Annotated in this window: 110 protein-coding genes and 20 tRNA genes (2 of these 130 running past the window's edge); 48 read left to right on the top strand and 82 right to left on the bottom strand. The window is 44.2% G+C overall.

The window, feature by feature from the left end; genetic code table 11:
- From QUF19_RS03575 to QUF19_RS03600, 6 genes are all read right to left on the bottom strand, one after another.
- A protein-coding gene (locus QUF19_RS03575) for a hypothetical protein (protein ID WP_286296046.1) crosses the window boundary here: on the bottom strand, nucleotides 1-67 show its 5' end (the start). The gene continues 407 nt to the left of window position 1, outside the view; the window shows 67 of its 474 coding nt (coding positions 1-67); it begins with the start codon at nucleotides 65-67; the stop codon falls past the left edge of the window.
- Complete coding sequence (locus QUF19_RS03580) at nucleotides 64-774, bottom strand: winged helix-turn-helix domain-containing protein (protein WP_270000023.1); 711 nt, start codon at nucleotides 772-774, stop codon at nucleotides 64-66. Before QUF19_RS03580 ends, QUF19_RS03575 begins: the two co-directional genes overlap by 4 nt.
- Before the next feature lie 259 nt (nucleotides 775-1033).
- The gene (locus tag QUF19_RS03585; RefSeq protein WP_270000021.1) at nucleotides 1034-1474 is read right to left on the bottom strand and encodes a bactofilin family protein; all 441 of its coding nucleotides are present in this window, start codon (nucleotides 1472-1474) and stop codon (nucleotides 1034-1036) included.
- Between the two features lie 273 nt (nucleotides 1475-1747).
- The gene (locus QUF19_RS03590) at nucleotides 1748-2143 is read right to left on the bottom strand and encodes a M23 family metallopeptidase (RefSeq protein ID WP_286296051.1); all 396 of its coding nucleotides are present in this window, start codon (nucleotides 2141-2143) and stop codon (nucleotides 1748-1750) included.
- Between the two features lie 350 nt (nucleotides 2144-2493).
- Entirely contained in the window at nucleotides 2494-3525 is a 1032-nt protein-coding gene (locus tag QUF19_RS03595) for an IS630 family transposase (protein WP_270000015.1), read from the bottom strand.
- 319 nt (nucleotides 3526-3844) lie between these two features.
- On the bottom strand, nucleotides 3845-4015 hold the full coding sequence (locus tag QUF19_RS03600) for a hypothetical protein (RefSeq protein WP_286296052.1): 171 nt from the start codon (nucleotides 4013-4015) through the stop codon (nucleotides 3845-3847).
- Between the two features lie 315 nt (nucleotides 4016-4330).
- Here QUF19_RS03600 and dinB (QUF19_RS03605) point away from each other — a divergent pair, with 315 nt between their 5' ends.
- Both dinB (QUF19_RS03605) and dinB (QUF19_RS03610) read left to right on the top strand, forming a co-directional pair.
- Entirely contained in the window at nucleotides 4331-5380 is a 1050-nt protein-coding gene (dinB, locus tag QUF19_RS03605) for a DNA polymerase IV (protein ID WP_286296054.1), read from the top strand.
- Nucleotides 5381-5485: 105 nt separating this feature from the next.
- Nucleotides 5486-6562 (top strand): DNA polymerase IV, encoded by a 1077-nt coding sequence (gene dinB / locus QUF19_RS03610; protein ID WP_434784919.1) that lies wholly within the window; start codon nucleotides 5486-5488, stop codon nucleotides 6560-6562.
- Nucleotides 6563-6628: 66 nt separating this feature from the next.
- On the opposite strand, the gene QUF19_RS03615 is transcribed toward dinB (QUF19_RS03610), so the two are convergent.
- Nucleotides 6629-8563: a RecQ family ATP-dependent DNA helicase gene (locus tag QUF19_RS03615; RefSeq protein WP_286296058.1), complete on the bottom strand. Its 1935-nt coding sequence runs from the start codon at nucleotides 8561-8563 to the stop codon at nucleotides 6629-6631.
- Between the two features lie 145 nt (nucleotides 8564-8708).
- Between QUF19_RS03615 and QUF19_RS03620 the strand changes: the two genes are divergently transcribed.
- The 3 genes from QUF19_RS03620 to QUF19_RS03630 all read left to right on the top strand — a co-directional run bounded on the left by QUF19_RS03620 (nucleotide 8709) and on the right by QUF19_RS03630 (nucleotide 11663).
- A complete protein-coding gene (locus QUF19_RS03620; RefSeq protein WP_286296061.1) occupies nucleotides 8709-9182 on the top strand; it encodes a GreA/GreB family elongation factor in 474 nt (157 codons plus the stop codon).
- Nucleotides 9183-9269: 87 nt separating this feature from the next.
- On the top strand, nucleotides 9270-10028 hold the full coding sequence (locus tag QUF19_RS03625) for a YggN family protein (RefSeq protein WP_286296064.1): 759 nt from the start codon (nucleotides 9270-9272) through the stop codon (nucleotides 10026-10028).
- A 273-nt stretch (nucleotides 10029-10301) separates the two neighbouring features.
- On the top strand, nucleotides 10302-11663 hold the full coding sequence (locus QUF19_RS03630; RefSeq protein WP_286296066.1) for a sodium-dependent transporter: 1362 nt from the start codon (nucleotides 10302-10304) through the stop codon (nucleotides 11661-11663).
- Between the two features lie 185 nt (nucleotides 11664-11848).
- Here QUF19_RS03630 and lipA read toward each other — a convergent pair whose 3' ends face one another.
- From lipA to leuS, 12 genes are all read right to left on the bottom strand, one after another.
- Nucleotides 11849-12814: a lipoyl synthase gene (gene lipA / locus QUF19_RS03635; protein ID WP_017110197.1), complete on the bottom strand. Its 966-nt coding sequence runs from the start codon at nucleotides 12812-12814 to the stop codon at nucleotides 11849-11851.
- A gap of 4 nt (nucleotides 12815-12818) precedes the next feature.
- Nucleotides 12819-13478 carry a lipoyl(octanoyl) transferase LipB gene (lipB, locus tag QUF19_RS03640; RefSeq protein WP_076668146.1) on the bottom strand — a complete coding sequence of 220 codons (660 nt, stop codon included), beginning with the start codon at nucleotides 13476-13478 and terminating at the stop codon, nucleotides 12819-12821.
- A gap of 195 nt (nucleotides 13479-13673) precedes the next feature.
- Nucleotides 13674-13952: a DUF493 family protein YbeD gene (ybeD, locus tag QUF19_RS03645; RefSeq protein ID WP_029223455.1), complete on the bottom strand. Its 279-nt coding sequence runs from the start codon at nucleotides 13950-13952 to the stop codon at nucleotides 13674-13676.
- Nucleotides 13953-14184: 232 nt separating this feature from the next.
- The gene (locus QUF19_RS03650) at nucleotides 14185-15366 is read right to left on the bottom strand and encodes a serine hydrolase (protein ID WP_286296074.1); all 1182 of its coding nucleotides are present in this window, start codon (nucleotides 15364-15366) and stop codon (nucleotides 14185-14187) included.
- A gap of 93 nt (nucleotides 15367-15459) precedes the next feature.
- The gene (locus tag QUF19_RS03655; RefSeq protein WP_286296076.1) at nucleotides 15460-16299 is read right to left on the bottom strand and encodes a septal ring lytic transglycosylase RlpA family protein; all 840 of its coding nucleotides are present in this window, start codon (nucleotides 16297-16299) and stop codon (nucleotides 15460-15462) included.
- Nucleotides 16300-16302: 3 nt separating this feature from the next.
- Nucleotides 16303-17424, bottom strand: coding sequence for a rod shape-determining protein RodA (gene rodA, locus QUF19_RS03660; RefSeq protein WP_102437490.1), 1122 nt, complete (start codon nucleotides 17422-17424; stop codon nucleotides 16303-16305).
- The gene (mrdA, locus tag QUF19_RS03665) at nucleotides 17424-19316 is read right to left on the bottom strand and encodes a penicillin-binding protein 2 (RefSeq protein ID WP_286296082.1); all 1893 of its coding nucleotides are present in this window, start codon (nucleotides 19314-19316) and stop codon (nucleotides 17424-17426) included. The genes rodA and mrdA overlap by 1 nt, the downstream gene beginning before the upstream one ends.
- 6 nt (nucleotides 19317-19322) lie before the next feature.
- Nucleotides 19323-19793: a 23S rRNA (pseudouridine(1915)-N(3))-methyltransferase RlmH gene (rlmH, locus tag QUF19_RS03670; protein WP_065104956.1), complete on the bottom strand. Its 471-nt coding sequence runs from the start codon at nucleotides 19791-19793 to the stop codon at nucleotides 19323-19325.
- Nucleotides 19794-19796: 3 nt separating this feature from the next.
- Nucleotides 19797-20114 carry a ribosome silencing factor gene (gene rsfS / locus QUF19_RS03675; RefSeq protein ID WP_017104431.1) on the bottom strand — a complete coding sequence of 106 codons (318 nt, stop codon included), beginning with the start codon at nucleotides 20112-20114 and terminating at the stop codon, nucleotides 19797-19799.
- A 66-nt stretch (nucleotides 20115-20180) separates the two neighbouring features.
- A complete protein-coding gene (gene holA, locus QUF19_RS03680; RefSeq protein WP_286296086.1) occupies nucleotides 20181-21206 on the bottom strand; it encodes a DNA polymerase III subunit delta in 1026 nt (341 codons plus the stop codon).
- A 9-nt stretch (nucleotides 21207-21215) separates the two neighbouring features.
- On the bottom strand, nucleotides 21216-21872 hold the full coding sequence (locus QUF19_RS03685) for an LPS-assembly lipoprotein LptE (RefSeq protein ID WP_286296088.1): 657 nt from the start codon (nucleotides 21870-21872) through the stop codon (nucleotides 21216-21218).
- Nucleotides 21873-22094: 222 nt separating this feature from the next.
- Nucleotides 22095-24671 (bottom strand): leucine--tRNA ligase, encoded by a 2577-nt coding sequence (gene leuS / locus QUF19_RS03690; RefSeq protein ID WP_286296091.1) that lies wholly within the window; start codon nucleotides 24669-24671, stop codon nucleotides 22095-22097.
- A gap of 265 nt (nucleotides 24672-24936) precedes the next feature.
- Between leuS and QUF19_RS03695 the strand changes: the two genes are divergently transcribed.
- Entirely contained in the window at nucleotides 24937-25407 is a 471-nt protein-coding gene (locus tag QUF19_RS03695) for a zinc ribbon-containing protein (protein ID WP_099167163.1), read from the top strand.
- 98 nt (nucleotides 25408-25505) lie between these two features.
- On the opposite strand, the gene lnt is transcribed toward QUF19_RS03695, so the two are convergent.
- The 5 genes from lnt to miaB form a co-directional block, all read right to left on the bottom strand.
- Nucleotides 25506-27020, bottom strand: a complete 1515-nt coding sequence (lnt, locus tag QUF19_RS03700) for an apolipoprotein N-acyltransferase (RefSeq protein ID WP_286296095.1) — start codon at nucleotides 27018-27020, stop codon at nucleotides 25506-25508.
- A 32-nt stretch (nucleotides 27021-27052) separates the two neighbouring features.
- Nucleotides 27053-27943, bottom strand: coding sequence for a CNNM family magnesium/cobalt transport protein CorC (gene corC, locus QUF19_RS03705; RefSeq protein ID WP_017104425.1), 891 nt, complete (start codon nucleotides 27941-27943; stop codon nucleotides 27053-27055).
- A 120-nt stretch (nucleotides 27944-28063) separates the two neighbouring features.
- Entirely contained in the window at nucleotides 28064-28525 is a 462-nt protein-coding gene (gene ybeY, locus QUF19_RS03710; protein WP_065113503.1) for an rRNA maturation RNase YbeY, read from the bottom strand.
- Nucleotides 28526-29647: a PhoH family protein gene (locus QUF19_RS03715; protein WP_286296102.1), complete on the bottom strand. Its 1122-nt coding sequence runs from the start codon at nucleotides 29645-29647 to the stop codon at nucleotides 28526-28528.
- Nucleotides 29648-29807: 160 nt separating this feature from the next.
- Nucleotides 29808-31232 (bottom strand): tRNA (N6-isopentenyl adenosine(37)-C2)-methylthiotransferase MiaB, encoded by a 1425-nt coding sequence (miaB, locus tag QUF19_RS03720; protein WP_017104422.1) that lies wholly within the window; start codon nucleotides 31230-31232, stop codon nucleotides 29808-29810.
- Nucleotides 31233-31541: 309 nt separating this feature from the next.
- On the opposite strand from miaB, the gene QUF19_RS03725 reads away from it, so the two are divergent.
- Entirely contained in the window at nucleotides 31542-32717 is a 1176-nt protein-coding gene (locus QUF19_RS03725; protein WP_286296104.1) for a 2-octaprenyl-3-methyl-6-methoxy-1,4-benzoquinol hydroxylase, read from the top strand.
- A gap of 73 nt (nucleotides 32718-32790) precedes the next feature.
- On the opposite strand, the gene QUF19_RS03730 is transcribed toward QUF19_RS03725, so the two are convergent.
- The 25 genes from QUF19_RS03730 to lolB all read right to left on the bottom strand — a co-directional run bounded on the left by QUF19_RS03730 (nucleotide 32791) and on the right by lolB (nucleotide 41427).
- Nucleotides 32791-33837 (bottom strand): lactonase family protein, encoded by a 1047-nt coding sequence (locus QUF19_RS03730; protein WP_286296105.1) that lies wholly within the window; start codon nucleotides 33835-33837, stop codon nucleotides 32791-32793.
- 157 nt (nucleotides 33838-33994) lie between these two features.
- Nucleotides 33995-34079: transfer RNA gene (locus QUF19_RS03735), tRNA-Leu, on the bottom strand.
- A gap of 77 nt (nucleotides 34080-34156) precedes the next feature.
- A tRNA-Met gene (locus QUF19_RS03740) sits at nucleotides 34157-34233 on the bottom strand.
- A gap of 51 nt (nucleotides 34234-34284) precedes the next feature.
- A tRNA-Leu gene (locus QUF19_RS03745) sits at nucleotides 34285-34369 on the bottom strand.
- 109 nt (nucleotides 34370-34478) lie between these two features.
- Nucleotides 34479-34553 (bottom strand) — tRNA-Gln (locus QUF19_RS03750).
- A gap of 29 nt (nucleotides 34554-34582) precedes the next feature.
- Nucleotides 34583-34667, bottom strand: a tRNA-Leu gene (locus QUF19_RS03755).
- A 68-nt stretch (nucleotides 34668-34735) separates the two neighbouring features.
- Nucleotides 34736-34810, bottom strand: a tRNA-Gln gene (locus QUF19_RS03760).
- A 30-nt stretch (nucleotides 34811-34840) separates the two neighbouring features.
- Nucleotides 34841-34925, bottom strand: a tRNA-Leu gene (locus QUF19_RS03765).
- Nucleotides 34926-35002: 77 nt separating this feature from the next.
- Nucleotides 35003-35079, bottom strand: a tRNA-Met gene (locus tag QUF19_RS03770).
- 51 nt (nucleotides 35080-35130) lie between these two features.
- A tRNA-Leu gene (locus QUF19_RS03775) sits at nucleotides 35131-35215 on the bottom strand.
- 109 nt (nucleotides 35216-35324) lie between these two features.
- Nucleotides 35325-35399: transfer RNA gene (locus QUF19_RS03780), tRNA-Gln, on the bottom strand.
- Nucleotides 35400-35428: 29 nt separating this feature from the next.
- A tRNA-Leu gene (locus QUF19_RS03785) sits at nucleotides 35429-35513 on the bottom strand.
- Nucleotides 35514-35581: 68 nt separating this feature from the next.
- Nucleotides 35582-35656: transfer RNA gene (locus QUF19_RS03790), tRNA-Gln, on the bottom strand.
- A gap of 30 nt (nucleotides 35657-35686) precedes the next feature.
- Nucleotides 35687-35771, bottom strand: a tRNA-Leu gene (locus QUF19_RS03795).
- 68 nt (nucleotides 35772-35839) lie between these two features.
- Nucleotides 35840-35914 (bottom strand) — tRNA-Gln (locus QUF19_RS03800).
- A 29-nt stretch (nucleotides 35915-35943) separates the two neighbouring features.
- A tRNA-Leu gene (locus tag QUF19_RS03805) sits at nucleotides 35944-36028 on the bottom strand.
- A gap of 76 nt (nucleotides 36029-36104) precedes the next feature.
- Nucleotides 36105-36181, bottom strand: a tRNA-Met gene (locus QUF19_RS03810).
- 77 nt (nucleotides 36182-36258) lie between these two features.
- Nucleotides 36259-36333: transfer RNA gene (locus QUF19_RS03815), tRNA-Gln, on the bottom strand.
- A gap of 29 nt (nucleotides 36334-36362) precedes the next feature.
- Nucleotides 36363-36447 (bottom strand) — tRNA-Leu (locus QUF19_RS03820).
- A gap of 67 nt (nucleotides 36448-36514) precedes the next feature.
- Nucleotides 36515-36591 (bottom strand) — tRNA-Met (locus QUF19_RS03825).
- 280 nt (nucleotides 36592-36871) lie between these two features.
- Nucleotides 36872-37963, bottom strand: coding sequence for a redox-regulated ATPase YchF (gene ychF / locus QUF19_RS03830; protein ID WP_026012356.1), 1092 nt, complete (start codon nucleotides 37961-37963; stop codon nucleotides 36872-36874).
- Between the two features lie 10 nt (nucleotides 37964-37973).
- Nucleotides 37974-38564: an aminoacyl-tRNA hydrolase gene (gene pth, locus QUF19_RS03835; RefSeq protein WP_010439162.1), complete on the bottom strand. Its 591-nt coding sequence runs from the start codon at nucleotides 38562-38564 to the stop codon at nucleotides 37974-37976.
- A gap of 371 nt (nucleotides 38565-38935) precedes the next feature.
- Entirely contained in the window at nucleotides 38936-39880 is a 945-nt protein-coding gene (locus QUF19_RS03840; protein WP_012603389.1) for a ribose-phosphate pyrophosphokinase, read from the bottom strand.
- A 27-nt stretch (nucleotides 39881-39907) separates the two neighbouring features.
- Nucleotides 39908-40783 (bottom strand): 4-(cytidine 5'-diphospho)-2-C-methyl-D-erythritol kinase, encoded by an 876-nt coding sequence (gene ispE, locus QUF19_RS03845; RefSeq protein ID WP_286296134.1) that lies wholly within the window; start codon nucleotides 40781-40783, stop codon nucleotides 39908-39910.
- The gene (gene lolB / locus QUF19_RS03850; RefSeq protein WP_286296136.1) at nucleotides 40780-41427 is read right to left on the bottom strand and encodes a lipoprotein insertase outer membrane protein LolB; all 648 of its coding nucleotides are present in this window, start codon (nucleotides 41425-41427) and stop codon (nucleotides 40780-40782) included. The genes ispE and lolB overlap by 4 nt, the downstream gene beginning before the upstream one ends.
- A 160-nt stretch (nucleotides 41428-41587) precedes the next feature.
- Between lolB and hemA the strand changes: the two genes are divergently transcribed.
- The 8 genes from hemA (at nucleotide 41588) to ybaK (ending at nucleotide 49835) form a co-directional block, all read left to right on the top strand.
- Nucleotides 41588-42847, top strand: coding sequence for a glutamyl-tRNA reductase (gene hemA, locus QUF19_RS03855; RefSeq protein ID WP_286296138.1), 1260 nt, complete (start codon nucleotides 41588-41590; stop codon nucleotides 42845-42847).
- Nucleotides 42848-42875: 28 nt separating this feature from the next.
- Nucleotides 42876-43964, top strand: a complete 1089-nt coding sequence (gene prfA, locus QUF19_RS03860; RefSeq protein ID WP_009848728.1) for a peptide chain release factor 1 — start codon at nucleotides 42876-42878, stop codon at nucleotides 43962-43964.
- A gap of 5 nt (nucleotides 43965-43969) precedes the next feature.
- Nucleotides 43970-44842 (top strand): peptide chain release factor N(5)-glutamine methyltransferase, encoded by an 873-nt coding sequence (gene prmC, locus QUF19_RS03865; protein WP_286296140.1) that lies wholly within the window; start codon nucleotides 43970-43972, stop codon nucleotides 44840-44842.
- A 208-nt stretch (nucleotides 44843-45050) separates the two neighbouring features.
- The gene (locus QUF19_RS03870; RefSeq protein ID WP_009848726.1) at nucleotides 45051-45434 is read left to right on the top strand and encodes a SirB2 family protein; all 384 of its coding nucleotides are present in this window, start codon (nucleotides 45051-45053) and stop codon (nucleotides 45432-45434) included.
- 6 nt (nucleotides 45435-45440) lie between these two features.
- Nucleotides 45441-46250 (top strand): SirB1 family protein, encoded by an 810-nt coding sequence (locus tag QUF19_RS03875; RefSeq protein ID WP_016791949.1) that lies wholly within the window; start codon nucleotides 45441-45443, stop codon nucleotides 46248-46250.
- Nucleotides 46251-46272: 22 nt separating this feature from the next.
- The gene (gene kdsA, locus QUF19_RS03880) at nucleotides 46273-47127 is read left to right on the top strand and encodes a 3-deoxy-8-phosphooctulonate synthase (protein ID WP_171309284.1); all 855 of its coding nucleotides are present in this window, start codon (nucleotides 46273-46275) and stop codon (nucleotides 47125-47127) included.
- A gap of 454 nt (nucleotides 47128-47581) precedes the next feature.
- Entirely contained in the window at nucleotides 47582-49243 is a 1662-nt protein-coding gene (gene ushA, locus QUF19_RS03885; RefSeq protein ID WP_029225832.1) for a bifunctional UDP-sugar hydrolase/5'-nucleotidase UshA, read from the top strand.
- A gap of 118 nt (nucleotides 49244-49361) precedes the next feature.
- The gene (gene ybaK / locus QUF19_RS03890; protein ID WP_102361617.1) at nucleotides 49362-49835 is read left to right on the top strand and encodes a Cys-tRNA(Pro) deacylase; all 474 of its coding nucleotides are present in this window, start codon (nucleotides 49362-49364) and stop codon (nucleotides 49833-49835) included.
- Between the two features lie 106 nt (nucleotides 49836-49941).
- On the opposite strand, the gene rluF is transcribed toward ybaK, so the two are convergent.
- The 3 genes from rluF to QUF19_RS03905 all read right to left on the bottom strand — a co-directional run bounded on the left by rluF (nucleotide 49942) and on the right by QUF19_RS03905 (nucleotide 52189).
- Nucleotides 49942-51075: a 23S rRNA pseudouridine(2604) synthase RluF gene (gene rluF / locus QUF19_RS03895; RefSeq protein ID WP_065113422.1), complete on the bottom strand. Its 1134-nt coding sequence runs from the start codon at nucleotides 51073-51075 to the stop codon at nucleotides 49942-49944.
- Between the two features lie 220 nt (nucleotides 51076-51295).
- Nucleotides 51296-51877, bottom strand: coding sequence for a DNA endonuclease SmrA (smrA, locus tag QUF19_RS03900; protein WP_286296186.1), 582 nt, complete (start codon nucleotides 51875-51877; stop codon nucleotides 51296-51298).
- Nucleotides 51878-52048: 171 nt separating this feature from the next.
- Nucleotides 52049-52189 carry a DUF3149 domain-containing protein gene (locus tag QUF19_RS03905; RefSeq protein ID WP_004736246.1) on the bottom strand — a complete coding sequence of 47 codons (141 nt, stop codon included), beginning with the start codon at nucleotides 52187-52189 and terminating at the stop codon, nucleotides 52049-52051.
- Nucleotides 52190-52444: 255 nt separating this feature from the next.
- Here QUF19_RS03905 and QUF19_RS03910 point away from each other — a divergent pair.
- A tRNA-Pro gene (locus tag QUF19_RS03910) sits at nucleotides 52445-52521 on the top strand.
- A 505-nt stretch (nucleotides 52522-53026) separates the two neighbouring features.
- On the opposite strand, the gene QUF19_RS03915 is transcribed toward QUF19_RS03910, so the two are convergent.
- The 3 genes from QUF19_RS03915 to QUF19_RS03925 form a co-directional block, all read right to left on the bottom strand.
- Nucleotides 53027-53692 (bottom strand): LuxR C-terminal-related transcriptional regulator, encoded by a 666-nt coding sequence (locus QUF19_RS03915; RefSeq protein ID WP_017110176.1) that lies wholly within the window; start codon nucleotides 53690-53692, stop codon nucleotides 53027-53029.
- 494 nt (nucleotides 53693-54186) lie between these two features.
- On the bottom strand, nucleotides 54187-55038 hold the full coding sequence (locus QUF19_RS03920) for a hypothetical protein (protein ID WP_017110174.1): 852 nt from the start codon (nucleotides 55036-55038) through the stop codon (nucleotides 54187-54189).
- Nucleotides 55039-55120: 82 nt separating this feature from the next.
- A complete protein-coding gene (locus tag QUF19_RS03925; RefSeq protein ID WP_017110173.1) occupies nucleotides 55121-55732 on the bottom strand; it encodes a hypothetical protein in 612 nt (203 codons plus the stop codon).
- A gap of 313 nt (nucleotides 55733-56045) precedes the next feature.
- On the opposite strand from QUF19_RS03925, the gene QUF19_RS03930 reads away from it, so the two are divergent.
- Genes QUF19_RS03930 through QUF19_RS03940 form a run of 3 tightly spaced genes read left to right on the top strand, consistent with a single transcriptional unit; the run spans nucleotide 56046 to nucleotide 57796 of the window.
- Nucleotides 56046-56522 (top strand): curli production assembly/transport protein CsgE, encoded by a 477-nt coding sequence (locus tag QUF19_RS03930; protein ID WP_017064155.1) that lies wholly within the window; start codon nucleotides 56046-56048, stop codon nucleotides 56520-56522.
- A gap of 10 nt (nucleotides 56523-56532) precedes the next feature.
- A complete protein-coding gene (locus QUF19_RS03935; RefSeq protein ID WP_102308206.1) occupies nucleotides 56533-56943 on the top strand; it encodes a curli assembly protein CsgF in 411 nt (136 codons plus the stop codon).
- A 16-nt stretch (nucleotides 56944-56959) separates the two neighbouring features.
- Nucleotides 56960-57796 (top strand): CsgG/HfaB family protein, encoded by an 837-nt coding sequence (locus QUF19_RS03940; protein ID WP_065682160.1) that lies wholly within the window; start codon nucleotides 56960-56962, stop codon nucleotides 57794-57796.
- A gap of 82 nt (nucleotides 57797-57878) precedes the next feature.
- Here the strand turns inward: QUF19_RS03940 and QUF19_RS03945 are convergent, their stop codons facing one another.
- Both QUF19_RS03945 and QUF19_RS03950 read right to left on the bottom strand, forming a co-directional pair.
- The gene (locus QUF19_RS03945; RefSeq protein WP_286296216.1) at nucleotides 57879-58301 is read right to left on the bottom strand and encodes a hypothetical protein; all 423 of its coding nucleotides are present in this window, start codon (nucleotides 58299-58301) and stop codon (nucleotides 57879-57881) included.
- 121 nt (nucleotides 58302-58422) lie between these two features.
- Nucleotides 58423-59310 (bottom strand): TraB/GumN family protein, encoded by an 888-nt coding sequence (locus QUF19_RS03950; protein ID WP_286296218.1) that lies wholly within the window; start codon nucleotides 59308-59310, stop codon nucleotides 58423-58425.
- 405 nt (nucleotides 59311-59715) lie between these two features.
- Here QUF19_RS03950 and QUF19_RS03955 point away from each other — a divergent pair, with 405 nt between their 5' ends.
- The gene (locus QUF19_RS03955; RefSeq protein ID WP_286296220.1) at nucleotides 59716-62367 is read left to right on the top strand and encodes a beta-N-acetylhexosaminidase; all 2652 of its coding nucleotides are present in this window, start codon (nucleotides 59716-59718) and stop codon (nucleotides 62365-62367) included.
- Nucleotides 62368-62903: 536 nt separating this feature from the next.
- The gene (locus QUF19_RS03960; protein WP_010439198.1) at nucleotides 62904-63596 is read left to right on the top strand and encodes an oligogalacturonate-specific porin KdgM family protein; all 693 of its coding nucleotides are present in this window, start codon (nucleotides 62904-62906) and stop codon (nucleotides 63594-63596) included.
- Nucleotides 63597-63859: 263 nt separating this feature from the next.
- Here the strand turns inward: QUF19_RS03960 and QUF19_RS03965 are convergent, their stop codons facing one another.
- Nucleotides 63860-64300 (bottom strand): DUF411 domain-containing protein, encoded by a 441-nt coding sequence (locus QUF19_RS03965; protein ID WP_286296223.1) that lies wholly within the window; start codon nucleotides 64298-64300, stop codon nucleotides 63860-63862.
- Complete coding sequence (locus QUF19_RS03970) at nucleotides 64290-67073, bottom strand: heavy metal translocating P-type ATPase (protein ID WP_286296225.1); 2784 nt, start codon at nucleotides 67071-67073, stop codon at nucleotides 64290-64292. Before QUF19_RS03970 ends, QUF19_RS03965 begins: the two co-directional genes overlap by 11 nt.
- Before the next feature lie 331 nt (nucleotides 67074-67404).
- Here QUF19_RS03970 and gltX point away from each other — a divergent pair, with 331 nt between their 5' ends.
- Nucleotides 67405-68832 carry a glutamate--tRNA ligase gene (gene gltX, locus QUF19_RS03975; RefSeq protein ID WP_286296226.1) on the top strand — a complete coding sequence of 476 codons (1428 nt, stop codon included), beginning with the start codon at nucleotides 67405-67407 and terminating at the stop codon, nucleotides 68830-68832.
- An 89-nt stretch (nucleotides 68833-68921) separates the two neighbouring features.
- Here the strand turns inward: gltX and QUF19_RS03980 are convergent, their stop codons facing one another.
- The 18 genes from QUF19_RS03980 to QUF19_RS04065 all read right to left on the bottom strand — a co-directional run bounded on the left by QUF19_RS03980 (nucleotide 68922) and on the right by QUF19_RS04065 (nucleotide 85095).
- On the bottom strand, nucleotides 68922-69386 hold the full coding sequence (locus tag QUF19_RS03980) for an Sbal_3080 family lipoprotein (RefSeq protein WP_286296228.1): 465 nt from the start codon (nucleotides 69384-69386) through the stop codon (nucleotides 68922-68924).
- A gap of 8 nt (nucleotides 69387-69394) precedes the next feature.
- A complete protein-coding gene (locus QUF19_RS03985) occupies nucleotides 69395-70618 on the bottom strand; it encodes a beta-ketoacyl-ACP synthase (RefSeq protein WP_286296230.1) in 1224 nt (407 codons plus the stop codon).
- Nucleotides 70615-71340 (bottom strand): 3-ketoacyl-ACP reductase FabG2, encoded by a 726-nt coding sequence (locus tag QUF19_RS03990; protein ID WP_004736137.1) that lies wholly within the window; start codon nucleotides 71338-71340, stop codon nucleotides 70615-70617. The genes QUF19_RS03985 and QUF19_RS03990 overlap by 4 nt, the downstream gene beginning before the upstream one ends.
- Entirely contained in the window at nucleotides 71337-71801 is a 465-nt protein-coding gene (locus QUF19_RS03995) for a hotdog family protein (RefSeq protein WP_054548132.1), read from the bottom strand. Before QUF19_RS03995 ends, QUF19_RS03990 begins: the two co-directional genes overlap by 4 nt.
- Nucleotides 71794-72993 carry a beta-ketoacyl-[acyl-carrier-protein] synthase family protein gene (locus QUF19_RS04000; protein ID WP_286296238.1) on the bottom strand — a complete coding sequence of 400 codons (1200 nt, stop codon included), beginning with the start codon at nucleotides 72991-72993 and terminating at the stop codon, nucleotides 71794-71796. The genes QUF19_RS03995 and QUF19_RS04000 overlap by 8 nt, the downstream gene beginning before the upstream one ends.
- 5 nt (nucleotides 72994-72998) lie before the next feature.
- Nucleotides 72999-73622, bottom strand: coding sequence for a DUF3261 domain-containing protein (locus tag QUF19_RS04005; protein ID WP_286296241.1), 624 nt, complete (start codon nucleotides 73620-73622; stop codon nucleotides 72999-73001).
- On the bottom strand, nucleotides 73619-75991 hold the full coding sequence (locus tag QUF19_RS04010; protein ID WP_286296243.1) for an MMPL family transporter: 2373 nt from the start codon (nucleotides 75989-75991) through the stop codon (nucleotides 73619-73621). The genes QUF19_RS04005 and QUF19_RS04010 overlap by 4 nt, the downstream gene beginning before the upstream one ends.
- A complete protein-coding gene (locus tag QUF19_RS04015; protein WP_286296246.1) occupies nucleotides 75963-76661 on the bottom strand; it encodes a LolA family protein in 699 nt (232 codons plus the stop codon). The genes QUF19_RS04010 and QUF19_RS04015 overlap by 29 nt, the downstream gene beginning before the upstream one ends.
- Nucleotides 76648-77151 (bottom strand): acyl-CoA thioesterase, encoded by a 504-nt coding sequence (locus tag QUF19_RS04020; RefSeq protein WP_286296249.1) that lies wholly within the window; start codon nucleotides 77149-77151, stop codon nucleotides 76648-76650. Before QUF19_RS04020 ends, QUF19_RS04015 begins: the two co-directional genes overlap by 14 nt.
- 73 nt (nucleotides 77152-77224) lie before the next feature.
- On the bottom strand, nucleotides 77225-78772 hold the full coding sequence (locus QUF19_RS04025) for an HAL/PAL/TAL family ammonia-lyase (protein WP_286296250.1): 1548 nt from the start codon (nucleotides 78770-78772) through the stop codon (nucleotides 77225-77227).
- The gene (locus QUF19_RS04030) at nucleotides 78750-80549 is read right to left on the bottom strand and encodes a glycosyltransferase family 2 protein (RefSeq protein ID WP_286296252.1); all 1800 of its coding nucleotides are present in this window, start codon (nucleotides 80547-80549) and stop codon (nucleotides 78750-78752) included. The genes QUF19_RS04025 and QUF19_RS04030 overlap by 23 nt, the downstream gene beginning before the upstream one ends.
- Entirely contained in the window at nucleotides 80542-80904 is a 363-nt protein-coding gene (locus tag QUF19_RS04035) for an ApeI family dehydratase (protein ID WP_286296254.1), read from the bottom strand. The genes QUF19_RS04030 and QUF19_RS04035 overlap by 8 nt, the downstream gene beginning before the upstream one ends.
- Before the next feature lie 89 nt (nucleotides 80905-80993).
- On the bottom strand, nucleotides 80994-82382 hold the full coding sequence (locus QUF19_RS04040) for an AMP-binding protein (protein ID WP_286296256.1): 1389 nt from the start codon (nucleotides 82380-82382) through the stop codon (nucleotides 80994-80996).
- A gap of 6 nt (nucleotides 82383-82388) precedes the next feature.
- On the bottom strand, nucleotides 82389-82946 hold the full coding sequence (locus QUF19_RS04045) for a COG4648 family protein (RefSeq protein ID WP_286296259.1): 558 nt from the start codon (nucleotides 82944-82946) through the stop codon (nucleotides 82389-82391).
- Complete coding sequence (locus QUF19_RS04050; RefSeq protein WP_017040432.1) at nucleotides 82946-83203, bottom strand: acyl carrier protein; 258 nt, start codon at nucleotides 83201-83203, stop codon at nucleotides 82946-82948. The genes QUF19_RS04045 and QUF19_RS04050 overlap by 1 nt, the downstream gene beginning before the upstream one ends.
- 10 nt (nucleotides 83204-83213) lie before the next feature.
- Nucleotides 83214-83474, bottom strand: a complete 261-nt coding sequence (locus QUF19_RS04055; RefSeq protein WP_004736154.1) for a phosphopantetheine-binding protein — start codon at nucleotides 83472-83474, stop codon at nucleotides 83214-83216.
- A gap of 104 nt (nucleotides 83475-83578) precedes the next feature.
- Nucleotides 83579-84349 (bottom strand): lysophospholipid acyltransferase family protein, encoded by a 771-nt coding sequence (locus QUF19_RS04060; RefSeq protein ID WP_286296281.1) that lies wholly within the window; start codon nucleotides 84347-84349, stop codon nucleotides 83579-83581.
- Entirely contained in the window at nucleotides 84346-85095 is a 750-nt protein-coding gene (locus QUF19_RS04065; RefSeq protein WP_286296283.1) for a beta-ketoacyl synthase chain length factor, read from the bottom strand. The genes QUF19_RS04060 and QUF19_RS04065 overlap by 4 nt, the downstream gene beginning before the upstream one ends.
- Nucleotides 85096-85167: 72 nt before the next feature.
- Between QUF19_RS04065 and QUF19_RS04070 the strand changes: the two genes are divergently transcribed.
- From QUF19_RS04070 to QUF19_RS04080, 3 genes are read left to right on the top strand one after another with little or no spacing between them, the layout of a single operon-like run.
- Complete coding sequence (locus QUF19_RS04070; RefSeq protein ID WP_017106337.1) at nucleotides 85168-85557, top strand: hypothetical protein; 390 nt, start codon at nucleotides 85168-85170, stop codon at nucleotides 85555-85557.
- Between the two features lie 29 nt (nucleotides 85558-85586).
- Nucleotides 85587-86660 carry a methyltransferase gene (locus tag QUF19_RS04075; RefSeq protein WP_286296287.1) on the top strand — a complete coding sequence of 358 codons (1074 nt, stop codon included), beginning with the start codon at nucleotides 85587-85589 and terminating at the stop codon, nucleotides 86658-86660.
- A gap of 25 nt (nucleotides 86661-86685) precedes the next feature.
- The gene (locus QUF19_RS04080; RefSeq protein WP_286296289.1) at nucleotides 86686-87927 is read left to right on the top strand and encodes an NAD(P)/FAD-dependent oxidoreductase; all 1242 of its coding nucleotides are present in this window, start codon (nucleotides 86686-86688) and stop codon (nucleotides 87925-87927) included.
- 142 nt (nucleotides 87928-88069) lie between these two features.
- Here QUF19_RS04080 and QUF19_RS04085 read toward each other — a convergent pair whose 3' ends face one another.
- Both QUF19_RS04085 and QUF19_RS04090 read right to left on the bottom strand, forming a co-directional pair.
- Complete coding sequence (locus tag QUF19_RS04085) at nucleotides 88070-88576, bottom strand: Fe3+-citrate ABC transporter substrate-binding protein (RefSeq protein WP_286296291.1); 507 nt, start codon at nucleotides 88574-88576, stop codon at nucleotides 88070-88072.
- 139 nt (nucleotides 88577-88715) lie between these two features.
- Nucleotides 88716-89849, bottom strand: coding sequence for a flagellar assembly protein FlgT (locus tag QUF19_RS04090; protein ID WP_286296294.1), 1134 nt, complete (start codon nucleotides 89847-89849; stop codon nucleotides 88716-88718).
- 192 nt (nucleotides 89850-90041) lie between these two features.
- On the opposite strand from QUF19_RS04090, the gene QUF19_RS04095 reads away from it, so the two are divergent.
- Complete coding sequence (locus QUF19_RS04095; RefSeq protein ID WP_017106341.1) at nucleotides 90042-90677, top strand: FlgO family outer membrane protein; 636 nt, start codon at nucleotides 90042-90044, stop codon at nucleotides 90675-90677.
- A 9-nt stretch (nucleotides 90678-90686) separates the two neighbouring features.
- Nucleotides 90687-91118: a flagellar assembly lipoprotein FlgP gene (flgP, locus tag QUF19_RS04100; protein WP_102436433.1), complete on the top strand. Its 432-nt coding sequence runs from the start codon at nucleotides 90687-90689 to the stop codon at nucleotides 91116-91118.
- A 315-nt stretch (nucleotides 91119-91433) separates the two neighbouring features.
- On the opposite strand, the gene QUF19_RS04105 is transcribed toward flgP, so the two are convergent.
- The 3 genes from QUF19_RS04105 to flgA form a co-directional block, all read right to left on the bottom strand.
- Nucleotides 91434-91859: a flagella synthesis protein FlgN gene (locus tag QUF19_RS04105; protein ID WP_102436435.1), complete on the bottom strand. Its 426-nt coding sequence runs from the start codon at nucleotides 91857-91859 to the stop codon at nucleotides 91434-91436.
- A 65-nt stretch (nucleotides 91860-91924) separates the two neighbouring features.
- Nucleotides 91925-92242 carry a flagellar biosynthesis anti-sigma factor FlgM gene (gene flgM, locus QUF19_RS04110; RefSeq protein ID WP_029223448.1) on the bottom strand — a complete coding sequence of 106 codons (318 nt, stop codon included), beginning with the start codon at nucleotides 92240-92242 and terminating at the stop codon, nucleotides 91925-91927.
- Between the two features lie 179 nt (nucleotides 92243-92421).
- Nucleotides 92422-93168: a flagellar basal body P-ring formation chaperone FlgA gene (flgA, locus tag QUF19_RS04115; RefSeq protein ID WP_102436437.1), complete on the bottom strand. Its 747-nt coding sequence runs from the start codon at nucleotides 93166-93168 to the stop codon at nucleotides 92422-92424.
- 77 nt (nucleotides 93169-93245) lie between these two features.
- On the opposite strand from flgA, the gene QUF19_RS04120 reads away from it, so the two are divergent.
- The 21 genes from QUF19_RS04120 to QUF19_RS04220 all read left to right on the top strand — a co-directional run.
- Nucleotides 93246-94172: a chemotaxis protein CheV gene (locus QUF19_RS04120; protein WP_017106345.1), complete on the top strand. Its 927-nt coding sequence runs from the start codon at nucleotides 93246-93248 to the stop codon at nucleotides 94170-94172.
- 11 nt (nucleotides 94173-94183) lie between these two features.
- Entirely contained in the window at nucleotides 94184-95011 is an 828-nt protein-coding gene (locus tag QUF19_RS04125) for a protein-glutamate O-methyltransferase (RefSeq protein ID WP_102436439.1), read from the top strand.
- Nucleotides 95012-95265: 254 nt separating this feature from the next.
- The gene (gene flgB / locus QUF19_RS04130; protein ID WP_004736175.1) at nucleotides 95266-95661 is read left to right on the top strand and encodes a flagellar basal body rod protein FlgB; all 396 of its coding nucleotides are present in this window, start codon (nucleotides 95266-95268) and stop codon (nucleotides 95659-95661) included.
- Between the two features lie 4 nt (nucleotides 95662-95665).
- Complete coding sequence (gene flgC / locus QUF19_RS04135) at nucleotides 95666-96079, top strand: flagellar basal body rod protein FlgC (protein WP_004736176.1); 414 nt, start codon at nucleotides 95666-95668, stop codon at nucleotides 96077-96079.
- Between the two features lie 17 nt (nucleotides 96080-96096).
- The gene (flgD, locus tag QUF19_RS04140; protein ID WP_004736177.1) at nucleotides 96097-96810 is read left to right on the top strand and encodes a flagellar hook assembly protein FlgD; all 714 of its coding nucleotides are present in this window, start codon (nucleotides 96097-96099) and stop codon (nucleotides 96808-96810) included.
- A gap of 50 nt (nucleotides 96811-96860) precedes the next feature.
- Nucleotides 96861-98165 (top strand): flagellar hook protein FlgE, encoded by a 1305-nt coding sequence (flgE, locus tag QUF19_RS04145; protein WP_004736178.1) that lies wholly within the window; start codon nucleotides 96861-96863, stop codon nucleotides 98163-98165.
- A 269-nt stretch (nucleotides 98166-98434) separates the two neighbouring features.
- Nucleotides 98435-99184 (top strand): flagellar basal body rod protein FlgF, encoded by a 750-nt coding sequence (locus QUF19_RS04150; protein ID WP_286296323.1) that lies wholly within the window; start codon nucleotides 98435-98437, stop codon nucleotides 99182-99184.
- A gap of 21 nt (nucleotides 99185-99205) precedes the next feature.
- Nucleotides 99206-99994, top strand: coding sequence for a flagellar basal-body rod protein FlgG (flgG, locus tag QUF19_RS04155; RefSeq protein WP_004736180.1), 789 nt, complete (start codon nucleotides 99206-99208; stop codon nucleotides 99992-99994).
- 132 nt (nucleotides 99995-100126) lie between these two features.
- Nucleotides 100127-100903, top strand: coding sequence for a flagellar basal body L-ring protein FlgH (flgH, locus tag QUF19_RS04160; protein WP_102436441.1), 777 nt, complete (start codon nucleotides 100127-100129; stop codon nucleotides 100901-100903).
- 93 nt (nucleotides 100904-100996) lie between these two features.
- Nucleotides 100997-102088, top strand: coding sequence for a flagellar basal body P-ring protein FlgI (locus QUF19_RS04165; protein WP_017106350.1), 1092 nt, complete (start codon nucleotides 100997-100999; stop codon nucleotides 102086-102088).
- 10 nt (nucleotides 102089-102098) lie between these two features.
- Nucleotides 102099-103034, top strand: a complete 936-nt coding sequence (gene flgJ, locus QUF19_RS04170) for a flagellar assembly peptidoglycan hydrolase FlgJ (protein ID WP_286296334.1) — start codon at nucleotides 102099-102101, stop codon at nucleotides 103032-103034.
- A 222-nt stretch (nucleotides 103035-103256) separates the two neighbouring features.
- The gene (flgK, locus tag QUF19_RS04175) at nucleotides 103257-105137 is read left to right on the top strand and encodes a flagellar hook-associated protein FlgK (protein WP_286296335.1); all 1881 of its coding nucleotides are present in this window, start codon (nucleotides 103257-103259) and stop codon (nucleotides 105135-105137) included.
- 9 nt (nucleotides 105138-105146) lie between these two features.
- Complete coding sequence (gene flgL, locus QUF19_RS04180; protein WP_004736186.1) at nucleotides 105147-106337, top strand: flagellar hook-associated protein FlgL; 1191 nt, start codon at nucleotides 105147-105149, stop codon at nucleotides 106335-106337.
- Between the two features lie 422 nt (nucleotides 106338-106759).
- The gene (locus QUF19_RS04185; RefSeq protein WP_004736187.1) at nucleotides 106760-107896 is read left to right on the top strand and encodes a flagellin; all 1137 of its coding nucleotides are present in this window, start codon (nucleotides 106760-106762) and stop codon (nucleotides 107894-107896) included.
- Between the two features lie 702 nt (nucleotides 107897-108598).
- A complete protein-coding gene (locus QUF19_RS04190) occupies nucleotides 108599-109732 on the top strand; it encodes a flagellin (RefSeq protein WP_004736189.1) in 1134 nt (377 codons plus the stop codon).
- A 613-nt stretch (nucleotides 109733-110345) separates the two neighbouring features.
- On the top strand, nucleotides 110346-111476 hold the full coding sequence (locus QUF19_RS04195; RefSeq protein ID WP_017104817.1) for a flagellin: 1131 nt from the start codon (nucleotides 110346-110348) through the stop codon (nucleotides 111474-111476).
- An 81-nt stretch (nucleotides 111477-111557) separates the two neighbouring features.
- A complete protein-coding gene (gene flaG, locus QUF19_RS04200; protein WP_102436935.1) occupies nucleotides 111558-111983 on the top strand; it encodes a flagellar protein FlaG in 426 nt (141 codons plus the stop codon).
- 22 nt (nucleotides 111984-112005) lie between these two features.
- Complete coding sequence (fliD, locus tag QUF19_RS04205) at nucleotides 112006-114030, top strand: flagellar filament capping protein FliD (RefSeq protein ID WP_286296362.1); 2025 nt, start codon at nucleotides 112006-112008, stop codon at nucleotides 114028-114030.
- A 3-nt stretch (nucleotides 114031-114033) separates the two neighbouring features.
- A complete protein-coding gene (gene fliT / locus QUF19_RS04210; RefSeq protein WP_102436939.1) occupies nucleotides 114034-114339 on the top strand; it encodes a flagellar protein FliT in 306 nt (101 codons plus the stop codon).
- 12 nt (nucleotides 114340-114351) lie between these two features.
- A complete protein-coding gene (gene fliS / locus QUF19_RS04215; protein WP_017104821.1) occupies nucleotides 114352-114762 on the top strand; it encodes a flagellar export chaperone FliS in 411 nt (136 codons plus the stop codon).
- Between the two features lie 228 nt (nucleotides 114763-114990).
- Nucleotides 114991-115343, top strand: the start of a protein-coding gene (locus tag QUF19_RS04220; RefSeq protein ID WP_286296366.1) for a sigma-54 dependent transcriptional regulator. 1114 nt of this gene lie beyond the right edge of the window; the window shows 353 of its 1467 coding nt (coding positions 1-353); its start codon is at nucleotides 114991-114993; its stop codon lies beyond the right edge, outside the window.

The following is a 115343-nucleotide window of genomic DNA, read 5'->3' on the forward strand; positions in this document are numbered from 1 at the left end:
ACAACGAGCTACCATAACCCAACAATGAGGCAATAAAGATACTTATCCAACATTTGAGACTCTTCATTTCGCTAACTCCTTTGCTAACTGAGGAAACATTACTTCTTCAACGAAGTAATTGTCACTACGGTGAGTGGCGTTATCATGAACCGAAATGTTGTAGCGACCATTTTTAAGACCAAAAAAATATAAACAGTCGCACTGAGACGCTTTTATCATGTCTAACACTTGTGGTGGAATTTCAACATCATGCTTGCTAAGAACTTGCTTACCATCAACGTCAAGAAGCTCATAGTCAGGATTGAGATAGGATATTAGCTGCGTATTGGTCACTTTAGTAAACTCAAGAAACGATGCAATAAGCAAAACAACACTGGCGATACCAAGCGCGAATCTCGCCCATGTTCTCAGTGACATTGTTTTACGCCCACTGCTAGCAGGTAGAACACCTTCCACTTTATCTAGCTTACCAGCACATTCACATGACAGCATATACCCAACTCCAACCACAGTTTTTAACTCTACTGAATTGGAAATAGCAATCGCCAAGCGAATCTTCTGAATGGATTTTTGCAATGACGAATCTGTCACTATGGTATCAGGCCAACCTGCCGACTTAAGCGCCTCTTTTGCTAATACCTGATTGGCATTGTCTAATAATGTTTTCAGTAATAAACATTCATTATAGTTAAGAGAACGGCTATGATAGGTGGTACTTACCGTCATCTTCTCTACGTCAAATATCAAATCATCACATGTGTACTGGCTAGTCACGTCTATCCTTGTCCAAGTGTAAAAATGGTCTCAGTCAATCATTCAAAAGCACAAGTACTAAGCTAGGGTAGCTTAATACTTGGATTTGTGAGTTACCTGTCAAAAAGGAACAGGCGAGTAATCTGAACTAAAGGGCCTGTATATGACAATAAAATAACATTACTTAAAGCTTAGCGCAGGTTAATATAAATAAACTTATCAAAAAAACAAAAGCCGTGTGGGCAAAACACAGCTTTTTTCATTTCAAATTTAGTTCCCATCAGGCGTATTGCTGTGCGTCTTTTTTACTTTGCTGAGGTGGCGTTTTATCACGTTTTTTCACACTCTCTAAAGGGACTACTTCTTCTGCTTTGATATTCTTTGAGCTACCTAAAAACACGCCACCTTTTTCTATCGTAAATTCAGTTGCCGAGACTTCTCCTTCAAGATATCCGTGCTCAAGAATTTGTAAGGTTTTGGAATATACTTTGCCTAAAAAACGACCATTAACAATCAGGCACTCACAACGAATCGCACCTTCCACTGAACCTGTAGCACTGATGGTGACGCACCTGTCCGTTTCTATATTCCCCTTTACCTGACCATCTATCTGGATGTGGCAAGTAAGTTTGAACTGTCCTTCGATAAAGGTGCCTTCTGCGATGACAGTTTGAGCGCTGTGGCCATTTGGCTCTCTATTATGTTTACTAAATAATCCCATTGTACATCCTCGTTCGATTTAAAAATCGCATCAAAATTATTCATTTCCCACTTGGTAAAAGGCAAAGGATCGAGAGAGCGCCCAACCAAACGAATTTCATAGTGAAGGTGATAACCAGTCGATAGCCCCGAGTTGCCCGTTAGGCAGGGTAAACGCATGAACGTTTTTTGCTCAATTTGAGTTTAATCCTTAAGCGGAGGTCGCTTTATAATTAAACGATGTAACAATTATTATCTAGCCGCTGAAAAGCAAGTTAGTTCATCTGCTTAAATATCAAACACTCGTGCGGTCGCCCTGGCCCGTTAGGCCAATTAATTGACCCTTTTTTACATATTCACCACGCTTAGCTTTAAACGCACTGAGATGTGAATAAGATGAAGTAAAACCGTAAGAATGGGCCACTCGAAGAAAGTTGCCAGAGCCCTTATTACTTTTTCTGACAACTTCAATAATTCCCTCAGCAGGCGCAAATACTGGTGTCCCAACATTCACCGCATAATCAATGCCACGATGCATACTTTTTGCCTTGGTAACGGGATGAACACGATGTCCATAATATGACGAGAGGTAACCGCTCTTAACTGGTCGACCATTGGGTATCATCTGCATCATTTGATAGCGAACAGCGGTGGTCAAAGCGGCATTATCTACTCTTTCTCTTAGATTCAAAGACTCATCGGACAAAGCCAATATTTAGAAGAGATCCATAAACACTTTCAAAAAGAAGTCGCTCAACTCTTTATCAACTACATACATGCTGAATCCGTTTGTATGTCATCGGCCATTACTGGCCCTGCAAATTTTCCCGTCGAGCGCAACAGAAAGCGTCTTGCTTCCGCTATGAACAAATATGACGCCATCGCAGAGAGAGAAAAGCAGCTGTATAAACGAGGGGTAAAAGTATGGAAACTAAAAACGTTAATGGGTCACGTAAACGATTTGGAAAACTTAATTCAGTTTTCGTAGGTATGTTTGCAGCATTATTTTCAGGGATGTTTTTTCATCGCCTCTATACCGAATCAACTTGAAGATGCAGGCTTGAGAATCTGAAAATTATCATTAATTCGAGATGTCAAAGAGCCTGCGATCTCTGGAAGAGTCACTGCAAAAAATTGGTCTATTGCCTCCTTGAAGTCCCGTTTTCTTTTGAAGTAAACGTTGTTCCTCGACTTCTCATTCATTACTTTCCATAGCCGCTCTATTGGGTTGAGGTTTGGGCTGTAAGGTGGAAGATAATGCAGTTCAATATTCAGGACAAACGCCGCATCTTTGACTAAGTCACTGCGGTGATACCCCGCACCATCTAAGATGATATGAAGCTTATGGGTTAACGGATAACTCTCTCTTAACTTACAGAAAAAGCGAACAATCGTTTCACTGTTAATGTTCTCATAGTCGTGAACAATGGTTGCACCGATATCCGATAGGTTCAGTGCGCCAATAATGTTCAATCGGCTACGATTACCCGTTGTTTCAATCACTTTATCCTGACCAGTTCGTATCCAGCCACGAGATATTTTTGTTGATAGTGTTGGGTGAACTGCATCAATAAAGACTATCGATTCATCCTCGCCACAGCTTGCCTTTAGCGCTTCATAAGCCTCGATGAAAGCTTGTTGTTTTGCTTCATCAAATTTGTGTGGAACGCCTTTCGGCTGCTTGTAGCTAAAACCATTGTGGTGAAGCCATTTGTTCATACCAGAAACCGTGTAATCAAGTCCAAATGTCTCTTTAACGTAGGCGACAATTTGATGCGTGTGAGAATAGGTTTTCTCAGTCAAATGCTCGATTAGGTGCATGGTTTGAGTTGCAGAAAGCTTGCTTTGGCTTCCGCCATTTTCAGGCTTAAGTTTTTCAGAGAAAACATAATCACTGAGATGACGAGCAACAGTCGATTCGTGAATACGAAGAGCTTGTGAAATCATAGTCTGACTCCAGCCTTCAGAAGCCAGCAAAACAGCCTTAATACGGTCGCAGACCCGACTATCACGTTCAATGTCGTGCATTTGTTCGAGTTGTAGTTTCTGCTGAGGAGTCAGTGTAATTTTCATGGTTCGTAGCATGATCCTGATTTTAAAGAAAATCAAGCACCTTCAATGATCACGGGTATATATTAATTTACAATCCCTTGGCGTTTATGGACAACAAAACTAGACTAAGTATTACTTAGTATACAGAGACTAATAAAGCTAAGAAAATCTTAGCTACTGAGAAACTATATAATGAAAACCAAGTGCAATTTATTAACCCAATACCAATTAGACTCAAAGACGCTCGAAAAAAGTGCGACTTTCTCAAAAAGCGCTGGAAAACGAAACGAAGGCCGACTTGCATCAGCTTTATAGTGCACTCCACGTTTGATAACGAAACTCATTTCTTTGTTTGTTCGAAGTAATTTCGATTTTGGGGCGCATCAGTGTTGAGGGAAGATCCATTTTTCTCCTCTTGTTCGTACCTCTCTCTATATTCTTTCGCTGACTTTATTTCCAGCTTAACTGCAACCTTCCTAGCTTGCTCATAGCTCATATAAATTTCAGACATTCAGCACCTCCCAGATCTCACATAGTTCAATCAATACTAAGGATTTCTTAATATACCAATTAGTATATAGTTTATGGTTCTCACAAATTCCAGTTTCATAATTATCAAATCAGACTTAATCACTGATGTGGATAGGCGTAGTTTTAGTATGCTTTTCTGAGTAGAACTAATTTTCATATAGATAGTTGAACAATGGTATCGTTAGATTCTTTTGCTAGTACTGTATTTGAATTGCTATAATGCTGTACAAATACACAGTTCAAAGGTGTTGAAAAGGTTTATGCACCTAAACCATTCAAAAACATCGATTAAAGTATGCGAAAAATAATTCACATTGATCTCGACAGTTACTATGTCTCTGTAGAAGCAAGGGACAACCCCTCTTTACGTGGAATTCCTCTAGCTGTTGGAGGGAAAAATGGTCGCGGCGTTATTGCAACGTGTAGCTATGAGGCGAGAGCTTTTGGTGTGCGTTCGGCAATGTCTACAGCAAAAGCGTTACAACTTTGCCCAAGCTTAACGGTAGTGTCTGGAAATATGGAAAAGTATAAGGCGGTATCTAGGCAAATCCATGAAATATTTAGACGGTATACGGATGTAATAGAGCCACTGTCGTTAGATGAGGCATATTTAGATGTCACAGGTTCTAATTTGTTTCAAGGTTCAGCAACTTTAATTGCAGAAGACATACGTAAATCTATTCAAACGGAATTGAATTTAACGGCTTCAGCAGGAGTTTCCCCATTAAAGTTTGTTTCTAAAGTCGCTTCAGATGTGAATAAGCCTAACGGTATATGTATTGTCCCACCTTCTGAAATCCAAACTTTTATAGACGAATTAGAACTAGGGAAAATAAATGGTGTTGGGAAGGTGACGTTAGAGAAATTAAACAAACTTGGCTTGTATAAAGGGGAGGATATTAAGAATTTCGATAAAAACACTTTGATTTCAAAATTTGGTAAATTTGGGCATACGCTTTGGCAAAGGTGCAATGGTATTGATGATAGAGATATTGTTGTTGAAAGGGTAAGAAAGTCAGTAGGGGTTGAACGGACATACTTAAATGATATTCATAGCCTGGATGAATGCATGCTTGTAATAAAGCCTTTGTATGTCGAATTAGAGCAAAGGTTAGAAAAAGCGCTTGCAGATAAAGTGATCACGAAACTCGGTGTGAAGTTAAAGTTCAACGATTTTCAACAAACAACGGTTGAACATAAGTATGATGAAATGGATATGCAGTTTTTTATCAAGTTATGTGAAGAAGCCGTTGCTAGAAGTCATGGACGAAGTATACGTTTAGTCGGACTAAGTGTTGGTATTGAACCCAAGGAATCAACTGATCAATTACAACTCCCTTTGTGATTTTTGTAAGTGGATTTTTAAGAAAATGCCCATTTTTTACATAAATTTCTCAGATTTTTTTGTAAGGGGGAGTTGCAAGTGAAAGTTTGTATCTAACTCTATGTTATAAATGCGTATTCACTCACTCAGTCAGTTAAACTTACATTTTTCACCCACAAGTTTACATACGCAGCTGTCGAAATGCGCGATAACCCGGCCTACCGAAATCGACCGCTTGCGGTTGGCGGGCATGAAAAACAACGAGGTGTCTTGAGCACCTGTAATTACGAAGCTCGCAAGTTTGGTATTCGTTCTGCGATGCCAACGGGGAAAGCGCTACAGCTTTGTCCTAACTTATTAGTGGTTCCGGGAAGAATGCAGGTTTATGTTGAGATATCTAAAAAGATCCGTGAAATTTTTTCTCGATACACATCATTGATTGAACCTCTTTCTCTGGATGAAGCATTTCTTGATGTGACTGAATCAAAGTTGTGTCACGGTTCTGCGACACTGATTGCCGAGTCAATTCGCCGTGATATTTGGAACGAGTTAAATCTCACGGCTTCAGCCGGTGTCGCTCCGATAAAATTCTTGGCTAAAGTGGCTTCGGATATGAATAAGCCCAATGGGCAATTTGTTATTCCTCCGCAAGACGTACAAGCTGTCATTGATGATTTACCACTCGAAAAAATCCCAGGCGTTGGCAAGGTCAGCATTGAAAAGCTCCATCTAGCGGGATTCTTTACATGCAAAGACATCAAAGGGGCAGACTATCGAGACTTGCTTCTGAAGTTTGGTCGACAAGGTGCATCGTTGTGGAAGCGAAGCCATGGTATTGATGAAAGAGAAGTCATCATAGAACGCGAGCGTAAATCCGTAGGCGTTGAGCGCACGTTTACTCAAAACATTTCGACTTATGCTGAGTGCTGGCAGGTGATAGAAGACAAATTGTTTCCTGAGCTTGAAACTCGCCTAGAAAAAGCCAGCCCAAGTAAAGCAATCATCAAACAGGGCATTAAGCTCAAGTTTGCTGATTTCCAACAAACGACCATAGAACACATACATGCTTCATTGGATCGAGAACACTTCAAAGAACTATTGAGTGAGATCTTAAAAAGACAACAAGGGCGAGAGATACGCCTGCTCGGTTTGAGTGTGATGTTACAACCCAAAGAACAAGTGAAGCAGCTGAGTTTCTTTTAATTTTCATCAGCTAGATTTATGCAAACCTAGCTGACTTTTTGGTACAAGCGGTGTGTTTTAGCGTTATTATCTTGGCAAGCGTTTTACCAATGCTAAGGTTTCACTGAACGGTTGTTGCTCTAACTTTCCGTACCCCGACATTTTGCTGGCTTTTAATTTGGTAGAAAGCGGTGTCGCGATTCCGCATAAAAAGCGAGTAATGGCTTCGTCGGTAATCAGTTGTTGGCTATTGGATATGAACTCTTGAATCCAAGCGACGACGATCTCTTCATCTATAGGTTCAGCTTTCACGCTTGGTAGTGTGGCAATTTCTCCTCGGCATACTGAGCAGTGACCACAGTCTTTGGGTGCCTTATCATCGGCAAAGTAACTCGCAAGACGTGAGCTTAGACAAGTATCCGCCTCAAAGAAGCTCAGCATTTGATTAAGACGGTTTATTTCACTGTTCTCTTTTGCTTTAAACAACTCAGTTAAACGTTCTGATAATTGCATCATATCTTCAGACGTATTGTGGATCGCGTAAACATCCGTGATCTGCTTACTTTCCAATTCAATCCAGCCTTGTTCATTGAAGTAGTCGATAGCGGTAACAACGCGTTGACGGTCGGCCTGGAAGTGTGTCCAAAGCGCATCGAAATCAACTTGGCACCAGACTCTTGCTTGTGGTGAGCATTGGAAAATAGCCTCTACGAAGTGTCGGCGTTCTCCTTGGAACTGCTCTGTGATCTGTTGTTTCGGACGAATGAACTTAAATTTGTAGTCAGCGAAGTAGCTGTATTTGGGCTCAATCACGCCTTCAATTTCGAGATAAACCAACAGTGTTTTTAGCGGGAGTTGACGAATGTTAGATTCACGCGATAGTTGGTTGAGCATGATCTCCCATTGGTTTGCACCAGAAGCGCCAATGTTTTGGTTTTCGTAGATCTCTTTCAAGACAGCTTGGATCGAGATGTTGTCTGGTGTATCACCAAATACGAAGTTCTCTAGCGTGCTGAGGCCATACTTGTTGGCGAGAAGAATACATGCTGAAGGTTGACCATCTCGGCCTGCTCGGCCGATCTCTTGCGAGTAGTTCTCTATCGATTTTGGTAAGTCGAAGTGAATCACACGGCGAATGTTTGACTTGTCGACGCCCATCCCGAAAGCAATCGTCGCCACAATACAATGCACGTCATCATTCATGAATTGATGTTGAATGGCATCTCTATTTTCTGGTTTAAGCCCTGCATGGTAAGCGACTGCGTTGATTCCAGCATTGCGCAGTTGCTGAGCCACCATCTCTGCTGTTTGTTGAAGGGTGACATAAACGATGGTCGGAGCTTGAGGCGCTTGATTGGCGACCGAGCACAGAGTCTCTAGCTTACTAGCTTGTTCACAAGGCTGAATCGACAGGTCGAGGTTTTGACGATAGAAACCCGTAACAACAACGCGTTCCTCATCGATATTAAACTTAGACTTCATGTCTTGGATAACTGAGGTTGTTGCGGTTGCAGTCAGTAGTAATACCTGCGGGATATTCAGTTGTTTTTGGTATTGAGGCAACTTGAGATAATCGGGTCTAAAGTTGTGTCCCCATTCAGAAATACAGTGCGCCTCATCGACCACAAGTAACGAGATTGGAACCTGAGAAATGAACTGGCGAAAGCGTTCGTTCTTCAAACGCTCGACGGAGATCATCAGAATCTTGGTGTCTCCGTTACGCACAGACTGCATCACCTGTTGAGTGGTCTGTCTGTCTTGGCTAGATTCTATCGCAGCGGCGCTGATCCCTTTACTGTGTAAGAAGCTTAATTGGTCTTTCATTAAGGCTAACAGTGGAGAAATAACCAAAGTTAAATGAGGTAACTCTAACGCGGGTAATTGGTAGCACAGCGATTTACCTGAGCCCGTCGGGAATATGGCCGCGGTAGAGTGACCGGATAGAACATTATCAATGACTTGCTTTTGCCCATTACGCAGTGAATCGAATCCGAATACTTGTTTTAGCTTCTGCTCAATCATTTATGTTCTACCTGAGTTATTAAGTGTCGTATTGATGCTAAAGCGTTCGCCTATCTATGATCGCGCCGCTTGATGAATCAAATGTCTTGCACCTGATTGTACCTAATTCTATTCTGTAGCTCCTATAGAAAAGCACTCCAAAAGTATGAATAAGTCTGAGCTTCGACAAATAATTTTAGAGCAACTCGAATCACGGCTACGCATCGCACAATCTGCGACTCAGCGAGCTATTGATGCTGCGACCGATGAAGAGACCGTGCCAGAGCACAAATACGATACCTTGGCGTTAGAAGCCTCGTACCTTGCGCATGGACAGGCGATGCGAGTTCAAGAGTGTGAAGATGACATCCAGTGTTTCCGAAACCTCGTCTTGCGAGACAGCGAAAGAATCACCGTCAGCAGCTATGTTGTCGTTATTGACGAACATGATGAATATAAACACTTTTTCCTTGGACCTAAAGTCGGGGGGCTTTCTGTTACGTGGCACGAAAATGAGGTTGCCATCGTCACGGCGAATGCGCCATTTGGTCAGGCTCTAATGGGCAAAGAAGTCGGTGATGAAATTGAGTTTAAGGTCGCTGATAAACAGTTTTGCTATGAAGTAGTATCGATTGACTGAATGACAGGCTTAGAAATATAAACGTTTTTCTGACAAAGAAGCATAAACTAGCGGTATAGTCGTTGGGCAGATTGATGAGAGGGTGTTATGAAAAAAAGCGTATTAATTGCATCATTAACAGTGGCTACCGCTGTTGTGAGCCTGCCAACTTTTGCAGCTCAGTGTCGAGTTGATTTGAAAAATGAACTACGAATTGATGAGCAGAAAGTCGAAATCCATCAAGTAAATGGTGATACAGCTATTCTTGATGGCAATAACGATCTTTATATTCATGGTGAAAAGGTGGCACTTGATGCCGACCAACAAGCGGCAATTGAAAAATACCGTGACAGCATGAATGAGTATTTACCACGCGCAAAACAAATGGCGAATGACAGCTTAGCCTTGGCGAATGATGTTATTGATGACATCGCTGCCAGTCTAGATTCTCCAGAGTCGTTTGATAATGTAAAAGAATCAATGAAAACGTACTTTGCTGAATTAGAGGCTCGTTACTATAAAGATGGCGAGTTAGTCCTACCGGCTGATAGTTTCGATTCGATGGCCAATGGTTGGTCTGAAGATTTCGGAAAGGCTAAGGAGATCTTTAACCAAGAGTTTATCTCAAGTGCCTTTAATGCGATGTCGGAAAAAATGAAGCAAGACGGCGGGCTAAATTTGACCGAAATGGCTGATAGCATGGCTGAATTAAAGCTTAAAGTTGAAGAGCGAATGAAAGAACACTCTCAACAAGTACAAGAGGAAGCGAATGAGTTCTGTGATTCTCTAGATGAGATGGCAGAGCAAGAGCAAGAGCTGCATAAAATCATTCCGAACCTAAAAGACTACCAAGTATTTACTATCTAGCTTGAGTTTCAGATTCGTCAGAAGAGCACCGATTGGTGCTCTTTTTTTATGGGTTAAATAAGCTAACGATTAATTAAGGAATACCTTTGAATAGTCTAATCAATCGTTGCATTGATTTTATTTGGTCAGTTAGTCTGGGAGATTGTTAATAATTTGGTCTTAAATACTAAGTAGATTGTAAAAATAAGATAATTGTTCATTTATTGGTTGTGCCTATCATTGCTTTTGATTACTGTACTTCTCAACTAGTTCACTGATTCTTATGCGGGCAATATGGACCAACAATCTTCCTCTTCAAGAGAGCACTTTAGTTCTCGTTTGGGTTTTATTTTAGCAGCGGCGGGTGCGGCTGTTGGCTTAGGTAATATTTGGGGTTTCCCAACCCAAGTTGCCAGTAACGGCGGTGGTGCTTTTCTGCTTGTTTACCTAATCATGATTTTCGTGGTTGCTTTCCCGATGCTGGTTGTTGAGATGGCGATTGGCCGTCATGGTCAAGCGAACCCTGTCGATAGTATGCGCTCTTTGACTTCGAATCCTTTAGGTAAGAAAGTCGGTGAATTTGTTGGTTGGATTGGCTTAAGTGTCCCAAGCGCCGTGTTGGCCTTTTATAGTATTGTCGGCGGTTGGTTGATTTGCTTCCTTTTTGGCGCGGTTGCTGACCTGATTGGCTTAGAGTCCATCGCTGATTGGTTCAAAGGCTTCAGTGTTGAGCGAAACGTGTTTGGTACCGTGCTCTTCTATGTACTGACTATTCTGATTGTTCAAGGTGGTGTGAAGCAGGGTATCGAGAAGTGGTCGACTCGCTTAATGCCAGCGTTGTTCATTTTGTTTGGTTTACTGTTTGTTTACATCATGACGCAAGCGGGTGCGATAGAAGGCCTGAAGCATTACTTGGTTCCAGACTTTGAGAAAGTGTGGGATAGAAAACTCATTCTAGCGGCAATGGGACAAGGCTTCTTCTCGCTAACCATTGGTGGCTGCTCTATGTTGGTTTACGGTTCTTACTTAAGCAAGAAAGAGAACCTACCAAAAATGGCGATGAACGTAACCTTGGTTGATACCGCTGTCGCTTTTATTGCTGGCTTAGTGGTTATGCCTGCCATGTTTGTTGCGATGCAGAAGGGTGTACAAATCTACGCTGAAGATGGCTCACTATTGAGCTCTGACACACTCGTATTTACGGTTCTGCCTTTGATGTTTGATAGCTTAGGCGTACTTGGTCAGATCTTCGCAATTGTCTTCTTCTTGTTGCTAACGATTGCTGCTCTAACTTCTTCAATTTCGATGCTGGAAGGGCCTGTAGCGCTAGTGAGTGAGCGTTTCAATACCAGACGAACACCAACGAGTTGGGTGATTGGTGGTGCTATTGCACTGTTCAGTGTGGTGATAGTTTATAACTTTGCTGCGATGTTTGGCATGGTTGCGATGATAGCGACTCAGTATCTTCAACCGGTCGCAGCACTGATGTTCTGTCTGTTTGGCGGCTGGGTGTGGAGCCGAGCTTCAAAAGTGAAAGAGCTTGAACAAGGTTGTCCTGATTTTCAGCTTGGTTGGTTTGGTAAAGTGTGGCCGATGTATGTGAAGTTCGTATGCCCAATCTTGGTGGCAACAGTTATCTGGGCTTCTTTTGGTTAATAGACCATTTAACATCTAGATGATTAGACTTCGAATTCAAGGCCACTCTTAATGAGTGGCTTTGTTGTTTTCGTATCGAACAAGCTTGTTTGCTCAAAAGAAAAAAGAAAAAAGAAAAAAGAAAAAAGAAAAAAGACGCTGAACATACAATTCAGCGCCTTTTCAATTTTGGTTTAAGCAGGTGATTACTTAATTTCCATACCTTGAGCTTGCAAGTCGGCATGGTAAGAAGAACGTACAAATGGGCCACAAGCTGCGTGAGTGAAGCCTAGTTCAAGAGCAATCTCTTTCAGCTCATCAAACTCTGAAGGCGGCACGTAGCGTTCTACTGGTAAGTGGTGACGGCTTGGCGCAAGGTATTGGCCTAGTGTCAGCATAGTTACGCCATGTTCGCGAAGATCTTTCAGTACTTGAACGATCTCTTCTTTCGTTTCACCAAGACCCATCATCACACCTGATTTAGTTGGGATGTCTGGGTGTTGCTCTTTGAATTTTCTCAACAGATCAAGAGACCACTTGTAGTTCGCGCCTGGGCGAGCTTTACGGTATAGACGTGGTGCTGTCTCTAGGTTGTGGTTGAAAACATCTGGCGGGTTGTCTTTCATTAGATCAAGTGCAACGTCCATACGACCACGGAAGTCAGGAACCAGCGTTTCAATGCGAATATTTGGATTCTGTTCGCGAATTTCACGGTTACAGTCAGCAAAATGCTGAGCACCACCATCACGCAGGTCATCACGGTCAACTGAAGTGATTACAACGTACTTCAGCTTCATGTCTTTAATCGTCTTAGCCAGTTTCTTCGGCTCTTCTGCTTCAGGAGCAACAGGACGACCATGGGCAACATCACAGAACGGGCAGCGACGAGTACAGATAGCGCCAAGAATCATAAACGTTGCCGTGCCGTGGTTAAAACACTCGGCTAGGTTAGGGCAAGACGCTTCTTCACAAACTGAGTGCAGGTTGTTTTTACGCATTGCTGATTTGATTTCTTGAATACGATGGCTGTCTGAAGGAAGTTTAATCTTCATCCATGCAGGCTTACGTAGAACTTCTTTCTGTTCAGCAGGCATATTCTTTACGGGAATTAATGCCATTTTGTCAGCGTCACGATATTTAACGCCTTTTTCCATTTGGATTGGTTTGCTCATGATTTTATGCTTCTGCTGTAATGTTACTGGTGGCTTGAATGTCTACTTGGTCATAGCCGAGTAGTTCTACTAGCTCTTGTATTAACTGTTGCTCAACGCTTTCTAATTCACTGGGTCCGCCTAACTGGCTTACCTGAGCCATTTCCATACCTTGGTAACCACATGGGTTAATGCGTAGGAATGGAGACAGGTCCATATCGACGTTGAGTGCAAGCCCATGAAATGAGCAGCCGCGTCGAATACGTAATCCGAGTGAACAGATTTTCTTGCCATCGACATAGACACCTGGGGCGTCAGGTCGGGCAGTTGAATTTATATTGTAAGCTTTCAGAGTGTTGATTACGAGGTTCTCAATATGAGTCACCAAATCACGTACTCCGAATTTTTTGCGGCGGATGTTAATCAAAAAGTAAGCGACTAACTGACCTGGGCCGTGATAAGTCACTTGGCCACCGCGATCGCTTTGAATGACAGGGATGTCACCAGCATTTAATACATGCTCGGCTTTGCCTGCTTGTCCTTGAGTGAAGACAGGGTTGTGTTCAACCAACCAAACTTGGTCTACGTCTTCTTCTGTGCGTTCGTCTGTGAACTTATGCATGGCTTTCCATACGGGTTCGTAATCCTGACGGCCTAATTTTTTTACGATTAGCTTATTTTGCAAAGCTGCACTCCCTCAAGGATTAATAAAGTGAACGCATTATAAACGCGAAACATGATTCTAACTACAGACGGACTGCAAGGTTTTTCAACTTTCTTTGTATTTATTGAAAATTAAGTTGAATGACTTTGAGCCCGATAGGGTGTTTCAAACAAAAACAGCGGCAATAAGCCGCTGTTTTCTATGCGTAATCGTTGATTACAGAACCATACGAACGATTTCGATGTCGCCCAGTTCTTTGTATAGCGTTTCTACTTGTTCAATTGAAGTCGCTGTAATATTGATCGAAACAGAGTGGTAGTTGCCTTTCGCACTCGGTTTTAGTGTTGGGCTGTAGTCACCAGGAGCATGACGCTGGATCACTTCTAGCACTAGCTCAGTAAGCTCTGGCTTAGCATAGCCCATTACTTTGTAAGTGAATGAACAAGGGAACTCTAAGAGATCTTTTAGTTTTGCATCAGAATTGATGTTCATGATTAGCTCCAAAAGGCTAGACTCTCGCAAATTGGCGAAATGTCGATAAAAAGCGTGTTCGGTCAACAGACACGAGTAATAAGGCGGAATATTACGTGTAAATATCACCGAACTCAAGATCAACAAAAGCCGCACATGGCGGCTTTTGTTTCGTTAATGAGTAAATAAGTAATTTACTCATTAGGTTAGCTAGACAAGAAGTTTGTGTATTGCTTCGTACAAACTTATGGCTTGTTTAGAATAAACCTTTGAACAGCAGTACTAGGTAGTCCCATAGACGGCTAAATAGGCTGCCTTGGTCTACATCTTCAAGTGCAAGTAGCGGGTATTCAGCAACGTCTTCACCATCAACTTGGTAGAATAGTTTGCCTACAACATCGCCTCTGCTAATTGGTGCTTCCAGTTCTTTTTCAAGAACGAAGCTAGCCTTTAGGTTCTTCGCTTGGCCACGAGGTAGAGTAACGAAAGTATCTTCGTCTACACCTAGAGCAACCGTGTCCTTGCTACCCATCCAGATTTTTTCTTCAACGAATGTCTCACCAGCAGTATGTGGTGCCACTGTTTCGAAGAAACGGAAACCGTAGCTCAGTAGCTTTTTGCTTTCTGTTTTACGAGCGTTCGCATTCTTTGTGCCCATCACAACCGCAACTAGGCGCATTTTGCCTTCTGTTGCTGAGCTTACTAGGCTGTAACCTGCGTTGCTTGTATGGCCAGTTTTAATGCCATCAACGTTCATGCTCTTATCCCATAACAGACCGTTACGGTTGTACTGGGTGATGCCGTTGTAAGTAAATTTTTTCTGTGAGTAGATACGGTACTCATCAGGAACGTCGCGAATTAGCGCCTGACCAAGTAGAGCCATATCATAAGGCGTTGAGTATAGGTTTGGATTGTCTAGACCGTGCACGTTAGCGAAGTGCGTGTCTTTCATGCCAATAGAGCTTGCCCAAGCGTTCATTAGGTCAACGAATGCGTCTTCAGAGCCTGCAATATGCTCAGCCATTGCAACACAAGCATCGTTACCTGATTGAATGATGATGCCACGGTTCAGTTCTTCAACTTTAACCGTTGTACCTACTTCAACGAACATCTTAGATGAGTCTGGGAAGTTTTTAGCCCAAGCGTTTTCGCTAATGACAACGTCGTCGTTTAAGTTGATGTTACCACGGTCAAGCTCTTGGCCAATCACGTAGCTCGTCATCATCTTGGTTAAACTTGCTGGAGAAAGCTGAGTGTTCATTTCTTTCTCTGCTAGTACTTTGCCTGAATGGTAATCCATCAGAACAAAACCTTTAGCGGCGATTTGAGGTGCATCAGGTACAACAATAGGAGCGGCGAATGACGATGTAGCTATCGTTGCAGAAAGAGCAACAGAAGTAGCAAAAATCGATTTAACAAGTTTATTAGATTTAATCATTTTGAATGCAATTATTTGGTGAACTATTCATATATTAACAGAATCACTCTGTCACACCAGAGCGCTGATTACCAGAAGTAACTGTTAGATTAATTAGCGAGTTAGCGTGTGCTTTTTTATATAAGCTGACGGGTAACCCATTAGCTTAACTTGTTCTAATTTCTTTTGAGTCAGAGCATAGTCATGAAATGGCCCAAGCATCAGACGGTAGTTGTCGTCATTTGACTGCAAGAACGTTGCTACAGCTAGCTTTTCGCCTAGATCTTTGGCTAACTTTTCGGTTCTATCTTCATGCGGAGATGTGGCTACCTGAATAATAAATTGCGGCAAAGCAGCCTTTTTATTCGCGTCGGTTGGCATAGCCACAGTGATGACTTCTATCTCAACATTTGCTGTGCCTGTTCTCAATACATCGAGCTTGTAAGCTGCCGCATAACTAAGGTCAATGATTCGGCCTTCATGGAATGGGCCTCGGTCATTGATACGAACAATTGTCGTTTTGTTGTTATCGGTATTTGTCACTTTTACATAGCTTGGAATAGGCAATGTTTTGTGCGCTGCAGACATCGAATACATGTCGTAGATCTCGCCATTTGAGGTTAAATGGCCATGAAATTTCTTACCGTACCAAGAGGCTTTTCCTTTCTCGGTAAACCCTTCAGTTTTTTTTACGATTTTGTAGTCTTCGCCACGCAGAGTGTAGTTAGTGTTGCCGCCTAAGCTGTAAGGTTCATACTGCGGGTGAGCGTCTTCTAGGTGCTCGACTGATATTGGCGCATCTGGCGCAATATCAGAATCAATGTCGTAACGGCCTTTTTGCTCTTGGGAAGAACAACCGTTAATCAAAACTGCCAAGCCGACGATAGACAGCATTTTTTTGATTGGCAGTTCATTGACCAAAGATGTTGTTAGGGGGAATGCTTTAATAGACATCAATTAGGTCGCCTTTGAGAATGCTTTTCTGTGTGTATGAATCGACATTAAAATGCCAAATCCAGCCATGAGGGTAACCATTGAGGTACCGCCGTAACTGACTAGCGGAAGAGGAACCCCAACAACGGGTAGAATGCCACTTACCATGCCAATGTTTACAAAAATATAAACGAAGAAGCTCAGTACAATACTGCCAGCCATCATTCGACCAAATGCCGTTTGCGCTTGGCTCGCCAGAAATAAACCACGTCCAATAATGAAGAGGTAGATAGCGAGTAAAAACAAAATACCGATCATACCCCATTCTTCGGCTATTACTGCAAAGATGAAGTCGGTGTGTCGTTCTGGAATAAACTCCAGTTGAGATTGCGTGCCTTGTAGCCAACCTTTTCCGGATACTCCACCAGAACCTATCGCAATTTTACTCTGAATGATGTGGTAACCCGCACCTAATGGATCTGATTCAGGATCAAAAAGGGTTCTTACACGTACTTTTTGATATTCACGCATTAAGAAGAACCACAAGATTGGAATAAACGCACCCAACGCAATTGCAGCACTCATGATTATTTTCCAACTGATACCAGCAAGGAAGATAACGAAGATACCAGAGGCCGCAATCAGGATAGATGTGCCTAGGTCGGGCTGCTTAGCGATGAGAATAGTGGGTACAAACACCATCACCAACGAGATCGCTAAGGTTTGGAAAGTCGGTGGTAGTGAACGCTTACCGATAAACCTTGCCAGCATTAAAGGCACCGCAAGCTTTAGTAGCTCAGAGGGTTGGAATCGAACAAATCCGAAGTTCAGCCAACGCTGTGCACCTTTTGAGGCTTCACCAAAGAACAACACACCGAGTAGCAGAATAACGCCGCCCGCAAATAGCAACGGAGCTAAGCTCTCGTAAGTGCGTGGTGAGATTTGAGCCAAGAAGATCATTACACCTAAAGACAGAGCCATACGCATCGCTTGGCGATCCATCATCGCCAGGCTTTGGCCGCTTGCGCTGTACATGATCAACAAGGCAAAGCCCATTAAAACCAGAATACCAAGCAACAGCGGTAGGTCTATGTGCAGTCTTTCAAATAGGGCTCTATTTCGTCCAGTTGAAGGATCAAGTTTCATTATTTAATTGGCTCACTTTGATAATCTTCTGCAAGGATAATATGGTCTAAAATCCTTCTTACTACTGGGCCACCATTGGATGAACCGCCACCTGCATTTTCTAAAACAATGGTAACCACTGATTCAGGATTTTCAAAAGGAGCATAACCAGTAAAGAGGGCGTGATCGCGTAAATGCTCGGCAATCTCGTCCGCGTTATACTCTTCATCTTCTTTCAGGCCGAATACCTGTGCAGTACCGGACTTACCTGCAGAGACGTAAGACATTTTCTGGAATGAGCGTCTGGCCGTGCCTTTTTTACCGTGGTTTACCAGCTTCATACCTTCTTGGGCAATATCCCAATACTTCTGCTTTACACCCGTTACTGGTGGATAGGTTTCGATTTCCGAAAGAACTTGTTCATCGAATGGACGCCCGTTCTCTATGGTTGAGCGCAATAGATGAGGGGCTGTTACTTCACCCTCATTAACCAATACCGATGTCGCTTTCGCTATCTGCATGGGTGTCGCTGTCCAGTAACCTTGTCCAATACCAACGGGAATGGTATCACCTTGATACCAAGGCACACGGTGTCGCGCCATTTTCCACTCGCGTGTTGGCATGTTGGCTTTACTTTCTTCATAGATATCAATACCGGTGTAATCACCGAAACCGAACATCATCATCCATTTAGATAAACGGTCGATGCCTAGATCAAAGGATATTTGGTAGAAGAAGGTATCAACAGATTCTTCAATCGCTTTCACTATATCAACTTTACCGTGTCCCCAGCGAAGCCAGTCACGAAACGGTTTTGTTTTTGAATTGGGTATTTTCCAATATCCAGGATCATTTCGTGTTGTGTTCGGTGTGATTACACCTTCTTGCAACGCTGCAACGGCAATGAAAGGTTTGATGGTTGAAGCCGGTGGATAAATACCTAAAGTGGCTCGGTTAACCAAAGGTCGGTTCTTATCCTGCAATAGGGCGTTGTAACCCTTGGATGAAATACCGTGAACGAAGGCATTTGGGTCATAGCTTGGGCTTGATACCATTGCTAATACACCATTGTCTTTTGGATCGAGAACGATTGCAGAGCCTCTGCGTCCGTCGAGCAGTTTGTGCACGTATGTCTGCAGCTTGATATCGAGATTGAGCACGATATCTTTACCCGGTACCGAAGGGACAAATTTTAGAGTACGAATGACGCGCCCGCGGCTGTTGACTTCAACTTCTTGATAGCCGGCCGTTCCGTGCAGCATGTCTTCGTAATAGCGTTCAATACCTAGCTTTCCGATGTCACGAGTGGCTTGGTAGTTGGCGTCTTTTTCTTCTCGGACTAAGCGTTGCATGTCGCGATCGTTAATTCGCGAGACATAGCCAATCACGTGGGTGAGAACATCACCATAAGGGTAGAAACGTTTTAAAGTCCCGGTGACTTCAACGCCTGGAAATTTATGTTGATTAACTGAGAAAACAGCCACTTGCTCTTCAGTGAGTTGGTTAAGAATCGGTACCGACTTAAAGCGTCGTGAATTACGACGATCACGATTAAAGCGTTCGATACGTTCAGGAGGAATCTCAATTAAGGTTTGCAAACGGATGAGTGTGTCATCCATATCTTTAATTTTTTCTGGGATGATCTCGAGGTTGAAAACTGGGCGGTTTTCAGCAAGGAGTACTCCGTTTCGATCGTAAATTAAACCGCGATTGGGTGCGATAGGCACAACCTTAATTCGGTTGTCGTTCGATCGAGTTTTATAGTCCTGATATTGGTTGACCTGAATGTTATACAGGTTAACAACCAACATAGTCATCATGACTATGATCCCTATAAACGCAACAAAAGCACGGCTAGTGAATAGTCGTGCTTCTGCTTTGTAGTCACGGATTTGGCTACGTTTACGTAACATTAACGCTTATTCTCGGTGGTACGGGTGGTTAGCAGTGATGCTCCAAGCTCGATACAAGCTTTCAGCCATGATAACGCGTACTAATGGATGAGGTAAGGTCAGTGCTGACAAAGACCAGCTTTGATCCGCGGCTGCTTTACATGCAGGGGCTAATCCTTCAGGCCCTCCAATGAGGATGGACACATCGCGTCCATCCAACTTCCAACTTTCTAATTGCTCAGCAAGCTGTGGTGTATCCCATTTTTTACCTGGGATATCGAGCGTGACAATACGGTTACCTTTTGGAACCGCTGCCAACATCGCTTCACCTTCTTTTTGAAGAATGCGAGCAATATCGGCATTTTTGCCACGTTTACCTGCAGTGATCTCAATGAGCTCTAATGGCATGTCGTGAGGGAAGCGACGGCGATACTCTTGAAAGCCTTCTTCAACCCACTTTGGCATTTTAGTGCCAACAGCAATCAGTTGGATTTTCAACGCTTAGCTCCAAAGCTTTTCTAGTTGATACAGCTCACGATGCTCTTCTTGCATAACGTGCAACATGCTCGTACCCATATCTAGGACAACCCATTCGCCTTCTTTTTGTCCGTCCATACCTAGCGGTTGTAGACCTACTTTTCTTACTTCATCTGCGACATGTTGTGCAATAGAGGCAACGTGGCGCTTAGAAGTGCCAGTACAAACAATCATGAAATCAGTCACACTTGATTTGCCTTCTACATCGATAGTTACAATCGATTCTGCTTTCATGTCGTCGGCTTTATCTGCAAGAAAGTCTTTTAGTTCTTCACGTAACACTGGGTGTTCCTTTAATCTGAATTTAGCTTTGTTTAGGGTATTTTGACCCTAGAATATAACACGCTTTTATGCGTGAAACGGTATAGAAGCGGAAGGGATACAAAACTCTACGCTTAACTGATGAATTAGTGGCCAAGGCGACTGTTCATATTGGGTTTTTGTCATCAATTCAGCTTGAGTGAGCAAGGCAAACAGGGAGTGTAATCGAGAAATCGGAACTCTTGTTAGCGCTGCGTTATAAAGAGGTTTCTTAGATTGCCATATACGGTGCTTGTCAAAAACCTGCCCGATTGGCATCTGTTTCATTTGTTGCTGCATTTGTAAAAGCAGAGCAAGCTCACGCTGTATGCTACGCAGTAAGATCACGGGTTCGACACCTTCGGCTTCTAACTGACGCAGAATTCTTTGTGCACGGTTACCTTTGCCTGCCAATAACACATCACTCCAATGGAATGGCGTAAAGTGGTTATGTCGGCTCAGTGACTCTTCGAGTCGGACTAATGTGAGCTTTCCATCTGGATACTGTAGAGCGAGCTTTTCAAGGCTTTGAGTCAGGGCGAAGAGGTTGCCCTCGTGCCATTGTGCCAGCATTTGAATTGCTTCAGGGTCGGGCAGTAGGCCAACCTGACGACAACGCGCTTGGACAAACTGAGGTAAGCGGCTGACATCTGGAGTTAAGCAGCTTACCCAATGCCCTTGGTTCGAGAGTGCTTTGAACCATTTTGCATTCTCTTGGGCTTTCGTCAGCTTCGTTCCAACCAATATCAATAAGATGTCGTTGTGAATATGCTCAGAAATCGCGAGTAACTCTTTCGCAATCGCAGCGTTAACCCCAGACTCAGGCAGTTCAAGTTCGATGATCTGGCGACTCGAAAATAGGCTTAATGCTTGAGTGCAGTCATAGACTTGGTTCCAGTCAAGGCTATTATCAATCGCAAAACGGTGACGTTCATCGAAGCCTTGCTCTTTGGCTGTCTTTTGAATCGCTTCTCGGCTTTCCTGTAGCAGCAAAGGCTCGTTACCAAAAATTAGGTAAACGTTGCTTAACTGCTTAGCAAGTTGCTCTGATAAACGATCAGCAAAAATACGCATCAAATGAACCTATTGCTCAACAGTTACGCTAGGCTCAGCATCTGGTGCTGTACTGGTGTCGATCTCAACGTCGTCAATTTCGATGTTCTTGATGTTGTACTGCTTTTCTAGCTCTTTTACTTGAACGTTTTCTAGAGCTTGTAGATCCATGCTACCGGCTGCAATGTTTGCTTTCAATCGAGCCATCTGACGAAGGATCTGGCTTGTCGCAAGCTTACGCATTTCATCTTCAATCATGTCTCGCTCAACAGATTTTGCGAGTGCCGTTAGCGGGTTATCTAAATAGCTGCGAGTTACGCTTGTTGAGAATGTTTTTGAACCTAGATCGGGGATGGTTACTCGATATGAAGAACGGAACGTCAGCTCTTTTTCTGCCGCTCGTGTGTTTTGGTAAAGAGACAGGGTACGCTCGCCAACACTCTCACTAATAATGTGCAAGTTAGGTGTGTTCTCAGCCGGTGGCACAATTTCTACATCATTCATGCGCAGCTGGCCTTTCATCATACGTGTGAACGTACTGTATTGGTCGTAACTGGTCACAGAGATCTTGTTGAGTTCTTCTGGGACGGAGTAATCACCACGTAGGTGGAAACCACAGGCACTTAGCAGGCTAACGGTTAAAACAACAATAGTAACTTTCAATGAAGATAGTGAAATCAGGCGCATTATTTGATGGCTCTCATGAAGGTAGAATACTTATTTAAAGGCTTTAGTTCATTTGGATTGCTGGGCTATGAATCTAAAGCGCTTAAATAAGTAGACAGGGCGATGTTGCACCCTGTCTAAAGACTGCTGAAAACAAAATAAGTTCTCTTCAGCAGCTATATGTGCAGACTAAAGCTGGTTCGCTTTAATCTGCAACTGTCAGCTAGCTAATGTTAGCTAATATTAGTTAGCAACGATGTTCAGAAGCTTGCCAGGTACGAAGATAACTTTACGGATAGTTAAGCCATCTAGGAACTTCTTAGCGTTCTCATCGTTTAGACCAAGTTCACGAACTTGCTCTTCGGTCGCATCAGCTGCAACAGTCAGTTTCGCACGTAGCTTACCGTTGATCATTACAACGATAGTCTTCTCGTCTTCAACTAGCGCTTTCTCATCGAAAGTTGGCCATGTTGCTGAGTCTACGTTTGATTCACCAAGTGCAATCCACATTTCGTAAGAGATGTGCGGAGTCATTGGGTAAAGCATACGAACCACTGCTTTTAGCGCCTCATCAAGAATTGCACGATCTTGTACAGATTCTTGTGGCGCTTTCGCTAGCTTGTTCATTAGTTCCATGATCGCAGCGATGGCAGTGTTGAATGTTTGGCGACGGCCGATATCATCCGTTACTTTCGCGATAGTCTTGTGGATATCACGACGAAGTGCTTTCTGGTCGCCAGATAGCGCAGAAGCGTCAACAGATTCAGCTGCACCTTTAGCTGAATGAGTGTGAACCAATTTCCAAACACGTTTAAGGAAGCGGTTTGCGCCTTCAACGCCAGACTCTTGCCACTCAAGCGTCATGTCTGCAGGCGATGCAAACATCATGAATAGACGTACGGTATCAGCACCGTACTTGTCTACCATCTCTTGTGGGTCGATACCGTTGTTCTTCGACTTAGACATTTTGATCATGCCTGAGTGCTCAACGTCGCGGCCTTGATTGTCGACAGCTTTTTCAATGCGACCTTTCGCGTCACGGTCGATAGTCACGTCAGTTGGAGCAATCCACTCTTTCGTGCCTTTATCGTTTGTGTGGTAGAACGCGTCAGCCAGAACCATGCCTTGACATAGAAGTTGCTTGAACGGTTCATCAGATGTCACGTAACCCGCATCACGAAGAAGCTTGTGGAAGAAACGAGAGTAAAGCAGGTGCATACAAGCGTGCTCGATACCACCAACGTATTGATCAACTGGCAACCAGTAGTTTGCTTTCTCTGGATCTAGGATGTCGTCAGCTTGTGGTGAACAGTAACGTGCGTAGTACCATGAAGATTCCATGAACGTATCGAACGTATCAGTTTCACGTAGCGCAGGTTCGCCGTTGAATGTTGTTTCAGCCCAAGACTTATCTGCCTTGATTGGGCTAGTTACGCCATCCATTACCACGTCTTCTGGAAGAATAACGGGCAGTTGGTCTGCTGGTACTGGGTGAACTTCACCGTCTTCAGTGGTTACCATTGGGATTGGAGCACCCCAGTAACGCTGACGAGAAACGCCCCAGTCACGTAGACGGAAGTTTACTGTTTTCTTACCTTTGCCTTCAGCTTCAAGCTTTGCAGCGATTGCATCGAATGCTTCTTGGAAAGCAAGACCATCGAATTCACCAGAATCGAACAGTACACCTTTCTCTGTGTAAGCCGCTTCAGACACGTCTAGCTCAGAACCGTCTTCTGGCTTAATTACTGGGATGATATCGATGCCGTACTTAGTTGCGAATTCGTAGTCACGTTGATCGTGAGCAGGAACCGCCATTACAGCACCTGTGCCGTAGTCCATAAGAACGAAGTTAGCTACGTAAACAGGAACAATACGACCGTTAAGAGGGTGGATAGCCGTTAGGCCAGTATCCATACCTTTCTTTTCCATCGTTGCTAGTTCAGCTTCAGCCACTTTGGTGTTGCGACATTCTTCAACGAATGCTGCAAGCTCAGGGTTGTTCTGTGATGCTTTCTCTGCAAGAGGGTGACCCGCAGCGATACCAACATAAGAAACACCCATTAGCGTGTCTGGACGAGTTGTATAAACTTCTAGTGGCGCTTCTTCACCGTTAACAGCGAAAGATAGCTCAACACCTTCAGAGCGACCGATCCAGTTGCGCTGCATGGTCTTAACCATTTCAGGCCAACCTTCAAGGTTGTCTAGATCGTCTAGTAGCTCTTGAGCGTACTCAGTGATCTTGATGAACCACTGTGGGATCTTCTTTTGTTCTACTGGAGTGTCACAACGCCAGCAGCAACCGTCTTCTACTTGCTCGTTCGCAAGAACCGTTTGGTCGTTTGGACACCAGTTAACAGAAGAAGTCTTCTTGTAAACTAGGCCTTGTTCGTAAAGTTTAGTGAAGAACTCTTGTTCCCAACGGTAGTACTCAGGTGTACACGTTGCGAATTCACGTTTCCAGTCGTAACCAAAGCCTAAAAGTTTAAGCTGGTTTTTCATGTATTCGATGTTTTCGTAAGTCCACGGTGCAGGCGCTGTGTTGTTTTTTACAGCTGCGTTTTCTGCAGGTAGGCCGAATGCATCCCAACCGATTGGCTGCATTACGTTTTTGCCTTGTAGACGTTGGAAACGAGATACCACATCACCGATGGTGTAGTTACGCACGTGACCCATATGCAGTCGGCCACTTGGGTACGGGAACATAGAAAGACAGTAGAATTTTTCTTTATTTGGGTCTTCACTTACAACGAAAGTCTCGCTGTCATCCCAGTGTTGTTGAACCTTTTGTTCAATCTCTTGCGGGTTATATTGTTCTTGCATCGATGGTATCCGGTTATCTTGGAATTTGTGAGTTCGGTTAGAACAGAATCTTACAGATCGTCATAGAATACCTAAAGGAGCTTAGTACAACAATAGTTATACCCTTCATACTTGCAGTTGCAGCGTGGTTGATTGCGTAAATTCAACCGAATTACTTAGGACAGCTATACTTAAGGGTATGAATTGCATTTGTTTGTTAGGAACTGGTCGCTTCACTTAAGGTCAGTTCACTAAGATAAAGCTTGGTCATCTTAAGGAGGTCGTTATGCCGAAGAAAAAAGCACTCTATGAAGAAGTCGTCGAAGAGGTGATAGAAACGCTGAAGCATAGTCCTGAAGAGCTTAACAATAAAATCGAAACGTCAGGTAAGTATGCGAAAGCAGCCAATGATATGACCAAAGACGAATTGTCATTGATTTCGGCCTACGTGAAGTCGGACTTAAAAGAGTTCTCCGAAAGCTATGAAGAGAGCAAAGGTGGTCCATTTTATTTAATGATCACAGACTCTATCTGGCAAGGACTCTTGGATATCACTGATCGCACTAAGGTGGAATGGGTTGAACTGTTTCAAGACTTAGAACATCAAGGCTTGTATCAAGCAGAAGAGGTTATCGGGCTCGGGACACTTGTCTGTGATGAGTGTGGGCATCAAACCGAATATAACCACCCAACGACGATTATTCCGTGTATTAAATGTGGCTCGACAGGGTTTAGCCGTAAAGCGCTTAAGCCGTAAAAGACTAAACCATAACGTCTTCAATTTTAAGCTGTAACAATAAGAAAGGGTTGACCGAAATTGGCCAACCCTCAACAACTTTTCGTCGAATCTCGAATCTAGTCTTTTCTTCTCATAAACCAGCCAACTACTAAACTCAGTAACGCCCAGATATACAGCGGCCAAGTACCGACCACGTGGTAAGGGGTTTGACCATCCGTTGAAATAAGTTCAGCTTTCAACACTGCGGTTTCAAACTGCGGTATTTGCTTGATGATTTTGCCTTTGTGATCCGTCACTGCTGTTACGCCATTGTTGGTTGAACGAATCAGCGGCTTACCTAGCTCCAGAGCACGCATCTGTGCGATTTCCATATGTTGTAATGGTCCAATCGAACGGCCGAACCACGCATCGTTAGAGAGCGTTAGAATAAAGTCAGTTTCATCCGTTACGTTTTGTCTAACTTGATCATTAAAGATGATCTCATAACAAAGCGCTGGTGCTAGATGACGACCATTTGCCACGATGTTTGGCTGAACAAAATCACCACGGCTGAATGATGACATTGGCAAATTAAAGAACGGCGCCAACGGGCGTAGGATATCCTCAAACGGCACAAATTCACCAAATGGTAGAAGATGATGTTTATGGTAGCGTTCGTCTGGATCGTAGCTGTATTCACCGTATGGATTGACACCGAGAGAAAGAACACTGTTGTAGTACTTTTTATCTTCAGATTGATTCAGTACGCCAGTAATGATTGAGCTGTTGTTCATCTTCGCTGCGCTATCTAAGTTACGTAGGAAAGATGGAATCTCAACTTCGAATGCTGGAATAGCCGCCTCAGGCCAGATGATGATATCGGCGTCCCAGTTTTCTCTACTTAAATCGGTGTACTTCATCATCGTTGGCCAGCGATGGCTAGGTAGCCATTTGCTGTCTTGGTCGACGTTACCTTGAATCAATACCACTGAGGTGGTTTTTTCAGGGTTCGGTGTCACCCAATCGATATTTCGAAGACCGAAACCAGTACTAAACACAACGGCAGGGATGACAGCGACACTCCACGCCTTGTTTATGACCGTATAAGCGAGTGCAGAGGCTGATACAATAATCGCTAGCGTCACCAGCTCGACACCACCAATCGGTGCGAATGAGCCTAGTGGCGAGTCGATTTGGCTGTAGCCTAGCCATAACCACGGGAAGCCAGTCATTACCCAACCGCGTAGCCAATCACAGATTAACCATAGTGCAGGGGCAGCAAGAAAAAATCGGCTTAGGTTATTGCTCGGAAAGAATTTGTTTAAACTCCAAGTAAATAGACCGGAGTAGACCGCAAGGTAACCAACAAGCAATGCCATTAAGAATAAATTGGCAGCCAGAGGCATTCCGCCAAAGCCATCAATACTGACGTATACCCAACTAATACCAGTCGTGAATTGGCCTAAGCCCCATGCGTAACCAATCCATAGCGCACTTTTTGGAGAGCGATTGTTGATCAGTAGCAACAATAAAGCTGGGCTGAGAATAGCAAGAGGCCATATTGAATATGGAGCGAATGAAAGGGTAGTTATAGCGCCAACAAAAACGGCCGCAAGCGGCCGTAATAGGCGATGATTAAATAGTTTAGTCATCTAATTTCTGTCATCTCTTTAGAGAGAAGTTGTTATTCTTCGATAGTTGGAAGAGGTTGTTCGTCAGGTATCGTTACCTGCAACTGAATCACACGACGGTTATCAGCTGATGTCACTTTGAAATGGTAGTTTTCGATTTCTACAATTTCGCCACGAACCGGTAAGTGACCTAATGCTGTCATTACCATGCCGCCGACTGTATCCACTTCGTCATCACTGAAAGAGGTCTCAAACGTATCGTTGAAATCTTCAATAGTGGTTAGAGCTTTAACAGCGAAGGTATGCTTACTCAGCTTACGAATATCTACTTCTTCTTCATCGTCGAATTCGTCTTCAATTTCACCAACGATTTCTTCGAGGATATCTTCAATGGTTACCAGGCCAGAAACACCACCAAACTCATCGACAACGATAGACATGTGGTAACGCTCTTCTTGGAATTCTTTGAGCAGGCGATCAACTCGCTTACTTTCAGGAACAACCACGACAGGGCGAATCACTTGTTCGATATCAAATGGGGCACTTTCTGAACCCAAATACTTAAGTAGGTCCTTCGCTAATAGAATGCCTTCAACATGGTCTTTATCTTCACTGATCACTGGGTAGCGAGAGTGTTGAGCATCAGTAATAAGCGCAATTAACGTATCTAAATCGTCGGTGCGTTCAACTGTAACCATTTGAGAGCGAGGCAGCATGATATCGCGTACTCGCATCTCTGAAATTTCCATAACACCTTCGAGCATGTCGCGAGTGTCGTGGTCAATTAGGTCATTAATTTCAGAACCGCGGATAACATCCACAAGTTCTTGGCGATCTTTAACTTCGCCTTGAAATATTTGGCCTAGACGTTCAAAGAAGGACTTTCTACTCGGACCTTCAGATTTTTTACTTCCCTCAGAAGTGGGGGGGTTACCTTCGTTCATGATTTCTCAAAAAATAACGCTATCAGAAGTGTGATAGCACACATTAAAACTCAGATTCCTGTGAAAATAACAGGTTCGATGAGTTCTTGTTTCTCTGCAATCTACGTTACTAGAGTCAATTTACTTTTCTAGAATGTAAGGGTCTTCAAAGCCCATAGTTTGCATGATTTCTGTCTCGAGTGACTCCATCTCTTCAGCTTCATCATCTTCGATATGATCATAACCTAGCAGATGCAGACTGCCATGTACAACCATATGAGCCCAGTGTGCTAGCAGAGGCTTATTTTGCTCTTCTGCTTCTTTTTCGACAACTTGGCGGCAGATAATAAGGTCACCCAGTAGATCTAATTCCATTCCTGGTGGCGCTTCAAATGGGAAAGACAGCACGTTAGTCGGCTTATCTTTTCCACGATAGTCATGGTTGAGCTGGTGGCTCTCTTCTGTATCAACAATACGAACGGTGAGCTCGGCATTCTCTTGAAACTGAGGAATTGTCTTGTCCAACCAAAGCTGAATATCTTGCTCGGTTGGAAGACCTTGCTCATTTTCGACCGCTATTTGCAGGTCTAGTTCAATAGACATCTATTTATCACCTTGTTCTGCAATTACAGAATTATTTTGTGTTGCTAATTGTGTCGTAACGGCTTGTTGAGCCTCAAGAAGCTTGGCTTCGCGTTCTTCACGCTTACGTTGTTCAAACTCTTTGCGCTCTTTCTGGTCTTTTGCTTCCCACTTCTCGTACGCATTGACGATACGAGCAACCACAGGGTGACGAACGACGTCTTCAGACATGAAGAAGTTAAAGCTAATGTCATCAACGTCACTGAGCACTTCAGTCGCGTGACGTAGGCCTGACTTCGCACCGCGAGGTAAATCGATTTGAGTGATATCACCGGTGATCACAGCGCGAGAGTTAAAACCGATACGGGTTAAGAACATTTTCATCTGCTCTACCGTGGTGTTTTGGCTCTCATCAAGAATGATAAATGCATCATTTAGTGTACGTCCTCGCATGTAAGCCAGTGGTGCAACTTCAATCACGTTACGCTCAATCAGCTTCTCGACACGCTCAAAGCCAAGCATCTCAAAGAGTGCATCGTAAAGTGGACGCAAATATGGATCGACTTTCTGGCTTAGATCTCCTGGAAGGAAACCAAGCTTCTCACCAGCCTCAACGGCAGGGCGAGTCAGTAGGATTCGGCGAACCTCTTGACGTTCGAGAGCATCGACTGCTGCCGCGACCGCTAAGTACGTTTTACCTGTACCAGCAGGGCCAATACCAAAGGTGATGTCATGAGTGACCATGTTCATCAAGTATTGAGCTTGGTTGGGTGTACGTGGCTTGATAACGCCTTTTTTAGTCTTAATGGTCACTTCTTTGCCGTAGTCGATTTCAGACTCGACATGTTGCTCCAAAATGCCTGACTCGGTAACTGCTAGGTGCACCTGTTCAGGTTCAATATCGGACACGTTGCCTTTGACCGGAGCCGTTTCTACATAGAGGTGCTTGATGATATCTAAAGCGGCCGCTGTGGTGTGAGGCTTGCCTACTATGGTGAAAAAGTTACTACGGTAATTAATTTCAACGCCAAGACGGCGTTCAAGGTGTTTGATATTGTCGTCGAATGGACCACATAAGCTTGCTAAGCGTAGGTTGTCGGCAGGTTCTAGATTGATCTCTAAAGTAACGATTTTATTGCTCAAATTAGCCTCTCATTTTGTGCCACTCGCTCTTAAATAAAACAAAGAGCAAAAAGCCCGATTTAGACCGGGCTTCTGATGGTGATTCCCTATTTCTAAGATGGTCACTTAGTTAGGTAATTTCAAGCTTTTCGTTTGAGCTTTGTTCTCAAACGTTATCTGACTATGGCGTAAATGTCGCTACACCTAGCTCATCTTCGCGTTTTGTTTTTTCCATCATTTCTGCTGGAGTCATTGCCACGCGTAGGCCCATGTCTTTTTCTGTACGAACCAATTCACCACGTAGTGAGTTGGTGTAAACCTCAGTGATCTTCACGTCTACGAATTGACCGATAAGATCAGCAGAACCTTCAAAGTTCACAACACGACTGTTTTCAGTACGGCCACGAAGCTCCATTAGGTTCTTTCTTGAAGGACCTTCTACAAGAATACGTTGCTCGGTACCTAACATTAGGCGAGAGAAGCGCATAGCTTGAGTGTTCACCGTTTGTTGAAGCTCGTATAGACGATCTTTCTTCTCTTGTGCTGGCACATCACATGGGTAATCTGCGGCTGGCGTACCTGGACGAGGAGAGAAAACAAAGCTGAAGCTCATATCGAAATCAACTTCTTTGATTAGTTTCATCGTATCTTGGAAGTCTTGCTTAGACTCACCTGGGAAACCAACGATAAAGTCAGAGCTGATTTGAATATCAGGGCGAGCTTTACGCAGTTTACGAATGATAGATTTGTATTCGATTGCCGTATGTGGACGCTTCATCATTGTTAGAATGCGGTCACTACCACTTTGTACTGGCAAGTGAAGGAAGCTCACTAGTTCCGGTGTGTCTTTGTAAACTTCAATGATGTCGTCGCCGAACTCAAGCGGGTGGCTTGTTGTGAAACGAATACGGTCGATACCATCAATAGACGCAACTAGGCGAAGTAGTTCTGCAAATGTGCAGATGTCGCCTTCGTGAGTTGGACCACGGAATGCGTTTACGTTTTGGCCAAGTAGGTTTACTTCACGTACACCTTGTTCTGCAAGTTGTGCAACTTCGTAGAGTACATCGTCCATTGGACGGCTAACTTCTTCACCACGAGTATATGGCACAACACAGTAAGTACAGTACTTAGAACAACCTTCCATGATAGAAACGTACGCCGTTGCGCCGTCTGCTTTTGGCTCTGGAAGGTTATCGAATTTTTCGATCTCAGGGAATGAGATATCCATTACAGGTTTTTCGTTAGACAGAGATGACTTAATCATTTCTGGTAGACGGTGTAATGTTTGAGGGCCAAAGATTACGTCAACATAAGGCGCGCGTTGACGGATATGGTCACCTTCTTGAGTTGCTACACAGCCACCTACACCGATCACCACACCTTCTTTTTTATCTTTAAGTGTTTTCCAACGACCAAGCTGGTGGAATACCTTTTCTTGCGCTTTTTCACGAATAGAACAAGTATTCAGGAGTAGTACGTCTGCTTCCTCAGGTACTTCAGTTAGCTCATAGCCATTTGCAGCGTTAAGCAGGTCAGCCATTTTTGATGAATCGTATTCATTCATCTGACAGCCCCAAGTTTTAATTAGCAGTTTCTTACTCATTTTTTGTTCGCTCGATCGTTAGTTTAATTTAAGGGAGCAAATCGCCCAGTATTCATCTGCAAGTGCCGTTTGTCATATTAACGCATTCAGCTCTTATGACCGGCTCTGGCAGCAAGCCGCGTATTGTACTGGTTTCAAAACCGACTGACTAGTAGTCTGATAAAATCTCTTCGGTAGTGGTTTTTATTATCGTTAACGCTAGGTACAGCAAGGGGTAACCCTTTATTCGAATAAGGTTTTTGGTTACAAGTTAGTTGTGAAAACGTACAATCGAAAACAGTCAAAGAATCAAAATGATAAGTACAAAATATGAACAGTTACGACATTGTAGTAGTGGGTGGTGGCATGGTTGGTGCTGCGACTGCAATCGGCTTTGCTAAACAAGGACTGAATGTTGCTGTGATCGAAGGCTTTGCTCCCAAAGCTTATGATGACTCACAAGCGATGGATATCCGTGTATCAGCAATTTCTCAGGCTTCAGTTGATTTGCTTGAAGGGCTGGGTGCATGGCAAAGCATCGCTGCAATGCGCGTCTGTTCTTACAAGCGTTTGGAAACTTGGGAACACCCAGAGTGTCGTACTCGTTTTGATGCCGCGTCTCTTGATTTACCTCGTTTAGGTTACATCATTGAGAATCGATTAATCCAGTTGGGTTTATGGGCTCAGTTTGAAGCATATGATAATTTAACGATCTTATGCCCAGAGAAATTAGACACTATTGAATTTGGCGAAACCAATATCGTCAAGCTTCAATCTGGTTCGCAGCTGTCAGCGAAGTGGGTGATTGGCGCTGATGGCGCAAATTCAGCCGTTCGTCAGCAAGCTGGGATTGGTATTACGGCTTGGGATTACCGACAGCACTGTATGCTTATCAATGTAGAAACAGAACTTCCTCAGCAAGATATTACTTGGCAACAGTTTTTACCGAGTGGACCTCGTTCATTTTTGCCATTGTGTTCTCTAACCTCTGACGGTCAAGAAGTCGGGCAGGGGTCGTTGGTTTGGTATGACTCCCCATCTCGTATTAAGCAACTTTCTGCGATGAGTCCAGAAAAATTACGTAATGAAGTGATTACTAACTTCCCTGCAGAATTGGGTGATGTAAAAGTGTTGAATGCAGGTTCATTCCCTTTGACTCGACGTCATGCTCAATCATACTCGAAGAATAATTGCATTCTTGTCGGGGACTCAGCACATACGATTAACCCTCTAGCAGGTCAGGGTGTTAACTTGGGCTTTAAAGATGTGGCTGCACTATTGGATATCACTAAAGAGAAAGGTGAATTGAATCAATCTGTGGCGAGACGCTATGAAGTGATCAGAAGAGGTGACAATCTAATGATGCAAAGTGGCATGGACTTTTTCTACAAAACGTTCAGTAATGATATTGGCCCGCTCAAGTTTGTACGTAATGCTGCACTGAAGCTAGCAGAAAACTCAGGGCCGATTAAATCACAGGTACTTAAATACGCTTTAGGATTATGATTCGTTAGTCCAAATTATCGAGTTATAAAAAGAAGGAGAGCAGGGGCTCTCCTTTTTGATCTCGTGATAATGCTTAATGCTGTTGCGTCACACAAACAGGCGCATCAATGGCTAAAGAACATCCCGTATAGATGAGAGAGCCATCTTCAACATTTCGTTTGAATGACGTGAGGTTGTTGGAGTGCTGGTTTGCGGAGATAAGCCATTGTCCGTCATTAGTGATATGAAAGTCGCGAGGGAACTTGCCTTCAACATCGTAACTGTCCATAAAAATGAGCTTTTGAGTGACTGAGTCTATTCGAAAACAGCTGATTCTTGATTGATGTCGGCAAGACACATAAAGGAATTGCTCATCTGGCGATAGCTTAATTGCAGCCGCGGCTTCCCCTTTCTCCATGTTAGGTAGTGCGTCAACCTCTTCCGCAATATTCCACAGCCCTAAAGACTTCTCCAAAATCAATATCGTTTCCGAGAGCTCACACATCACATAGGCTCTATCTTCAGCTTGGTTAAAGATTAGGTGACGAGGTCCATTCCCTGCTGGCACTTTAATAGACTGCATTGGCTCATCAAGGAATTCTTCTTGTTCTTCGTCAAAGCAATAGAAGTTGATTCGATCGGCTCCGAGATCGACGGTGACAAACTGAGGAGAATTCTTCATAAAAAGGCTTTGATGAGCATGTGGGCCAGTTTGTCTTTCTGTATTAGGTCCAGAACCAACCATTTTAAGTGTTTTGAGTCGTTTATCGATATTGCCATTGATACTTAAACTAAAGATATCGAATGTCCCTGATGAGTATTGCGATGTAATTGCAAATTTATTGTGGGGATCTATCGTGATATGACAAGGATGCTCTCCTGAAATTGGCTCAGCATTTGACGCTATTTTTGAATCAGAATTAGGTATATGAATGAGCTGTGGTTGTATCTTTTGGTCAACTTCAGAAGCTGTGTAGACCCCTAGCTTGGTCGTGGTGACAAACGAGGGGTTAGTGCAGGCCGCTATAAGCTCTAAAGGCAACAGCGTTCCCGTTTCTAGATCTAACTGAGTTTGATACACACCTTGGCTATTACTTGGAGAATCTGTGTAGCAACCGATCGTTAAAGGGAGGGTTTTCATAGGCAGTCATACTCAGTTAGAAAATGGAGCAGACATTGTCTAATAAAATCGCAGTAAAAGTGAGGTTATAGGAGAGAATACTTGGTGACTTGGCTTGCAGATTTGCATATTCCAGATAAAACAAAACCCAGCTAAAAAGCTGGGTTCTATTCAATGATGGTGCGGTCGGAGAGACTTGAACTCTCACACCTCTCGGCGCCAGAACCTAAATCTGGTGCGTCTACCAATTCCGCCACGACCGCAGCAAATCTTTATAGTTATATCGACATTGGTGATTCAATATAACGTTGTTTGTACTTTTTCTTTCATAAAGAAAGAATGGTGGCTACTGCGGGATTCGAACCTGCGACCCCATCATTATGAGTGATGTGCTCTAACCAACTGAGCTAAGTAGCCAATAATGAATTTTATGTATTCACTATTTTATCTCTAATTAAAGAGAAATAATGGTGCGGTCGGAGAGACTTGAACTCTCACACCTCTCGGCGCCAGAACCTAAATCTGGTGCGTCTACCAATTCCGCCACGACCGCAGCAAATCTTTATAGTTATATCGACATTGGTGATTCAATATAACGTTGTTCTCTTGTTTTGCTATTTAGCTTAAAAACAAGCTAAGTAATAAACAAAGAGTTTAAATAGTGGCTGGGCTACCTGGATTCGAACCAGGGAATGCTGGCATCAAAAGCCAGTGCCTTACCGCTTGGCGATAGCCCAACAGGATATCAATTAAGATATCTAAATAATGGTGCGGTCGGAGAGACTTGAACTCTCACACCTCTCGGCGCCAGAACCTAAATCTGGTGCGTCTACCAATTCCGCCACGACCGCAGCAAAGCTTTTACTCTAGCGAAGAGTATAGTTAAGAAGACTTATGGTTTGTCTAAGTAACGTTGTAGTGGCTGGGCTACCTGGATTCGAACCAGGGAATGCTGGCATCAAAAGCCAGTGCCTTACCGCTTGGCGATAGCCCAACAATGATATCATTTAAGATATCTAAATAATGGTGCGGTCGGAGAGACTTGAACTCTCACACCTCTCGGCGCCAGAACCTAAATCTGGTGCGTCTACCAATTCCGCCACGACCGCAGCAAATCTTTATAGTTATATCGACATTGGTGATTCAATATAACGTTGTTTGTACTTTTTCTTTCATAAAGAAAGAATGGTGGCTACTGCGGGATTCGAACCTGCGACCCCATCATTATGAGTGATGTGCTCTAACCAACTGAGCTAAGTAGCCAATAATGAATTTTATGTATTCACTATTTTATCTCTAATTAAAGAGAAATAATGGTGCGGTCGGAGAGACTTGAACTCTCACACCTCTCGGCGCCAGAACCTAAATCTGGTGCGTCTACCAATTCCGCCACGACCGCAGCAAATCTTTATAGTTATATCGACATTGGTGATTCAATATAACGTTGTTCTCTTGTTTTGCTATTTAGCTTAAAAACAAGCTAAGTAATAAACAAAGAGTTTAAATAGTGGCTGGGCTACCTGGATTCGAACCAGGGAATGCTGGCATCAAAAGCCAGTGCCTTACCGCTTGGCGATAGCCCAACAGGATATCAATTAAGATATCTAAATAATGGTGCGGTCGGAGAGACTTGAACTCTCACACCTCTCGGCGCCAGAACCTAAATCTGGTGCGTCTACCAATTCCGCCACGACCGCAGCAAAGCTTTTACTCTAGCGAAGAGTATAGTTAAGAAGACTTATGGTTTGTCTAAGTAACGTTGTAGTGGCTGGGCTACCTGGATTCGAACCAGGGAATGCTGGCATCAAAAGCCAGTGCCTTACCGCTTGGCGATAGCCCAACAATGATATCATTTAAGATATCTAAATAATGGTGCGGTCGGAGAGACTTGAACTCTCACACCTCTCGGCGCCAGAACCTAAATCTGGTGCGTCTACCAATTCCGCCACGACCGCAGCAAAGCTTTTACTCTAGCGAAGAGTATAGTTAAGAAGACTTATGGTTTGTCTAAGTAACGTTGTAGTGGCTGGGCTACCTGGATTCGAACCAGGGAATGCTGGCATCAAAAGCCAGTGCCTTACCGCTTGGCGATAGCCCAACAGGATATCAATTAAGATATCTAAATAATGGTGCGGTCGGAGAGACTTGAACTCTCACACCTCTCGGCGCCAGAACCTAAATCTGGTGCGTCTACCAATTCCGCCACGACCGCAGCAAATCTTTATAGTTATATCGACATTGGTGATTCAATATAACGTTGTTTGTACTTTTCTTTCATAAAGAAAGAATGGTGGCTACTGCGGGATTCGAACCTGCGACCCCATCATTATGAGTGATGTGCTCTAACCAACTGAGCTAAGTAGCCATCTGAGAGCGAAGTAATATAATATAATCTCGCTTCCAATGCCATTATCTTTTTAAAGATAATTACACTTTAAATTGTGGCTGGGCTACCTGGATTCGAACCAGGGAATGCTGGCATCAAAAGCCAGTGCCTTACCGCTTGGCGATAGCCCAACAATGATGTCAATTAAGACATCTCAATATGGTGCGGTCGGAGAGACTTGAACTCTCACACCTCTCGGCGCCAGAACCTAAATCTGGTGCGTCTACCAATTCCGCCACGACCGCTTTATTTCCTAAAAACTCTTTGTTGTCAAAAGACATACGTTTAATAACAAACAGAGTGCTTAGGAAATGGTGGCTACTGCGGGATTCGAACCTGCGACCCCATCATTATGAGTGATGTGCTCTAACCAACTGAGCTAAGTAGCCATTTCCAAATTGTTGCTCATTTCGAGACGTTGCCGCTTCGTTGTGAACGGGGCGCATTATGCGGAGTTGAGTGAAACCCGTCAACTTTTTTTTTGAATAAATCACGAATAAACATCTGTTCGGTTTCTTTTTAGTCAAAGAGGCGTATTTGTCAGCAAAAAATAGGTTCAAATACCGATATATATAGGAAGTTAAGTTTTGGATACGAAGCTCTTTAGAAAGAGCGAAAACGAAAAAGGCCAGTGAATTCACTGGCCTTTTATTAGATGTTTATTGGTAATTAAACGTTGAAACGGAAGTGAACAACATCGCCATCTTTAACGATGTATTCTTTGCCTTCAAGGCGCCATTTACCTGCATCTTTTGCTCCGCTTTCACCGCCAAATTCGATGAAATGTTCGTAACCAACCACTTCTGCACGGATGAAACCTTTCTCGAAGTCGGTGTGGATCTTACCGGCTGCTTGAGGTGCTGTTGCACCGATAGGAATAGTCCAAGCGCGAACTTCTTTAACGCCCGCTGTGAAGTAAGTTTGAAGAGTTAGTAGCTCGTAACCAGAGCGGATCACTCGGTTAAGACCTGGTTCTTCGATACCCATGTCAGCTAGGAACTCTTCACGATCTTCATCGTCAAGCTCAGAAAGCTCAGATTCGATTGCAGCACATACAGCAACAACAACGTTGTTCTCTTTTTCTGCATACTCACGAACGGCGTCTAGGTAAGGGTTGTTTTCGAAACCATCTTCAGCAACGTTTGCGATGTACATTGTTGGCTTAAGCGTTAGGAAGTTAAGGTAGTCGATTGCTGCGACTTCTTCTTTGCCCAGTTCAACAGTACGAGCCATACCACCTTCAGTCAGGATCGGTAGTAGCTTTTCAAGAACTGTAGTTTCAAACTTAGCGTCTTTATCTCCGCCTTTTGCTTTTTTAGCATTGCGGAAGATCGCACGTTCACAGCTATCTAGATCGGCAAGAGCAAGCTCAAGGTTGATCACTTCGATATCTTCGATAGGAGATACTTTGCCAGAAACGTGAACGATGTTTTCGTTTTCAAAGCAGCGTACAACGTGACCGATAGCGTCAGTTTCACGGATGTTAGCTAGGAATTTGTTACCTAGACCTTCACCTTTAGATGCGCCAGCAACTAGGCCTGCGATATCTACGAATTCCATTGTCGTTGGAAGGATCTTCTGTGGATTAACAATTTTTGCTAATGCATCTAAGCGTAGATCTGGAACCGGAACGATACCTGTGTTTGGTTCGATCGTACAAAATGGAAAGTTTGCTGCTTCGATGCCTGCTTTAGTCAGTGCGTTAAACAGAGTTGACTTACCAACGTTTGGTAGACCAACGATGCCACATTTAAAACCCATGATATAAACCTTATTCTGCTTTGAACGTATGTAAGCGATTTTGTGCTTTTGGTAGGCCATCTTTTAATAAGATGTCTAGGCTGCGAACCGATTCGTCAACGACAGCCTCGATACACTCTTGCTCTTTCGCAGGAGCTTTGCCTAATACATAACCTGCAACTTTATCTTTGTGTCCCGGATGGCCAATGCCTAACCTAAGACGATAGAATTCTTTATTGTTACCCTGCTTGCTGATGATGTCTTTTAGGCCATTATGCCCGCCATGACCACCACCTTTTTTGAACTTACCAATACCAGGAGGGAGGTCTAACTCATCGTGAGCCACCATGATCTCTTCTGGCTTAATTTGGTAGAACTTTGCCAGTGCTGCAACAGCTTTCCCGGATAAGTTCATAAAAGTCGTTGGGATCAGCAAACGAAGATCTTCACCATGAACCATGATACGACCCGTTAGGCCAAAGAACTTTGGTTCGTTCTTCAGTGTCACGTTGTGTACACGTGCTAATTCTTCAACTACCCAAGCACCCGCATTGTGGCGAGTTTTGGCGTATTCTGGACCTGGATTAGCCAGTCCAACGAGAAGTTTTATTTGTTGGCTCAAGGTATGGATCTCTCTTGGGATTTCAAAAAGCGCCGTATGATATCACAGTTTATGAAAAAGGTGCGAGCTAGCTGATAGCAACTCAATGATTCAAAACTGTGGTCAAATTAACTTTGTGGTCGTTATACCAATCGTAGTAAATAACTGGTCACCCTAGCTGGTTAAAATGCTCGATAACTGCGTTATAATTTTTGATTGTAGAATAACTACTTATCAAAAAATCACGCCTTGTTCTCAAGCTTTTTTCCTGCGCTATTTCTGAACACTTACTTACTGTGATTGGTATTAGATATAAAAAAAGCACTTCATCGAATGAAGTGCTTAATATCTTTTTCAGATTGTTCTGCTAAAGCAAAGCTATAGAGCTTTGATTAGTTGAACATCGCAGAGATAGACTCTTCGTTGCTGATACGACGAATCGCTTCAGCAAGCATGCGAGAAAGGCTTAGTTCAGTCACTTTACCTGTCGCAGCCATCTCTGGAGAAAGCTTGATTGAATCAGTAACAATAACTTGGTCAAGAACTGAATTACGGATGTTTTCTGCAGCAGTGCCTGAGAATACAGCGTGAGTTGCGTAAGCGAATACACGCTTAGCACCGCGCTCTTTAAGCGCTTCAGCTGCTTTACACAGTGTGCCACCAGTATCAATCATGTCATCAACGATAACACAGTCACGACCTTCAACATCACCGATTAGGTTCATTACTTCAGAAACGTTAGCACGTGGACGACGCTTATCAACGATAGCGATGTCAACATCACCTAGCGCTTTAGCTGTAGCACGAGCACGTACAACACCACCAAGGTCTGGAGAAACCACAACTGGGTTTTCTAGGCCACGGTTAGCCATGTCTTCTAGGAGAACTGGAGTGCCGAAAATGTTATCAACAGGTACATCGAAGAAGCCTTGGATTTGCTCTGCGTGTAGGTCGATAGTCAAAACGCGGTCAACACCAACGTTAGAAAGGAAATCTGCAACAACTTTTGCAGTAATAGGCACACGAGCAGAACGTACACGACGATCTTGACGGGCATAACCGAAGTAAGGGATTACAGCAGTAATTCGGCCAGCAGAAGCACGGCGCATTGCGTCAATCATTACCACCAATTCCATAAGGTTGTCATTGGTTGGTGCACAAGTTGATTGAATCAGGAATACATCGCTACCACGAACGTTTTCATTGATTTGTACAGCGACTTCGCCATCAGAAAAACGGTCTACAGTAGCATCTCCAAGAGAGATGTATAGACGATCAGCAATACGTTGGGCTAGTTCAGGTGTTGCGTTACCAGCAAATAGCTTCATATCAGGCACGGTGGAAACCTCGGGTTGCGTCCAGTTTTAAATAGATTGTGGGTGGGCTGATTGGTATTCAGCCAAAGTTTCTTTTAAAGGCGAAATGTTTCGTCCTCTCGCGACAAACGCGGAAACTGTGTCAGGCAGTTGCTCTAGCACCGATTCGGCTTCTTTTTTGCTGCTAAATTCAGCAAAAACGCATGAACCCGTACCAGTCAATCTCGACGGCGCGTATTGTAGCAGCCATGAAAGTTGCTTATCAACCTCTGGGTACAGCATTCGCACAATTTTTTCGCAATCGTTTACGTATTCTTGCTCTAGAAGCGTTGATAGTGCTTGCTTCGGCGTATTTCGAGTTAATTCTGAATGTGTGAATATGTCTACAGTTGCTATGCTCACTTGAGGTTTCACAACGAGATACCATTTTTCATCCGGATTAGCGGGTTGTAATTGTTCGCCAACACCTTCAGCAAAGGCGGCGTGGCCTCGAACAAAGACCGGAACGTCTGCACCAAGCTTTAAGCCAATCTCTGCTAACTGATCATCAGACAGGTTGAGTTGCCATAAATGGTTGAGAGCGACCAACACGGTTGCGGCATTTGAAGAACCTCCACCAATGCCACCTCCCATAGGAAGCACTTTCTTTAACTCAATATCCGCACCGAAAGACGTTGAGGTATATTTCTGCAGCGCAGTTGCGGCTTTCCAAATCAGGTTATCTTCTGTCGCAACGCCTGGAATTTCAGGTGTGATTGTTATCGAGCTTGTATCTCGGTTTGCGGTAACCGTAAGTTCATCGCCAAAGTCGACAAACTGAAATAGGGTCTGAAGTTCGTGATAGCCATTGTCGCGTCGGCCAGTAATATAGAGAAATAAATTCAGCTTAGCTGGCGAAGGCCAGTGCGTTGGCGTTGTTATCATTTTTTCAGTGTCCACTTCGAAACTACAATGTTGATTTTGTTCTCGTCTTGCTTGAATGACAATCGAGTAGGGAGGGGAATTGTCTCTACCTTTGCGTTGTCTTTATCTGATAGTTGCTTACTCGGCATCTCTGTATTGCGATAGTTAGCAAAATTCAGTGTCCATAATTGACTGCTGACTTGTTTAGACAGAGATTCAAGCGTGTTGGTGCTGTTGAGTTGGTAGCTATTTGCTTGGTCGGGAATGCCAAGGAACCATTGCGGCAGGTGATCAATGGGGATCTGCAATCCAGTAAGTTGCTCTACCAATACAGATGCACTTGCATGGGTGAATACCTGATCATCATAAGTGACTACTTTGGCACCCGAGCTGTCAATCGTGAGGTTCAAGGCGGTTTGACCAAGGAAAGTGGTCAGTCTTAATTGACTTTGATTTGGGGAGTGCTTCCAAATGAAATTAAGGCTTTGGCGTTGCTCTGGAGAAATGTAAGCGAGCTTGCCTGAGGCTTGGTAGTTTTCTATCTGTAGAAGGCGGTTTTGGTGACTTTGCCACTCAACGCTGGTCGGTTGTTCTGGTATAGACGAGCAACCCACCATAATTATGGTCATAAAAATAAGAGACGTGATTTTACGAAGCTTGCTCATATTTGCTCACAACTTGTTCAAATTTATCTAAAAAACGCTTCAACTATAGCATTGAATTCACGAACTCAGGAAAACAAATCCCGCTTGCTCTTTAAATAGAGCCATGCATCAAGTAAAATTCGCCCCTTGTTTCCATTCCCTGATCGAGAACTTCTGATACATGTCTTTGCTTGCCGTAGGTATCAATCACAATACAGCGTCGGTTGAATTGCGAGAAAAAGTCGCTTTTGGTCCAGATAAATTATCTGAGGCACTCAAGCAACTTAACGCAAATGCACACGTAAATGGAAGTGTCATACTTTCTACCTGTAATCGAACTGAAGTGTATTGTGACGTCAAAGGCGTGGCAAAAAACAAGTTGATCGATTGGCTGTCTGTATTTCATCAAGTTAGCCCTGAAGAATTAAAACCGAGTATTTACATCCATGAAGAGCAAGCCGCGATTAAGCACTTAATGCGCGTTGCCTGTGGTTTGGACTCTCTGGTTCTGGGCGAGCCGCAAATTCTTGGTCAGGTAAAACAGGCTTACACCGATTCGCGAGAGAACAAATCTGTTGATGCTTCAATGGAAAAACTGTTCCAGAAATCATTTTCTGTTGCGAAGCGAGTTCGAACTGAAACCGAAATCGGTGGCAGTGCGGTTTCTGTTGCTTACGCGGCCTGTACGTTAGCTAAACACATCTTTGAATCGATTGCTGAATCAACGGTGTTGTTGGTGGGTGCGGGAGAAACCATTGAACTGGTGGCTAAACACTTGTCAGCCAATGGTTGTACCAAGATGATCGTTGCTAACCGTACTCGTGAGCGAGCTTTAGGGCTTGCCAAAGAGTTTGGTGCGGAGGTCATTAGCTTGAATGAGATCCCTGACCATCTGCAAAGAGCGGATATCGTGATCAGTTCAACCGCAAGCCCATTGCCAATTATTGGTAAAGGCATGGTTGAAACGGCGCTTAAGCAAAGAAAACATCAGCCGATGTTGTTGGTTGATATCGCCGTTCCTCGTGATGTTGAGTCTCAGGTCGGCGAACTGAGTGATGCTTACCTGTATTCAGTTGATGATCTGCAGTCGATCGTTGATGGTAATATTGAGCAACGTAAGGTTGAAGCGATTCAAGCGGAAGCAATCGTCAGTGAAGAAAGCGCCGCGTTCATGAGTTGGATGCGATCACTGCAAGCGGTAGACAGTATTCGTGATTACCGTAAATCGGCCAATGAAATCCGAGATGAATTATTAAGTAAGAGTTTACAATCACTTGCTGCTGGCGGTGACCCTGAGAAAGTCTTACTTGAGCTAAGTAATAAGCTCACAAACAAATTGATCCATGCTCCAACGCGTGCACTTCAAAGTGCAGCTGAGCAAGGAGAACCTGCAAAATTAATGGTCATTAGACAGAGTTTGGGTCTAGAAAACCCTCAATAATATTCGACCTCCAACAGAATAAGACATTATGAAAGCCTCGATTCTAATAAAGCTTGAAACACTTGTTGAACGCTATGAAGAAGTTCAACATCTACTTGGTGATCCCGATGTACTTGGGAATCAAGACAAATTCCGTGCCTTGTCAAAAGAGTATTCTCAATTAGAAGAGGTGACGGGGTGCTTTAAATCATACCAGCAAGCTCAAGAAGATTTAGAAGCTGCTGAAGAGATGGCAAATGAAGACGACGCAGAAATGCGTGAAATGGCTCAAGAAGAAATCAAAGATGCGAAAGCAAACATTGAACGTCTGACTGATGAGCTGCAAATTCTTCTGATTCCAAAAGATCCAAACGATGAGCGTAACTGTTTCTTAGAGATTCGTGCCGGCGCAGGTGGTGATGAAGCGGGTATCTTTGCGGGTAACCTTTTCCGTATGTACTCTAAGTTTGCCGAGAAGAAAGGCTGGCGCGTCGAAGTGATGAGCAGCAATGTTTCAGAGCAGGGCGGCTTTAAAGAGATGATCGCTAAAATCAGTGGCGACGCTGTTTACGGCACAATGAAGTTTGAGTCTGGCGGTCACCGTGTACAACGTGTACCTGAGACTGAATCTCAAGGTCGTGTTCATACATCAGCATGTACTGTTGCGGTTATGCCTGAGATCCCAGAAGCTGATCTTCCTGAAATCAAAGCTGGCGACCTTAAGATTGATACTTTCCGTGCATCTGGCGCGGGTGGTCAGCACGTTAACACCACGGATTCAGCAATCCGTATTACTCACTTACCAACAGGTACAGTAGTAGAGTGTCAAGACGAGCGTTCTCAGCATAAAAACAAAGCGAAAGCGATGGCTGTTCTAGCGGCTCGTATCGTTCAAGCTGAAGAAGAGCGTCGTGCTGCTGCGATTTCAGATACACGTCGTAACCTATTAGGCTCTGGTGACCGTAGTGACCGTATTCGTACGTACAACTACCCACAAGGCCGTGTTTCTGATCACCGTATCAACTTAACTATCTACCGCCTGAACGAAGTTCTGGAAGGTGATATGCAAAGCCTGCTTGATCCTGTTCTACAAGAGCACCAAGCCGATCAACTAGCAGCACTTGCTGAGCACAACTAATTACTATGCAGTCAGCATATACGGTTGAAAGTGCTTTAAAGTCAGCAATCGTACAGCTTCAAGAGGGCGATACCACATCGCCCTCGATTGATGCTGCGGTACTGCTTTGTCACGCTTTAGATAAACCTAGATCTTACCTACTAACTTGGCCTGAGAAGCATCTCACTTCAGAACAAGAATTCGAATTTCATACCCTTCTAAAACGTCGTTTAACCGGTGAGCCAGTGGCTTATATTGTCGGTGAACGTGAGTTTTGGTCACTGCCGTTAAAAGTCTCTCCTTCTACTTTAATCCCACGTCCAGATACGGAACGTTTGGTTGAAGTGGCGTTAGACAAAACGTATGGCAAGCAAGGTGCGATTCTCGATTTAGGAACGGGTACAGGTGCGATTGCTTTGGCATTGGCGTCTGAGATGCCGAACCGACCAGTGACGGGTATTGATCTTCGTCCGGAAGCGCAGCAACTTGCGACAGAAAACGCTCAGCGATTAAATATCACTAACGCCACTTTTTTACATGGCAGTTGGTTTGAACCTTTGAACTCGGTGAATTCTGAAGAAGAAGCGGTAAAGTTTTCGTTGATTGTCTCGAACCCACCTTATATTGAGAAGAATGACCCTCATTTATCTCAAGGCGATGTGCGTTTTGAACCGATCACAGCGTTAGTAGCTGAAGAGAAAGGTTTAGCTGATATTCGATACATTTCTGAAAACGCACGACGCTTTTTAGAAAACGAGGGTTGGTTGGCATTTGAACACGGCTATGACCAAGGCTTGGCGGTACGTGAGATAATGCAACAACTGGGCTACTTGGATGTGGTTACAGAAAAAGATTACGGTGATAATGACCGAGTGACATTGGGTCGTTACTATTCATAGACAGTGGTTGCTCATAGGCTGCTGTTAATCACCTTGTGATCAATAGATGATGAACTGGCTAAATTGATACCTTTAACTCGACAATATACTTAACTCGATAATGCATTTAACGTAGAAATACAGAGATTTAACGCAGAAATACAGAGCATTAACGGGTATTGTGTGGCTCGTGTTAACGAAAGCACATATAAAAATATAAAGGAATACCATGTACGAAGGTTTAAAACATTTTCACCTACTCACGATTGCTATAAGCGCGCTACTTCTTTCGATCCGGTTCGCTCTGATGATGGCTAACTCACCGAAGCTTAAGCATCCTTTCTTGCAGCGTTTCCCTCATATCAATGACTCGCTACTGTTGCTATCGGGCATTGGTTTGATTTTTATTACTGGCTTTATTCCCTTTACACCAGCGGCACCATGGTTAACTGAAAAACTAACCTGTGTAATGGCTTACATCGCATTGGGCTTCTTTGCGCTTAAGTTAGGTAAGAACAAGCTATTGAGAGTTTTCTCATTCTTTGGCGCTCTAGGCTGGCTAGCAATGGCAGGCAAAATCGCAATGACAAAGACTCCAACATTTTTCGGTTAATGACGTATGTACGAATTTTTTGATGAAGACTTTGATCAGCTAGAACTTGCTGAAGGCGCATTGATCTTAAACAAGGCCATTGACCCTGAAACTCAAGATAGCTGGGCAGAGCAAGAGCTCGCAAGATTATTAAAAGACGCTGAGTTTGCGTTAGTTAATGAAACCGACGAGCAACAGAAGTTTGAATCTTTTATTCGACTATTCTTTTACGAGTGGGGCTTCGCAGGCGATAAAGACGCTTACTTCTCATCGGAAAACGCGTTTATCGATAAAGTACTTGAGAGAAAGAAAGGGATCCCAGTCAGTCTTGGGGCAATCTTCCTTTTTCTAGGACGCAAGCTAGGCTTTCCTGTAGAGGGTGTCTCTTTTCCGACTCAGTTTCTGCTTAAAGTCAGTTGGTATGGTCAAACTCCGGTCTATATTAATCCTTACAATGGCGAGTATGTTGGTCAGCAAACATTGCGAGCATGGTTAATTGGCCATGATGGCCCATTGGCTAAGCTGAAAAGTGAGCATTTGAAAGTCGCAGACCACCCAACCATTATTGGTAAGTGGTTGGCTTTATTGAAAAGTGCATTGCTGAGAGAAGAACGTTATACGCTTGCATTGAAGTGTACTGATCTTGCGTTAACGTTTGTGCCTGATGATCCGTATGAAATCCGTGACCGTGGCTTCATCTATCAGCAACTGGATTGTCACCAGATTGCCGCCACCGATTATCAGTACTTTATTGATCAATGCCCAGATGACCCTGCATCTGAGTTACTTAAATCTCAAGTGAATGTCATGACGGAAAAAACCGTCGTCGTTCACTAGTTAATTATTATTTAGAGAGAATATGATGGAACAGAAAATAGTTCATATTGGCGACATGCCAATTGCTAACGATAAGCCATTTACGCTATTTGCGGGCATGAACGTTCTTGAATCTCGCGATCTAGCTATGCAGATCTGTGAGCACTACGTGAAAGTAACAGAGAAGCTGGGCATCCCTTATGTATTTAAGGCGTCTTTTGATAAAGCGAACCGCAGCTCTGTTCACTCATACCGTGGTCCTGGCATGGAAGAAGGTCTTAAAATCTTCCAAGAGCTGAAAGATACCTTTGGTGTGAAGATCATCACTGATATTCACACTGAAGCGCAAGCTCAGCCTGTTGCTGATGTAGTTGATGTAATCCAGCTTCCTGCGTTCCTTGCTCGCCAAACTGACCTTGTTGAAGCAATGGCTAAGACTGGCGCAGTTATCAATGTGAAGAAGCCTCAGTTCATGAGCCCGGATCAAGTAGGTAACATCGTTGATAAGTTCGCTGAGTGCGGCAACGAGAACATCATTCTTTGTGAACGTGGTTCTTGCATGGGTTACGACAACTTAGTTGTTGATATGCTTGGTTTTGGTGTAATGAAAAAATCATCAAACGGCAGCCCAATCATCTTTGATGTGACTCACGCGCTTCAAATGCGTGACCCATCAGGTGCTGCATCTGGCGGTCGTCGTGAGCAAACTGTTGAGCTTGCTAAAGCGGGTATTGCTACTGGAATTGCTGGTCTATTCCTTGAAGCACACCCGAACCCAGATCAAGCGCGTTGTGATGGCCCATCAGCTCTACCACTAGATAAGCTAGAGCCGTTCTTGAAGCAGATGAAGGCACTTGATGATCTTATCAAAGGCTTTGAGCATATCGATATTAAATAATTGAGATGGATGTGAAGTAACGGAAACGTTATTTAACAAAAGTTGATTTAAGAAAGCCCAGTTCTTTGAATTGGGCTTTTTTTATCTCGTAAAAGCAGCCGAACATAAACCGTTCATTTAAAGAGTTGTTAACGAGGCGGGTTGTTACCTAAGAAACTCGTATATGAGTGTGAGGTCAGTCCTGTTTGCAGTAAATTACTGATGTTCATCACACTTTGTAAGTAAACGATTGCTTGTGATGCAGGGGAAGTTTGAGTGTAATCTCATAATTTTGTTACACTTAACTGCTGAACTATGCGTGACCAATTCGACATAAATATGAAATCATCATGTTACATCTGAAATGTTAATTTAAGATAAGTGATGTGAAGTCTTATTGTTCGAACTCCAAATAAGGGGTCGCAATAGATCATAAAAAGCAGTGGATTCCCCTAAAAAGTTCAAAGGTATGACAATGAAGCAACGCCTTATTCTAAAGACAGCACTAAGTGCTGCAATCCTAGCTACTCTAGCTGGGTGTGCGTCTCAATCAACTCAAGATTGGAACCAAGACGAAACTTACAAGCTAACGGTTCTACACACTAACGACAACCATGGTCGCTTTTGGCAGAACAAATACGGTGAATACGGCATGTCTGCGCGTAAAACGCTTGTTGATCAACTTCGTGCTGAAGTTGAAGCAGAAGGCGGTAGCGTGTTGCTTCTATCTGGTGGTGATATCAACACTGGTGTGCCAGAGTCAGATCTTCAAGATGCAGAACCTGATTTCAAAGGTATGAATAAAATTGGTTACGATGCAATGGCATTGGGTAACCACGAGTTTGATAACTCATTAGACGTACTACAAAAGCAGATCGACTGGGCTAACTTCCCAATGCTATCTGCAAACATCTACGACAAAGCAACTGGCGAACGCAAGTTCCAAGCTTACGAGATGTTTGAAAAGCAAGGTATCAAGATTGCGGTTATCGGTTTAACAACTGAAGATACGGCAAAAATCGGTAACCCTGAGTTCATCGCGAGCATTGACTTCCGCGACCCTAAAGAAGAAGCGAAGAAGCTGATCGCTGAACTTAAAGAAACAGAGAAGCCAGACTTAATCTTCGCTGTGACTCACATGGGTCACTACGAAAACGGCCAACGTGGTGTTAACGCACCGGGTGATGTAGCACTTGCTCGTTACCTAAACGAAGGCGATCTAGACATGATCGTTGGTGGTCACTCTCAAGAGCCTGTATGTATGGAAGGCCCTAACGTTGCGAAGAAAAACTTCAAACCGGGTGATGAGTGTAAACCAGACGTACAGAACGGTACTTATATCGTTCAAGCTCACGAGTGGGGCAAGTACGTAGGTCGTGCTGATTACGAATTCCGTAACGGCGAACTAGAGATGGTGAGCTACGATCTGGTTCCAGTTAACCTTAAGAAGAAAGTTAAGATTGACGGTAAGAAGCAACGCGTTCTTATTCAAGATGAAATCGCACAAGATCCAGAGCTACTTGAATTCCTACGTCCTTTCCAAGAGCAAGGTCAAGCACAGCTAGAAGTTCAAATTGCTGAGACAAATGGCAAGCTTGAAGGCGATCGTAACGTGGTTCGTTTCCAACAAACTAACCTAGGTCGTTTGATTGCAACTTCTCACATGGAGCGTGCACAAGCAGACTTCGCTGTGATGAACTCTGGTGGTGTTCGTGACTCAATTGAAGCGGGCAACGTGACTTACAAAGATGTACTGAAGGTACAACCTTTTGCAAACATCCTGACTTACACAGACATGACAGGTAAAGAAGTTCTAGATTACCTAAATGTTGTGGCGACGAAACCAATCGATTCTGGTGCTTACGCTCAGTTCGCTGGCATTTCAATGACAGTGACGAACGGTGAAGTATCGAACGTATTCATCGGTGGTAAACAGCTTCGTTTAGACGAAACATACCGCTTCACAGTGCCAAGTTTCAACGCGGCTGGTGGTGACGGTTACCCTAAACTGTCTGACCACCCAGGTTACGTAAATACTGGTTTTGTTGATGCTGAAGTACTGAAAGAGTACCTAGAAGCGAACAGCCCGGTTGACGTGAACAAGTACGCACCGTCTGGTCAAATGGTTTACAAGTAACTGAACCCAGTTAATTGAATCATTAGGTGCTAAATTAGATTGACTCTAGCACCATGATAAATTTAACTAAAGCGACGCCTAGGCGTCGCTTTTTGTTTATCTATCGTTTGGATTTTTTATGACCCCTGCAATCAATCTTGCCAAGAAAAAGAAAATCGCTCATACCGTGCATCAGTATCATCATGATGCAAACAATACCAACTATGGGTTAGAGGCGGTTGAAGCTCTGGGGCAGGATCCCAAACGCGTGTTCAAAACGCTATTATTTTGTTTGAACGGCGTCGCTAAAGATTTGGCTGTGGCTGTTATTCCTGTCGATCAGAAGCTAAACCTTAAGCTTGCGGCTAAAGCGGCGAAAGGTAAAAAAGCAGAGATGGCCAATCCTGATATTGCACAGAAAACCACAGGTTATGTTGTGGGTGGAATCAGTCCGCTTGGTCAGAAAAAAGTATTACCTACTTTTGTCCATTCCAGCGCTACCAGTTTTGAAACGATATGTGTGAGTGCAGGGAAGCGAGGGCTAGAAATTGAGTTAGATCCAAAAGACTTAGCGATGCTGACTCGCGGCCAGTTTGCTGATCTATGTTTATAGATTGTCGTCGTCATGATGATAAAACTATCGAATGACAAACAAGAACGCCCGCTAGACTAATCTAGCGGGCGTTCTTATATCGAGTGTCTCGTCTTACTGATTCTGATTACTTCTTCAGGCCCAATGTACCACCAACGCGTTTTGCTGCTGGCTTATTTGGTCTGTTTGAATCTTGACTACGGTTTGCTGGCTTACCGCTTCTACGATCGTTATTGTCGCGGTCTGTACGATTGCGATCCGAGCTGTTTCGATCTGAGTTTGAACGCTCTGAACGAGAGTTCGATTTCCAGTTCTCGGTGTTGCCGCCGCTTTCACTATTCGACGAATTACGACCACGCTTCGAGTTTGGCGCATGACGGAATTCATCCGCATTGTTACCGCGGTAAGTGCGAGTACGGTTCTCGTTTTGATTACGGCGCGCTGTTGAGGTTTGATTTTCCTCACGGCTATCAAATAACTTAGCATCGGTTGCCTTGCGAATTCGCTGACCTTTTGCGTTCATTTTTGATGCATCTTCAGTACTCACTGAACCTTCGCACATCGCTAATATCTCTGCGATTTCTTCTTCACTCAGGTAGCGCCACTTTCCGTTTGGAATGCCATCAAGTGAGATGTTCATAATACGAACACGACGTAGTTTGAATACTTCATAGCCTAACGCTTCACACATACGGCGGATCTGACGGTTAAGGCCTTGAGTTAGCGTAATTCGGAATGAGAATTTAGTCTCTTTTTCGACATTACACGGCAAGGTAACGGTATCCAAAATAGGAACACCAGAAGCCATTTTCTTCAAGAATTCCGTCGTAATTGGTTTATCTACACGAACCACGTACTCTTTTTCGTGATTGTTACCGGCACGCAGAATCTTATTCACGATATCGCCATCGTTGGTCAAGAAGATAAGGCCATCAGAGGGCTTATCTAGGCGACCAATAGGGAAGATACGCTTGTGGTGGCCAATGAAGTCGACGATGTTGCCAGGAATATCACGTTCAGTAGTACAGGTGATGCCGGTCGGTTTATTGAGGGCAATGTAGATAGGCTTTTCTTTTGAACGTACTGGCTTGTTGTCGATCTCAACATCATCACCTGGCAATACTTTCGTTCCCATCTCAGGGATCTTGCCATTAATAGTAACTCGGCCTGCATCGATCAGTTTGTCTGCTTCACGACGTGAACAAAACCCAGTTTCACTGATGTATTTATTAAGGCGTTTAGCTTGGGATTCTTGTGACATGATATTCTCTTAGCGTTTCACAACGGAAATATAGATAAACAAAAAGCAACTATGGAGAGTTGCTTTTACGTTTTAATTCGTTAACTGAAGCAATTTTAACACCTAGTGTGGGCTTCGGCACTAAATATCTATTTTCGGCACCAAATATCAATTGTGGTGTTCAATGTGCTTAGCTGAATGTTCGAAGACGATGGTCTTTTTTCACTAAGCTTCTGATGATTTAGCGAGTCCGTTTTTGATGACGCTCTCTATTCTCTAGTTTTTTGTCGTTACTCTTTCTGAGCATGACGTAAACGGCTCCAGTACCACCATGAAATTGCTGCGCTGAGTGAACACATTGAACATCATTAATTTGCGATAACCAATTGGCCACATAGCTTTTCATCATAGCTGGTGGATTTGAGCGTTCACCTTTGCCGTGAACAATAATAACGGTGCGCACATCCATTCTTAAACATTGGCGTAAAAACGAAAGCACTTCGTTTCGAGCATCTTTCAATGTTTTCCTGTGGAGATCGAGTTTAGCTTGAATCGGATATTTACCTAAGCGCAGTTTTTTGTATACGCCTTCTTGAACGCCATCTTTTTTATCCGCAATAACGTCATCCGGTTTCAGCATTGGAGAGTAGTCGAGAGAGAGGTAATCTTTTTCGTCCTCAGACAGCCACATAGCCGCCTCACGCTTTGCAAGTTGAGACTCGGTAACTCGATGCACTTTTTGGTGCTCAGCGGTGTCATGGTCGATACGTTTCACATCGCCCATCATTTCTTGGAATAGATCTAAGTCGTCATCATGAGACATGGTGTTCATCTCAAGTTGTAGAAGGATAGGGTAAGTATACCTAAGTTGTGGCTGGGTTTAAAAATGAAAAAACCGGAGGAGACAAGAGAAGTCAACTCCGGTGCAAAGCGTTTTAACATTTATTGATCAATAAAATGATACTTAAAAGTAAATGATTTAGGCTGAGCGATACTAGTGAGGAGATTTTTCAGTCATAACTTTGTATATGAAGAAGCCTCCATAAAACATCATGAGACCCAGAGCCCCGAATATTACTATCATTGAAGATAGCCCCACTGCATTACCAAATAGGAGTTCTAGCCAAAAGTCCATGTGTATACCTCAAAGTTATATGACATGGCTTAGTGTATTAAGTAGCGTTATCAATTCACTGATCTGGATCAATCCTGTTTCATAAGTTAAATACTTGTTGGCGAGTGTGTGTTTTTCGTCACATTCGCCGTTAGGTTGTACGTCTTTTGTTCGAACGATTCGATATTGTAAAAAAGAGTGAAAAAAGCCCTTGCGGATAAATTCAGAATCCGTATTATACGCTCCATCGACAGGCAATCAGCCAGTTAGATATCTCGGTGAATAGCGCAGCTTGGTAGCGCATCTGGTTTGGGACCAGAGGGTCGGGGGTTCGAATCCCTCTTCACCGACCACATTAAAGAAAGCCGTAGCAGAAATGCTACGGCTTTTTTGCATTTGAACCCTTTGGTTTCTATCTGGTTTGGGACATGTGGGTGGGGGCTGGTGCGCCAGTCCGATGGAAGCCCAGCCGCGTCGAATCCCTGCTTAACCGACCAAGATTTAGAAAGCCTGCTCATTGAGCAGGCTTTCGTCGTTTAAGGGTATTGAAAATAGGATTTGAACCTAAGTGGGGTTCGCTTGATGTTCAAAATAAGCTCTTCACCGATTACATTAAAGAAAGCCGTAGCCTTGTTATGCGATAGACGGGGCTATGGTTTTTTTGCATTTCGGGATAGTTGTTAACTGGTGAGCGAGAAGGGCTTAAGGGGGGCATGACATCAAAAATAGGCTCTCCGCTGAGCGCATTGAAGAAAATCGTAACGCGCCTTATGATAGAGAGGAGCAATGGCTTGCTCATTCTGGTTTACAGCGGCTTCGATTGAATACCAGTAGTATCTAAGTTTTCACCTGCTTCGATTAAACGAACTCACTCGTTGCAATATTATTCTTCACCCAAATCAGAGCTTGTAAGCGGTTCTTCACTTTGATTTTTTTGAATGTATTGTGAAGGTGTGCTTTGACCGTATTCTCACTGACGTAAAGCGTGTCAGCTATCTGGGTGTTAGACGCCCCATCTCCAAGCAATTTAATTATCTGCTGTTCGCGTTTTGTCAGTTTGAGGTAGTGGGGGCTGGTTTTTGCGCATTGTCTATCTCTATAAAACCGGATGTATTTATAGATCAACTTTCTGCTCACCCACATTTCACCCTGTAGAATGCAGTTAAAGCCAGCCACAAGCTTTTCAAGTGTGTCTGAAGTGTAAAAAATACCGACGAGGTATTGCCATTTAAGCATTTGAGAATGTGAAAAGTCGTTTGGTGTATTGAGTAACACTTCATGTACGTCACTTTCTGCTTCATTTCTTAGCTCTTGGTACTTCCCAATGTACTGTTTACTCATCGTTGGGAAATCAATAATAATCAGTACTAAGTCTTCGTTTTTAAAGGATTTAATGTTGATCCTTTCGGGTGAGATGAGTTTTATGTTTAAGTTAACTTTCTGCTCGATAGACTCTTTAAGTAGTATTGATTGTAAATTGTTTTCCGCAAGTAAAATGGCGTTGTGAGCCTCCTGCTTAGCCATGTGGAACTCCTTTTCTCAATTCATTACTTGAACTATAGGTTATATAGTTTATAGCACGTATTGTTATTTTGCTAACTTTCAAGGTTAAATATTCACCAAGATTATGTAATTAATTTAATAGTATTGCAGAAGGTAAATTAATACTTTAAGTGAAGGGGAATGATTAGGGAGTTTTATTTTTTATCTGATTGATTTTACAATCTTTATGGATTTTCCATACCCCCTTATTTGGATGGAATTTTATAACTGCAGGGAATTGGTTTATATTAAGAATCAATTTCGTTGTACCGCTGCTTGTATTTTGCTTGAAACTAGAGTCAGTTCTGGTACTTACCGTAAATGAAGATACCATACTGTTATTAACTGTGAGCATAAGGTTGTTATTTTTTATCTGGCACTGCACTGGATTTAAATCGGAAGAAAATCCATTTAAATGATAAGAAATAAATAAAACGGCGACCAGCGCCGTTTTAATAAAAGTATGAAGTCTCATATTAGTTTTGGTAAATAAGACCAACGTTCCCGTTAGCACCGTTACCTAAAACAACGGCATTATCATAAGAAGTTTGCTCAACCATAAGTTGGTTCATGTTACTGTTGGTTAAATCAACAGTTGCATTTGAATAAGAGCCCGTTTGTAACGTAAATATACGGTTATCGTTACTGTTCATTAGATCGATATCGACATCATTTCGGTCACCACCACCTACATCTGTATTAACGATAGTCTCGACATAGTTTCCGTCACCCCAAATGTCGATAGCAACGTCATTTCTATCTACACTGCCATTACTAAACTCAGTGTAAGTAGTGTTGGAGTTACCGTTGATATAAACGTCAGCTTCGTTTCGGTCGGCACCGCCCTTAGCTTTTACGACTGAAATGTTTTCATCGCCCATTTGAGTGACACGTAGATCATTTAGTCGACCTCCACGCTGTACTTTAACTCTAGCTTGGTTGTGTAAACCGTCTTGATCAATCAGAGCATTATTTCTTACACCACGTATTTTGGCATGTGCTTCATTGAGGTTACCACTTTGTTCAATTACTACATCAGACTTGTAACTCGCATGTGTGTTCACGAGTGCAACATGGCCATCTGTCACTCCTGATGTATTTTGATTGATAAGCACATTCGCTTGATCGCCATTACCCATTTGCCAAACAGCAGTATTATCCATAGCTAAGGGCTCAATAGCTGCTACTTTGCCTGCAATACCAAGATCTGTCGTACCTTCTTTAACACCAGGGCCTGGCTCTGGGGCTGAAGTTGGAAGCGGATCTGCGTTAGCTGCGTTAAAACCAATAATGGCACCGACTATAATTCCAATTTGCGTAAGTTTCATAAGTTGTATCCTTATACATTTCCATGTCGACGTTGTTGTTACTTAATACAAAGTAACTTGAATCAAGCTTCCATACTGCGCGCTAATTTGCTTGATTGATGTAGATTCTCATTGAGCTAGACGCTTTCACTAAAGCAAAGTCATTGCCGTCTTGAGAAATTCCTAAATTACTTCTTCCAGAACCAACCAAATAAGCAGTATTGCCATTGCCTTTTTGGTCAATGCTCAGCTGACTACTCTGTCTTGAGAAGTTAGCTTGTCCGATAACTGCTAAATTGTTATTCCCGTCTTGGGAAATAAGCGCTTCAGAATTTACTCCGAGTTGCCCAATTGCGGCATCGTTATTTGAACCATTCTGGTCTATTAAGGCGATATTATTGCGCCCTGTTTGACCAATGTATGCGGAGTTAGAACTTCCGCTTTGTGTTATCTTCGCTCTGTTGTTCGCGGTAATACCAGGACTGCGTTGCTTTATTATTGCTATTGAATCAGTAGCATTAGATATATTTAATTCTGAATAATTATCTAAATCTCCAGAAGAAAAGCTTTCTAAATAATTATAATCATTGACTATATCTTGATTAACATTATGTAAAAAATCCCCTTCTATATCTGACGCGATAGCATTATTAAAACCTCCTGATAAAAAATATAAACAAGTTAAGCTGATAAGTGATGCTTTCCCAATTACCATCATCTTTACCTTAAAGTGTTCGTGATTATGATCCCTACGAAAATAAACTGCGTAGGGAATGAGTGAACCTTTGTCTTATCGAAATCCTAGGCCTTGAATTTACGAACAGCTATAAACTTAAAGTTGAAAATATTTAGTTGTTCATATGAAATTTAATTAGTATTTGACCGATTCCTACAAACCTTAGTTAATCAATTCCCTTCAGTAATTAATTCGAAAGTTTATATATGCCACTGTAAGCATGAATTACGCTTTATTCAGTTTCAACGAATCAAATTCTCATTTTGTAAATGGACTTTGAATGGGAGCACATATGAAAATCAAGCTGCTTACAATAACTCTGCTTTCCTTTGCTCTTCATGCAGAAGAAAAGAGTCATGGTCTTGAAAATGCTGCTCCTTTAGAAAATGGACAAAAACTTGAGGATTCGACAAATAATCTTAAGGAAAAATTCAATGACTTCAGTGAAGTCGATGGAATCATTGTGGACAGAACCATTACGCGGTTGGGAGAGGATTTTTATTTTTTCTTCTCGCAATCGCTCAATGATAGTTATCCCGACCTTAAGGAAAATTTGACGGTAAAAGAAAGGCCAACGGCGTTATCAGGAAGCATCATAGAGGTTCAACACTCTAGAAAACCGATCTTCCGTACGGCGTTGTCCCCTGGTCGTAGACAAGCGAAAGAACGCGCTGCCGATGCAACACGAGTGGTTGGTAATTACATCATCCGATGGCAAGCTGAACGGATCTTTCAGGACACTTACGATCTAGACCATGATGAATTTTAAGGAGCCAAGGATGTCGATATTTTTCAGAAAGGCTGTGCTTATTGTGTTGCTCGCTTCGCCTTCGGTTTACTCGAGCGAGTTAGTTTACACGCCCGTAAACCCAAGTTTTGGCGGAAATGCTTTAAACAGCTCTCACCTTTTTAATCACGCTAATGCCATCAATGATTTTGAAGACCCTAATGCTAGGGATATCTTTGATGAACAAGAGTCTGCGTTAGATCGTCTAGCTTCGAGTTTAGAGTCCCGTTTAATTAGTCAATTGCTTGCTGACGTGGGTAATGGAAACACGGGACAGTTGGAAACTGATGATTTTTTCCTGAATATTGTGGATGATTCCGGGACTTTGTTGGTTCAAATCGTCGATAAAGAGACTGGGGAATCGACAGAAATCAGTGTCTCTGGATTAAACCCCGACCTCTAATCACAAGGATTGTGTTATGAAATCGATCATTATCGTCTTCTTGACCTTTGTGTTGGGAGGGTGCACTTACTCTATGCAAATTCCAGAGACTTCTGAAACGCCAAAGTTGATGCCGAGAGGATCGACTTATACGGACCTGATCTCATTACCTCAGCCTCGCGGTAAAATACTTGTTTCGGTTTATGATTTTAGAGATCAAACGGGACAGTATAAACCTCAGCCAAACAGTAACTTTTCGACAGCGGTACCACAAGGTGGAACGTCTTTACTAACCACGGCATTGATAGATTCCCAATGGTTTGTTCCTCTAGAGCGTGAAGGGCTCCAGAACTTGTTGACGGAACGTAAGATCATTCGTGCTGCTCAGAAAAAAGACAAGGTAGTGAACAATCACGGAGCCGATTTAACATCGTTGAGCTCTGCGAATATCGTTATTGAAGGCGGTATTGTTGCTTATGATTCTAATATTGTTACAGGTGGGGCTGGTGCGAAGTATCTTGGCATTGGTGGCTCAGGGCAGTATAGAACCGATCAAGTGACGGTTAACTTAAGAGCCGTTGATGTAAGAACAGGGCAAGTTTTGCTTAGCGTTACGACATCCAAAACCATTTCCTCACATGAAATTGGCTTCGGTGCTTTTCGATTTGTTGATTACAAAGAGTTACTCGAAGTTGAGATGGGTTATAGCCAAAATGAGCCGGTAAATATCGCGGTAATGTCAGCCATAGATGCGGCAGTGATTCACTTAATCGTTAAGGGAATGAAACGTGGGATGTGGTCACCAGGTGACCCTGATGCAATTAGACATCCAATTATCGCCCGCTACTTAGCCGCGGACACTGACATCCTTTAGTCAACTGAGTAAGCAGCAAAATAGGGCTATGCGGAAAACGGATTTTTCCCTTAGCCCTGTTTTTTTCAACCACTCAAATGTTCTATTTCACATCACAAGTGATGTTCTTGATTGGCGTCTCAGAGGTAACAAAGCAAACATACGCTTCAACAGGGTTATTTGGACCAATTCGAATGTAACCTGCCTGTACTTCATCTTCGTTAAAAGTCACCGAGTGTGAGTTACCCGTCTTGCCATCGTAAAAGCTTGCTTCAAAATTACTATTCATTTGGCTTGCGATACGGTTGCGTGTTGTAGACGTCGTGAACGTAATATTCGCGCATCGCATTGGTGGCTTCTCAGTAATCAGAAACTGTCCGCTTTCTTTATCTAGCACGCCGCCTTTGGTATCAGGCTGAATGTCTATTGGTTGGAATTGTTCGATCGTACAAGTTTCTTTGGCAGACGCTACCGTGGGCATCAAAATCGCGAGGGCTAAAGGTAAAGCGAAGAGTACTGGTTTCATGAGAACAACACCGTATATAAAAAGAGCGAAAGATAATAGCACCGTTATGGTGCTATTAAATGTAATGATTCTGTTATTAGGTAATGGCTATATTATGAGAAAGTCATGGCATCGAATTGAGCTAGCTGTCATCACTAACCTCAAATTGACACTGAGCTTGTTGGCTTTGTGATTGTTGAGTGACATTGAACCCTTTCTCTTCTAGTAACTGCAAAAGGTTGCCTTCGCCAATCAGGTGTAAAGTGCCGACGACCAGTACGTAGTCTCCCTTTGAGTCGAGTTTCCAATCTTTGGCTGATAGCTTGTTTGCCCAGTCGATATTGCGATCCGTTAGGAATGCTTTCTCAAGCTCTGTTGGCATTTCAGAAAGCTCTGCAAACTCCTCAAGCTTGGTTACATCACCCGCTTTCCAACTTTCAATTAGGCAGTGAACCACAGAATCAGTTTGGTCAAATTCTTCAAGACTACTGACTAGCCATTCTTTACCGGAATCTTTCTGCCCTGCGATGAGGTCTATTTGAAATTGTAGAGCCTCTAAGCTGATGACGGGAACATCCGCGATTGTTGCTTTATAGGCTAGTGTTGCGTCTACACCGCCCGCTGAGCCGTAACCAAGGTTCTTTAACTGCTGCATTTGTATCGACAGAGATGTTGCCCAAGGTGGGGAGCTCAGTAGTTGTTGTGTCGACATACCCAAAGATTTGGAAATACTTGTTAATAACTGTTGTTGATCTTCGCTTAATACATCACCCGTGGTCACTGTGGTCGTGGGATACGCCACGCCTTCTGTCTTTCTTATATCCGTCTCGACAATTAATCCGTCGCTCTCTTTTAGCGTGTCAGTGATCTGTACGGGAAGCGGGTACATGCTCTCATCCCCAACGTGCACAGAACCTAAGATAGTAAGCGTCAGATCATCCTTTTTAGCTTGCCAATAAAGAGGTTCGGCGACCGCTTGCTTGGCTGAAAAGGCAAGTGTGAGTAACGTAAGGTACAAGAATGTGCGCAAAGAAAGCTCCTTTAGAAAGACATAAACTCGTTAAAAAGGGTTTTGACGGAGTTTTTTAACGGTTTTTTTTGAGAACGATGTCACGTTGTTTATACGAAAAGTATAACAACACGAACAAACTGTTAAACCTTTCTCTCTATCAACGACACGATTTTATGAAATCCTTTGAAAAGATTGTGATTTAATTCTCAGTTATTACGTCAAAATAAAAGTGACGGAAGTGTCGTTAATCGTAACTTGATGATTTTATTAAAATTAAATTTATCAATATTTTTGAGATTTGAAGCCGATCACTGAATTGGCCTGATTTAATTCACGCCAAAAAATAAGACCATATAGTTTATCTAACTTTCGAAGCGCTCCACTTTGCTTCTGACTCAATTTTTAAATTAATGGGTGAATACGATGTTGAAGAGAAACTTATTATCTGTAGCAGTATTGGCTGGTTTGACGGGTTGTGCAGTGACACAAGCTCCTGAGCAACAGGTTGTTAATGCACTGGCTGATAATCTTGATGTGCAATATGAAATCTTAACCAATCACGGTGCGAATGAAGGTATGGCTTGTCAGGACTTAGGTGCTGAGTGGGCGTCATGTAATAAAGTGAACATGACCTTGACCAATGACGGTGAAGCGATTGATTCGAAAGATTGGACTATCTACTTCCACAGTATTCGCCTCATCTTAGATGTTGATAACGAACAGTTTAAAATCACTCGTGTAACGGGTGACTTACACAAACTAGAACCTACAGATAAGTTCGATGGTTTTGCGGCTGGTGAAGAAGTGATTCTTCCGCTGACGAGTGAATATTGGCAACTGTTTGAAACCGACTTTATGCCAGGTGCATTTGTAACGGCGCCAAACGCAGAACCTAAGATGATTGCTTCATTGAATACAGAAGATGTCGCGTCGTTTGTGACAGGTCTAGAGGGTAACAACCTTAAGCGTACTCCTGATGACAACAATGTCATGGCAACCGCGGTGACGCGTTTCGAAAAGAATGCTGATCTAGCAACTCAAGATGTATCAACAACGCTACTACCAACGCCAATGTCTGTAGAAGCAGGCGAAGGTTCTGTGGGTATTGCTGGTGGTATTGCCCTACCAAAAGACGCATTCGATGCTGATCAGTTCGCTGCAATTGAAGAACGTGCAGATGTGGTAAACGTAGATGTGAGTGGCGACCTACCTGTGAGTGTTGCTGTTGTTCCTACTCAGTTTACGGGTGATTTAGCAAAATCTGGCGCTTATGAACTAAGCATCTCGGAAGAGGGGATTGCGATTAAAGCGTTTGATAAAACAGGTGCTTTCTACGCAGTTCAGTCTATTTTTGGCCTAATAGACAGTCAGAACGCTGAATCATTACCACAACTGTCGATCAAAGATGCACCGCGCTTTGATTACCGTGGTGTGATGGTGGATGTTGCTCGAAACTTCCACTCAAAAGATGCCATCCTAGCAACGCTAGATCAAATGGCGGCATACAAGATGAATAAACTGCACCTTCACTTAACAGATGATGAAGGCTGGCGTTTAGAAATCCCAGGTTTACCAGAGCTAACGGATGTAGGGTCTAATCGTTGTTTTGATTTGGAAGAGCAAAGCTGTTTACTGCCTCAGCTAGGTTCAGGTCCAACAACAGACAACTTTGGCTCTGGTTTCTTTAGTAAAGCGGACTACGTCGAGATCTTAAGCTACGCAAAAGCGCGCAGCATCGAAGTAATTCCTGAAATTGATATGCCAGCACACGCTCGTTCTGCAGTGGTATCAATGGAAGCGCGTTACACTCGCCTAATGGCGGAAGGTAAAGAAGCGGAAGCAAATGAATACCGCTTGATGGATCCACAAGATACATCGAACGTAACCACGGTTCAGTTCTACGATAAGCAAAGCTTCATTAACCCATGTATGGAATCATCAACTCACTTTGTCGATAAAGTTATCTCTGAAGTGGCGGCAATGCACCAAGAAGCGGGCGTTCCACTAACGACTTGGCACTTTGGCGGCGATGAAGCGAAAAACATCAAGTTAGGTGCTGGCTTACAAGATGTTAATGCAGACGATAAAGTGGCTTGGAAAGGCAACATCGATTTGTCTAAGCAAGATAAGCCATTCCAACAGTCTCCTCAGTGTCAGTCTTTGATCGCTGATGGAACGGTAAGCGACTTCGGTCATCTGCCAAGTCACTTTGCAGAGCAGGTATCCAAGATTGTTGCTGACAAAGGCATCCCTCACTTCCAAGCATGGCAAGATGGCCTGAAATACAGCGAAGGCGAGAAAGCATTTGCGACAGAAAGCACTCGCGTCAACTTCTGGGACGTTCTTTACTGGGGCGGTACTTCATCAGTATACGACTGGTCAGCAAAAGGGTATGACGTAATCGTCTCTAACCCAGACTACGTATACATGGATATGCCATATGAAGTCGATGCTGCAGAGCGCGGTTACTATTGGGCAACGCGCGCAACCGATACTCGTAAGATGTTTGGCTTCGCACCAGAAAACATGCCACAAAACGCAGAAACATCATTAGACCGTGACGGCAATGGTTTCTCTGGTAAAGGCGAGATTGAAGCGAAACCTTTCTACGGTTTGTCTGCACAACTTTGGTCTGAAACAGTACGTACCGACGAGCAGTATGAATACATGGTGTTCCCTCGCGTACTTGCAGCAGCAGAGCGTGCATGGCACAGAGCGGATTGGGAAAATGACTACAAAGTGGGCGTTGAATATTCTCAAGATACTGACTTAGTGAATAAGCAGGCTCTAAACAGCGACTTTAATCGCTTCGCGAATATTGTTGGTCAACGTGAACTGGCTAAGCTTGAGAAAGCAGGCATTGATTATCGACTACCAGTACCGGGCGCTCAGGTTGTGGATGGCAAGCTAGCGATGAACGTTCAATTCCCAGGCGTAGAGCTGCAATACTCTGCTGATGGCGAGAACTGGTTAACGTATGACGAGCAACAACGTCCATCGGTTTCTGGCGAAACTTACATCCGCTCTATCTCTGAAAGTGGCGAGAAAGTAAGTCGAGTAACCTCAGTTAAATAATCGATAAGCAACATTAATAGAAGAGCTCCCTCGTTATTATCTTACTCAAGGTAAAAAGTGGGAGCTCTTTTTGTTTGCTGCGAATTAGGCTCTCATCCAAAACGGAAACATATAGAAACCGTCTTGGTTTATAACGTCAACAATGCACATAAGGTGAGGTTTATCGCAAAAGTGACGCACTTCTCATTATTCTCTTCAAAAAATAAGTCCTTCATAAAAAACTCTAAATCAAATGTGATTCAACCGACTGAATCTAATTTCGCACCGTAAAATAATGTGATCCCGATCTGTGCATTTTTCCATCTTGAGTTTTTTATCAATTTTTATGTTTTTAAGTAATTGATTTTAATGTGTTAAATAACTTGTTCTTTTTTGATAGTGAGAGAGATCACTCTGCCCACTCTTTTATTTTGAAACGCAAATTAATTCGAGCAACATAGATTTCATGCCAGGGAGGCGACCAACTACTCAAGCGGTGAAGGTGAATGATGTACCGAAGATATGCCGCTGAAAAAATCAAACTAAGGCAGTTTACTATGAAAAAAATTATCGCTCTAAGTGCTCTTTCTCTTGCTTTCGCTTCTAGTGCTTTTGCTGGTTCTTCTTACGTAACAGGTAACATCCAAATTCACGATGACGGTCGTATCCACGGTTCTGATATGACTTCTACGCTAGAAGCCGGTCACACGTTTGACAACTCTCTAGGCGGCTTCACGGTTTACTCTGAGTTTGATGGTATCCAACTGGGTAAACTTGAATCTGAAAATGGCGGTGCAGGTAATACTACTCCTGGTATCACTGTCGGTGGTGAGCAATCTTTCAACATCACTGACAACCTATGGGTTGCTGCTGGTTACCAACATTTATTCTCTGCGGGTGAGAGCATTCAGTTCCGTCCACTAGTTAAGATCGGTTACAACTTCGATAACGGTATCTCTATTAGTAACCGTACTCGTGCACACATCGATGATACTTCTGCTGATGCTGACACAGACTACCGCATGGATAACCGCATTGCTTACACAGTGAATGCTGACCTAGCGCTTAGCTACAACAACGTATACATGATTGATGCTGAAGCGATGGACCACGAGTTACGTGCAACATGGACTCGTCAAGGCGTTCAACCTTACTTTGAGTTCCGTAGCCAAGCTAACGGTGTAGATTTCGCCAACGGTGACTCTAAGCAGAACAACGCATTCGTATTCGGTGCTTCTTACGGCTTCTAAGCTGATTCACTTGGCTGTTAGTCGATTAGATTATTAGCCAAGTGAGCTTCTTCGTTAATTAGCTTATTCGTTCATTAGTTTTTTGCTAAATAGCGTCTTCGCTAACTAGCGACGAAAATACAGCGGCACTAACAGCCCGGTTGATACCGCGACAAGATTTGCTTTACTGTCCAAAAGCAAAGAGCCTAGCAAGTAAACCACAGTCTTGGGTTTGCTTAATGCTAGGCTCTATTTTTATTGCTGTTCGCAGGTCTGTTTACGCTCTAATTGCCATTGTAATGACGGTACTCAAACACCTGACCTTTCTCGTTAAACGCATACACAGAATACTCGTCTTTCTTATCGCCATGCTCCATGCCCGGAGAACCCATAGGCATGCCAGGAACAGCCAAGCCAATCGCATTACGTGGTGGGTTTTCTAAAAAGGCTTTCACGTCCTCTGCTGGAATGTGCCCTTCAAATACGTAACCGTCGATCTCTGCCGTGTGGCAAGAAGCTAGTTCTTGCGTTACGCCTAACTTTTGCTTGATAGGATTCATGTCATCATGGAGTTTCTCTGTGACATCGAACCCGGCATCGCGCATATGTTCTGTCCATTCTGTGCAGCAGCCGCAGTATGGTGATTTGTGGTTTAGAACATCAGTAGCTAAAGCTTGTCCTGAAATTGCAGCGAGTGCTGTAAGAGTCATAACTTTACGAATCATGGTTAACCTCATGAATATGGTTTTTATTGATATTAGAATGAGTGGGCTTGAACAATCTCAGCCTGTTGGCATTGCTCACTACTGTAATTGACGACATCGCCATCGCTGCGCCTGCAACGACTGGGCTTAGTAGAAATCCGAAAAATGGGTAGAGCACACCGGCCGCGATAGGAATACCAAGTGAGTTATAGATGAAGGCACCAAAGAGGTTTTGCTTCATGTTTCTCACGGTCGCTTGGGACAGCTCTATCGCGTTACTGACAGACAGTGGCGACGAGTTGAGTAGTGTCATTTGCGCACTTTCAATCGCGACATCACTGCCGCTACCCATTGCGATGCCAATATCTGCTTGAGCAAGTGCAGGTGCATCGTTAATGCCATCTCCAACCATAGCCACACTTTTATATTGTTGTTGAAGCTGAACAATATGCTGAGCTTTCTGCTCTGGAAGCACCTCCGAGATAACCTCATCGATACCGACACTTTTGCCAATCGCTTGAGCAACAGAATCGTTGTCGCCTGTTAATAGCACGGTGTGAATTCCGGCGGATTTTAGTTGAGCAATGGCTTGTTTGCTATCTATTTTTAATGCGTCTGAAATGCCAAATATGCCTTCCAGTTTTTGATCGATGACAACGAAGATGGGTGTCCATGCTTGTGTACGACAAAGCTCGATAAAGTCTGCGCCGATTTCAGTCTCAATGCCGAGCTGGGTGAGGTACTTAAGTGAGCCGACTTGAACCTTCTTGCCGTTAATTATTGCTTGTACGCCAAGCCCTCGGCGGTTTTCAAAGTCGCTGTTTGGGAGTGCTGAAACTTCTAAGTTTTCGGCATACTGGCAAACGGCTTTGGCAAGCGGGTGTTCTGAACCGACTTCAACCGAATAGGCGTAAGCCAACAGTTCTTGCTCTGATAAATCGCCATAAAAGGCCTGCTGAACGGTTGGCTTACCTTGAGTTAGGGTGCCTGTTTTATCAAACACGACAGCATCGATTTTGCTTGCAGATTGCAACACATCGGCATCTTTGATCAGAACGCCAAACTCAGCGGCTTTACCAACGCCGACAGTAATTGAGAGCGGCGTTGCTAGGCCTAAGGCACATGGACAAGCGATGATCAGCACGGTAGTCGATACCACAAGCATGTAACTTGCACTGGGTTGTGGTCCCACAAAAAACCAAACTAAGGCAGAAGTTGCTGCGATCGCGACCACAACAGGTACGAAAACAGCAGAAATAGAGTCGGCAAGCTTGGCGATTGCTGGTTTACTGCTTTGTGCTTGGCGAACCATTTGAATGATTCGAGCCAGCATGGTGCTTGAGCCAATCCCAGTTGCTTCAATAATTAAGCTGCCGTCACCATTAATGGTACCTGCTGAAACGCCATCATTAATCGATTTAACGTTGGGAAGCGGTTCGCCAGTCAGCATCGATTCATCGATATAAGATTCACCCGAAACCACGACACCATCGACAGGGACTTTTTCTCCCGGTTTAACTCGAACTTGCATGCCGACTTGAATCGCTTCTACAGCGATGGTTTGTTCTTTTCCGTCAACAATAACCACGGCTTTTTGAGGCTGTAAGTTAATCAGCGCCTGCAAAGACTTGGTAGTGCGGGCTTTGGCTTTGGCTTCAATGTAGTGACCCAAAGAAATAAGACCAACGATCATGGCGCTGGCTTCAAAATAGACATGACGAGAGGCTTCAGGAAACCACGATGGGATCAGCACAACCAACATTGAATAGAACCACGCTGCGCCTGTACCCAAAGCAACTAACGTATCCATGGTCGCACGCTTGTGCATCAGTGATTGCCAAGCGTTACTGAAGAAGCTGCGCCCTGAAGTCGCAAGCAGTATCAAACAGACCACACCAACCAGTCCCCAAGCCAATTGGTCGTTAAATGTAGCAATGGTCATGCTGCCACCGAACAGGCCCCATGCCATCAGCGGAGCACCGATAAGCAGCGCGCTTACTGAATTCTTTAGGAAAGCTTTTTGGGTACGAAGTTGTTGCTCTTGCTGTTTTTGTTGTTGAGTTGCCGCGTCATCAACGAACTCGGCGCCGTAACCTGCGGTTTTCACGGACTCTATTAGAGCTGTTTCGATGACGTCTCGTGTTTTAGAGGTGAAAACTAAGGCCGTCTGTTCAGCGAGGTTGATCTGGGCTTGGTCGACGAATTCATTCTTTTTCAGCGCTTTCTCTACCGAAGAAACACAACTCGCACACGTCATTCCTTCAAGAACAAGGTGATAGGTATATTGGCTAGTTGCAGGTTCAGCTTGTGCTGATTCTGCAGGTGTTGGTTTTTTATCTTCTTCTAAATCTGAACTCGATAAAAGATCATTAGCTTCAGAGTAGGGAGTCGCGTGATAACCCACGCTTTCGACCAGCTCAATAAGCTCGGATTCAGAAAGCATAGTAACCAATGACAATTCATGCTTGCTGACTTCTAGGTTTGAGGTTTGCTCGGTTTGTTCAAGTGCTTGAGTCAGTTTGTTCACGCACTTACCGCAGCTAAGACCAGATAGCGAAAGGTGCAGTTGATTGCCCATGCTATAACCAAGCGTCGTTAACTGTTCGCTGAGTTGAACGTAATTAAACGGAGTCGAAATATCGATGTATGTCGGCGATATATCATTGATCGTCGTGTTGTCGAGATCGCCAAACAGTGTGCGAACTTTCTTCGTACAACCCATGCAATTTAGGCCGTTGAGCGCGGTGGTGTAATGGTTCATATCGATACTCCAATTCTCATCTACGTCCAACATAAACCTTACCGTAAGGGTAAGGTCAAACATAAATTCAAGAATTTGATCTTAGTGGCATATCAATGGGTGGGTGACGTTGGTGAAATAGGCGGGGGTTAAAGAAAAGCGTGGCTATAATTTATTGGCTCAGGCTATAGATTTGCTACATCGAAGCTGGATTTGGCCTTTCTACACTCGCTTTCGTACAACAACAGCGCATTAATCATTCACTACTGATTGTAGATTTAAGCGGTGGTGATAAAATAGCGCCCAAAATTTAGTGATATTTGTCTATTACAGACTTTGTATTAGACCCCACTAAAAGAATCACCTACATAATCAAGGTATTTAAATGACGGTTAAAACTCGTTTTGCTCCTAGCCCAACTGGCTATCTTCACGTTGGTGGTGCACGTACTGCACTTTACTCTTGGCTATTCGCTAAGAACCAAGGTGGCGAATTCGTTCTACGTATCGAAGACACGGACCTTGAGCGTAACTCTCAAGAAGCGGTTGATGCAATTCTAGAAGGCATGCAATGGATGGGTATGGAATGGGATGAAGGTCCTTACTACCAATCTAAGCGTTTTGACCGTTACAACGAAATGGTTGATAAGCTACTTGCTGAAGACAAAGCATTCAAATGCTACGCGTCTAAAGAGCTGCTTGACGAAATTCGTACAGAGCAAGAAGAAAACAAAGAAATGGCTCGTTACGATGCGAACCACCCTAAAATTGTTGCAGCAAACGAAGCAGCAAAAGAAGGTGATGCGTGCGTTATCCGTTTCCGTAACCCTAAAGAAGGCAGCGTAGTATTTGATGACCAAATCCGCGGTCGCATTGAAATCTCTAACAGCCAACTTGATGACCTGATCATTCGTCGTACAGACGGTGCTCCAACTTACAACTTCGTAGTTGTAGTGGATGACTGGGACATGGGTATTACACACGTTGTTCGTGGTGAAGACCACATCAACAATACACCTCGTCAAATCAACATCTATGAAGCACTAGGCGCGCCAGTTCCAACTTTCGCTCACTGTGCAATGATTCTTGGTGATGACGGTGCGAAACTTTCTAAGCGTCACGGTGCTGTATCAGTAATGCAATACCGAGACGAAGGTTACCTACCCAATGCACTAAACAACTACCTAGTTCGTTTAGGTTGGTCTCACGGTGACCAAGAGATCTTCTCTCAAGAAGAGATGATTGAATTCTTCAGCCTGAACGCTATCAGCAAGTCTGCATCTGCATTCAACACTGAAAAGCTACTTTGGTTGAACAACCACTACATCAAAACTTCTGAGCCTGAGTACGTTGCAAAATACCTGCAATGGCACCTAGACGCACAGAAGATCGATACAACAAACGGCCCAGCTATCACTGAAGTGATCACGCTAGTTGGCGAGCGTTGCAACACACTTATCGAACTTGCTGAGCAATCTCGTTACTTCTACGAAGATTTCTCTGAGTTTGAAGCTGGCGCAGCGAAGAAGCACCTACGTGGTGTTGCTAAAGGCCCGCTAGAGCTTGCTCTTGCAAAGGTTGAAGCGCTTGAAGAGTTCACAACAGCAAACATCAAAGACGGTGTGATTGCAGCAGTATGTGAAGAGCTAGAGATCGGCATGGGTAAAATCGGCATGCCACTTCGCGTAGCAGTAACAGGCGGCGGTCAGTCTCCTTCTGTTGATGCTGTGATGGAGCTTGTTGGTAAAGAGCGCGTAATCGCTCGTATCAAGATGGCTCTTGAGTTCATCGCTGAGCGTGAAGCTAACGCTTAATTGAGCGATTGCTAGAATCAAAAAAGGGTCAGTAACTTGGTTACTGACCCTTTTTATTTGTTTGGAGTTTTACTATCTGAATAACTTCGTTAGAGCTTGTCGTCAGCAACCAGTTGGGTCGCTTGCGCGGCTGTTTTCTTATCGAACAAGATATCCATCATCGCTTTGATGCGTTCCATATCGTCACCAAACTTTGAAAAGTTTCCGCTATTTGGCGCTTTGAATTCGACATTGCCTACGCGCTGCTGATCTTGATAAGCCGAGATCTTAGCGTCTGCCACAAAGGTTCTGAAATCCCAACTCCAACGAGAGACATAATCAAGCGTAATATCCTCTGGGTTGTGTTCTGAACCGTCTGCAACCACTTTACATTTGACCTGATTATTCAGACACCAATCGAGCATTGAATCGAGAAAAACAGAGCGAGTTTTCACATCTTCAACGATAGTAATATTTTCAATGTTGTTTGCTTCTGGAAGTGCGTTCCCTGAATATTTCGGAGCACTACAACCTGCCAGTAATACGACAACAGCAACCGCTAGCCAGTTTTTCATTCTCTATCCTAGATTTTCTTGAAGATGATGGAAGTGTTGATCCCGCCAAAGGCAAAGTTGTTGCTCATTAGATATTTAACATCCAATTCGCGACCAGAGCCTGTGATGTAATCAAGTTTGCCGCAGCGTTCGTCGATGTTCTCAAGGTTTAAGGTTGGGCTGAACCAACCTGAATGCATCATCTCTAAGCTTAACCACGCTTCAATCGCACCACACGCACCAAGCGTATGACCAAAGTAGCTTTTCAATGAACTGATTGGCACTTCACCGAAAATGTTCGCCGTCGCATTACTTTCTGCAATATCGCCTTTTTCCGTCGCAGTTCCGTGCGCAGAAACATAACCGATTTTTTCTGCCGGAAGTTGCGCATCTTTCAGAGCTTTTTCCATGCAGATTTGCATGGTTTCCATCTGAGGTTGGGTCACATGAGCAGCATCGCAGTTACTGGCAAAGCCGATGATCTCAGCGTAGATCTTTGCACCACGAGCCACGGCATGTTCATACTCTTCAAGAACAAGCGTGCCGGCACCTTCACCGATAACGAGGCCATCGCGTTCGCTGTCGTAAGGACTAGGGGATTTTTCTGGCGTGTCGTTTTTTAAACTGGTAGCAAAAAGGGTATCGAAAACGGCAGACTCAGTTGGGCATAGCTCTTCACCACCACCGGCAACCATCACGGTTTGGTAGCCGTGTTTGATCGCTTCATAGGCGTAACCGATCGCTTGGCTTCCTGAAGTACAGGCACTGCTGGTGGGAATCACGCGACCGCGTAGGCCAAAGAACAGTCCTACGTTGACCGCAGCAGTGTGTGGCATCATTTGAACGTAGGTGGTTGCTGTGATGGCTCGTGTTGATTTCTCGTTAAGCATCACACCGAACGCACCAACCGCATCGGTACTGCCGGTTGAAGAGCCGTAAGCAATGCCTGTTTCGCCGTTGGTCAAAATGTTGTGACCAATTAGACCGGCTTGCTCTAATGCGTTTTCTGTCGCAACAGTTGCTAGACGAGACACACGTCCCATGCCACGAACCTGTTTGCGCTTGTAGTGTTTTGGCAGTTGGAAGTCATCAACGGGTGCAGCAAGTTTCGTGTTGAGGCCATCATATTGCTCAAAGCTTGGCATATATTGAGTCGCATTTTCACACGCTTTCAATTTTGGTTCGATGTGCTGCCAATCATTACCAAAGGCAGTAACACCTGACATGCCAGTTACAACAACGCGGCGGGTCATACTAAGCCTCCATTGACTGAAATCACTTGGCGAGTGACGTAGCCTGCAATATCAGACATTAGGTAGCTGACTAGGCCGGCGACTTCTTCTGGCTCGCCCATACGGCGCAGTGGCACTTGAGGGAGCGCATGGTCTTTTACGTGCTCATCGACCATACCGGTATCAATTAAGCCTGGAGCGACACAGTTTACCGTGATCTTGCGTTTTGCTAGCTCTAAAGCCAGAGACTTAGTTGCGCCAATCACGCCCGCTTTTGCTGCGGCATAGTTGGTTTGACCGCGATTACCCATGATGCCGGATACCGACGCCAGAGTAACGATTCGACCGCCTTTGCGTTTTTGAACCATTGGCATCACGCACGGATGAAGTACGTTGTAGAAGCTGTCGAGGTTGGTATGGATAACGCCATCCCACTCTTCTTCCGTCATGGCTGGGAATGCTGTATCACGAGTAATTCCGGCATTATTTACAACACCATAGTAAGCGCCATGCTCGGCAATATCAGACTCAAGCTTTTCGCGACACTCGCTGCGGTTGCTGATATCAAATTGGATAAGACGTCCTGCGCCACCTAACTCAGTGATCGACTTTAATGTGTCTTCAGCACCTTGCTTGTCACCCATGTAGTGAACGGCGATTTCAAATCCATCTTTCGCGAGTTGAATAGCGATCGCTTTACCAATGCCTTTGCTGGCTCCGGTGACTAAAACCTGACGGGTCATGATGGGCTCCTAGTTTTCATTTCTTGTAATTTTTGTTCGGTTGGCACGTAGACGTTGAGTTGGCATTGAGCCACTAACTCACCTTGGTCTTCGACTCTGGCAGTAAACACGGCCATGCCACTGTCTTCCATCAGTTGCTCGGCGTAGATATCAAGGGTCTGACCTTGAGTAAATTCATCACACAGTGACTTGTAGCGACGAGAACCCAGTAAGAATCCGATTGGGGGAGTGGTGCCGTTTTTCAGGGCATGGTATCCAGACCACGCAGCAACAGATTGCGCCATAAACTCGATACCCACATAAGCTGGTACCGTTTGAGATTCGGCGTCAAAGAATAGGTTGTGCGCGCCAATATCGACCTGACAGTGGATCGACAACGCCTCTACGTTGATAGCACGATCGATTAATATCATCGGATCATCGTGTGGGAGAAGTTGGTCTACAGAAGGGATATCAGTCATTTACTACACCAAAAATCAGGCTAATGTTGTTGCCACCAAAAGCGAACGAGTTGCTTAAGATGTTCTTTACTTTAAGTTTCTGCGCATAGTTTACCAAATCAATCTCAATATCTTCAGCTTTATCCTGACATTTTTGTAAGGGAAGCGGTAAGTCATATTTCAAAATATGCCACGCAATTGCAGCCTCAATCGCACTAGCTGCACCAAGAGTATGCCCGGTGAGTGGCTTGGTTGAGCTAACGGGAACCTTGTTTGCAAAAATACGGTGAATGGCTTTGCTTTCCATTGAATCATTGAGTGGCGTCGCAGTACCGTGAGCATTGATGTAACCGATGTCTTCTGCTTGTAACTGCGCAGAATCTAACGCCTTTTGCATAGCTTGCTCCGCACCATTTCCCTCAGGGTGAGGCGCTGAAATGTGGTGTGCATCAGAGCTGTCACCACAGCCTAATAAGGCGATGTTCGACGTGTTTGGGGTTGTATTGATATCAGTTGGTTTGGTCTTGCTGAGTAACATAAACGCTGCCGCTTCACCGATGTTGATGCCATTTCGAGAGGCACTAAACGGCTTACAATGTGTGGTCGAAAGGGCTTCCAGGCCATGAAAACCATTGAGCGTCAGCTTACATAAGGTGTCTACACCTCCAACCAACACAGCATCGGCTATTCCAGAATCTAACAAGCGTTGAGCGGTCAAAAATACACGGCCACTGGACGAGCAAGCGGTCGATATCGCATAGCTCGGTCCTGTTAATGCACAATGTTGGCTAACAAACTCAGAGGTATTGCCTAACTCTTGCTTTGAATAATGGTAATGCTCAGGAAACTCACCGTGTGCCAGTTTATGTTTGAAAGCCGCTTCGCCGTCCGAGATACCCGAGGTGCTGGTGCCTATAACCACAGCAATCCTATCTGCGCCAAATTGTGATTTTGCTTGTTCGATAGAACCATTGATTTGATTAAGAGCTGACAGCGCCAGTTGATTGTTGCGAGTGGCGTATTCTGCTTGATCCAATGGGATCGCTGGCAGTTCGCCAACCACCTTACCGACGATAGTGTGCTTACCATCGTTCAGCATATCGCTCACTTCAACCATGTTTGATTCGCGCGCGCCTTTGAGGCAGTCATGGATGTCAGCAATACTTGAACCTAACGCAGAGTGGAAACCACAGTCTTGGATATAAATAGGCATAGTGTTCAGCTCTTACTTGGATTATCGACAATCGTTGAGTTCAACGTTTGTATGGTGATGGTGTAGCCTTGGGTCAAATGTTTGAAAACAATGTTGCCCGTGGTTTTGTGTGTTCCGGGCTCTGCTTGGTAATCAATTTGAATAATTGCCTGTTGGTTTTCATCAAACACGGTGCGGCTGTTTTCTGTGTCGACCAAGTGCCAGCCGATGCCTTGCAAAGGCTGCGCCCATGCTTCAATTGGCCATAGAGTTAGCATTAAATTAAATAACACCTGATCGGGTTGTGGCAGGGTTGCGCCAAGACCGGATAGAACTTGAGTCTCAATCGCTTGGTTCTGATATTGCAGCGATAAAATGCGCGTTCCCCAAGAGGAAAAACCCGCTAAAACGACTTTATCCAGTGTGACTTCGACTTGAACAGGCAATTGCTGGGTGTCGTCTTGCCATGTTGCGCTGATCAACTGGCTTGCCGTAAATGAATATCCCAGCTCCGCAGGCTGCGGCAAGGCCAGCTCGGTATCTTTATCGATTGAGACACTTGCGCCAGATGGCTGTTGAGACACCATCGAACAAGCACTGAGTAATAAGCCCAATACTACGGCGAGCGCTATCTTGATTGTTTTGTTCATCTAGAAGCCTTTCGAGAGTTTGATTTTTCCGCGGCTTGTTCGTTGTTAATCGCGAGTGGTGAAAGTAACCATGCTACGAAAATACCAGTCAGGACGGTAACACCGAAGCTATGAATGGCATGAGTCTGGCTCAATGACAGTAAACCGAATGACAGCAGTGTTGTAAGGCCAGATAAGGTGATTGCTAGTAAGGTACTCAGTGACTTCTTCTGCTCAGCAAAGAACAGGGTGTAGTCGATACCAATCCCTAAAATCAGAATCAGTCCAAGCAGGTTAAATAGATTCAGTGTCGAGCCTAAAATGCCCGTGACCGCTAAACCTGCCACTCCGGCAATCAATGACGGCAACAGCATTAACAGACTTTGCTTCACACCGTAACGCCAACCTAACACCATTCCAATAGCCGCAAACGCTATCAATAACAGCTCGGTAATTTTAACTCGGTATTCAGCAAACAGAGATGAGATCTCATCGGCTTTATTGAGGTACTTCACGCCTTGTTGTTGAGCAAAGCTTGAATCGAGCCATTGAGAGAACAGCTCTGAATTGGTGACATCCTTGATCATAATCACCGACGCTGCTTGGTTATTGATTGGTTTTAACCAAAGAGGGCGAATAGGCTCTGATACTGGAGACTCCAAAAACTCATTCAGTGTGATCGGTTGGTATTTTGGAAGCTCTGGGAAGCTCGGCCAACCGAGTGTGGTTTGTAAGGTAGCGCTTTGGTTAGCGTAGAGCTGTTTAACCAACTGATAGTTATCGTGCTGCTCTTGCTCGCTGGGCAGGTGTTGATTGACGCTGCGATAGCCAGAGATACCTTGCTGATCGAACAACGAATCTAACTCAGAGCTGATCAACGCTAATTTGTTCAGTAACGCCTGATTACTTTTCGCAGTCACCAACAGCATGTTCTGAGCACTGCCTAGTCCGGAGATCTCAGAGATAGCTTGCTCTTGTTGTTTGAGTTGGTCAGGCATCGCCTGCAGTTGTCGAATATCGTCGTCGTAACGAACTTGGCTGATTGACGCCACGCTAATCACGGTGACGACGAGCGGTAAGCCGATTCTGAACTTAGGTTTGCTCCATAAGTTTAGCCATGCATGCCATAGGTTCGCTAACGGAAGTTCGCGTTGTTGACTCGGTTTGAAGGCCAATACTGGATACCAACACACCACACTGGCGTAAGCGGCGATAAGTCCAATAGATGAGAACAAAGCAAGCTGCTGTAAGCCAGGGAAAGGAGCCACCAGCAGACCTAAATAACCTATCAAGCTAGTAAGTAGCCCTAAGGTAATCGCAATGAAGATATGCTTTAGTCCTTTATCACTCTGCCAGTGATTACCCGCAGCCAAGCGGTCAGTGAGATAGTGAAAAGAGTAATCAATGGATACGCCAATCAAGCTGGCACCAAACACTAAGCTAAACAGATGGATCTTGCCGAAGATCGCGACCGTGCTTGCCAGTGCAACCAATAATCCTGTGCTGATGGAGAGCAAAGATAAGGCAAGCGGCAGGGCGCTACGAAACGTTAGCCACACCAATAAAATTACACCCGCTAATGATCCTAAACCAATGGTGCTGATTTCAGACTTTGCACTTTGAGTACCGTAATTGGCATAGAACACCACGCCAGTGTGCTGAACTTTGACGTCAAATTGCTTCTCTATGTCTCGTTCTAAAGCGTCAAGTGCTGGAAGTTGCTCTTGAATAGCCAAGCTGTAGGGAGAGCCTGCTAATGTTGCAGTAACCAAAATGTGTGACTGATCTTGCGATTGCGCCGTTAGGTAGCCCTCTTTAATGCCAAAGTTGCTCGAACGGGTACCAACGGCACTGATATAGTCACGAAATAACAGAAATGGATCTAGAGTTAGCTCGGTCGCAGTGACTCCTGAGAAAGGGTTGTATAGCGACTGAATCACATTCTGCGCGCGAGACTCTGGGGAATGGGTCAGTGTTTCTTTTTGCTGCTCCGTTAGCAGTTGAGCTCGGTGACGAAAATAGAAGTCACTCCATTGGCTTTGCGTGCTGGCGTTGATCTTGCCTTGAACGTGTTTGAAGAGTGTTTGTTTTCCGGTGAAGGAGTTTTGATTGAGCGATTTCTCAAATGCTTTGGTTGCCGCCATGGTGTTCTTGATGTCAGGGCTGCTCAAGATGAACACCACTTGCTCACTCATGGAGTTAGAAATCTGCTGAAAGGCTTGCTCGACCATGGGATCTTGCTGGTTTTCTGGCAGCAATTTCATGATGTTGCTTTCAATAGGTACTGAAGAAGAAAAAGCGAACTGTTTGATCAACAGTCCGCTAAATAGCACCACGACAACTAGCCAGACAAGGGCAAGCTTAGAGTTGAAATTGTTGCGCTTCGGCATCTGATAATACTTCCGGTTGATGGCTTAGCTGGCTAAATTCGATTACCGTACTGTCTCCACGAATCTCCTTTAGCTCAATGCGCTCAATGTCATTGTGTCCTTGCAGCGTGATGGCTTCAAACACCGCATTCATTGGAGAGCTTTTTGGCGTTAGGGTCAGTGTCCATAACGCGTTCTCTGTACTTGCGCCTGCACTTTCGTCTGAGCTTAGCTCGTTCGCAGGTTCAAATGACAGAGAGAATTGTTCTTGAAGTTTTTGCGTATCGCCGTGGAATACCGACAAGAAGATATGGCTGAAATAAAACGCCATTGGGTTTTCTTTGTCAGTGATGATCTTAGCGGGTTGATCAGCAAACCTTTGGCTCAGCTTGTTATCGGTTAGCACTAGGCTCACAGGAAACGGGGTTACTTGCGTCCAAAGCAAGCCACTCGACTTATCTAATAAAAACGAGCCTTGTGACGTCAGAGGTTGGGCGAACATTTCCATATTTCGTGTTTGAGTAAACTCACCACGGACAATACTATTTGCGCTCAACACCGTTTGCAGATCTGAAACTGAACCGACGGCAATCGTGCTTTCATTAGCACTTACAAAGCTACTCGCTATCATAGGAGCAAGCCCTAGCAGCGCGATGCTAATGTGTTTGCGACTGCTTTTAAACAGACTCATGTTTCACCTGCTGTGGATTAGAGGCTTGAGATGGATGCTCAGCAGCTAGAGGTAAGCAACCGAATTGGTGCCAGTGCTCGACTTTATCGGTAAACACTTTCGGTGAAGCGAAGCACATCTCTTGTTCTTCGATGGTCACTGCAACCTGCATGGTGTGGGCGCGTGTCATGCGAGCGCCTGTGTTGGCATCATGAATCTCGTAATCAACGCGCAAGCGATTTTCCCATTCGGTCAATTTGGCCGTTACCTTAATCTGATGATTAAACGGTATCGCCTTGATGTATTTCACACGCGTGTCGATGATTGGCCACATGTAGCCAGAATCCTTCATCTCATGATAGTTGTACTCAATCTTATCCATCATGATGCGCCTTACTTCTTCAAAAAATCGGAAGTAATTGCCGTGATAGATCACGCCCATTGGGTCGGCATCTTGGAATGAGGTAATCAGAGTCACCTCAGATTGTAATGGATGAAGGATTTCAGACATAAATCGCTCTCAACAATATTGCGTAAAGGGTTGGCTACTTTATGAGGTTAACTACTTTATTAAGTTAACTACTCTATGAGTAAAGTGACCAATGCTGACTTTGAATACGAGAAATAAAGTGGCGTAGATCGCCTTCAAGCGGGCGATCCTCGACAATAAACTCAAACTCTTTCAGAACTTCGTCGCGAATGTGCTTGAGGTTATCACTCATGTGGTGCTCATCAAGCTCATTGTGGCGCTTACGAAGCTCAAGCGCTTGTGTACCCGCGAGAAGTGATGCTGCCGCAACTTGTTCAGTCAGTTCAAGAACGCGCAAACAATCACGAGCCGCGATGGTGCCCATGCTGACTTTGTCTTGGTTGTGGCACTCGGTTGAACGAGAGAACACACTTGCTGGCATCGTGTGTTTCAATGCCTCTGCTGTCCAAGCTGAAACGCCAATCTGTACCGCTTTGAAACCGTGGTTGATTGGTTTACGTTCGCCTTCAGCACCCGTTAGGTTAAATGGTAAGCCGTTATTGAACTTGTAGTCCATTAACTGTGCCATTTGGCGATCTAGTAGGTCTGCAAGATTGGCTACTGCTGTTTTTAGCGTGTCCATTGCCATTGCGATATGGCCACCGTAGAAGTGTCCACCGTGCAGTACGCGCTCATTGTCGCCATCGATAATTGGGTTGTCGTTGGCGCTGTTTAGCTCGTTCTCGATCATTTGGCGAAGCCAAGGCAGAGAGTCTTGAACCACACCGATAACATGTGGAGCACAACGCAGCGAGTAACGGTCTTGCAGGCGATCACTGTTACGTGGCGGGCGATCTGCTTGTAAGTCATCACGCAGCCATGCAGCGACTTGTTGTTGACCCGGATGAGGCTTCACTGCAAACAAAGCTTCATCGAAATGGAAATCGTTGCCTTGCATACCCACAGACACCATTGCCGTGATTTTAGTCGATAGCTGAGCTAGGTATTCTGCACGTTTGTAGGCAATACAAGCCAGCGCTGTCATTACTGATGTGCCATTCATCAATGCCAAGCCTTCTTTTGGCTTAAGCTTGATAGGGCTGATGCCCAGTTCTTTGTAGACGTCACTAGTAGGGCGAACTTCGCCTTTGTAGATAACATCGCGCTCACCGATGAGTGCGGCCGCCAGATAAGACAGCGGCGTTAAATCGCCACTGGCACCAACCGACCCTTCTTGAGGAATACGCGGTGAGATGTCTTGGTTAATCAGAGTAACAATCTGGTTGAGCAAATCATGAGTCACACCAGAGACACCTTGTGACAGAGAACACAGGCGTGTTGCTAATACTGCACGAGATTGCTCGTGAGACAGTATTTCACCTAAACCACAGCCGTGAAAACGTGTTAAATGCAGCGGTAGCTCGTCAACTAGGTTCGGCGGAATCGCAACGGTACATGAGTCACCGTAGCCCGTTGTCACACCATAGATCACGCCTTCTTCTTTCAATAGGCGTTCTAAAAAAGCGACACCGCGGTCGATTTTTGATGTGAACTGGTTACTTGAGTTCATCGAGGCTTTTGCGCCTTGTGAGATAGCGACAACGTCCTCGATAGTGAGGCGTTCGGCACCAAAGGTGATGCTATTTGGATTCTTTTTCGTCATGGTGCTTGCTCAATGTCCAAAAATTAAAAAAGTTGTACCACTGAAGCGGTGCTTTCAGTGTGTAGTGCTGAAGTCGGTTCGCATATTTTTGCACGACTTGCTGTAAAGATTGTTCGCGTGTCTTCCTTGGTAGCTCGATCTTGTCACTAAAATGCTCGAAATAGACATTAAAGTGCGGCTTAGCTTGTGAGTCATCACGTAGCCCAAACAATAAGAACACGGGTGCTTTGAGAACAGAGGCTAACATAAATGGCCCTTGAGGGAAGGGCGCTTCCTTACCCAAGAACTCTGCCCATACTGAACGGCTCTCTTTGCTGGTGGAAGTTCTATCACCAACAATCACAATCCACTCGCCTTGCTCCAACTTTTGCTGCAACAAGATAGCCGTATCAGGCCCCATCGAGGTCACTTGAATCAGGTTTAAGTCAGACTGCGGGTTGACCGCTTTCATTACTGAATTGAAACGTTCAGCGTGCTCTGTGAACACCAGAGCATTGATTTTGATGTTTGAGTGTCTGCGACCTAAAGCGCGGCACAGTTCGATATTGCCAAGGTGAGAACCCAGAATCAGCACACCTTGTTGGTTTGCTACCATGCTCTCGAATTGTTCTTGGCCATGAATAGTGAGATTATCTGCCGAGAAATCGCCTTTCCATGCCGCTAACTTGTCTAGCATCGTATGGCCAAACGAAAGCAGATGGTTATAACTGGTTAACTCAGCGGGTAACTCGATATTCTGTTGCTCTGCGTATGCCTTTAGTTGGAACAAGTATTGCTCAGAAGCGTTTCGCGCGCGTTTGCCCGTTAGGTGGTAGTAACGCATCACACCGCGCAAAATCAGGTTAAAGACACCGCGACCTAATAGGGTATAAACCGCCAACAGCAGTTTGATGCCGAGTACGGTGCCGCGTTCTTGAGTGCGAGACCAATGGGGCTGTTCTGAAGCCTGCGACTCTGAATCCGTCGATGAACTTTGGTTATTATCAGCGGAATCTGACTTGAAATGGCGAGCAATCAATTTTGGTGCTCTTGGCAGCATGCCGAAAAACAGTCGTGTGTGCATCCAGCTGATTTTGACGTTATCCCACAGCGCATCGAAATGAGAGACGCCATTTTCTGGGTATATAACGCGTGTTTCAACGAAATCAATATCGCAGCCTTCCCAATACAAGCGAACCAGAATCTCGATATCGAAGTCCATTCTAGAGCCAACATCGTATTTGTTGAGCACCGTTTGAGTTTGGGTTATCGGATACGCTCTAAAGCCACACATGCTGTCTTTAATAGATAGAGATAGGGTTTCTATCCATACCCAAATGTGTGTCGCGTAGCGCCCGTAGAGCCTTGCTTTAGGCACACTCTCGTCGTAGACAGGCTGACCTGATATTAGACGCTGTGGGTGAGTCTGAGAGGCCCCTATTAACGCGGGTAGGGCGTCTAGGTCATGCTGTCCGTCAGCATCAATTTGAATGACGTGGCTAAAGCCGAGCTGTTGTGCTTTTTTGATTCCGGCCTTTACTGCGCCGCCTTTGCCTTGGTTCTGCTCAAGTGTCACCAAGGTTACGTTTGAGTTCTCTGCTAGGGGAGTCAGAAACTGTTTGGTGGTGAGCTCACTGCCATCATCAACAATAATAATCGGAAGTTCGAAGTCAAGGAGTGATGAGACCACTGCAGGCATGGTTGCGCCATGGTTAAAGCACGGGACAAGGAAGCAAGCCTTGTAGCTGCTTTCTTTCGCTAAGTGTTGAGAAACAGCCTCGATGGGAGCGCTATTCACTTTTTTCTCCCAGCTTCATTTTACCTGAAGAGTGAGTCTGTTCGCCGTTGTTTGAGGTGTAACTGAAGCTCAGTTTGTCTTTGTCAGCATCCCACTTTAATGATAATTGAATAGTAGAGTCAGGCAGGATCGGCTCTTGGAATTTGATGACTTCCATGCCTTTAAAGTAACCAGGGACCTTCAGCTCTTGGACTGCATAGTGAAGTGCCCAATCAATCTGTGTAACACCCGGAAGAATAGGAAAGCTCTTGAAGTGCCCCTTAAAATCGGTGATGTCTCCAGTAATATGGAGTGTCAGGGTCGATTCTTTCTCTACAGTGTCAACAGCAATGACGTTTGGTTTTCTCTTATCCATAGCGCGTGCTTAGAATCCTTGGGCTGAAAATGGGTGTTGTGACAAAAATATAAAAAGATGATCTCAGTGTAAAATACGATCAGCGGTTTCTATGATTTTATTAGCTGTTCGATATGAGAGGTTAGTCGCTTACCTTGGCTGTTGAGTGGAATCTCATCAACAATACGATACTTTCTTGGGATAGCGATCGGTTCCAACCACTTTCTGAGTTCTGAACGCAGCATCAACCAGAATTTACCTTTACTCATGGTGGCGAGTTTCGCTTGGCCTTCCTCTGATAGTACCAAAACCGACGCCAAGATTAAGCGTTTCGGTTCTTCAAATGGAATGACGACACACTCGCTTATCCAAGGAAGTTGCTCAAGTCGCTTTTCGACTTCAACCAGTGATACTCGTTTTTCTTCTATCTTGATCACTCGGTCGGTTCTGCCTTTCAATATAAATTGATTCTCCGAGACCATTTCGCACTCGTCTGCGGTTTGATACCAGTTATTGTTATCGATGTAGGGCGACAATAACTTAATGCAATTCTCACTGTTGAGACTTGCCTCAATACAGTCAAAAAGTTGCCAAGGCGTTTGAGCGCTCTGTTGCTGGCGAAAGGCTATACCGCCAGTCTCTGTGCTGCCAAACACCTCGATAGGTAAATGACCAAGTAGATCTCGTGACTGATGAGCCGACTCGGTAGGCAATGGGCCACCCGAAGAGAAGATTCCTGCAAGTTGTACCTTGTTGGTCTCATGCTTTAATCGTTTGAGTAGCGCAGGGCTACTGATCAGTACACAGTTTTTATTGGCGTGAGACAGAATCTGTTCTGGGTACTCAAGGTTGTTTCGAGCAAATGGAACACCAGAGCATAGCGGCCATAAGATTCTAAACAGCAAACCATAGATATGTTGGTGCGAGACGGTACTTTGGACTCGGTTACTCTTGAGTAATTCGCCCCAGTTCTTATCTAGCTGAGCTGTTTCGATATTTAGGTGTTCTAGTGTTTTATTGATTGCCTTCGGTGTACCGCTTGAACCTGAAGTAAATAAGGTCAATTGGATTGCTGCCAAATCAATGGCTGGAAGATTATCGGTTAGAGGCTTTTGCGCTTCGGTGTTTGAGTTCAATAAGGTTTGGATATTGCGAACGTCACTCACTTCAACTTCGCCAATCGAGTCATCAACTAGCAGACAGTCAAAATGTTCACTTAGCTCGGCAAGCGCACAAGGTTGATAGTTACCGGGCAATATGATGTGTTTGTGGCTGACTGCACACGCTAAAAAGGCCACCGAAAATAGGTAGCTGTCTTGGGTACAAATCGCGACTCGTTGAAAAGGGGATAAAGATAAAAGGTGTACGAGTCGAGATAAGTCGTCGTTAAATGTTTGCCACGTAATCTCGCTATTGTCGTCATAGCAGACAATAGAATCTGGCGTTCTGTTCTGACTGAGAAGCTCAGACAAGGAAGTGTAAGAGACGGTTTGGGTCATAACAATTTAACTCTGACGAATGCGCTGTCTTACTACCCACTCTCCTGCAAAAAGTAACCCGGCGAACAAATAGCTGAGTAAGCCATTGTATAGGGTCCATATTTCAAGAGGTTGGAAGCAGGTGTAAAGGGCGATAGAGCCATTGACAACAAAGAACAGGCACCAAACTTTGGTGACTTTTCGTGTGTAATCAACGCCACTTTGCGGAAGTTCAGGCTCTTGGAGACGAGCAAGACGCTCGATAATCGTTTGTGGTTGCCATAGGCTTGAAGCGAATACGGCCAGCATACAAACATTAACGATAACGGGATAATAAGTTAGCCAGCCATGTTGCTTAAAGGCTAAGCCTAAGGCCAGCAGAACAATACCGGCACTCCCACTGATCCACGCTAAGTGTTTTAGCTCTTTGATTTTAGCCTGACCGCCAGTAAAAATACGGACAGCAAAGATAGCGGCCAAGGCGATACCAACGGTTTGTAGGCCAAACTTGTTGAGTCCAAAGTAAACCGCTATTGGATAAGTGAAAAGTATGATTGCCGACAGTAAAGTCAGCAGAGGACGCATTATGCGTCCTTCAATAGTTCAGCCACAGACTCGACAACGTCATTAACGGTGCGTACTGCTTTGAACTCTTCAGGTTTGATCTTCTTACCTGTTACGTTCTGTAAGTGAACGACCAAATCAACCGCATCAATGCTGTCTAGGTCGAGATCAAGATAAAGGTGAGCTTCAGGAGTGATATCTTCAGCATCAAGCTCGAACAGCTCAATAAGCGCATCTTTAACCTGGTTGTATACTTCTTGGTGGTTAGCTTGTGTCATAAAGATCTGTCTAGTTGTTCGTTTGAGATGAGATGTAGTTTGCTAGGTTTTCTACCGATGCAAAATGCTGGCGAGTGTTTGAATCGTCGGCATCGATAACAATGTTGTACTTTTTCTTGATAGCAAGGCCAAGCTCTAGCGCATCAATAGAATCTAATCCAAGTCCATCACCAAATAGTGGAGCTTCTGTTTCAATCTCATCAATGCTCATGTCTTCAAGGTTCAATGCGTCGATGATCAGTTGTTTCAGTTCGTTGTGTAATGTTTCCACTTTGGCCTACTTAATGCTTTATCTAAATGCTGCTTTAAGGGGGCGATTCTACATTATGCGATGTATTTTCGAAATGCTGATATCGCCTGTTGTTTATTGATTGGCTAAATACTTTCTTCGGAAGGGAAAAGAGTGTGTGCAAGATGATGATTAAGGCGTCTTGCTGCCGAAGTTAAGTTATTCGAATTTTCAATAAAGGGTGCGACTTCTATTTTACCTTTCACCGCGATATGAAAAAAGGGTTTCGTAGCAGGAACTTGATACCATTTTTTTTCTTTGGTTAAGAATGTCGGAGAAACCGTAATATGAATCACGCGTAAATCGGTTTGTGTTCGAGTGGCAATTTGTGCCGCACCACGTTGTAAGGATGGCTCAATTCCGGGCGTTGTGCGAGTGCCTTCGGGAAAAACAAGCAATACGTTACCGCGAGAAAAACGTTCTTCACAGCGTTCTAAAAGGTCGTCAGGTGCTTGATTGGGTATGTACCCCGCAGCTTTGACGATCCTCTTCATAAAAGGGTTTTCCCATATTGCTGCCTTAACGAGGCAATCGCATTGAGGAAGTTGAGAGGCGATCAGCACATAGTCAATCAAGCTTGGGTGATTAGCGACGATGATGCAGTTGCGATCTTCGCGCAGCAGTTCGGCACCATCAATTCGGTAGTCAATTGCCCCAGTGAATTTCATGATCTGGCAAAACGCATTGAATGAGAAGCGAATCAATCGTTGAGCCTTTAGCTCTCTTTGAATGGTGTTTGATGTGGTGAGCGCGATCGAAGGCAAGATCAAGAAGCTGAGAACTAAGCCTCCTAAACCGAAGATGGTAAAGCAGAGGCCTGTCGCGAATACTCGCCAATATTGGTCGACCTTACTCATTGTTGAGTTCCAGCTTTCGCGCTATTTACCCAAGTCCAAGCTTGGTGTTTACCTGCAATTGTCCAACGCTGTGTATTCTGAAGAATGTTCTGCAGTGTTTGCAGGCCTTGAGGCAATTCAGCTAATGAGCTTTCGCTAGTTACGGCTCTTGATACCGAGTAGTCATTACCAGTGGTGAGCACTAAGCCCAGAGCATAATCGGCATAGTGCTGAGTTTCGTATTCTTGGTAGAGCTCAGGTAAAGGTTGGTCGAAATCGATAACTAACACACGATGCGATGGGTATTGGTGCAGGTAAAGATAAGCTTCAATCAGTGCGTTATGGAAAGTATCTTGTCCTGCGGCGATTGAGGTCAGTGGAATTGGTGCTTTCGCGGCAATAGTGGTTAGGCCTGCTGCGGTATTATGTACCGACTGCGAGAACGCCATTGGCGAGGCATCGTCACCTTCGAGTATCGACTGAATCAATGTGGCAGTTCGGTGTAGCTCACCATGTCGGCTGGCAAAAACCAGATAATCAATCGAGGTGTCTTTTAATAGCGTTAACGCGGTTTGGACGGCAAGCTTGCTTTGCAGGCTCATTCGGCGTCGCATCATCGGCGGGATAGCTTTAAATTCAGTTGGGCCATCTTGTGGCCAATCTAAATTCTTGCTCCATGTTTGCCATTCGGCATCAGAATTGAGCCCCGCAGAATTTGCAGACCATTTCTCAATATTAAACGACATTAATTGGGATTGATTTGACATAGAGTATTGATTTGCTTTGGGTCTAACTAAATACTACGCGTGCCTATAAATAAACACAGATAAGGAATTTAAATGAAATTACTAAAAATAGCCGTTTCAATGTTATTCATATTCGTTCTTGCAGGGTGTGGACGTGTCCAACCTGTAATGAATGTTGAGGATACTCCAGTTGCACTTAATCTTCAAAGCAAACAGGTGAAATCAGCTATTTATGAGTCGGCTGAGAATCGAGGCTGGTTGGTTTCAGAAATAAAGCCTGGCTTGATCCGTGCGGAACTGTATGTTCGTTCACACCATGCTGTGGTTGAAATTCCTTATAGTGACAAGTTTTACTCTATTCTTTACGTTGAATCAGAGAATTTGAAGTATGACGATGGTGAAATACACCGTAATTACAACCGCTGGGTTAATAACTTAAACGTTGATATTAAACGTAAGCTTGCAAAAATGGCTGCTGAGTAACCCTCTATTATTTTAAAGTTAGGTTTTTCGTGTCGGAATATAAATTAGATCCATTCAATGCATTAGAAGCAAAAACAGAAGCGCAAAAGTTGTCTTTCGCTCCGATTGCTTTTCATACTGCTCGTACACTTCGTGATTTAGGTATTTTAAAAGCCTTAGATGATGCGGGTAACGATGGTTTACCTGCAGATACGCTCTCTGAAATCACCGGTGTATCCGAGTACGGCGTGAAAGTTCTGCTCGATATGGCGTTAAGTGCCCATATTGTTACTTGGGACAAACCTAACTACAAAATGGCTAACCTTGGCTTCTACCTTCTGCACGATGGCATGACCAACGCGAACATGGATTTCACGGCTGATGTTTGCTACGCCGCGATGATGCATTTAACGGAAGCGATTGAAGAAGGTACACCTGCGGGCTTGAAAGAGCTGGGTGACTGGGAAACTATTTACCAAGGTTTGTCTCAATTGCCAGAAAAAGCAAAAGAGAGCTGGTTCAAGTTTGATCACTTCTATTCAGATCGTTCGTTCCCTGTTTTGCTTGAGAAAGTCTTCAGCAAGAAACCTAAATCGCTGGTGGATATTGGCGGTAACACGGGTAAGTGGGCAATGCAGTGCTGCAACCACGACTCAGATGTTGAGATAACAATTGTCGACTTGCCACAGCAACTAGAAATGGCAATGGCAAACGCGACACAACATGGCCATCAAGACCGAGTGACGCCATTCCCAGCTAACATGCTCGACAAACAACAAACGTTGCCTACAGGCGCGGATGTGTGGTGGATGAGCCAGTTCCTTGATTGCTTCTCGCCAATGGAAATTCTGAGCATATTAAAGCGTGTTCGCTCTCATATGTCAGAAGAGGCGACGGTCTATATCCTTGAACTGTTTTGGGATGCACAGAAATACGATGCGGCTTCTTATAGCTTAAACGCGACTTCTCTTTACTTCACTTGCTTGGCCAACGGCAACAGTCGTTTTTATCGCAGTGAAGATTTCTTAGAGATCGTTGAAGAAGCTGGCTTTGAAGTGGTGACCCGTACCGACGATATCGGTCTTGGTCATACGCTTCTTGAATTGAAAGCTGGCGCGCAATAAAAAATAACAAACATGGCTTAAATTAATGAAAAAACTGTCAACTCAAGTAGTGATCATCGGAGCTGGGCCATCAGGGTCTATTGCTGCGTCTTTGCTTCATAAAAAAGGCATCGATGTTCGAGTGATTGAAAAGAGCCTTTTCCCGCGCTTTTCGATTGGTGAAAGCTTACTACCTGCTTGCATGGAAGTGATTGAACAAGCTGGGATGAGCGAAGCGGTGGCTGACGCTAACTTCCAATTTAAAGATGGTGCCGCTTTTCGTAAAAATGGCGTGTACACCGCGTTTAATTTTGAAGATAAGTTCTCTGCTGGGCCGGGAACCACGTTTCAGGTTCAACGAGGCGCCTTTGACAAGGTGTTAGCAGACACTGCCGAGGCGCAAGGTGTTGCCATTGATTATCAACATGAGTTGATGGGCATTAACTTCACCGAAGACAGCACCATTTTAGATGTACAAGTGCTTGATGGAGAATGCTATCAGCTAGAAGCTCAGTACGTGCTGGATGGCAGTGGCTTTGGTCGCGTGCTACCGAAGATGCTTGATTTGGAAGAGCCATCATCGCTTCCTCCACGCAAAGCTATTTTCACGCACATTAACGACCATATTTCAGAGGTTGATACCGACCTTGAATATGACCGCAACAAAATTCTGATCTCGGTGCACCCAACCAACCCTGATGTTTGGTATTGGTTGATCCCGTTTAGTAACGGTGTGTCTTCGTTTGGTATTGTCGGGGAGCCTAAGTTCTTTGAATCATACCCAGAAGATAAGATTGCCGCGATTAAGCAACTGGCAACGGAAGAGCCGGGTTTGGCTGAAATATTGGCGAATGCAGAGTATCCAAACCTTGCCGGTGAAATCGGTGGCTATTCTGCCAACGTAAAACACCTTGCAACAGACAAGTATGCGCTATTGGGCAATGCCGGTGAGTTCCTTGATCCTGTGTTTTCATCAGGTGTGACAATTGCGATGAAGTCAGCTCAGTTTGCGGTTGAGTGCGTGGAAAAGCAGCTCAACGGTGAGAAGGTTGATTGGGATCGTGATTATGCCGATCCATTGATGGTTGGTGTAAACACGTTTAGAACTTATGTTGAGGGATGGTACTCAGGTACTTTGCAGGATGTGATTTTTTATCAAGATCCTAATCCGAAGATTAAGCAGATGGTGTGCTCAATTTTGGCTGGCTACGCATGGGATCAAACCAATCCTTATGTGAAAGAGTCAAAGCGTCGATTGACGACACTGGCCGAGATATGCCGAAGCTAGGTGGTCGATTTAGGGTGTAGCAACATGCTAAAGCACCACAATGACATAGCCTATAAATCAAAACAGCCGCAATGCGGCTGTTTTTGTATCTGGTAAATATGACAAGTTGATTCTTAGCTAATTCTCTTAACTGAGGTTGATACTACTTTAAGTCGATGCTGTTCAGTCGTCCCATAAAGATAAGCAGTTCAATCACATCTTTGTGAGCTTCAAGTAGCGCTCGTTTGGTTTGGCTGTAGGCCGCAAGTCGACCGTGCTTCCTAATAGAACATACTTTGGTTCTGTATTTGTATTCACCACTGTCAGAGAATACGCGCCACTTAGCGATGTAGCATTCATCGCGATGTTCAGGATCTGTCTGAGTAGGGTTTGGTTTGAATACTATTTTAGGTTCTAAACTGTGCGGTAAACGTGTCATCAAATAGGGCTCTCTAAGGACTTTTGGCCAAAACTTTCCCCAGAGCTTTCTGCCAAGCTCATCTCTTAACTTGATGGTTTTCTTTAGTGCTTTGTCTTCACCCATACGAACAAAACCGACAGAACGATGTAACACCGTATCTTCAGGAGTATGGATGTGGATTTTAAAAGCGGTTTGGCCTTTCGATATAAATCGATAACCGGTCGCACCAATTAGATTATTCTGGCTCATAGTTTGCTAAATGATGATTATGTTATTAATAAGGTTACGACAAATACGTTAAAACCGAAACTAATCATCATGAAAAAAATAAAGCCTTAACAAAAGTGCTAAGGCTTTATTAGAAACTATGGGGCGGGAGTGACGCTAACTACATGATTTTCTGCATCACATCACCAATTTGAATGCTTCCAGCTAGGCTAGGTTGATCAATCGTAAGTTCGGCTTCATTTTCATACACGCGAGAAACTGTCAGCGTTATATCACTTTGAGATACCTTGTTACGCGGTAAACCTCGTTGGTCGATAAACGAACCTGTATGCCACAGTTGCAGTTTGTCCCCTTTCTGCACACCATGCATTCGCCCTAAGTCAATGGTCACCGTATTGCCAAATACAGCGGCAACCTCTGGAAGGGTGATCTTACAAGACACTTCAGACTCTAAGTCCAACATGATGTTACGACTGACGCGCAGCATCATACTGCCGTAGGTCGATGCCCAGAAGCGAGCACTGCGGGTATCAACTTCACTGGTCTTAGCAAACGGCCACTTCGCCACTTCACGATAGCTGCGGTTGTAAACCTGATGACCTGTCTTGCCGTCAAAGACTTGCATTTCTAACGCAAATTGTCGGTTGATAACATCGTCCTTTAACAGCTTAGATTCAATCGTTGCGGTTAAGTCGGTAATGTCGCCACCAATGATGTATTGCGCGCCCGTGTCTTGAGCAATCATTTTGATCACTTCTGGCTGGCGCTTATCAATGTCGAAGTCGGTCGTGCCCACAGAAACAAAACTGCGCGACTCTTGCGCCAATTGTCTGTCTACAACATGGCTGAAGTCATCACCAATGTTATAGATTCTGCCCATAACGGCTTGCTGCGGGGAGGTAACATCAATATTGCCGACGAGAAATGTCTTTTTGTATTGGCTCTCATGGCAAGCATTTGCCGAAGGATAGATGTCGATCCTTGCGGTGATCATTAAATTGCCACCACGAGTTTTCTCTTTCTGAACCAAGATGTAGCGCACTTCATGGTTGGTAAACTGGAATTCTTTTTTACTCGAATCTAGATAGGGCGTGAGGTTGGAGATACTACCAATATCAGCCCCTGAGAACTGCACCGCTTTATATACGGCGTCTTCCAGCGCGTGGATGCGTGCGCTTTCTTCCGACGATACGATGGCTGCTGTACCGGTAACTTCATACCAAGAGGCATGAGCACTGAAGCTTATGGTTATCAGTGAACTTATTGAAAATAAGTAAGATATTATTTTTTTCATCTATTCGTTACCAGTTGGGTATAAATATTGCTTAACAAATAACTATAAGCTTGAAGCTGACTTAAGTGCGTTTTTCTTAATCTGAACCATTAATGAAAAGCAAAGACTGTTCCAACATTGTAATCCATTGAAAAGAATAATGGTGAGAACATATTGGAACAGGTAGCACTAAATATATCTGGAGATAAGAGAATGAAAAACTGGCTCGTAGTAATGAGTGTCATGTTGATGACATCATGTGCTTATTCGCCCATCTATAACGGCAAGTCTGAGTATTCAGGCAGTCAGTTTATGTTGATGGACAGCCCTCGTCATACCATGGACTTTTTCGTGGAAAGTATGACTGAAGATCTGATCATTTCGAATACGAGTATTTCAGCGAGAACTCCAATTGCGATTACTTCGTTTGTTGACCTGCAACATATGGACACAACAAACTGGCTAGGTAATTCCGTTTCAGAAGGCTTCATTCACCAGTTTCAGCGTCGTGGCTTCAAGGTCGTCGACTTCAAAACAACAGGCTCTATTCAAGTGACTCACCAAGGTGACTTCGCGTTAAGCCGTGATTGGAAAGACCTCGCACAGGAACAAGACGTGCAATACGTGCTAACAGGTACGATGCTACGCCAAGAGGGCGGTGTGCTTGTTAATGCTCGCGTGGTAGGCATGCAAACCCGCATTGTGGTTGCTTCTGCGCAAGGCTTCTTGCCTGCAGACCGTATCGGTCGTGACTTAGATACTCTGAATAGTATTCGAACTCAAGATGGCGTCATCATTCGTTCTGATCCAACGATGACTCAGCCATACACTGTTATTCTTCGCCCTTAGGAGTTCGTGATGAAGAAGTTAATATTTGTTGTTGCTGCCTTACTGCTTGTTGGCTGCCAGCCATTGCAAAGTATGCGACCAGACGACTTTTTAGTTGCTGTTGGTTACGCAAGTATCAGTGAGCAATCAGGCCGTAACGACGAAGAAAAACGCATCCGTGCTATGCGAGCATCTAAAATTGATGCTTACCGTGAACTTGCTGAGCAAGTGTATGGCATGCGAGTGAGTGGTCGAGCTGAATTATCAGATCAACGCTTGGGTACCGAACGAACGACAGGTGCTGTCGACGGTGTGATTCGTGGTGCGGAAGTGGTGCGCAGTTACCCAGTTGGCGATAGTTACGTGACCGAACTTCAGCTCGATATTCGTAAGATGGAACAGTTGCGCGATTACGGCGAAGTTCAAGCTGTGCCAGAGAAGAGACAACAAACGCTGTTCTAGTCTTTATGACCATTTGAGTCATATGACCGATGAGTTGTATAAGTTGCCCTCGCTTTCCAGATGGCAGGGCGGCAATAAATAACGACAGTGAATGTAAAAGCGGCAAGTATGAAAATACTTGCCGCTTTTTGGTATTTACAGGTTGGGTGTGGAATCTAGGTCTTGTAAGAAATATAAGTTGAGTAGGGAAGTGGAGAAGTCGAAATTGGTGTTGCGAAAGGTGCGGGTTGAATTACGGTACTGAATAGAGAATAGAGAATAGAGAATAGAGAATAGAGAATAGAGAATAGAGAATAGAGAAGGCTGGTGGCTTAATTAGGCTTTAACGTTGGTACCAAGCGTCGAAATCGTATGCGTTTGACCACCGGCATTGTAGGTCATGCCGATTTTTCCGTGGCTTTGCTGCATCATATTGCTGAGTTTTTTAAAGCTGAGGTGTGCTCGATTCAAGGCTTCACCATTAACAAGGTTGGCTTGATGGCAATCGTACACAATAGATTTGATGGTTTTAACTAACTGAGCCAGATCTGGGTTTTCGGTCAGTTCGGAGATATTGCTATGCGCTTCGATTCGTTGATCGGTTGTTCTTAATTGTTCAACTAGGACAACTTTCTCTTTAGCGATGCGTTCAATGTCGGTCGATTTTCGGCTAGTAATAGCGGTTTTCTCTGAATCTAATAGATCAGATAGGGCTTTGGCATTTTGAAGTTGGAAATTAACTAAATCTGCTAGTGCCGCCATAACGTTATCCTACTAAAACCTTGGTGTTCTTTAAGTGGAGATAGCTTGAATTAGGAATCTATCGCTTAAAGACCTTTTAACTCATTCTCGAACTTGATCATGTTGTCAGCCAGTTTTTCTGGGTCGACAGTGTATGAACCGTTCGCAATCGCTTCTTTGATCGCTGCAACTTTTACGGTGTCAAAGCTTGGTTGTGCTGCCATATCTTGTTGGAGCTGGCCAATTGCTTTGCTTTGTTGACTCAGTGAAACCGCGTCTTTGCTTGTCGGTGATTTAGCTGCAACATCAGAACGTGATGCCTGAGAGCTAGAATCAGAGCGCGCTGCTGATCGGTTTGTGGTCGTTAGGGTTTGCCCTGAACGAATATTATCGATGCCTGCCATAGTTAAGCCTTTTTCTTCAAAAATGGGAACCTGTACAGTCAATATCGACCAAGGGTTCGATTACTTTAGCAATTTTTAGCCCAATAGTCGAAAAGGGGCAAAACACCGCAGCCGTCATATTCAGCGTTAGAATTGAGAGTAAAATCACTAACGATTACCACCCATTTAGAAGTAAAGCGTTAAAAGTAAACCGTGACTTCAGACATGTTGGTAACAATACCTTCGATTATACGCTGAGATTTGTCATTTTTCACTCTTACTTGATCGCCCATCGAGCCATCGGTTAACGCAGTACCTTTGGTGGTAATGGTCATGCCACCTTTTACTGCCTGTATGATAACCTTCTCGTTTCGACACACGACACAGATATCACCTCTTTCGACAACATCACCCGGTCTTAGGTTCTTTTTCACCTTAGCGCCGATGACTTGCTTGGGAAGAGTGAACCCTTGACGACGAAACTTGTTAAGCGAAATCATGGCGGTGGTGACATCGTATTGACCGACGATCTCGCCTCTTGCTAAAGAACGAGTGGTGGTAACGAGCGGCACCGACATTGAAAGTCGAACAGGTACGTAAATCCGCCACTCATCCGGTATACATTGCACTAAAACCGTAATGCTACTACGGGTATTTGTCGTGGTTGAAGCGCTGGTTTCAAGAGGGATTGGGCAATCTGTTGCTTTTACTCTTGAGTCAATATTTGCTGCATTAACAAAGAGTTCGCCACCTCGAGGCTGGTCAATGGTCTCAAGGATGTGTTGTTCCGCCGCAGACTGAATCATTTCAATTTGTTCTGGAGTCGCAGCTTGTACAAAAAAACTAAACAATATTGACAAAATGCCGATAAACTTAGCGACAGTTTTAAAAGTAGCTCTACACATTGCTATAGAAAAAGGAGGCAGATTTGTTTTATAATACGTCATTCTGTTTCTCTGGTAGTTCGTAGCCTGCAGTAGACTAACACTTTTTATCCAAAAAAGTTTGATATGGAGATGAGCTCATGACGGGTATTCTTGATTCGGTGAATCAGCGTACGCAACTCGTCGGTCAAAACCGATTAGAATTACTAACCTTTCGCCTAATGGGGCGTCAGCGTTACGGCATAAATGTCTTTAAAGTAAAAGAAGTGCTTCAATGCCCTAAGCTGACAAAGATGCCAAACTTGAACCCACTAGTTAAAGGTGTCGCACACATTCGTGGCCAAACGATCTCAGTGATCGATTTGAGCTTAGCGATTGGTGGCCGTCCTACAACGGATGTTGAAAAGTGTTTTGTGGTTATCTCTGAGTTTAACCGAACGATTCAAGGTTTCTTGGTCAGTTCAGTAGAGCGCATTATTAACATGCACTGGGAATCGATTCTTCCGCCGCCAGATGGCGCAGGTAGAGCTAACTACCTGACAGCGGTAACCAACATTGATAATGAATTGGTAGAGATTCTTGATGTTGAAAAGATCCTTGCCGAAATCTCTCCTGTTGATGAAACAATGGACAGCAAGATCGCTGAAGACATTGCGAAAGTTGAACAAGAGAAACCATTAGTTCGCCGTATCTTGATTGCTGATGACTCTACGGTTGCTCGTAAGCAGGTTCAGCGTGCGATTGAGTCGATCGGTTTTGAAGTGATTTCGGTGAAAGATGGTAAAGAAGCCTATGAGAAGCTGGTGCAGATGTCATCGGAAGGCAGTATTTACGATCAAATTTCATTGGTGATCTCTGATATCGAAATGCCTGAAATGGACGGTTATACGCTGACTGCTGAGATTCGCCGTCATGCAGAGCTAAAAGATTTATACGTAATTTTACACTCATCATTGAGTGGTGTATTTAACCAAGCCATGGTTGAGCGTGTGGGAGCTAACTCCTTCATCGCGAAATTCAACCCTGATGAGCTTGGTGCAGCGGTTAAAGCTGCGTTAACTAACTAAAAGAGACATTAATGACTGCTATAACAATAAGTGATCAAGAGTATCGCGATTTCAGCCGTTTCTTAGAATCTCAATGTGGCATTGTATTAGGTGATAGCAAGCAGTACTTAGTGCGCAGCCGCCTAAGCCCATTAGTAACGAAGTTTAATTTAGCGTCGTTATCTGATTTGTTGAGAGATGTAGTAACAGGTCGAAACCGTGAGTTGAGAGTGGCAGCAGTGGATGCTATGACGACGAACGAGACACTTTGGTTCCGAGATACTTACCCGTTTGCTGTGCTTGCGGATAAGCTTCTACCGGAGATAGCGGCAAATAAACGTCCTATTAAGATTTGGTCTGCGGCAAGCTCTTCAGGCCAAGAAGCATATTCAATGGCAATGACGATTCTTGAGACTCAAGCTCGTAAGCCGGGTATGTTGCCAAGCGTGTCGATAACGGGAACGGATATCTCAGCGAGTATGTTGGATATGTGTCGTAAAGGCGCTTATGACAATCTAGCGCTGGGTCGAGGTCTTTCTCCTGAACGTCGCCGTACCTTCTTTGAAGATGCGGGTGATGGCCGTATGAAAGTTAAAGATAATGTGAAGCGTATGGTCAATTTCCGTCCGCAGAACTTGATGGACAGCTATGCCTTACTTGGTAAGTTCGACATCATTTTTTGTCGTAACGTATTGATTTACTTCTCACCAGATATGAAGGCGAAGGTACTGAACCAAATGGCAAATAGCCTAAACCCTGGTGGTTATCTACTATTGGGTGCTTCAGAATCGTTAACAGGTTTAACCGATCGATTTGAAATGGTTCGTTGTAACCCTGGCATTATCTACAAATTAAAGTAATTGCTGGCACCGCATAAGGTGTAACGTTACTGTCTAATTTCAAAACCCAGCCTAGTGCTGGGTTTTCTTTTTTCCGTTAAAGCTATATCTTTAAGTCAGAGTGACATTCCAATTTACTCTATTTTTTGGCTTGTATATTGCAAGTTTACCCACGAGTAACCTGTAAAAGTATTGATAGCCCGCTTTGTTTTAAAAGTTGGTATATATATTGCTTTGGTTATCTCATAACAGTCAGTTCTTGAGTTGAGGTTTACATGGCTATTTCTTTTGACAATGCTTTGGGCATTCACCAACACACGGTTGGTGTACGTGAGCGTAACGCTGAGGTGCTTTCCACCAATATCGCGCAAGCCAACACGCCTGGGTATAAAGCAAAAGGATTAGACTTTAAGAAATCACTGCAAGCGGCAAGTTCTGGGGCAAGCATTGGTCTTAGTCGTACAGATGGTCGGCACATTTCTGCCTCAACAACGGTGAACGGGGAAACGAAGTATCGAATTCCTACCCAACCTGATACAGGAGATGGCAACACGGTTGATTTGGATTTGGAAAGAAACCTTTTCATGCAAAACCAAATTAGGCATCAAGCCTCTCTCGACTTCTTAGGAAGTAAGTTCAAGAATTTAACTAAAGCGATTAAAGGGGAATAATTAGATGAGTTTATTCAATGTATTCAATGTGACTGGTTCTGCGATGAGTGCTGAATCTGTTCGTCTAAATACGACCTCGAGCAACCTTGCGAACGCGGACAGTGTAAGTAGTTCTGCTGAAGAAACTTACAAGGCTCGTCACGCAGTGTTCGGCGCTGAGTTAAATAAAGCACGCAACAGTGGTCACACTGTGCCTGTGAAAGTATTAGGTATTGTGGAAAGCGATAAGCCGCTGAGCGCGGAGTACAACCCAGATCACCCATTAGCGAATAACGAAGGCTATATCTACAAGCCTAACGTGAACGTTATGGAAGAAATGGCAAACATGATTTCGGCATCACGTGCGTACCAAACAAACGTACAGGTTGCTGACTCGAGTAAACAAATGCTGCTGCGTACGCTGCAGATGGGTCAATAAGGATAAGGAGGTAGCACATGGCTGGAATCAACAATAATGTTGGTCAAAGCGGCTTGTCCTATGTTGACCAGCTGAAGAGTCTTCAAGATGGCGCTAAAAAGCCCGATGAAACAACAGGTAAGCAGGATCTTAAACAAGAAGACTTCTTATCTTTGTTGACTAAGCAATTAGCCCAACAAGACCCTTTTAAGCCGGTTAGCAATGACCAGATGATTGCGCAAATGGCTTCATTTGCGACCGTAGATGGCATTGGCAAAATGAATACACAGTTTGAAAGCTTGAATTCATCAATGACCTCTAACCAAGCATTACAGGCATCCTCTTTGGTTGGCCGCGATGTATTGGTTCCTGGTGCGGCAGGTGTGAAACCCGGTGATGGCGGTATGGCGTCCATGGTTAAGCTTCCTCAGGCAATGGACAATGTAATTGTCCGTGTTGAGAACGAAGTTGGCCAATTGGTTCGCACTTTTGATATCGGCTCTAAACCATCAGGCGACACACGTGTTGAATGGGACGGAAAAGACGAAGACGGTAACCCATTGCCGGCTGGTAAATACAACGTGAAAGCGTCGGGTTTACTGGATGGCGAGAACACAGAGTTCCAAGTGTCGAGTTATGCGAACGTGAACAGTGTGCTTCTTGGTAAGGGTGATGGCAACGTACTACTCAATCTGGCTGGTTTCACATCGCCAGTACGACTTGCTGAAGTACTAGAAGTTGGTAAAGCGTAACGCTTTAAAAGAGTGATTATGCTAGCTAGAGAGATTAGGAGAATATTGGAATGTCATATGTAGCTTTAAGCGGTCTATCCGCTGCACAACTAGACCTGAATACAACCAGTAACAACATTGCGAACGCAAACACATTTGGCTTTAAAGAGTCGCGTGCGGAGTTTGGCGATGTTTACTCAAGTTCGTTATTCACTAACGCAAAAACGACGGCAGGTGGCGGTGCGCAAGCTAGCCAAGTGGCGCAACAGTTCCATGAAGGTTCAAGTATTTATACTAACAACCCAATGGACTTACGTGTAAGTGGTACAGGTTTCTTTGCAGTATCGAAAGACCGTATGGTACCGGAGATCAATGAACTCACGCGTAATGGCGCATTTCACCTAAACAAAGACAACTACATGGTTACTGCTAACGATGAGTTTCTTTTAGGTTACGATGTTGATCCTAACTCGGGTGAAGTTCTTTCTTACGCACCAAAGCCACTCGACATTCCTGCTGAGTTTGGTAAGCCAAAACAGACAGAAAACATTGAAGTAGGGGTTAACCTTCCTGCAAACGGTGATCTTAAAGACCCGGCTGCATTTAACTACCAAGATGCTGATACCTATAACCGTGCAACGTCTTCGACGGTATACGATTCTATGGGTCAGTCTTACAAGTTAACGACTTACTACCTCAAAGATCAGACTCAACCAAACACTTGGCAGACGTACTACACCATGTCAGATGAGAACGGTGAAAAGCCGGTCAACATCACAGGCGGTGATGCGACAAATGCACAAGGTCATGTTGGTCACACAATGAAGTTCAATAATGACGGTACGTTGGCGAGCCTTAACAATGGCCAGCCAATTAACTCTGAAGCACTAGGTGCTGGAGCAAACCCAATTGATCTGAACGGTGCTGATCCAACGCAAGTGCTTAAGTTTGGTCTAGATTCGTCAACTCAGTTTGCTGCTCCATTTGAACTGACTAAGTTCGATGAAGATGGCGCGACAACAGGCTTCTTGACCAAAATCGATTTCGATGAGTACGGCAGTGTTTTAGGTACTTACTCAAATGGTGAAAACGTGATGCTTGGCCGTGTAGGCTTGGTTCGTGTACCCAATGAGCAAGGTCTAGATAAGAAAGGCGGCACTCAGTGGGATTCTACTAATGACTCAGGTTCTAAAATCTGGGGTGAATCGAACAAAGGTTCATTTGGTAGCATCAACAACGGCTCACTAGAGCAGTCGAACATCGATATGACTCAAGAACTGGTTGATTTGATTTCTGCTCAACGTAACTTCCAAGCGAACTCGCGTTCTCTAGAAGTACACAACCAACTGCAACAGAATATTCTTCAGATTCGTTAATCGTTTCGAGCGTTTGAATCATCTGCGAATACCCAATTCAATATTATTGAATTGGGTATTGTTGCTGAATTTGATATGGCTGTTTGCTTTTTTATTTGCCGCCCTTATTGCCGCACGGTAATGCCACTGGCAACAATTCTTCCTCAATGATCCTTTTGTGATCCCTCTTCTTCGTTGTTTTCTATTTAAATTATTGATAAATAACAGTTAAAAATATTGGCACAGTGTTTGCTTTATTAGCCCCAGAAGATGATTTTTGGAGCAAAATTATGGATCGCGCACTGTTTCTTGCCATGAGTGGCGCTAAGCAAAATATGCAAGCTTTGCAGCTACGTGCTAACAACCTTGCCAACGTAAGTACAACGGGTTTCCGTGCTGATTTAGCACAAGCACGTTCAATGCAAGCGTACGGTGAAGGCATGCCTACTCGTGTTTTCAGCATGACAGAACGTCCGGGTCATAATTTCGCACAAGGTAGTGTGGTCACCACTGGCCGCGATCTCGATGTCACGATTCAAGGTGATGGCTGGATTTCAGTAATGGACAACATGGGCCGTGAAGGTTTAACACGTAACGGTAACCTAAAGGTTGACCAAAACGGTTTGCTAACCAACGCAAGCGGTCATTTAGTGTTAGGCGAGAACGACGCACCCATCACGCTACCTATTCCTATCAGTAAAGTAGAAATCGGCACAGATGGTACTATTTCGGTGATTCCTCAAGGCGCTCCAGCTGAAGAATTAGCGATTGTCGACCGTATCAAACTTGTGCGTCCAGATAATCAAAGCTTATTTAAAGACACGAATGGTCTATTCCGTTCGAAAAACCCAGATCAGGCATACGAAGCAGATGCAGCGGTAACGTTGCTAAAAGGTGCCATCGAAGGCAGCAACGTAAATGCTGTTGGTGAAATGACCAGCCTAATTGACTTACAACGTCAATTCGAAATGCAGGTCAAGATGATGAGCACAGCAGAGGAAATGGACAAGTCGTCTGATTCACTGCTTCGTATGAGCTAATAGAATTTAAAGGAATTTGCTATGCATCCAGCATTATGGGTAAGTAAAACAGGTTTAGACGCCCAACAAACCAATATCTCAACAATTTCAAACAACCTTGCCAACGCCTCAACCATTGGTTTTAAAAAGAGTCGTGCGGTATTTGAAGATCTGTTCTATCAGAACATCAATCAGCCGGGTGGCCAATCGTCTCAGAACACTGAGCTGCCAAGTGGTTTGATGTTGGGTGCCGGTTCTAAAGTCGTGGCAACTCAAAAAGTTCACACGCACGGTAACGCACAAACGACATCGAATAGCCTAGATATGATGATCGAAGGTGACGGCTTCTTCCAAGTTGAAATGCCAGACGGCGAAACAGGCTACAGCCGAAATGGTCAGTTCACACTGAACGGTGACGGCGCGATCGTAACGTCGGGTCAAGGTTATGCTCTGCAACCAGAAATCGTTATTCCTGAAGATGCGATTTCGGTGACGGTTGGTAACGATGGTGAAGTGTCTGTTCGTCTACGTGGTGAGCAAAACAACGTCGTGGTTGGCCAAATCACCATTACTGACTTCGTAAACCCAGGTGGTTTAGAGCCAGTAGGTCAAAACCTTTACTTACCAACGGGCGCAAGTGGCGATCCGCAAGAGGGCGTTCCGGGCTTCGATGGCTTGGGTAACATCCGTCAGTCGATGCTAGAAACATCGAACGTAAACGTAACCGAAGAGCTGGTTAATATGATTGAAGCTCAACGTGTTTACGAAATGAACTCGAAAGTTATCTCGTCGGTAGACAAGATGATGAGCTTTGTTAACCAACAGCTGTAATTGGTTTATTTACCGTTTACTGACTTATTTACCGTTTACTGACTTATTTACAACTAATAGATCGGTTTCTAGTGGATAGACGAGTTTCTATTCATTGATCTATTTACCATTGCCTGCTGAGAGTGTATCGCCATGAAACGTATTTTTTGTTTAGCCCTGGTTTTGTCTATGACAGGCTGTGCTGTACTGGATCCTATTGAAACTCCAGCACAAGAAAACGCGACCACAGTCGTTGATGCAGTGGAAGGCGATAAGTCGGCTGAAGAGAGCTCTGGCATTATTGATACCCTTCGTGGCAGAACCGATCCAATCGCGGGCGATCCTGCATGGGCACCAATCAACCCAAAGAAGAAACCTGAACATTATGCCGCAGCGACAGGTTCACTGTTCAATGTGAGCCATATTGGCAGCATGTACGATGATTCAAAACCTCGCGGTATTGGTGACATCATTACTGTCGCGCTCGATGAAAATACACGAGCGACCAAAAAAGCCAACGCAGACATGTCTAAGTCGAACGACGCATCAATGGAGCCATTGGCCGTTGGTGGTCAAGAGCTAACCATAGACAAGTACAACTTCTCTTACGACTTGAGTAATACCAACACCTTTGCTGGTGATACCTCAGCCAACCAAAGTAACAGCATCAGTGGCTACATCACCGTAGAAGTGATCGAAGTGCTAGCCAATGGCAACCTTGTGGTTCGTGGTGAAAAGTGGATGACACTGAACACGGGCGACGAGTACATCCGCCTAAGTGGCACCATCCGCCCTGACGATATTGATTTCGAGAATACCATTGCCTCGAACCGAGTTTCTAACGCGCGAATTCAGTACTCAGGTACTGGCGTTCAGAAAGATATGCAAGAGCCTGGATTCTTGGCACGATTCTTTAATGTATCTTTGTAGAGCTTGAGACAGTGTCGACATACTGACACTCCCAGAATTATCTGATTTCAAGCTAACTCATTATAAATTAAAGCAATACAGACAGGTTACTCAATGAAAAAACTGACACTCGTACTATTCGGCATGCTATTTCTTGCCACCAGTGCCCATGCTGCGCGTATTAAAGACGTGGCAAAAGTGGCGGGTGTTCGTAGTAACCAACTTGTCGGCTATGGTTTGGTTACAGGTTTGCCGGGTACCGGTGAGACAACTCCCTTTACCGATCAAACATTTAACGCAATGCTGCAAAATTTTGGCATTCAATTGCCGCCTGGCACTAAGCCAAAAACCAAAAACGTAGCGGCCGTTATCGTTACCGCTGAACTGCCGGCTTTCTCTAAGCAAGGTCAGGAAGTTGACGTCACCGTTTCTTCTATTGGTTCTGCAAAAAGCTTGCGTGGTGGTACCTTGCTACAGACTTTCCTAAAAGGTTTAGATGGTCAAGTGTACGCGGTAGCACAAGGTAACTTGGTGGTGAGTGGCTTTAGTGCTCAAGGCAACGACGGCTCTAAAATCGTCGGTAACAACCCTAATGTCGGCATCATCTCTAGCGGTGCAACGGTTGAACAAGAGATCCCAACCCCATTCGGTCGTGGCGATTACATCACTTTCAACCTCATTCAATCAGATTTTACAACAGCTCAGCGTTTGGCTGATGCGGTGAATAATTTCCTAGGTCCGCAAATGGCTTCAGCGGTCGACGCGACTTCAGTCAAAGTTCGTGCACCACGTGAAATCAGCCAACGTGTGGCTTTCCTATCTGCCATCGAAAACATCGAATTCGATCCTGCAGAGGGCTCTGCAAAAATCATTGTTAACTCACGAACTGGTACGATTGTGGTTGGTAAGCATGTTCGCTTAAAAGCCGCTGCGGTAACGCATGGTGGTATGACAGTCGCAATCAAAGAAAACCTCAACGTGAGCCAACCGAATGCATTTTCTGGTGGCCAAACAGTGGTGGTTCCTGATTCAGATATTGAAGTCACCGAAGCCGATGGCAAGATGTTCAAGTTTGAACCGGGCTTAACGCTGGATGATTTGGTCCGTGCAGTCAACGAAGTGGGCGCAGCGCCTTCTGATTTAATGGCAATCCTTCAAGCGCTGAAACAAGCAGGTGCAATTGAAGGCCAATTGATCATTATCTAGGGGATAAAGCATGATTAAGAATAACAATGACATCGGCTTTATTCACGACATCGGCAGTTTAGACCGTCTTCGTCAACAAGCGGTAAACGGTGAAGAAGGCAGCGAAAAAGAAGCACTTACAGCAGCGGCAAAACAGTTTGAATCGATTTTTACGTCGATGTTGTTCAAATCGATGCGTGATGCAAACTCTAGCTTTAAGTCAGATATGCTGAACAGCCAGAACGAGCAGTTCTATCGCCAGATGCAAGATGATCAAATGGCGAGTGAACTCAGTGCATCTGGTTCGCTTGGTCTTGCGGATATGATCGTTGCTCAGCTAAGTGCAGGCCAAGCAAGCGACGCGACAGAAGATAAGGTTCGCAGTGAAGGTTTTGATACCTCACTGGAAAGGCCTCAGTATTCAGGTCGTTCAGAAGAGAAAGTCTCTGAAGTTCAATCTGCTAAGTCAGCAACAGCCATGTCAGCAGCAAAACAACCAGCATCTTTCGATTCTCCAGAATCGTTTGTTACGTCGATGAAGCCTTACGCTGAAAAAGCGGCGAGCGCACTCGGTGTTGATTCGTCACTGCTATTAGCACAAGCGGCACTTGAAACAGGTTGGGGCTCTAAGATGATTAAGAACTCTTTGGGCAACAGTAATAACCTATTCAACATCAAAGCAGATAGAAGCTGGAAGGGCGATAAGGTCGCGACTCAAACGCTTGAGTTCCATGGCAAAACAGCCGTTAAAGAATCCGCTTCTTTCCGTTCTTACTCTAATTTCGAAGAGAGCTTTAATGATTACGTGAAGTTCTTGAACGAAAATCCAAGATACGAAACAGCGCTACAGCATCAAGGCAATTCAGAGAATTTCATCAAAGGCATTCATCAGGCCGGTTACGCAACTGACCCCAACTATGCTGACAAGGTCTTACGAGTTAAAGCCAAAATAGACGAGATGAACTAGCGTCATTAATCAACATCGAGAGCTTGCTACTGGCAGGCTCTTTTCTTATCTGTCCCTTCCGATGTTGCCACGTCTTTCATGGTTATCTCCTTATACTTCAATAAATTATTGTCTTTTAGTTCTCCGCTTTTCCTATTGGCACATATATTGCTAAATATCTTAATAATAAGCTGTAGTAGTTAATCAGTTTATCCTGATTTTGTTAAGTTTTTTGGGGGCATTATGGCGTCGGATCTTCTGAATGTAGGGGCACAAAGTGTTCTTACGGCTCAGAGACAGCTAAACACCACAGGTCATAACATTTCTAACGCCAACACAGAGGGCTATAGCCGTCAGTCTGTGATTCAAGGTGTGAATGACCCGCGCCAGTACGGTGGGCAATCCTACGGTATGGGTGTGCATGTGGAAAATGTTCGCCGCTCTTGGGATCAGTTTGCCGTCAAAGAACTTAACTTATCGACAACCAATGCCGCCAACAAAGGCGATACCGAAGCCAACCTCGATATGCTGTCGAGCATGTTGTCGTCCGTCGCTTCAAAAAAGATTCCAGAAAACCTCAATGAATGGTTTGATTCTGTTAAGACTCTCGCCGATACCCCGAATGATGTGGGTGCGCGTAAGGTCATGTTAGAGAAAGCAGGGCTTGTCACTAAAACCTTGAATGAATTCCATGAAACGGTACGTCAACAGTCTGATTCCACGAATAAAAAGTTAGAAGTCGGCATTGAACGTGTTAACCAAATTGCGGTTGAGATTCGTGATGTTCAGCGTCTGATGATGCGAACACCTGGGCCTCACAATGATTTACGAGATCAGCACGAAAAGCTGATCAATGAGTTATCTGGCTACACCAAAGTGACGGTAACGCCACGCTCTAATGCGGAAGGATTTAACGTCCATATTGGTAATGGTCATACCTTGGTTTCTGGTAGTGAAGCAAGTCAACTGAAGCTAGTTGATGGTTTACCTGATACGCATCAGCGTCGACTAGCGATTGTGGAAGGCAAGTCTTTGAAGCCGATTACCAGTAATGATATCGATGGAAAAATCGGTGCCATGCTCGATATGCGAGATGAACACATCCCTGACATCATGGATGAATTAGGACGTTTGGCGACGGCTTTCTCTGAGAAAGTGAACTCTCTTCAATCACAAGGTTTGGATCTCAATGGCAACGTTGGCCAAGACATTTTCACCGATGTGAACTCTGAGCGCGTGGCGAAATCACGCGTGACGGGTGGTAGCCAATCAAAGGCTGATGTTGCCGTTTATATTGATGATACCTCTGCCTTAAAAGGCGGCGAGTACGGTCTTAAATATGACGGCAGTGACTATGTCGTGACCAAGCCTGATGGTGAAACGGTAAAAGTTAGCACTAATGCAGTTGGCAATGCTTTTTATCTAGATGGTATGCGAGTCGAAGTTCGAAACCCGCCTGAATTGGGTGAGAAGCTGTTACTGCGCCCAACACGTAATTTTGCTGCTCAGATTCAGATGGAAACCAAAGACCCTAGAGATATTGCCGCACAAAGTTATGAGGCATCGACCACGTTTGCGAAAGGCTCGGCAGGGTTCAAAATCCTAGCGGCCGGTCAATTACGTGAGTTTGAAGTGATTGTTTCACCAAAAGGTGAGCAGTTTGCCGTGACTGACCCGAAAGGCAATATTTTAATGCAGCCGCAGCCGTACCCACCTGAAGGGCCGGTTACGATTAATGGTACGACTTTCGAGTTGACCGCTGGCGCTGTGGCAAACGATAAATTTACGGCAAACCTTGTCCCATCAGAGGGTGACAACGGTAACTTGCGTAAGCTGCAAGATCTCCAAACCGGTAAGATCTTGAATGATGGTGAGTCTACGATTTTAGACCTTTACCACAACTTGAATACCAACACGGGCCTGAAAGCGTCGACGGCAAATCGCTTAAGCGACATTGCCACCTTAGAAAAGGAATCCGCTCAGGAACGTATTGCTTCAGTGTCGGGGGTTAACCTCGATGAAGAAGCGGCAAATATGATGAAATTTCAGCAAGCGTACATGGCTTCCTCACGCATCATGCAAGCGGCCAATGATACGTTCAATACTATTTTGGCTCTGAGGTAGGAAGTATAAATGTTGAATCGTATTTCTAGCTTCCACAATTACCAATCTGTTCAGAACGACTTGCGCCGTCAAGAGAACAAGATACATCACAACCAAGCACAACTTGCTTCCGGTAAGAAGTTGCAGTCGCCAAGTGATGATCCTCTTGCGACCCATTATTTACAAAATATTGGTCAGCAATCAGAGCAGCTTAAGCAATATAGTGACGCAATCGTGTTAGTTCGTAATCGATTGGAGCATCACGAAGTATTGGTCTCCAACACCGAGGGTTTTGCTGATGAGGCAAAACGAACCGTGATGGAAATGATTAACGGTGCGCTTTCTCCTGAGGACCGTTTGGCTAAGAAGCGCGAGATCCAAGAGCTATCGAATAACTTTCTGCATCTAGCTAACTCTCAAGATGAGTCGGGTAACTATACATTCGCAGGCACTAAGCCGAAGAATCAACCCTTCTTTAGAGATAACCAAGGTAACGTCAGCTATCAGGGCGATGACTATCAGCGAAAGATGCGTGTAGCGAGCAGCTTCGAAATGGCGATGAATGATCCAGGCAGCAAGTTATTTATGGAAATAGATAACCCGTTTGGTGATTACGAACCGCAGTACGAACTTGAACCCGCTTCTGAATTACTTTTGGAACGTGCGACTAATTCAGCTGAAGATGGATCAACGTATAAAGTGACGTTCGTTGATATGCAGACAGGAAATTATGCTTATCAACTTGAAAAAGATGGCGCAGTGGTGGCCGCAGAAGACTTTGACCCTTCTACTGGCATTGTCTATGAAGGGCTGAATATCCAAATCAAAGGCCAAATCACTAAAGGTGATTCGATCACCTTAGAACCGCGAGAGACTTTCTCTATCTTTGATACGTTCAAAGAAGCCGCTGAGCAGGCTGAAAATCCGGTATCGGACGCATCAGCAACAGCGAAACTGCACCAAGTAACCGAAGAATTTCATGCTGCGTTTATCCATTTGACCAAGGCGAGAACCGATGTTGGTGCGCGTTTAAGTACGTTGGATATTCAAGAGCAACAACATGAAGATTTTAAGTTGTCTTTAGCCAAAGCAAAAAGCAACTTTGAAGACTTGGATTACTCGAAAGCCATCATTGAGTTCAATGAAAACTCACGAGCATTACAAGCTTCGCAACAAGCGTTTGGTAAAACCAAAGACCTGACCTTGTTTAACTATATTTAATAATCAATCGGTATTTAGTGGTGAATTAACCCTCACCATTGAAGTTAGATTCTTTGCCGTATGTGCTATGCCGTATGAGCGAATCACTTCAACCTTTGCCGATTTTTATACAGGATATCATCTGTTTGAAAATAGCGGCAAAAAGCGGCAATGGGTCAATGAAGGTACTTTTTGTTCCCTAAGCCGGTTAAACCAAATCGAGTCAAGTTTTAATTTAAGTGATTGATTTTATGTATATTAAAAATTAATCAAAACAGTATTAAACTTGGCATATAACTTGTATCTGTGTTGGTCATAAAATGATTTATACAGATCTTAAACTCTGCATAGGGTTTAGCGAGTAATACACGGTCAGTGCTTATCCATATGAGAGTAAAGCTGGCCGCTTCGCAGAAAGTTTGCGAACTCATAAGGAGAGCAAAATGGCTATTAATGTAAGCACTAACGTTTCTGCTATGACAGCACAGCGTTACCTGAATAAAGCGTCTAATGATTTAGCGACTTCTATGGAGCGTTTGTCATCAGGGCATAAAATCAACAGCGCGAAAGATGATGCAGCCGGTCTGCAAATCTCTAACCGTTTAACGGCGCAATCACGTGGTTTAGACGTGGCAATGCGTAATGCCAATGATGGTATTTCAATTGCACAAACCGCTGAAGGCGCGATGAACGAATCAACCAACGTACTACAACGTATGCGTGATCTGGCGATTCAATCATCAAACGGTACGAACTCGGCAGCGGAACGTACAGCGCTTAATGAAGAGTCTTCGGCACTTCAAGATGAGCTAAACCGTATCGCGGAAACGACCTCTTTTGGTGGCCGTCGTCTGTTGAATGGTTCATTTGGTGAAGCATCTTTCCAGATTGGTTCTAGCTCTGGTGAAGCGATGATTATGGGACTTACTAGTGTTCGTGCTGATGATTTCCGTATGGGCGGTACTACGTTTGATTCTGAAAATGGTAAAGATAAAAGCTGGGAAGTGCCGCCTACGGCGAGCGACCTTAAGTTTGAATTCAGAACCAAAGCAGGTGAAGACATCGTTCTAGATATCAATACCAAAGCGGGTGATGATATCGAAGAGCTTGCTACTTACATTAATGGTCAATCTGATCTTGTGAACGCATCGGTTACCGATGATGGTCGCATACAGCTATTCGTTGCTGAACCTGACCTTGACGGTGCAATGTCGATCTCTGGTGGCCTAGCGTCTGAGCTGGGTATTAAGAGTGAAGGCCGTGCAACATCGGTTCAAGATATCAGCCTGACTAGCGTTGCAGGTTCACAAAACGCAATCAGCGTAATTGATTCTGCAATGAAGTACGTAGATTCACAGCGTGCTGATTTGGGTGCTAAACAGAACCGTCTAAGCCACAGTATTAATAACTTGGCAAACGTTCAAGAGAACGTAGACGCTTCTAACAGCCGAATCAAAGATACGGACTTTGCGAAAGAGACGACGCAAATGACCAAATCACAAATTCTGCAACAAGCAGGTACTTCGATACTTGCTCAAGCAAAACAGTTGCCTAACTCTGCAATGACACTATTGCAATAGTTATTGGTTGAACTTGCTGCTCGTGTTCAGACGTGAGCCATGCAGCAAGGGAAACTGGCAAGCATACTTACTATGAGTGTTTAGCTCTCTCATCTCTCACCTGCTATTCATTTTTACGGTAAGAATGCAACGGCGCGTCAGAAATGTGTTCATTTCTCGATGATCTCCACACAGGCTCTGACCTGCCAACTAGCCCCGGTTCTCTCAAAGGAAAAGGGGCTTTTTCCTTTCTGTTCTCTATCTCTCTGTTTCCTATATTTCTGCTTTCTACCTTTTTGTTTTCCTGTCTTTTGCGTTTCCCCACTGGTTTCTAACTTTAGTTTTCTGAACCTTAATGCTTCAATTCAGTCCATTCTCTTCGTTACAAATGCTCTCCTTGGCTAGGTAAATTGCACAATCTTTAAGCCCATCAGTGATCTTTGGTGACTGATCATTTCTGAGCTTTGACCAATTTGAGCGGCAGCTAGCGTGTTTTTTGAACAAACTCGGATCTTTAGCCAATTAAATCTAATAGCTGTTTTAGAAAAGCGTTGAATTTAAGTTTCTGATAAATAAGAAATTAATAATTTATTTGTGGTTTTTTAAAAGTTTTTCTAAAGCTTCGGGATTTTGAGCCGTTATTAAAAGTAACTTTGAGAGAACTACTTGGTTTTCCGAGACGTCGGAAACCGCTATACCGGAAAATCAATTGGAGAAATCACCATGGCAGTGAATGTAAATACAAACGTTTCAGCGATGACAGCGCAACGTTACCTAAACAACGCAAACAGCGCACAACAAACATCAATGGAGCGTCTAGCTTCAGGCTCTAAAATCAACAGCGCGAAAGATGACGCTGCGGGCCTACAAATCTCTAACCGTTTGAACGTTCAGAGCCGCGGCCTTGATGTTGCTGTTCGTAACGCGAACGACGGTATCTCTATTGCACAAACTGCTGAAGGTGCAATGAACGAGACAACAAACATCCTGCAACGTATGCGTGATTTGTCTCTACAATCTTCAAACGGCTCAAACTCAAAATCTGAGCGTGTAGCGATTCAAGAAGAAGTAACAGCACTGAACGACGAACTGAACCGTATTGCGGAAACCACGTCTTTTGGTGGCAACAAGCTGCTTAACGGTACTCACGGTACGAAATCATTCCAAATCGGTGCGGATAACGGTGAAGCGGTAATGCTTCAACTGAAAGACATGCGCTCTGATAACGCTCAGATGGGTGGTAAGAGCTACCAAACTGAGAACGCGAAAGACAAAGACTGGAACGTTCAAGCTGGCGCAAACGACCTAAAAATGTCGTTCACTGATAACTTCGGTCAAGCGCAAGAAATCGATGTGTCTGCGAAAGCGGGCGATGACATCGAAGAGCTAGCAACTTACATCAACGGTCAACAAGACTCTGTTAAAGCGTCTGTAACTGAAGACGGTAAGCTACAAATGTTTACTGGTAACAACAAAGTTGAAGGCGAAGTGGCATTCTCTGGCAGCCTTGCTGGCGAACTAGGCATGCAACCTGGCAAAGATGTAACCGTTGATACTATCGACGTAACATCAGTTGGCGGCGCACAAGAGTCTGTAGCAGTAATCGATGCGGCACTTAAGTATGTAGATAGCCACCGTGCTGAACTGGGTGCTTTCCAAAACCGTTTCGACCACGCTATCAGCAACTTAGACAACATTAACGAGAACGTTAACGCATCTAAGAGCCGTATTAAAGATACCGATTTCGCGAAAGAAACGACTCAGATGACTAAGTCTCAGATCCTTTCTCAAGCTTCAAGCTCGATTCTTGCTCAAGCGAAGCAAGCACCGAACTCGGCACTTAGCCTACTAGGTTAATCGATTAAAAAGCCACGTTGACTATAAGCTTTGTTGCTCATAAGCGTTAACGTTAGGCTTCCACAAATTAGCTCGTGGTGAGAGATGAGCGCTAAACAGACCCAGCTTCGGCTGGGTTTTTTATTGCCTGTTATTTGGCGAAGGTGTATTTGGAAAAGTGCAATGTTGGTAAGTAGAAGCAAAAACGAGATTCCCTATCACGTTCGTTCCTCACTGTAGGGAATGACGGGAATTGGGAAATGATGATTTCCTCGCTTAATACATCGAAGCAGTCTTTCGTCATCCCAGAATCGAGTTGAACGAGATATCAGGGATCTCTTTTGGCTTTTATATTCAATACCATGCTCATTAATCTAAGCAAACAGGGAACTTTAGCGAATGTCGCTCTATTAATTGAAGCCCGATCACACTTTTCTTTGTTGTTGAAAAGAATACGAAAAAAAGCACATTTTTTATTAAAGCTTCTACTTAAGGAGCCGTTAAAGGGATTGAGAGAAATGATATGTACCAATGTAAGGTGAGAGAGACACTGGTGCATAAACAAAATTGACATGTATTTGTGTGAGGTGAGAGTCACATAAGTACATTAAAAAATGCCTAAAGGAGATCAACTATGGCGATTAATGTAAGCACTAATGTGTCTGCAATGACGGCTCAGCGCTACCTAAATAGCGCGGCTGAAGGTACTCAAAAATCAATGGAGCGTTTGTCTTCTGGCTATAAAATCAATAGCGCAAAAGATGATGCTGCAGGCCTACAAATCTCTAACCGCTTAACGTCGCAAAGCCGTGGCCTAGATATGGCTGTGAAAAACGCGAATGACGGTATCTCTATTGCACAGACAGCTGAAGGTGCAATGAATGAGTCAACCAACATTCTGCAACGTATGCGTGACCTTTCTCTTCAATCTTCAAATGGTTCAAACAGCAAATCTGAACGTGTTGCTATCCAAGAAGAAGTCTCTGCTCTAAACACTGAACTTAACCGTATCGCTGAAACGACCTCTTTTGGTGGTAACAAGCTTCTTAACGGTACTTACGGTAGCCAATCTTTCCAAATCGGTGCTGATTCTGGTGAAGCAGTAATGCTAACGATGAACAACATGCGTACCGACACTCAAGACATGGGTGGCAAAAGCTACGGTGTTACTGAAGGTAAAGATGCTTCATGGCGTGTTGCTGCAGGTTCTGATCTGACTATCAAATACAACGATAAGTTTGGTGAAGCACAAGAGTTGTCTATTTCTGCGAAGGAAGGCAACGATATGGAAGAGCTAGCAACTTACATCAACGGTCAAAGCCAAGACGTTAAAGCGTCTGTTGGTGAAGGCGGTAAACTGCAACTTTTCGCTTCAAGCCAAAAAGTTGATGGTGATGTTGAGTTCGGCGGCAGCCTTGCTGGTGAACTTGGTATTGGTGCAGCTAAAGACGTGACTGTTAACGATATCGATGTAACTTCTGTTGCTGGTGCAAACGAAGCGGTATCTATCATTGATGGCGCACTAAAATCTGTTGATAGTAACCGTGCTTCTCTTGGTGCTTTCCAAAACCGTTTTGACCACGCAATCAGTAACTTAGATAACATCAACGAAAACGTTAATGCATCTAAGAGCCGTATCAAAGATACTGATTACGCGAAAGAAACGACAGCAATGACGAAGTCTCAAATCCTACAACAGGCGAGTACTTCTATCCTAGCTCAAGCAAAACAATCACCATCAGCAGCTCTAAGCTTATTGGGCTAAACTTACCTCGGTAAGTAGCGGTAAACTCTACTTCGGGTAGAGTTTTACTGTATGGCTCACAAAGGAGGGAGGGAGACTGTTATGGAAATACCATCCAACGCATCGAACATCCAGCCTTATGGCTCACCTAATGGCATTAAATTTGCAAGCGATGAAGGTAGTAGTGCGTCGAGTGTTTCTCGACTGAAAGAAGCAACATCCTATGGCAAGGTAGAGAAATCGAAAGAAGAGGCTACCGAAGCGGCAATTCAATTGGCTCAAGTTAGACAAGAGCTGAATGATGAGGAGCGAGTCAAGATGGTAGAGAAGGTGAACGAGTTCATCTCTTCTCTCAATAAGGGTGTTGCCTTTAAAGTCGATGAAGAATCGGGGAGAGATGTGGTCACCATTTATGAGACCACAACTGGCGATATTATTCGTCAGATTCCTGATGAAGAAATGCTTGAAATTCTAAGACGCCTAGCAGCCCAAAACTCAAATAGTCGAATATTTGAGGTGAAGGTTTAAGTCGTATTATTGAGGTGGTTTAATGAGTTTTGGCCCAATGGGGATTTCGTCTGGCATGGATATCAATTCCATGGTCAGCAAAATTGTTGATTCTGAGCGTGTGCCTAAACAGCAACGAATCGACAATGAACGAACGCGAATCGACACCAGCATTAGTGCCTATGGAAGACTCAGAGAATCTCTCGATTCGATGAAAAACCTGATGACAAACTTTCGTCAGGAGAAAGCTTTCGCTGTGAGAACAGTTGAAAGTACAGACGAAGGTCTGGTTTCTGCAACAGCGACTACCGAAGCGATCGCTGGCAAATATGCCGTCGATGTGTTGCAGCTTGCCCAAAGCCATAAAGTGGCTTCTGATGTATTGTCAGAAGACATGAAATTTGGTCCAGGCAAGCTGCAGATTTCATTAGGTGACCAGAGCTTTGACGTACAAGTTAGCGACAGATCGAAACTGATCGAGGTTGTTCGCGGAATTAACGGCGCAGATAAAAACCCAGGTGTTCGCGCTTCCATCATTAATGATGTTGAAGGCCCGCGACTTATCGTTGCTTCCAATCAGTCTGGTTCAGACCAACAGATCAATATCAATGTAGAGTCCGACTCTGCAAATCCCTTAAAAAAACTCGAATACAGAACGCTTGAAGAGCGTGTTAAATCGCTAGAGAAAGCTCGCCTTGCGGCTCAAGAGCTCCTTGCGCTAACACCGGCAGGACAAGCTGCCGAACTCATCGATAATGCAATCGCTAACGATGATCCAAATGCGACTGAAACACTCGATGAAAACGGAAACATCATTCCGGCAACTCAAACAGATTCCTCAGCAGCTGACGAAGGCTCCCAAAGCCTGAGCTACGGCGAACAAGCCGCAGCTGACGGTCAGGCTGCCTTAGACGCCGCCCAAGCGGCAAAGTCGGTCATGCCTGAAGACAATATTCCAGGTTGGAGTGAGACGGCCTCTGGTACGCTCCTAGATTCTTATTACTCACCTGAACTTGAGCTTGATGAAAAAGCGATAGAGAAAGCACCCGATGTGCCGGGTTGGTCAAATGCCGCATCAGGTACCTTGACGGATTCTTACGTCACTCCAAAAGAAGCACAGCAGAAATTAGAAGCCGAACAAGCGCGTATCGAAGAGAAAATCGCTCAAGAAAAAACTGAGCTGGCTGAAAAAGTAGAAAAAGGCGAATTGACCGCTGAACAAGCTAAAACCATCGAGCGCTCTAAGCTATCGCCAGAAGAGCGTGAGCAATTGGAAAAAGTCGACAAAGTACAAGCCGACCTGGCTCAAGCGCAGCAATCGTTTGATACTTATAGCGGCATGACGGAAGTTCAAGCTGGCCAAGATTCAATGGTGGTTTTGGACGGCGTTGCTCAGCTTTCTAGTAACAACAATGTGATTGAAGATGCCGTTGAAGGTATCGATATTACGGTTAAAGGAAAAACCCCGAAAGATAAGCCGCCGGCAGAAATCGGTGTTGAGTACGACCGTAATAGTGTTCGCCAAGATATCGAATCCTTTGTGAGCTCTTATAACCAGTTCTACCAAGTGTCGAAAGACCTAGCGGGTGTTGATCCAACAACAGGCCAAAAGGGCCCACTCTCTGGTGACAGTACGGTACGTAATGCCGACTCTAGACTAAAAGGTGTTTTCTCGTCGAGCATTGAGGGCGCGCCAGATAACCTCAAATCATTGACTGAGTTTGGTATCACGACTACAAGGCAAGGTTCGCTAGAAATCAACTACGACATGCTTGACCGTCAATTGAACAACAACTTCGATAAGTTGGGTGAGTTCTTTGGTGGCAACAATGGTTTCGCCAAAAAAGTGGAAGATGCGATTCAAGGCATCACTGGTATTACGGGCTCTATTCGTACACGAGAAAAGAGCTTGGTCGAACAGAATTATCGCTTAGTTGATGATCAAAGCGCGCTTGATCGCCGCATGGATAGCTTACAAAACCGCACGCACTCCAAGTTTACCGCGATGCAAGATGCGACCAGCAAAATGCAATCTCAGCTGGGCAGCATGATGAATGCGTTGGGCTAATCGATGAATAGCCAGCTTCAAGAGCTTTGTGAACTAGATCAATTAATTATCTCTAAGCTCGAATTTAGTGAAATTAATGCTGAAGAAATAACGCAGCTTGTCGATAACAGAGAACAGTTATTGCAAAACGTGCTTCAATTCATCGACTCACACCCCGACGTTAAGCAAAGTTCTGAATGGTTTGAAGCCATTACCAGAACCAGAAAATTGGTCGAATTGATGCAGTCTGAGACGAGTCGAGTAGGTAAGACCCTACACAAGTACCGTCACGGCGCTAAATCAGTTCAACAATACAAAAAGTTTTTATAGAAGAGGTTTACTATGCGCGGTTCTTTACAGGCATATAAAAAGGTATCAGTGGATAGTCAGCTAACAGCTGCCTCACCCCATAAGATTGTACAAATGTTGATGGCGGGTGCAATTGAACGCTTGATTCAAGGCAAAGCGGCAATGCAAGCAGGCAACATTCCGGTGAAAGGTGAGCGTCTTGGTAAGGCTCTAGATATCATTATTAGCCTACGTAGTTGCCTTTCTATGGCCGATGGTGGTGATATTGCGAAAAACCTAGATCAACTTTATGAGTTCATGATCACGCAAATTTCTGCGGCAAATCACAAAAATGACCCACAGCCAATTGATGATGTTATCGATATTATCCGCGAAATTAAGAGCGCTTGGGACCAAATTCCGAACGAATATCACAACTTGACGTCTGCTGACGTAGGTATTTAAAGAAAAACAATCCTTTCAACTAACGACACTTACGTTAATTGGTTGGTTGCCTTATTTTTTTAATCAAATAAAATAGAAGCCATTAGATAGCCTAATGGCTTTTTTCGTTGCTGATTTCCTTAATTTGTCCACGTAAAACATAATCATTGATATATTCTTCTGTTTTATAGATTACGTTGCTCACCGTTTTTCCGCATCGCACCAAAATAAAGGCAATAATTCCTACTTATGCATGGTTTGGCAAAACTGCTTGTCGTCGATGATAATGCTCAAGATCGTCACAATTTAAGCACAATATTAGAGTTTGTAGGAGAGAGCTGCGAAGTAATCAGCTCGGAACAAGCACGTAAAGTGGATTGGTCACTACAGTGGTCAGGCTGCATTATTGGCTCAATTAAAGGTAAAGGCTTCAACGCTTTACTCAATGAAAAGCTCGTTCACGCAAATCACATCCCATTGCTTGTTATTGGCAAGCATAATCATTCGGTCGATGAACTTCCCAACTTTGTTGGTGAATTAGAGCTGCCCCTTAACTACCCTCAATTAAGTGATGCATTAAGACACTGTAAAGACTTCTTAGG

Origin of the sequence: Vibrio sp. FE10 (assembly GCF_030297155.1) — a bacterium.
GTDB lineage: Bacteria > Pseudomonadota > Gammaproteobacteria > Enterobacterales > Vibrionaceae > Vibrio > Vibrio apostichopi.

Bases quoted from the DNA above. Each gene is read 5' to 3' on its own strand.
- QUF19_RS03695 (WP_099167163.1), top strand. From the start codon at position 24,937: ATGCCGAAGAAAAAAGCACTCTATGAAGAAGTCGTCGAAGAGGTGATA.
- QUF19_RS04050 (WP_017040432.1), bottom strand. From the start codon at position 83,203: ATGACACAAGCTAACCACCAAGAAGTATACAACCAGGTTAAAGATGCG.
- QUF19_RS04190 (WP_004736189.1), top strand. From the start codon at position 108,599: ATGGCAGTGAATGTAAATACAAACGTTTCAGCGATGACAGCGCAACGT.
- QUF19_RS04185 (WP_004736187.1), top strand. From the start codon at position 106,760: ATGGCTATTAATGTAAGCACTAACGTTTCTGCTATGACAGCACAGCGT.
- QUF19_RS03960 (WP_010439198.1), top strand. From the start codon at position 62,904: ATGAAAAAAATTATCGCTCTAAGTGCTCTTTCTCTTGCTTTCGCTTCT.
- QUF19_RS03730 (WP_286296105.1), bottom strand. From the start codon at position 33,837: ATGAAAACCCTCCCTTTAACGATCGGTTGCTACACAGATTCTCCAAGT.
- kdsA (WP_171309284.1), top strand. From the start codon at position 46,273: ATGATGGAACAGAAAATAGTTCATATTGGCGACATGCCAATTGCTAAC.
- QUF19_RS03870 (WP_009848726.1), top strand. From the start codon at position 45,051: ATGTACGAAGGTTTAAAACATTTTCACCTACTCACGATTGCTATAAGC.
- QUF19_RS03925 (WP_017110173.1), bottom strand. From the start codon at position 55,732: ATGGTAATTGGGAAAGCATCACTTATCAGCTTAACTTGTTTATATTTT.
- fliS (WP_017104821.1), top strand. From the start codon at position 114,352: ATGCGCGGTTCTTTACAGGCATATAAAAAGGTATCAGTGGATAGTCAG.
- flgP (WP_102436433.1), top strand. From the start codon at position 90,687: ATGAAGAAGTTAATATTTGTTGTTGCTGCCTTACTGCTTGTTGGCTGC.
- ychF (WP_026012356.1), bottom strand. From the start codon at position 37,963: ATGGGTTTTAAATGTGGCATCGTTGGTCTACCAAACGTTGGTAAGTCA.
- QUF19_RS03685 (WP_286296088.1), bottom strand. From the start codon at position 21,872: ATGCGCCTGATTTCACTATCTTCATTGAAAGTTACTATTGTTGTTTTA.
- flaG (WP_102436935.1), top strand. From the start codon at position 111,558: ATGGAAATACCATCCAACGCATCGAACATCCAGCCTTATGGCTCACCT.
- QUF19_RS04105 (WP_102436435.1), bottom strand. From the start codon at position 91,859: ATGGCGGCACTAGCAGATTTAGTTAATTTCCAACTTCAAAATGCCAAA.
- lipA (WP_017110197.1), bottom strand. From the start codon at position 12,814: ATGAGCAAACCAATCCAAATGGAAAAAGGCGTTAAATATCGTGACGCT.
- QUF19_RS04010 (WP_286296243.1), bottom strand. From the start codon at position 75,991: ATGCCGAAGCGCAACAATTTCAACTCTAAGCTTGCCCTTGTCTGGCTA.
- QUF19_RS04150 (WP_286296323.1), top strand. From the start codon at position 98,435: ATGGATCGCGCACTGTTTCTTGCCATGAGTGGCGCTAAGCAAAATATG.
- QUF19_RS04090 (WP_286296294.1), bottom strand. From the start codon at position 89,849: ATGAAAAAAATAATATCTTACTTATTTTCAATAAGTTCACTGATAACC.
- QUF19_RS04195 (WP_017104817.1), top strand. From the start codon at position 110,346: ATGGCGATTAATGTAAGCACTAATGTGTCTGCAATGACGGCTCAGCGC.
- QUF19_RS03655 (WP_286296076.1), bottom strand. From the start codon at position 16,299: ATGTCTATTAAAGCATTCCCCCTAACAACATCTTTGGTCAATGAACTG.
- prfA (WP_009848728.1), top strand. From the start codon at position 42,876: ATGAAAGCCTCGATTCTAATAAAGCTTGAAACACTTGTTGAACGCTAT.
- QUF19_RS03980 (WP_286296228.1), bottom strand. From the start codon at position 69,386: ATGAAAAACTGGCTAGCGGTTGCTGTTGTCGTATTACTGGCAGGTTGT.
- QUF19_RS04070 (WP_017106337.1), top strand. From the start codon at position 85,168: ATGAAATTACTAAAAATAGCCGTTTCAATGTTATTCATATTCGTTCTT.
- QUF19_RS03875 (WP_016791949.1), top strand. From the start codon at position 45,441: ATGTACGAATTTTTTGATGAAGACTTTGATCAGCTAGAACTTGCTGAA.
- QUF19_RS03955 (WP_286296220.1), top strand. From the start codon at position 59,716: ATGTTGAAGAGAAACTTATTATCTGTAGCAGTATTGGCTGGTTTGACG.
- QUF19_RS03600 (WP_286296052.1), bottom strand. From the start codon at position 4,015: ATGTCTGAAATTTATATGAGCTATGAGCAAGCTAGGAAGGTTGCAGTT.
- QUF19_RS03995 (WP_054548132.1), bottom strand. From the start codon at position 71,801: ATGACTGATATCCCTTCTGTAGACCAACTTCTCCCACACGATGATCCG.
- QUF19_RS04165 (WP_017106350.1), top strand. From the start codon at position 100,997: ATGAAAAAACTGACACTCGTACTATTCGGCATGCTATTTCTTGCCACC.
- QUF19_RS04040 (WP_286296256.1), bottom strand. From the start codon at position 82,382: ATGACCCAAACCGTCTCTTACACTTCCTTGTCTGAGCTTCTCAGTCAG.
- QUF19_RS03625 (WP_286296064.1), top strand. From the start codon at position 9,270: ATGAAAAAAAGCGTATTAATTGCATCATTAACAGTGGCTACCGCTGTT.
- QUF19_RS04125 (WP_102436439.1), top strand. From the start codon at position 94,184: ATGACTGCTATAACAATAAGTGATCAAGAGTATCGCGATTTCAGCCGT.
- QUF19_RS03905 (WP_004736246.1), bottom strand. From the start codon at position 52,189: ATGGACTTTTGGCTAGAACTCCTATTTGGTAATGCAGTGGGGCTATCT.
- gltX (WP_286296226.1), top strand. From the start codon at position 67,405: ATGACGGTTAAAACTCGTTTTGCTCCTAGCCCAACTGGCTATCTTCAC.
- QUF19_RS04020 (WP_286296249.1), bottom strand. From the start codon at position 77,151: ATGTCTGAAATCCTTCATCCATTACAATCTGAGGTGACTCTGATTACC.
- smrA (WP_286296186.1), bottom strand. From the start codon at position 51,877: ATGTCTCATGATGACGACTTAGATCTATTCCAAGAAATGATGGGCGAT.
- fliT (WP_102436939.1), top strand. From the start codon at position 114,034: ATGAATAGCCAGCTTCAAGAGCTTTGTGAACTAGATCAATTAATTATC.
- QUF19_RS03990 (WP_004736137.1), bottom strand. From the start codon at position 71,340: ATGACCCGTCAGGTTTTAGTCACCGGAGCCAGCAAAGGCATTGGTAAA.
- QUF19_RS04080 (WP_286296289.1), top strand. From the start codon at position 86,686: ATGAAAAAACTGTCAACTCAAGTAGTGATCATCGGAGCTGGGCCATCA.
- QUF19_RS04120 (WP_017106345.1), top strand. From the start codon at position 93,246: ATGACGGGTATTCTTGATTCGGTGAATCAGCGTACGCAACTCGTCGGT.
- QUF19_RS03930 (WP_017064155.1), top strand. From the start codon at position 56,046: ATGAAAATCAAGCTGCTTACAATAACTCTGCTTTCCTTTGCTCTTCAT.
- flgG (WP_004736180.1), top strand. From the start codon at position 99,206: ATGCATCCAGCATTATGGGTAAGTAAAACAGGTTTAGACGCCCAACAA.
- flgC (WP_004736176.1), top strand. From the start codon at position 95,666: ATGAGTTTATTCAATGTATTCAATGTGACTGGTTCTGCGATGAGTGCT.
- QUF19_RS04015 (WP_286296246.1), bottom strand. From the start codon at position 76,661: ATGAGTCTGTTTAAAAGCAGTCGCAAACACATTAGCATCGCGCTGCTA.
- holA (WP_286296086.1), bottom strand. From the start codon at position 21,206: ATGCGTATTTTTGCTGATCGTTTATCAGAGCAACTTGCTAAGCAGTTA.
- prmC (WP_286296140.1), top strand. From the start codon at position 43,970: ATGCAGTCAGCATATACGGTTGAAAGTGCTTTAAAGTCAGCAATCGTA.
- QUF19_RS03940 (WP_065682160.1), top strand. From the start codon at position 56,960: ATGAAATCGATCATTATCGTCTTCTTGACCTTTGTGTTGGGAGGGTGC.
- dinB (WP_286296054.1), top strand. From the start codon at position 4,331: ATGCGAAAAATAATTCACATTGATCTCGACAGTTACTATGTCTCTGTA.
- QUF19_RS03595 (WP_270000015.1), bottom strand. From the start codon at position 3,525: ATGAAAATTACACTGACTCCTCAGCAGAAACTACAACTCGAACAAATG.
- ybeY (WP_065113503.1), bottom strand. From the start codon at position 28,525: ATGTCTATTGAACTAGACCTGCAAATAGCGGTCGAAAATGAGCAAGGT.
- flgD (WP_004736177.1), top strand. From the start codon at position 96,097: ATGGCTGGAATCAACAATAATGTTGGTCAAAGCGGCTTGTCCTATGTT.
- QUF19_RS04025 (WP_286296250.1), bottom strand. From the start codon at position 78,772: ATGACGAAAAAGAATCCAAATAGCATCACCTTTGGTGCCGAACGCCTC.
- QUF19_RS03935 (WP_102308206.1), top strand. From the start codon at position 56,533: ATGTCGATATTTTTCAGAAAGGCTGTGCTTATTGTGTTGCTCGCTTCG.
- rodA (WP_102437490.1), bottom strand. From the start codon at position 17,424: ATGAAACTTGATCCTTCAACTGGACGAAATAGAGCCCTATTTGAAAGA.
- QUF19_RS03620 (WP_286296061.1), top strand. From the start codon at position 8,709: ATGAATAAGTCTGAGCTTCGACAAATAATTTTAGAGCAACTCGAATCA.
- QUF19_RS03630 (WP_286296066.1), top strand. From the start codon at position 10,302: ATGGACCAACAATCTTCCTCTTCAAGAGAGCACTTTAGTTCTCGTTTG.
- leuS (WP_286296091.1), bottom strand. From the start codon at position 24,671: ATGCAAGAACAATATAACCCGCAAGAGATTGAACAAAAGGTTCAACAA.
- QUF19_RS04065 (WP_286296283.1), bottom strand. From the start codon at position 85,095: ATGTCAAATCAATCCCAATTAATGTCGTTTAATATTGAGAAATGGTCT.
- QUF19_RS03915 (WP_017110176.1), bottom strand. From the start codon at position 53,692: ATGGCTAAGCAGGAGGCTCACAACGCCATTTTACTTGCGGAAAACAAT.
- QUF19_RS03650 (WP_286296074.1), bottom strand. From the start codon at position 15,366: ATGATTAAATCTAATAAACTTGTTAAATCGATTTTTGCTACTTCTGTT.
- hemA (WP_286296138.1), top strand. From the start codon at position 41,588: ATGTCTTTGCTTGCCGTAGGTATCAATCACAATACAGCGTCGGTTGAA.
- flgE (WP_004736178.1), top strand. From the start codon at position 96,861: ATGTCATATGTAGCTTTAAGCGGTCTATCCGCTGCACAACTAGACCTG.
- ybaK (WP_102361617.1), top strand. From the start codon at position 49,362: ATGACCCCTGCAATCAATCTTGCCAAGAAAAAGAAAATCGCTCATACC.
- QUF19_RS03920 (WP_017110174.1), bottom strand. From the start codon at position 55,038: ATGAAACTTACGCAAATTGGAATTATAGTCGGTGCCATTATTGGTTTT.
- flgA (WP_102436437.1), bottom strand. From the start codon at position 93,168: ATGACGTATTATAAAACAAATCTGCCTCCTTTTTCTATAGCAATGTGT.
- flgM (WP_029223448.1), bottom strand. From the start codon at position 92,242: ATGGCAGGCATCGATAATATTCGTTCAGGGCAAACCCTAACGACCACA.
- rluF (WP_065113422.1), bottom strand. From the start codon at position 51,075: ATGTCACAAGAATCCCAAGCTAAACGCCTTAATAAATACATCAGTGAA.
- QUF19_RS03970 (WP_286296225.1), bottom strand. From the start codon at position 67,073: ATGTTGGACGTAGATGAGAATTGGAGTATCGATATGAACCATTACACC.
- miaB (WP_017104422.1), bottom strand. From the start codon at position 31,232: ATGAGTAAGAAACTGCTAATTAAAACTTGGGGCTGTCAGATGAATGAA.
- flgH (WP_102436441.1), top strand. From the start codon at position 100,127: ATGAAACGTATTTTTTGTTTAGCCCTGGTTTTGTCTATGACAGGCTGT.
- flgB (WP_004736175.1), top strand. From the start codon at position 95,266: ATGGCTATTTCTTTTGACAATGCTTTGGGCATTCACCAACACACGGTT.
- QUF19_RS04085 (WP_286296291.1), bottom strand. From the start codon at position 88,576: ATGAGCCAGAATAATCTAATTGGTGCGACCGGTTATCGATTTATATCG.
- lnt (WP_286296095.1), bottom strand. From the start codon at position 27,020: ATGACTAAACTATTTAATCATCGCCTATTACGGCCGCTTGCGGCCGTT.
- mrdA (WP_286296082.1), bottom strand. From the start codon at position 19,316: ATGTTACGTAAACGTAGCCAAATCCGTGACTACAAAGCAGAAGCACGA.
- QUF19_RS04035 (WP_286296254.1), bottom strand. From the start codon at position 80,904: ATGGATAAGAGAAAACCAAACGTCATTGCTGTTGACACTGTAGAGAAA.
- QUF19_RS04060 (WP_286296281.1), bottom strand. From the start codon at position 84,349: ATGAGTAAGGTCGACCAATATTGGCGAGTATTCGCGACAGGCCTCTGC.
- ispE (WP_286296134.1), bottom strand. From the start codon at position 40,783: ATGATAACAACGCCAACGCACTGGCCTTCGCCAGCTAAGCTGAATTTA.
- QUF19_RS03585 (WP_270000021.1), bottom strand. From the start codon at position 1,474: ATGGGATTATTTAGTAAACATAATAGAGAGCCAAATGGCCACAGCGCT.
- flgL (WP_004736186.1), top strand. From the start codon at position 105,147: ATGTTGAATCGTATTTCTAGCTTCCACAATTACCAATCTGTTCAGAAC.
- ushA (WP_029225832.1), top strand. From the start codon at position 47,582: ATGAAGCAACGCCTTATTCTAAAGACAGCACTAAGTGCTGCAATCCTA.
- QUF19_RS04005 (WP_286296241.1), bottom strand. From the start codon at position 73,622: ATGAACAAAACAATCAAGATAGCGCTCGCCGTAGTATTGGGCTTATTA.
- QUF19_RS04000 (WP_286296238.1), bottom strand. From the start codon at position 72,993: ATGCCTATTTATATCCAAGACTGTGGTTTCCACTCTGCGTTAGGTTCA.
- corC (WP_017104425.1), bottom strand. From the start codon at position 27,943: ATGAACGAAGGTAACCCCCCCACTTCTGAGGGAAGTAAAAAATCTGAA.
- QUF19_RS04045 (WP_286296259.1), bottom strand. From the start codon at position 82,946: ATGCGTCCTCTGCTGACTTTACTGTCGGCAATCATACTTTTCACTTAT.
- lolB (WP_286296136.1), bottom strand. From the start codon at position 41,427: ATGAGCAAGCTTCGTAAAATCACGTCTCTTATTTTTATGACCATAATT.
- QUF19_RS03945 (WP_286296216.1), bottom strand. From the start codon at position 58,301: ATGAAACCAGTACTCTTCGCTTTACCTTTAGCCCTCGCGATTTTGATG.
- flgK (WP_286296335.1), top strand. From the start codon at position 103,257: ATGGCGTCGGATCTTCTGAATGTAGGGGCACAAAGTGTTCTTACGGCT.
- QUF19_RS04095 (WP_017106341.1), top strand. From the start codon at position 90,042: ATGAAAAACTGGCTCGTAGTAATGAGTGTCATGTTGATGACATCATGT.
- QUF19_RS03615 (WP_286296058.1), bottom strand. From the start codon at position 8,563: ATGATTGAGCAGAAGCTAAAACAAGTATTCGGATTCGATTCACTGCGT.
- QUF19_RS03965 (WP_286296223.1), bottom strand. From the start codon at position 64,300: ATGATTCGTAAAGTTATGACTCTTACAGCACTCGCTGCAATTTCAGGA.
- QUF19_RS03725 (WP_286296104.1), top strand. From the start codon at position 31,542: ATGAACAGTTACGACATTGTAGTAGTGGGTGGTGGCATGGTTGGTGCT.
- QUF19_RS03985 (WP_286296230.1), bottom strand. From the start codon at position 70,618: ATGACCCGCCGCGTTGTTGTAACTGGCATGTCAGGTGTTACTGCCTTT.
- fliD (WP_286296362.1), top strand. From the start codon at position 112,006: ATGAGTTTTGGCCCAATGGGGATTTCGTCTGGCATGGATATCAATTCC.
- flgJ (WP_286296334.1), top strand. From the start codon at position 102,099: ATGATTAAGAATAACAATGACATCGGCTTTATTCACGACATCGGCAGT.